Origin of the sequence: Nocardia sp. NPDC051030, assembly GCF_040683015.1 — a bacterium.
Classification (GTDB): Bacteria; Actinomycetota; Actinomycetes; order Mycobacteriales; family Mycobacteriaceae; genus Nocardia.
Genome location: NZ_JBFBCD010000004.1, coordinates 1 through 89,914, shown reverse-complemented (window position 1 = coordinate 89,914; position 89,914 = coordinate 1). Strand labels below are relative to the sequence as shown.

The window sequence follows — 89,914 nt, the reverse complement described above, 5'->3', positions numbered from 1 at the left end:
TTTTGTCTTTCTTTTTTGCTTTTTCACACACCCGGGGCGATATGTCACCCCGGGGGGTTAATACATATCCCCGGACCAGGTCGGGCCGGGTGGAATTCCACCCGGCCCGACCTTCGCTCAGGCCCGGCCTCCGCTCAGGCTTGCTCTATCCGTGCGGCGAGATCCCGGGTGGTATCCGCCACCCGCTCACCACCTTTGCGCGCCGCCTCGGCCAGCCGATCGCGCCGATCCTGCGCCCGATCGGCAGCCTTATCGGCCAACCGCGCGGCTCGTCTGCGCGCGCGGGCACCGCGCTTGCGAGCCAGGGTCCGGCGTTCGAGCGCGGCCTCGGCGGCGAGCTCACCGCGCTGACGCGCCGTCTCGACCAACTGCCCGCCCTTGTCCCGGGCGACCTCGGCCAGCTGCCCGCCGGTATCGAGCGCGGTTTCGACCAACTGCCCGCCCTTGTCACGCGCGGTCTCGGCCAGTTGCCCGCCTTTGCCTCGAGCCACTTCGGCGAATTGTTCGCCTCTGTCCCGCGCGACCTCGGCCAATTGCTCGCCCCTGTCGCGCGCCACCTCGGCCACCTGTTCGCCCTTGTCGCGAGCCACCTCGGCGAGATGCCCGCCGTGTTCGCGCGCACTGCCCGCGAGGTGTTCACCGCGATCCCGCACGGCTTCCCACACAGCGGGGGCTTGCGCGGCGACATTGTCGGCCAATTGGGCGACGGTGCCCTTGCCCTCGTCGTGGAGTTTGCGCGAGGCCCGGTCGGCGGCGCGACGGGCGCGCCAGCCGAGCGAGGGCTTGCCGCGTGTGTCGGAGGCGGCGATGAGCAGGCCGCCGAGCAGGCTCGCGTCCCACAGGAACGCGGTCCGCTGCGCGATCCGGCGTTCCTTGTCCGGCTCGTTCCAGAAATCGTGCTCGGTGAGCGCGACCGGAATCGTGGTGGTGGCCAGCACCATCGAGGCCAGCCGGGGCGCGCGCCCCAGCCCCAGCAGCACGCCGCCGCCGATCCGGACCGCCGCGGTGATGCGCACCACCCGCTCCGGATCGGTGGGCAACTTGGCGGTCACGGAATCGGGTAGCGCGCGCTCGCCCCGCTGCACCAACGTGGTGGCGGATTTCACGCGGGTCTCCGGATTGCGCAGGGTTTCTATCCCGTCCGCGATGAACGCGGATGCCAGCAGTGGATACGCCACACGTCGAAACATGCGAATTCCTTTCCAGGAGAACTGAGTTCAGTACATTCCCGCGGACAGATCAGTAATAGTGTGCTCGGCCGCCGATGGGCCGGCCGATCGCGCCGAGCAGCATCAGTGCGGCGCCGACGATCAGGAGGATGATGCCGATCGTGGTCAGGATCGAGATCCCGAAAATGATGCCGCAGATCAGCAGGATGAGGCCCAGGACGATCATGAGAATTCCTTGGTGCGGGCGGGTATGACATTCCGGCAGTTCCCGGCATACCGGCGCTGAAACCCCCGTCAACGGGCCGAAGTTTCCCCGTCATCACCTCGCAAAGGTGGTAGCCGCCGTACCGGTGTAGTGCCACACTGGGAACAGGTTGAGAACCCAGCCGTCGTTCCCTCTGCGGAGTGTTGTCATGCCAACCATTTCCATCGGGACCAGTCGGCTCGCCGATCAGGTCCCGGTCGCCGGTCACCATCCCGGGCGCGGCGCGGGACGTTCACACGGAGTCGGCTCACTGGACTGCCTGGTCGTCCAGGTGGACGGGGAGCTCGATATCACCGGGCTCGACGAATTCCGGCACGCCCTGTCCTATGCCATCGCGGGCAGCCCCTCGGCGCTGGTCGTCGACCTGCGCCGCACGCGATTCCTGAGCCTGCGCAATGCCGCCGCGCTGGCCGAGGCGATGGACGCGGCGCTCGCGCGGAACATCGAGACGCATCTGCTGACCGGCCGCCACCAGATCGAGCGGGCGCTCGAGGTCACCGGCGCGCGTGCCCGGGCCCGGCGAACGGCCTCTCACGCCCGGCACTGATTGCTGGAAATACGGGCAGCGCTCGCGTTCGACGCGGGCGCTGCCCGAGTGCGCCTGTTTCGATCCGAAACCGCTGGGTATGCGCCCAATGAAACCGAATAGCGACGTTGTTGCATCGATCGGTGGTGAACGATGACGAAACCGCAAGGTCGCAGATGCGGGACCAATGGGCTGGGCGGTCCGAGGGTGTTGCACGATAGGGAGGTGGACGCAGTCATCGGCGCCTCCGAATCGGCATGGCAATCACGCTCGGGTGAACTGGATGTGCGCATCCCGGCACGCTTGGATCAGCTGTCCATGCTGCGCGCTCTCACCGAAACCATCATGCTGACAGCGGATTTCACGATCGACCTGGTCGTCGACATGCGCGTCGCCCTCGACGAGGTGGTCACCGCTCTCATTCTGGCCGCGGTGCCGGGCGCGAATGTGGACTGCGCGTTCCGCTACGACGGGCGCCAGGTCGCGGTAACGGTGGGTTCGGTTCTCGAGTCCGATGGGGCTGTCGACGGTAACACTTTCGGGCGAAGTTTCCTGGAAGCATTGACAGATTCGATGGAAACTGCAGCCGGTGCGTTCGATTCGGCGCTGGGCGGGTACCCCGTAGTCGTGCACTTGATTCGGCTACGGAGTGAGGACGATGACACGTGACAGTTACGACGACATCGAGCCACTGCTCAAAGAACTCGCGATCGCAGTGGAGAGACGCGATCCAGCGCAGGCCGAGCTACGTGAGCTGGCGATAGGCCGCTGCCTGCCACTGGCCGAGCACATCGCGCGCAAGTTCTCCGGTCGCGGCGAGCCCTATGAGGACCTCCTGCAGGTCGCCCGGCTCGGATTGGTCGTCTCCATCGATCGATTCGACGTCAACCGTGGTTCGCGATTCCTCTCGTTCGCCGTGCCCACCATCATGGGCGAGGTGCGTCGCTATTTCCGCGACAGCACCTGGGCGGTGCGGGTACCGCGCCGGATAAAGGAGATCCAACTCCGCCTCGGCGGCACCATCGAACAACTGGCCCAGCGCCTGGGCCGGATGCCGAACGCGCGCGAGCTGGCCGAGGAACTCGGCGTCGACCGGGCCGAGGTCACCCAGGCCATGCTGGCCGCGAACGCCTATCAGAGTTCCTCGCTGGATGCGGCGGCGCCCGACGGCGGTGAGAACGCACCGCTGTCGCTGCTCGACGCTCTCGGCGAGGACGAACCGAATTACGAACTGGTCGAGCAGTACATGGCCGTGCGCCCGCATCTGGCCCAGCTGCCCGACCGCGAGCGCCAAGTGCTGGTGATGCGCTTCTTCGACGGCAAGACCCAGGCGCAGATCGCCGCGCAACTCGGGGTCTCCCAGATGCACATCTCCCGGATTCTGAGCAGAACGCTCACCGGATTGCGGACCGCGGCACTCGAGGATTGAAGCGGCGCCTCTCGGGTATGGCGGGGCGGAGACCACCGCATCTCCGCCCCACCGAGAGAGGAGCCCGCATGGATGGCGCATCGAACGACAAGCAGCGGCAACTGGATTCATCCCGAATCGACCGCCGCGAAGGCTACCTGACCACACAGCAGGGCGTCCGGGTGGACAGCACCGACGACGCGCTGAAAGTGGGCGAGCGCGGCCCGACGCTCATGCAGGACTTCCACGCCCGCGAGAAGATCACCCACTTCGATCACGAGCGGATTCCCGAACGCGTGGTGCATGCCCGCGGGGCGGGCGCGTACGGGGTGTTCCGGCCCTACGACGACTGGCTCGAGCGGTACACCACCGCGCGCTTCCTCGTAGACCCCGAGGCGGAAACCCCTGTGTTCGTGCGCTTCTCGACCGTCGCGGGTTCGCGCGGGTCGGCCGACACCGTGCGCGACGTGCGCGGCTTCGCGACCAAGTTCTATACCGCCGAAGGCAATTACGACCTGGTCGGCAATAACTTCCCGGTGTTCTTCATTCAGGACGGCATCAAGTTTCCCGACTTCGTGCATGCGGTGAAACCCGAGCCGCACAACGAGATTCCGCAGGCGGCCTCCGCGCACGACACCTTGTGGGACTTCGTCGGCGAGCAGCCCGAAACGCTGCACGCCATCATGTGGCTGATGTCGGATCGCGCGCTGCCGCGCAGCTACCGGATGATGCAGGGCTTCGGCGTGCATACCTTCCGGCTGCTCGACCGCGCGGGCGCGGCCACCTTCGTGAAATTCCATTGGACGCCGAAACTGGGTGTGCACTCGCTGCTCTGGGACGAATGCCAGCAGATCGCGGGACAGGATCCGGATTTCCATCGGCGCGACCTGTGGGACGCCATCGAGGCCGGGCAGTATCCGGAGTGGGAACTCGGCGTGCAGCTGATTCCCGAGGATCAGGAGTTCGCCTTCGATTTCGATCTGCTGGACGCGACGAAACTCGTTCCGGAGGAACAGGTTCCGGTGCGGCCGGTCGGGTCCATGGTGCTGAACCGCAATCCCGACAACTTCTTCGCCGAGACCGAGCAGGTGGCCTTCCATACCGCGAACCTGGTGCCCGGCATCGACTTCACCGACGATCCGCTACTTCAGCTGCGCAATTTCTCCTACCTCGATACGCAGCTGATCCGTTTGGGCGGACCGAATTTCGCGCAATTGCCGATCAACCGGCCGGTCGTGGACGTGCGCAACCATCAGCAGGACGGCTACGGCCAGCACGCCATTCCGCGCGGCGAGGCCGCCTATACGAAGAACACCATCGGAGGAGGCTGCCCGATGATCGCCCCCGACGCGAACCTGCGCACCACCCCGGAACCGCTGTACGGCACCCCGGTGCGGGAGCGCGCCGAATCCTTCCGCGAGTATTACAACCAGCCGCGCATGTTCTGGCGCAGCATGTCCGAGCCGGAGGCCAACCATATCGTCTCCGCCTTCGCCTTCGAACTGGGCAAGGTCGAGCGGCCCGCCATCCGGCTGCGCGTGCTCGAACGGCTCTCCGGAATCGATCCCGATCTCGCGGTACGAGTGGCCGCCGAACTCGGAATGCCCACTCTCACCGATGGTTCCGAGGTCGCCGACGGCGTGATCTCGCCCGCGCTGTCGCAGCTGACCAACGCGGTCGGGGCGGTCGAGACGCGGAAGGTCGCGATCCTGACCGCCGATGGTGTCGACGCCCTCGGGGTGCGCAGTGTCCGGACATGGCTCATGGACCGCGGCGTGGTGCCGGAAGTCATTGCCCCGCACGGCGGATCGCTGACCGAACGAGACGAACCCGAGGAGCGGCAGCCGGTCGACAAAGCGCTGGCGACCGTGTCCTCGACGCTCTACGACGGGGTGATCGTGGCCGGAGGACCCGATGCCGCCGACACCCTCGTCCGCAGCGGGGCGGCCATGCATTTCGTACTCGAGGCCTTCAAACACGCCAAACCGATCGGCGGTTTCGGGGCCGGGATCACGGTGCTGCGCACCGCGGGAGTCACCGGGCAGCTGCCCGGTGATCCGGACCTCTCCAGTGAGAACGGCGTGGTCGTCACCTCGGCCTCCGGCGCCCGCGTGCCGGAGAAATTCGTCGAGCTGTTCGCGGAAGTCCTGGCCCGGCATCGGGTGTGGCGTCGCCGCACCACGATCGTCCCGGCCTGAGCCCACGACTGCCGCGGCCCGGCCCTCCCCGCTAGCCTGCTCTGCCGGACCGTGGCCACGGGGCCGCGCGGGACCTACCACCCGCGCGGCCCACCACTTGGAGGTTGTCATGACCGGCGACCGGCATCCGGCGAAACAACCGGTCAGCGCGCTGCTGGCCGGGTACACGCGGATATCGAAAGGCGGTGCCGTCCTCGCTCGCGCGGTGCTCGTGGGCGCGGTGCTGGCGTTCCCGGCATGTGGGAAGGCGGGAGATGTGAACGGGCCCACGACGACAACTTCGATGCAGCGCAGCGCGATTCCCACCACGCCCGGGGAGTTGGTGCCGCCGGAGAGTTCGCGCTCGGTGTCCGCGCCCTCGGCCATCTCGCCGGCGCAGTTGCGGCGCAAGACCTGTGAGGATCTGCTGCCGCGGATGCAGCGCGTGCGCGACGACTCCGGACAGGCGGGAGTCGACCGGGCGGTCGACGACACCATCGCCAACTTCCCCACCACGGCCGACTGGCCCGTGCTGACTCCGGAACAACAGCAGGCCGCCATCGACGGCGCACACGACTCGGCCACCGGCAAATGCCAGTGACCGCCGCTGCCGGACCGATTCGGATGCTCGCGGGTTGCTCCGAAGGGGTGTGAGAGCGCGCCGGGCGGGACGCATAAGCTGGAGCCCATGGCACGCATCACCGGCTCCTGGTTGTCCGGACCGAATGGCGAACCCGGCGACACCGCACCCGGTGACTACCCCGGCAAGGAGCTGGGGCTGCCGAAATCCGGTGTCGGCGCGCTCGTGCCGATGACGCGGCGCGTCATCGCGCTGACGGTGGACTGGGTGATCTCCATCGGACTGGCCGCGATCATCGTGCGGCCCGATGCCGACAAGCTGATCGCCAAGATGGATATCCCCGCCGGTCAGCAGCCGCCCTCGCACTTCGCGGTGGTGATGGGCGATCTGTCCACGCCGACCCTGCTGGTGTGGTTCGTGCTCGGCATCGCCGCGGTGACGCTGTTCGGATTCACGCCCGGGCAGTACTTCCTCAAGCTGCGCGTCACCCGCGTGGACGCCGACGCACCGGTCGGATTCATCCGGGCGCTGGTTCGCCAGCTCATCCTGGTCTTCGTGATCCCCGCCCTGTTCTCCGACGCCGACGGTCGCGGCATGCACGACCGTGCCACCGGAACCGGGCTCGTCTACAGCCGCTAGGACTCGGCTGGGGCCCGATTCGGGCTCGCTGGAACCAGGCTTCCGAATCTCTGTTTCGTTCGCGCCCTTGGCGGCGATCCACAGGGGTGCGAGCTGAACAAAGGGGTGTGAACTCCACCCGGCGGGACTCCGGATGGGGTGTGAACTCCACCGGCGGGCTCCCGCCTTCATGTTTTCCTCATATGCGGCCTGTCAGGGTGGCGGCATGAGTGAATTCGCGGCCGTGCCCGCAATACCGGCCGCCCCTCTTTTCCGATCGGTGTGTCGCATTAGACGCGATCGGATTTCAATCGCCTCGACTTGTCACAATTCAGCGGTCGATCCAGGTATGCCCCCGGTACGTTTGGGAAGCATGGGACCAGACGTTGCCGAACGTTCACCGTATGTTGCTTTCGATCGGTATGGTGGCGGCCGTCTGCCATAGCGCAGCTAATGAGCTCGCAATGACAGATTGCTGTTGATGTGCTGATGGAGGATCCATGGGTGAGGGCTACCGGGCTGCGGCTCGGACATTCAGCCGACGTTCGTTGCTGGCATCCACGGGTCTGCTGGGTCTGGTCGCGGCCGGCGCCGCCGTGAGTGCCGGTGTGAACGCCGCCCCCGGCGGAGACGATGTACAGCGGACGCTGCACGGCGGGCAACTCCCGAACGGGGTCGCACCGGCCGCACTCGGCGTCGACCCGATCACCCGCAGCGAACGGGTGTACTCCGCGGCCCGCAAGCGTGAAGTCGAGATCATCACCATCGTGCCGCCCGGCGTGCCCACCCAGGGCCTGCCCATGTCGCTGCTGCTGCACGGCCTGCACGGCACCGCGCGCACCGCCGCGGTCGGCGGCCTCTCCGATATCCTCGCCGCCGCCGTCGCCACCAAACTGGTGCGGCCCTTCGGCTTCCTCGCCGTCGACGGCGGCGACAACTACTGGCACGAGCAGTCCTCCGGCGACGACCCGATGACCATGCTGCTCGAGGAGGCCCCGCAGTGGCTGGCCGCCCGCGGCCTCGGCGGCCCTGGCGGGGAGCCCTTCGCCTGCACCGGAACCTCCATGGGCGGCTTCGGCGCGTTGCTCTACTCGCGCCGCCGCAATGAACGCGGTCGCCCCGTGAACGCCACCGCCACCATCTCACCCGGCCTCATTACGAACTGGTCGGAAATGAGCAAGCGCAACGCCTTCAACAGCCAAGACCAGTGGGCCGCCCTCGACCCCCTGCGCAATATCGACAGAATGGGCCCGGCCCCCACCGCCCTCTGGGTCGGCGACCACGACAAGTTCATCGAAGGCTGCCGCCAGTTCATCACCAAGGCCCCCCTCGAAATCGGCCTGGTCACCCCCGGCGCCCACACCGACGCATACTGGCGCACCATCACCCCCGACGTAATCCGCTTCCTCGGCCGCCACGTCGGCTGAGCGTTGCCGCCACGTCGGCTGAGAGTCGCTGGGCATGTCGGCTGATCGCGCCTGACGTCGACTGATCACGTCGGTCGATCGGCTGATCGTGGTGGTCAAGTCGCTGGTCGTTCTCCACAACCTCTTCCCCCGGGTTTCGCGAGGGAGCTGTGGTGGCGGCGAAACGCGTGTTTTGACGCCACCACAGCTCCCTCGCCGATCTGCCGACTGTTGAGGCAATCCGGGCTGGTGCGTGTGGCTGCTGGTGTGTCGGAAAAGCCGGGTTCGCGGGGTGTGCGGGCGTACGCTGACTCCCAATTCGCAGGGCGATGTCGCCCGTGGCGTGAGGTCGGCCGTTCAGTTGGAGGGAGCGATCGCGTGAGTAACTTCTCGCCCGGATTCCAGGGACGTCCGCGGCCGAAGACCGATCGGCTGCCGCCGGGGCAATATCTCGTCGAGGACTTTCCGGTGCTCTCCGCCGGACCGACCCCGATCGTTGATCTGAACCGCTGGCAGTTCTCCATCACCAATGAGACCGGTCGCCAATACAGCTGGAGTTGGCCGCAATTCATGTCCTTGCCGCAGGCCCGCCCGCATGTGGACATCCACTGCGTGACCCGCTGGACCAAACTCGACACCGACTGGCAGGGCGTCTCCCTCGACACCCTTCTCGAAAACGTCGAAACCCAAGCCGAATACGCGCTGATCACCAGCTACGGCGGCTACACCACCAACCTGCCGCTGGCGGACCTCCTGGACGGCCAAGCCTGGATCGTGCACACCTTCGACGGCCAGGACCTGCACCCCGAACACGGCGGCCCCGCCCGCCTGCTGGTCCCGCACCTCTACTTCTGGAAATCCGCCAAGTGGGTCAAGAGCATTCGCCTCCTCGACCAGGACGACCCCGGATTCTGGGAAGCCGCCGGCTACCACAGCTACGGCGACCCCTGGCGCGAACAGCGCTACCAGGACGACTGATGCGCTGGCACCCAGCCGAACTCATCGCGGCCGACTTCGAAACCCCCTCCGCCCGCACCCTCACCCTCCGCGTCCCCGACTGGCCCGGCCACCTCCCAGGCCAGCACCTCGACGTCCGCCTCACCGCCCCCGACGGCTACCACGCCGAACGCAGCTACTCCCTCGCCGCCCCCGCCGACGGCGACCTCGTCCAAATCACCATCCAACGAGTCCCCGAAGGCGAAGTCTCCACCTACCTCGTAGACACCTTCCCGCTCGGCGCCAGCATAGAAATCCGAGGCCCCATAGGCGGCTGGTTCGTCTGGAACCCCGACACCTCGGGCCCAGCCGTCCTAATCGCGGGCGGCTCCGGCATAGTCCCCCTCGCCGCCATGCTCCGCGCCCGCCGAAAATCCCCCAACCCCACCCCCTTCCGCCTCCTCTACTCCCTCCGCGACCCAGCCGCCCTCTACTACCGAGACGAACTGATCCCCACCCGCGCCCTGACCGCCACACATCGCGGCGAGCAGGAAGGTGCCCCGCAGGCGGCCGAAAGTCGTGGCGACGAGCTGACCCCGCGCCCTCCAGCAGCCGGTGTGTCCGGTGGGCAGGGAGCCGAGGGCGGCGCAGCGCAGGTGGCCGGAAGTCGCGGCAACGTGTCCATGCGCAGCGAGTTGCGGACGGTGGCCGGAGTCGGCAGCGACGGGCAGCGCTGGGGCGGGGGTGTGGTTGGGGGCCATAGTGATTGGTTGCCCGGCCGGGACGACGGGGTGGAAGTGTTTCTCGCGTATACGCGGAGTGTGCCGCCGGGGGAGTTGAGGGATGCGGGGCGGCTGACTGCGGAGGAGATTGCGCGGTATGCGTTGCCGCCCTCGGGGGACGTCACTTGTTATGTGTGCGGGCCGACCGGGTTTGTCGAGTTCGCGGCCGCCGCATTGGTTTCCGCGGGCCATGATCCGGCGATGATCAGGACTGAGCGCTTCGGACCGACGGGGAAGTGATTATGGCGAACCATTACACCTATGTGAGCGGCACTTCCGAGGAACTGCATCTCGACGGGAATGCGCTCGGGGGAATGCTTTCGGAGATATTCGCGGCCGATCCCACCGGATGTGCATGCCGTTGCGGGGGTTGCGGTGTGGCCGAACCGCTGGCGCGGGCCCTGGTTTACGTGAGTTGCCCGGGGACGGTGGTGCGGTGCGCGCATTGTTCGGCCGTGGTGCTGCGGGTGACGACCACGCCCTCCGGCCGGTGGATGGATCTTGGTGAGGGAGCCTCGATCTGCCTGCCGATGCCGGAGGGATAAGCCGCGCCACGTCGGCTCGCTTCGTCAGACCAACTTGCGTACCAGGAACTCCCTTATCAGGGTGGTGATTTCAGCTCCGTGGGTTTCCAGGGCGAAGTTGGCGGCACGGTCGTTGGCGTGCGCGAACAGCACCTCCCAGAACGGGGTGAAGCCCTCCAGATAGGCGTTGCCGGACTGGGTGAAGTGGTGAAGCATTCCCGCGAGCGCGAACTTTCTTGCGAAATCCATGCAGGACCAAGCGAATCCGGTCCTGACCAGCAGTGACCAGGCACAAAAAAGAGGCCCGCGTCCGACAATCGGACGCGGGCCTCGGTGAGTTTCGATCAGCGGCGACGAATTGTGCGCTGCATGCCCTTCATCTTCGCGCCACCCGGCAGCGGACCCTTCGGCAGCGCCGGGCCGCCACGAGTCGCCAGCGCGGAGAGCCGACCCTCGATCAGGTCCATGCGCTTGGCGTCGATATTGCGCGGCAGCTTGGTCAGGTAGCGCTGCAATTCCTTGAGCGGCACCTGATCGCCTTCATTGCCGATGACGACGTCGTAGATCGGGGTATCGCCGACGAGTCGCGAAACCTTCTTCTTCTCCTGTGCCAGCAGCGACTTCACGCGCTGCGGGGAGCCCTCGGCGACCAGCACCACACCCGGCAGGCCGATCACGCGATGCACGGCGTCGAGCTGCGTGGTCGCGGCAATGCCCGGGGTGACCCGCCACTTGCCCTGAAGATTGTCGAGCACCCACGCCGCCGCGCCCGCCTGACCTTCGGCCTTGGCGTAGACGTTCTTCTGCACGCGCCGCCCGAAGAGGATGAACGCGGCCAGCGCGCCCAGCAGCAGACCGATCGGGAGCAGGAACCACTGCAATCCGAAGATCAGGCCGATCACCAGGAACAGCACGGTCACGCCGACGAAGGCGCCGATCATCAGCGGCAGCAGCAGTTTGTCTTCCTTGCGCTGCATCTGGAACGCCTGCCAGAGTTGCTGGCGACGCTCCTTCGACGCCTGCTTGCGCGCCGCCTTCGCCGCAGCCTTCGCTTCCTTCGACGGAGTACCGCCCTTACCTGCTGCCATGGCGTCCAGGATAGTGGCCGGGTGGCGCGTGGTCGCGACGGGATCATGCGTGGCGTGACCTGGGGGTCTGTTCGGTGCTCCTTCCTGACAGGTGGGACGCATTCAGGAAGTGATCACTCCCTTTGTAAAAGCGCGCTTGGATCTGTTCTCCTGAATAGGGCAACCTAAGCAACCGGGAGGGATCGCGCGAGAAATGCAGTCGACGGATCGAGGAGCCGCGTCGGCTGCTCTGTGGAAGCGCGTGCCGGGTGCGGCGGTACTTATGGCCGCGGCACTGGCCATCACCGGTTGCGCCGGAACCGCCACACCCGCCGATGCGGCCGAGGCATCGAGCGTCACCCTGACCTCGTACGACGCACCGTCGGCCGCGGATGCCCGCATCCTGCTCGACACACTCCCGGTGAAGGGTCGCGCCCCGAAGGCCGGCTACAAGCGAGACATGTTCGGCGACAGCTGGACCGACGATGTGAACGTCGCCGGCGGCCACAATGGCTGCGACACCCGCAATGACATCCTGGCCCGCGACCTGAACGTCCGCACCTTCAAGCCAGGCACCCGAGACTGTGTCGTCCTCACCGGCACCCTGAACGACCCCTACACCGGCACGACCATCGATTTCGTTCGCGGCCAAGGCAATTCGAATGCCGTCCAGATCGATCACGTCGTCGCCCTCTCCGACGCCTGGCAAAAGGGCGCGCAACAGCTCACCCCGCTGCAACGCATCAACTTCGCCAACGACCCCCGCAACCTGCTCGCGGTCGACGGCCCCGCCAACCAGCAGAAGAGCGACAGCGATGCCGCCTCCTGGCTCCCCGCCAAACCCTTCCGCTGCACCTACGTCGCCAAACAGATCGACGTGAAATCCGTCTACTCCCTGTGGGTGACGCAAGCCGAAAAGGACGCCATGACCCGCGTCCTCGACGCCTGCTGACAACGAAACAGAAAGAACGGGAACAAGAATGAAGAAGCTCGTCGCCTCGTCCGCCATTGCGGCGATCGCCCTGACCTCCGTCGTGCTCGGCGCCCAGACCGCCAGCGCCGACGACGTCTACTACAAGAACTGCTCCGCCGCCCGTGCCGCGGGTGCCGCCCCGATCTACAAGGGCGAGCCCGGCTACCGCGCCGCCCTCGACCGCGATGGCGACGGCGTCGCCTGCGAGTGACGGGAATGCGCTCAGCCGGAAGGGTTTCCGTTGCTATGACGGAGCGCAAGCGGCCGACACGCTATTGAGCTGGGATCAGCCGGAGCTCTTGGCCTTTTCGCGCACGCTGTCGGCGAGCTGTGGGGGCATGGCTTCGTGGCGGGCGTAGGTGCGGGTGAAGGTGGCTGCGCCGTGGGCCAGGGAGCGTAGGTCTACGGCGTAGCGGCTGAGTTCTAGTTCGGGGACTTCGGCTCGGATTTCGGTGCGGCCCAGGCTTACCGGTTCGGTGCCGAGGACTCGGCCTCGACGGCTGGAGAGGTCGCCGAGGACTGGGCCCACGTAGTCGTCGGCAACCACCACTCGTACCGCGTCTATGGGTTCGAGGACGCTGATGCGGGCGGCCGCGGCGGCTTCGCGGAGGGCGAGGCTGCCCGCCATCTGGAAGGCGGCGTCGGAGGAATCGACGGAGTGGGCCTTGCCTTCGAAGAGGGTTACTCGCACGTCGACCAGGGGGTATCCGGCCGTGACGCCGCGGGCGGCTTGGGCGCGGACGCCCTTCTCGACCGACGGAATGAATTGGCGCGGAACGACTCCGCCGACGACCTTGTCCACGAATTCGATGCCGGAGCCCTCCGGCAGCGGGGCCACCTCGATTTCGCAGATGGCGTATTGGCCGTGGCCGCCGGATTGTTTGACGTGGCGGCCCTTGCCGGAGGACGAGGTGGCGAAGGTTTCCCGCAGCGCCACTTGATGGTCGATCACATCGACCTGGACGCCGAAGCGGGAGCGTAAGCGCTCCAAAGCGACTTCGCGATGGGCCTCGCCCAGACACCACAGCACCAGTTGACGGGTGTGCGGGTTCTGTTCCAGGCGCACCGTCGGATCCTCGGCGACCAGGCGGGACAGGCCCTGCGAGAGCTTGTCCTCATCGGCCTTGCTGTGCGCCTTGATCGCGACCGGCAGCAGCGGATCGGGCATGGACCACGGCTCGATCAGCAGGGGAGAGTCCTTGGCGGACAGGGTGTCTCCGGTCTCGGCGTGCGAGAGCTTGGTGACGCACACGATGTCACCGGCAATGGCCTGGCCTAGCGGACGCTGCTGTTTGCCGAACGGCACGGAGACCGCGCCTATCCGCTCATCGGAATCGTGATTGGCGGTGTCGGCGGGGCCGTGACCGCACACATGCACGGTGTCGTCGGCGTGCAGGGTGCCGGAAAACACTCGGACCAAGGACATTCGGCCCACGTACGGGTCGGAGGCGGTGCGGATCACTTCGGCGGCCAATGGCGCGCTGGGATCGCAGGCGAGCGGCGCGGACTTACCCGCGACGCTGGTCGCCGACACCGGATGCTCTGCGGGCGTGGGGAATCCACGCGTGATCAAATCCAGAATCTCCACCGTGCCCAACCCCTGCCGCGCACCCTCCGGCGGCGGCGCGGCGATCAGCACCGGATGGAAACTGCCTCGTGCCACCGCCTTTTCGAGATCCTCCACCAGCGTCGCGAGGTCGATCTCCTCCCCGCCGATGTAGCGGTCCATGAGGGTCTCGTCCTCGCTCTCGGCGATGATGCCCTCGATGAGCCGATTGCGTGCCTCCTCCATCAACTCCCGCTGCTCCTCGGAGGCGGGTGTCTCCACGCGTTCCCCGGTCACATAGTCGTAGACATGTTGCGTCAGTAGATCGATCAGCCCGATCACCGGCCGATGCCCATCCGCCCCCTTGTCGCCGTACACCGGAAGATGCAGCGGCAGCATGGATTCCGATGCCCCGCCGCCGAGAATCTCCCGGCAGGTATCGGTCATCTCCTCGAAATCCGCTCGCGCCGTATCCAAATGGGTCAGCACGATCGCCCGGGGCATTCCGACCCCCGCGCACTCCTCCCATAATGCGAGCGTCGCCCCGCTGACCCCTTCGACACCCGCCGCGGCCGAGAGCACGAAAAGGGCCGCGTCCGCAGCGCGCAGACCGGCCCTGAGCTCCCCGACGAAATCCGCATAGCCGGGAGTGTCCAATAAATTGACCTTGACGTGATCCCACCCCATCGGCACCACCGACAATTGCACAGACCTGTGCTGTCGCTGCTCGATATCGTCATAGTCCGAAACGCAGGTCCCATCCTCCACCCGCCCCGCCCGAGGCACCGCCCCGGTGGCCACCGCCAGCGCCTCGACCAGCGTGGTCTTCCCCGACCCACTGTGGCCCACCAGCACTACATTCCGTATGTCATCCGGCCTCTCAGCCGTGATAACTCTGCCGTTGGCGCCTGCGGACGCCGTAGTTCGCTCGACCATATGGCTCGCTCCGGGGTCGATTGGTGCGGTACTTCGAGCTTCCCACCGGCGACCCGATCCCGTCCACGATTCGCGCGATAAGCCCTCTACCGCAACCAACGGCGAAGGCCGGGATCCACCGTTGTGGACCCCGGCCTTAGCCGGACTTTTTCGAGGCCGTGAGCCTATGAGCCGTAGCGAGCCAGGACGCTGGTCGCTTCCTGGCTGGCGGTGCCTTCTTCGGCGAGATGCGCCATCTCCGGGGAGATTTCGCGGCCGTGGTGGCGCATGGCCTGGGCGTAGAGGCGACCGGCGCGGTACGAGGAGCGGACCAGGGGACCGGCCATGACACCGGCGAAGCCCATTTCGGTTGCCGCGTTGGAGTGCTCCACGAACTCCTCCGGCTTCACCCAGCGATCGACGGGGTGATGCAGCGGGGAGGGGCGCAGGTATTGGGTGATGGTGAGAATGTCGGTCCCGGCCTCGTGCAGGTCGCGCATGGCCTGGGTGACTTCCTCGGGGGACTCGCCCATACCGAGGATGAGGTTGGATTTGGTGACCAGACCGGCCTCGCGGGCGGCGGTGATCACGGCGAGGGAGCGCTCGTAGCGGAAGGCCGGGCGGATGCGCTTGAACACGCTGGGCACGGTTTCCACATTGTGGGCGAGCACCTCGGGACGCGAGGAGAAGACCTCGGCCAGCTGCTCGGGGACCGCATTGAAGTCCGGGATGAGCAGTTCGACGCCGGTGCTCGGGTTGAGCCGCTTGATGGCGCGCACGGTCTCCGCGTACAGCCAGGCACCGCCATCCTCGAGATCATCGCGGGCGACACCGGTGATGGTCGAGTAGCGCAGACCCATGGCCTGCACGCTCTCGGCCACGCGCCGGGGCTCATCGCGATCGAGTGCGGCGGGTTTGCCGGTGGCGATCTGGCAGAAGTCACAGCGGCGGGTGCACTGTTCACCGCCGATGAGGAACGTGGCCTCGCGATCCTCCCAACACTCGAAGATGTTGGGGCAGCCTGCCTCTTCGCAAACCGTATGCAGGCCTTCGCGTTTCACCAGGCTCTTGAGCTCGGTGTACTCCGGGCCCATGGTGGCTTTGGTGCGAATCCACTTCGGCTTGCGCTCGATCGGGGTCTCGGCGTTGCGGGCCTCGATACGCAGCAGTTTGCGGCCATTGGGTTGGGCCGGATTGTTCGGTGTCGGGGTATCGACGGAGGTCACTTCACTCACCCTACGCTCGTGATCATTCGGCTTTTGCGGGCACCTTGTCGGCGACCGGGACCGGTCGCGGCAGGCTGTGCTGGGTCACCGGAAGATCACCATCGAGGGCGCGGGCAATCGCGTCGGCGACCAGCGGGCGAACTTCGTCCACGGTGACCTCGCGGCCTAGCTCCCGCGTCAGGGTGGTGACACCGGCATCGCGAATACCGCACGGAACGATCGCCTGGAAACCATCCAGCGACGAATTGCAGTTCAGTGAGATGCCATGCATGGCGACCCCGCGCTGCACGCGCACACCGATCGCGGCGACCTTGCGTTCCGGCAGGAATTCCGAGGCGGGTACCCACACGCCGGAACGGCCGTCCACGCGACCCGTCTCCAGTCCGAGGCTCGCGCACACGCTGATGAGCGCTTCCTCCAGGCGGCGCACGTACGCGACCACATCCACCGGCTCGGCCAGTCGAATAATCGGGTAACCCACCAATTGCCCCGGCCCATGCCAGGTGATCTTCCCGCCGCGATCCACCTCGATCACGGGGCTGCCATCCATAGGCATATCCGCCGCTTCGGTGCGGCGACCCGCAGTGAATACGAACGGATGCTCCAACAGCAGCAACCGATCCTGGCCGATGCCCTCCGCGCGCTCGCAGGCAATACTGCGCTGCTTCTCCCACGCGAGGTTGTAGTCGATGAGGCCCAGTTCCTCCACCTGCAACGGTGTGCGGTCGAGGCGGGCCGAAATGCCGCGGGCCGGGGTAGCGGCCGATGTACTCGAGGCGGCGGTGGTGCTCTCGCTCACGACTGCGACGTTACGCCATCGTCGAGCATGATCTGCATCAGCGTCAGATCCATCCACCGCCCGAACTTGAACCCCATCTCCGGCAACTGCGCCACCACGGCGAACCCGAACTTCTCATGCATGGCAATGGAGGTGGCGTTACTGGACTCGATCGCCGCGATCATGGTGTGAATTCCACCCCGCTGGGCGCGCACCAGCAACTCGGTCATCAACGCCTTGGCAACTCCGCGCCGCTGAAACCGATCAGCCACATACACCGAATTCTCCACGGAGAACCGATAACCCGACTTCGGCCGGAACTGTCCGTAACTGGCATACCCCGCCACAGCCCCGTCGATCTCGACGACCAGCACCGGATGTCCCGCCGCCGTCCGCGTCGCGAACCAAGCCTCCCGCTCACTCAAATCAGCAGGCTCGGTATCCCAGATAGCGGTGGTCTCCGCAATCGCATTGTTGTGAATCACCAGGATCTCCGGCAGATCACTCTCACGCGCATCCCGCACCAACAGCTCAGCCGATACGACCACAGACGATTCATTACTCACGCCCACACGGTATCCACGAACCCCCTGTGACCCGTATCGCCCCCGTCGCAACGGGTGACCCTCCCGGCGGTGCACCAACTCCAACCGGATCCAGCGGTTGGCTACAAGATCGCCATGCAGCGGCTGAGGCATCGGCCGACGAACCCCCTCCACAGCCGCATGCTGATCTTGCTGCCGACCAACGAGTGTTCAACCATGCAGGCCCTGCCCGGCGTGTCGCCTGCATGGTTGAACACTCGTTGTGGCGAATGGGCTGGGCTGGCCGGGAATTGAGGGCGGCCAGCCGTCAGGGCTGTTGGTGATGGCTGCCGACAGGGCCAGGGGTGGCGGGTTGACGGGGCGGTCAGCGGCCTTGGCCGACGGTGGCTGCCAGGGCTGCGCCGATGGTGGGGTGGTGGAAGGTGTAGCCGGCTGCTTCCAGGGCGGTGGGGATTGCTCTGGGGCCGTGCAGGATTGCCTCTTCCGCGAATTCGCCGATTGCCATGCGGAGGGCGAAGGCGGGGACCACCAGGGGGGTGGGGCGGTGTAGGGCGCGGCCGATCGCGCGGGTGAATTCCGCGTTGGTGACCGGGGCAGGGCCGACCATATTGACTGGGCCGGAGAGGGATTCGTTGGTGAGGGCGAAGATTATGCCGCTGACCTCGTCGTCTATGGAGATCCACGGGACGTATTGGCGGCCATTGCCCAATCGGCCGCCGAGGCCGAGGGAGTAGAGGGGGTAGAGCATTCCGAGCATGCCGCCGTGACGGGCCAGGACTACGGCTGAGCGCAGGAGCACGGTGCGGACGCCGGCGTCGATGGCTTCCTGTGCGGCTTCCTCCCAGTCGTTGCACAGTCCGGCGAGGAATCCGGTTCCGGCGGGGGAGGTTTCGGTGACGATGCGGTCGCCGCTGTCGCCGCCGTAGTAGTGCACGCCGCTGGCATTCACCAGCGTCGGCACTCCCAGGGCGGCGACCGCGGAGGCCAGCACGTCGGTCGGGACGATGCGGCTGTCGCGGAGCTCCTGCTTATAGCTGCCGTTCCAGCGCCGCCGCCCGATACCGGCGCCGCAAAGATTCACTACGGCGTCGGCACCGCGCAGCGCGCGTTCGTCCAGATCCGCACGAGCCGGGTCCCAGCTGAATTCATCCCTGGCTCGAACGGGGCGGCGCACCAAGCGGGTGACTTCATGCCCGTCGCGGCGCAATGCCGCGACGAGCGCCGTCCCGATCAGCCCGGAGGAGCCGGCGACCACGACCTTCATGCGAACGTCCTACAGGCCGAGGTCGCCTTCGAAGCCCGCCTCTTCCAGCCGATGCTTGATCGTGCTGACGAAGCGACCCGCGTCGGCGCCGTCGATGAGGCGGTGATCGTAGGTGAGCGGCAGGTAGGCCACCGAGCGAATGCCGATGAACTCGCTGCCGTCATCCGCGATCACCATGGGGCGCCGGACAATTGCGCCGGTGCCGAGCATCGCCGCCTGCGGCGGCAGCAGGATCGGCGTGTCGAAGAGCGCGCCCTGCGAACCGATATTGGTGATGGTGAAGGTGCCACCCGACAGCTCGTCCGGCTTCAGTCCGCCGTTGCGAGCACGATTCGCGATATCGGCGATCGCCCGCGCCAGGCCCGCCAGCGACAGGTCGTTGGCATTGTGGATGATCGGCGAAAGCAGACCCTGATCGGTGTCGACCGCGATGCCCAGGTTGACCGCCGAGTGGTAGGTGATCTCCTTGGTGTCCGCGTTGTAGGAGGCATTCACGTTCGGGTGCACGGCAAGTGCCTCGATCGCGGCCTTCGCGAAGAACGGCAGGAAGGTGATGTTGACACCTTCGCGCTGCTTGAAGGCGGCCTTGGCGCGGTTGCGCAGCGCGGACACCTTGGTCATATCGACCTCGTGGACCTGGGTGAGCTGTGCGGTGGTCTGCAACGACTCGAGGGTCTTGGTGGCCGTGATCTGCCGGATGCGGCTGGCCTTCTGGACCGTGCCGGGCAGGTGCGCCAGGCTCGGACGCGGGGCGGCCGAAGCGGCGGGCGCGGCCGGAGCAGCAGCGGCGGGAGCCGGAGCAGCGGCGGCCGGAGCCGGAGCCTTCTTGGCCTCCGCGGCAGCCAGCACATCCTGCTTGCGGATGCGGCCGCCGACACCGGAACCCGTGAGGGTGGCCAGGTCGACGTTGTTCTCCGAAGCCAGCTTTCGCACCAGCGGGGTCACGTACGGACCGCCGCCATTGGTGGACGGCTCGTCGGCCGGGGTGGCCGCGGCCGGGACCGGAGCGGGCTTCGGGGCAGGCGCGGGGGCCGGAGCGGGCGCAGGCGCGGGGGCCGGAGCGGCGGCGGGCGAGCCACTGCCGATCACACCGAGCTGGCCGCCGACGTTCACGACGTCGTCTTCCTGCGCGGTGATCTCCAGCAAGGTGCCGGCGACGGGCGACGGGATCTCGGTGTCGACCTTGTCGGTCGAAACCTCCAGCAGCGGCTCATCCACCGCGACCGAGTCACCGACCTGCTTCAACCAGCGGGTGACAGTGCCTTCGGTAACCGACTCGCCCAGTTCCGGCATCTTGACCGGAGTGCCGGACGCGGCCGGAGCGGCGGCGGCAGGTTCGGGCGCGGGGGCTGCGGCGGCAGGCTGCGGGGCCGGTGCGGCAACAGGTTCGGGCGCGGGGGCCGGGGCGGGTGCGGCAGCGGGAGCCGGGGCAGCGGCGGGGGCCGGAGCCTCACCCGCATCGCCGATCACACCGAGCTCGCCACCGACCTCGACGACGTCGTCTTCCTGCGCGACGATCTTGACCAGCACACCGGCGGTAGGCGACGGGATCTCGGTATCAACCTTGTCAGTCGATACCTCGAGCAGCGGCTCGTCGACCGCGACCGTGTCTCCTTCCTGCTTCAGCCACCTGGTCACAGTGCCCTCGGTGACGCTCTCACCAAGAGCTGGCATCTGGACGGAGAAGGCCATGTCCGTTGACTCCTCTGACTGCTCGACGTTGTTAAACAGCTTCTCTCCGGCGGTAGCCCCCGCTGGTCGCGGCGACAAACCCCTAGTCACGGATCAACCCCGTGCCTACCGAAGATCATGTGGTTTGTAGTTCCGGTTCCCCATCCTTGCACTTGTCGCGGTGCGGCGTGTCACAGGGCATCCACTGCGCGGCCTCACCGTGTCGCACCCAAGCCCGTGCGGCCCAGCCGAACCCCCACCCGTTCCGCCACCTCGATCCCCCGATCGGCCGTCCATCCGCACGCCGTAACGACCTGCGCCGTGGCTGGATTCGGGCGGGAAGATATATGTCAGAGGATGGTGATGCTGCTCGGGTCGAGTGAGGTCGCCGCCAGGATTTCTTCGATGACGCTCTCTGCCGCGATGTTCGTGTCCAGGGAGAGCACATCCGTCGCGGTACGCCCGGCTAATCCCGGCCAGACCAATGCCAGCTCGGCACCAGACCTCAGCCGGACCAGCAGCCACTCCCGATTCTCGCCCGGCGGCTTGGTGAATCCGCGCTGCACGAGGCCCTGAATCGTCGGCCACGCGATATTGATCTGGGCAACGGGTTCGAGCCCGGTGAACTCTGTCCATCTGGAGATGGAAAGTTCCTGGAGCGCAGGATCTGGCCACGGGCGCGCAGCATCGAGTTCTGCGACTATGCGTGTCAAGAACTCCCGGACCTCGGCCTCGGAATGCTTTGTGCGCACCAAGGTATCGAGCTCCTCGCCGGAATTCAGTGCGTCGACCAGCGCCCGATACTCATCCTCAGGCGTGAGATCCCAAAGTGGTTCGGTCAGCAAACCGGTCGAGATGCGACGCACCTCGTTGGGGTTGAGGCGATCGGTGAACTGAACGCTGTAGAGCACGGCATTCACCACGCCCCGCCACTCCAGGGTCATCTACTTGCTATCGCGCCGCTGGTCGAACTCGGTGCCGCTCGTGTCGTCCCAGAACTTGCGGGAGGCCGGTCGCCGCTTTTCAGGTGGCACGGCAGCTCTCCGCGCCTCGGCCTCGGCAATCATTCGCTCGGCCTCGGTGATCTCATCCTGGCTCAGGGGCTCGAGTCCGAGTTCTTCGTCGGTCGTAAAGATCTTCCCGGCTATTTCTTTGCTCATAGTGGCATCACCTTTGGATCAGTCGAATGAAAGTTGTTCCGGTGGTTGGATCGAAGTCGTTGCTCAAGACTCGGAAGGCGGTCCCGGGAGGGAAGAGGACTTCTTGTTCGGAGGGGATGTCGGAGTAGTTGGTAACTTCCTTGCCGCTCTTCGACACGATCGTGAATTGCGTATTGCCCGGGAAGGCTTCCTCGGCTGCGGCCGTGGTGCTGGTGAAGGATTTCTCGACCACTGTTTCGCCAGTCTTATACTCCGCGAGGACATTCGGTGGTAGATCCGTCCCACGAAATACGACGCCGTTGTGATCGGGAAGTTTAGTGAGCGCCTCTTCAATGGCTTTGATCTGCGTACTTTGTGTCGCGTCCACCGCGCCTGCTCTCAATGCGCTGTTGAGATCTTCGTACAGGCCAGTATATGGGCTTGTATAAGCCCGGATGGCGTCCTCGTCCGCCTGGGTGATCGTCGGCGGCAGGGCCTCGTCGGCCCGTCTGCCGAAGTTGACCAGCTTGGCCTGTGCTTCGTCCACCCACTTCCCGATCTTCGAGAGCAAGGGGCGGAGTCGTTCGGCTAGTGGCTTGAGGGTCTTGGTGACGATTGCGGCGGCGTGGGTGGCGAGGTCGGCGATGATGGTGGCTACGCGGCGGGCTTTGATGGCGAAACGGGTTCCTACGGCGAGGTTTCCGAGTTCGGAGAGGCCGAGGGTGAAGGGTGCGGCGACCGCGAAGAGGCCTTCGGCGAGGGCGGTTTCTATGCCGAATTCTTTGAGTTCTTCGAGGATTTGGTGGTGGGCGTCGTCGAGGTGCTGGGCGTATTCGCCGCAGGCCTTGGCGATGGATTCGCAGACGTCGGCGAGTGCGTTGAGGTCGGTCTGACGTTCTGCGCCGGTCGCGATTGCGCGGGGGATTTCCTCGGATTGTTGGTTGCCGAGGAGGGTCAAGGCTTGGGGGATGCGTTGGGCGAGGAGGCGGTAGTCGCAGGCTGTTGTGAACCAGGCGGTTTCGGCGGAGTGGAGCTTGTCCTGGTGACCGTTTGGCCAGACCGCGCCGACGAGGTCTTTGACATAGGACCAGCCGAAGGGTTCGGGGATTCCGGTTCCGGCGGCTGACGCGGCGGTGGTGACAACGCAGGGAATGGGCCAGGACGCCGGTGCGGGCGGGGTCGCGACGGTGTCGTAGTTCGCTTCGGCTTCGCCGGATTCGTGGTTGTGGGCTCCGCTGGAGACCAGGTTGGCGGTTGTCGAGAAGGCGGTGAGGAGGCGCTCGGAGGTGGAGAGGGCGAGGGCGGCTGCCTCGTCGTATGAGGTTGCCCAGGATTGGCCGATGCTGTCACTGCCCGCCATTCCGGCATTGGCGTTGAGCACTCCGAGGAGGGCGATGTGCGTGGTGGCAGCGTCGGTGGCGATGGAGCCGAAAACCTCTGCGGCGGAGTGGTATTCCTCGACTCTGCAGAGAATGAGCGGGACGGTCGGAGTCGGGCTCATGGCCACATCTCGGCATTGGTCTTGCCCACCTGGACGTAGGCGTCGTGGGCGGTTTTCAGCTTGGCTCGCAGGTCGCTGAGCGCGGTGCGCATTTCCGCGACTCCGGCGATGCGCTCGTCGTGAGCCGCGCGGTGTGCGACGGCCGAATCGCCGGACCAGTTCACGTGCAGGGCATCGACGCGCTGGTCGATGGCGGTGACCTGCTGCTCGATCTCGGTTTCCAGAGTCGCGGCCGCGTCGATGAGCTGGTCCAATCCGACGAGATCCACCCGGTAGTCACCCATGGCTCACGCCGTCCCTGGCAGGTCGAGGCTGGATCCTGCGGCATCGGTGGATTCTGCTCGCGACCGATCGGTTGTCTCGAACTCGGTGGCGGCCTGTCGCAGTAGCCCTGCATCGGCGCGGAACGAGGCAATGATGCGCCGCGCGCCTTCCTCCCAGTCGGCCCACGGTTCTTCATGCGACCCCGCCGCGGTCCCGGTCCAGTCGACGCCGACGAAGTCCCGGACCTTCCGCATATGCGTGTCCACGCGATCGGCCAAGTCCTGTGCCGATGTATCCAGAGAATCCGCCGCCGCCCGCAGTTCGGCCGGATCGATATCCACCCCAGTGCTCACGGCGATGAGGCTAACCGGTCGCGGCGACATATGAGCAAGCGATTTGAGATGGGATTAGCCACTCGGCGGCAGCGCTATGTCGCGATTGACTGATTTATGGGTGTTTGACCGGCCGGATTCGTCCTTAATAGGCGATATTTATGCTCTGAGCAGCGTCGATCACATCGAACTGAGAGCGCGAACTTCGCACCGCTGATCCGACCGTGTCGGGTTGATGAATGGCAATCGGAGACGATCCATGCGCCGGGACTGGCTGCCTTCGTCTGATGCCTCGGCTCTCCTGCCTATATCCAGCAACTGCATGGCGATCCCGCCATGGTTGCCGCGGTCGCCGATCGCCCGGTCAGCAAGTGGTTCTGATACGTCGTCTCACGGCGCGGATCCCGCACACACCGCAAACTGTGGGCGGCCAGCGCCCCCACGCGCCCAATGCGCCGCCGCCGACCCTTCCTGAGCAGCGCCTGGGATGTCTCGAAGAACTTCCCGCCGAGCGCATTCCAGCCCCTCAGCACTGGCACTATCGAAGTGTTGGCCGTGGGTAATCCGGCTCCGGAGAGGAGGCCGCCGGATGGCGATTCTGGATTTGTTCGGACGTGGTGGCGTGGCCCGAAAGGGTGGCGCTGATCCCGTCGATGCGGCGTATCTCGAAGAGTGGACGCGAACGCATCACGGGGTGGAGGCCTTCGTCGAACCACGAACGACCGTGACCGACGTGACCGTCCTGCTCGTCGCGCACGACGGCGAATGGACGCGGCGAGTGGTGGGGGAGCGTGGCGCGCAGCGACTTTCGGCGATGCTCGGTATCCCGGTGTATGACGCGCGCCGAGTCGGCTATCCGCAGCGCATGCGAGACCACGACGCCCGCCGCCGAATCGAAGAGCGACGGGCATCGGCCGACTGAGCTTCGCCCGGGTACCCGGGCGGAAAAGTTGTCGGCAGGGCCAGATCCGGCCCTGCCGACGCCATTCTTACTCTGCCGCGATGTCTTCCAGGGTCGCGATGAGCGTGCGAACCGGCACGCCCGTGCCACCCTTGCCGATGTACCCGAACGCCCCGCCCGTGTTGTAGGCCGGTCCCGCGACATCCAGGTGCGCCCACGCGACACCCTCCGGCACGAACTCCTTCAGGAACAGCCCGGCCGACAGCATCCCGCCCCACCGATGCGGCGCGACATTGGCCAGATCGGCGATCTTGGAAGCGATATCCGCGCGCAATTCCGCGGGAAGCGGCATGGCCCAAGCGTTTTCGCCCACGGACTGGGAGATGCGGGCAACCCGATCACGGAATTCATCGGTGCCCATGACACCCGGCGTCCGGGTGCCGAGCGCGACCATCTGCGCACCGGTGAGGGTGGCGACATCGATCAGGTAGTCGGGCTCGTCCTCGCCCGCCCGCACAATGGCGTCGGCGAGGATCAGGCGACCCTCCGCGTCGGTATTGATCACCTCGACGGTGGTCCCGCCGTACTGCGTGAGCACGTCACCCGGCCGCTGCGCGTCGGCGGACGGCATGTTCTCGGCCATCGGCACGGTCGCGGTAACGGTGATCGGCAGGCTCAACCGAGCCGCCAGCAGCGTGGTGGCAATGACCGCCGCCGCGCCACCCATATCGGAGGTCATGTTCTCCATGCCCGCGGCAGGCTTGATCGAAATGCCGCCGGTATCGAAGGTGATGCCCTTACCGATCAGCGCCACCTTGGGGTCGCCGCCCGCATAGGTGATGCGAATCAGCCGAGGCTTCCGCGAGGACCCCTTGCCGACACCGAGGATGCCGCCGAATCCCTTGGCCTCCAACTCCTTCTCGTCCAGGATCTCCACCTGCAACCCGGCGGCCTTGGCCAATTCCGCTGCGCGATTGGCGAATTCACCCGGGTAAAGGTGGCTCGGGGGAGTGTTCACGAAATCCCGTGCGGTAGCGACGGCTTCGGCGATCGCCTGAGCCCGGAACAGCGCCTCCTCGCCGAATCCCGCTTCAGGAACCAGGAATTCGATGCGCCCCACCGGCTGCTCACCGGCCTTGGGTGCGGATTTTCCCGACTTGAACGCCGTGAACTGGTACGCGCCCAGGTAGAAACCCTCGGCCGCCGCACCAATATCCAGCCCCGACAAAGTGGTGACCGCGGTCCCAACCCCGGTCAGCGCCCGCCCCGCCGCCCCCGCCGACTTACGAACCTGCTCGGCATCAACCTTGTCCGCAGCACCCAGCCCGACCGCCAGCACACTGTCCACCGACAGCCCGCTCGGCGCGGGCACCCGAGTCAACTCCTCCGACTTACCCTTCGCCCCGACCGCCCGCAACGCGGTCAACAACGCCGCACGAGTGTCGCCGTCGAGCACATCGCCGAACGCATCCGCCGGCGCGATCGCGGGCCCGTCATCACCGGAGGTGAGTCCAATAACGAGCACATCGGCCGCCCCGATGTTCTCCGTACGTGCCAATTCCGGTCCGAGCGAACGATCTGCAACAGCTGTCATGCGCCCCACGTTACTGGGCGAGTCGCGCCCCGGCGGGTTGGGCTCGACACGTCACTCGCTCGTCGAGCGCGGTCGTCGTCCGGCGCGCAGATCCACCGACAGCCGCGTGCGGTCGACCCTTGCAGGGGTTGTCGACAGTTGCAGGCGTTGCAAGGTCTGCATCTGCCAATAAGGCCTGCAACTGCGGGTATCCCCGCCACAGCGTGCCGAGCAGCGACTACCGGTGTGGTGTCCCAGCCGAGGATGGGGAACCGGCATTCGGGCGGCGAGCGTATCGACCGCGGCATGCTCAGCCGACGGCGGGGGTGGCGTTCGGCGAGCGCTGTGCCCGGGTTGGGCAGGACGCTTCGGGCGACTCATCGGGCGCGGTTGTCGCCGACTCGACTCGTGGTTGCACGCGCTGTCCTTACCGACGAATACGACGACAGCGGGCTCAGCCGAGGATCGGGAACCTGCGTTCGGCGGCGAGCTTGTCGACCGCGGCCTGCATGATCTTCATGACCTCGGCGTACATGACCGAATAGTCGGGTTCGTCGTCCGCGGGGAACTGGGCGCGCAAGTCGATCGGCGGCAGCGCTTCGATGGTGATCTTCGCCGGGAATGGGATGAGCTGGGGGAGTACCACCGGCAGGGCGCTGACTCGGAACGGCGGCCGGTCGATCCGCAGCATTCGCACCAGCGATTCGCCGCGCGAGAGCGAGATGGAGGTTTCGTGGCTGCCGACGTGCACGACCGGGATCAGCGGAACGTCTTCCTCATAAGCGATGCGCAGGAACCCCGTTCGCCCGCCGAAGTCGACCGTATTGGCCTGCCAGATCGGTCGGAACTGGTCGTATTCGCCGCCGGGAAACACCAGCAATACCGATCCGGCCCGCAGTGCGGCGCGCGCGTTGTCCCGATTGGCGGCGAGCACGCCGAGCTTGCGGGCGAGCCGTGCCCCGGGAATCGCCGCTTGGATCAGCCGCCACCCGTCGTGCGCCAGTACATGTATCGGCCGTTGTGACCCGAACCGCCGCAGGAGGCCGTCGAAGAGAACCGGAGCATCGGGCATGGCGATGACGCCCGAATGCATCGACGCCAGCAGCGCCGGTCCGCTGTCTGGAATGTGTTCGAGCCCGCGGACCTCGCCCCGGAAATACCAGGTCGCCAGCCGAGCCGGCGTTTGCGTCATGGCCACGATCCGTGGATCCCGTTCCCCCGGATCCTCCGTCGGCGCATTCCGAAGCAGCCGCCGCGCCAGGCCTTCCACGGCCGCGAACCCCGAAGTGATTGGGGCGCTGAGCCATTCGCCGGACGACACCTGAGTTGTGGTCACTATTCCCCCGATCGGTGGCGACGCCATTGCCGTCACTCCAACTCTAGCGACCTGTCTGAGACGACGTCGAGCTCAGAGGCTGCGGCGTGTGCGCTGCCGATCCCGGCGAACGGTCTCGGCCCGCGGCTGCTCCACGAGGCGGCCTTCCTCGATAGTCGAGCCACGGAACGCCCTGTCCGTCGGGTTGCGCGGAAATAGCTTCGGGCATGAGTACCCTGCCGGGTGAACGGGCTTTTCGGGTCAGCATCCTGCTTGAACGGAAGGGCATCGACAATGGCGTCACCCGGTAATGACTACGACGGCATGCCACCGCAGCCGAACAAGAAGGCGCGGAATGTGGCCATCGCCGCCGCAGTGGTCGCGGTAGCCGCGGTGGCCTTCGCGGCGGGCGTGCTGATCAACCGATCCGACAGCGGCTCGGACACCAAAACCACCACCTCGTCCACGGCCGCCCCCACCACGACGAGCACCACATCCAAGTCGGCCGCACCCACCGCCCCCAACCCCAACACCGGGCCGCAGCCGACCGCTGCCCCGAAACCCACTGCCACACCCCAGCCCGCCCACAAAACCGGCGACGACTGCTCACACGACAACATCGTCGCCCAATGGCAGCAGCGCAACGGCCAATGGGTATGCGTCCCCCAGGAACAAGGCCGCGACCCGCATCAAATAGGTGACGACTGCTCGCACGGCAATATCGTCGCGCAATGGGGTCTGACCTCCGACGGCCAGTGGGTGTGCATCCCGCAGGAGCAGGGCCGCGACCCGCACCAGGTCGGTGACGACTGCTCCCACGACGGCATCATCGCCCAATGGGGCCTGACTTCAACCGGCGAATGGGTATGCATCCCGCAAGGTCAAGGCGGCGACCCCGAACCGTATACCCCTGGTGAACCGGGTGCGGCGCACGCCTACGGGCGGCATGCCGGGGTCTGGTAGCTCGCGCTGAATTGCTCAGTGCCGGACGGGCGCTGCCGCGGGTATGCCGTCAACCCAGCTCGACGCTCGATTGGACCGGTTCCCGAGTTTTCCGCCGTCTCAGCCAAATACGCTGGTATTGACACCGCCGTCGGGCATACACGGCGGTGTCGACCATTCCCCGGTGCCCGCCCCGAATCGCACGGGCGCACAGGAGGTTTCCAGTGGCGAAGGCGAAGTTTCAACGCACCAAGCCGCATGTCAACGTGGGCACGATCGGCCACATCGACCACGGCAAAACCACCCTCACCGCGGCGATAACCAAAGTCCTGCACAACAAATACCCCGACCTCAACCCCTTCACCCCGTTCGACGCGATCGACAAGGCCCCGGAGGAACGCCAGCGCGGCATCACCATCTCCATCGCCCACGTCGAATATCAGACCGAGAACCGCCACTACGCCCACGTCGACTGCCCCGGGCATGCGGACTACATCAAGAACATGATCACCGGCGCGGCCCAGATGGACGGCGCGATCCTGGTGGTAGCCGCCACAGACGGCCCGATGCCGCAAACCAAGGAGCACGTGATCCTGGCGCGGCAGGTCGGCGTACCGAAAATGGTTGTGGCACTGAACAAGTGCGACATGGTGGATGACGACGAGATCCTCGAACTGGTCGAGCTGGAGGTCGCCGACCTACTCAACGAGTACAGCTTCGACGGAGACAACACACCCGTCATCCGAATCTCGGCCTACCAGGCGCTGGAGAACCCCACCGGCGAATGGGGAAGCGGCATAGTCGATCTCCTCCGCGCAGTCGACGAATGGATCGACACCCCCGCCCGCGAAGTGGACAAGCCCTTCCTAATGCCCATCGAGGACATCTTCACCATCACCGGCCGAGGAACCGTCATCACCGGCCGAATCGAGCGCGGCATCATCAAGGTGAACTCGGAGGTCGAAATCATCGGCATTCGCCCCAAAATGGTGAAATCCACTGTCACAGGCGTCGAAATGTTCCGAAAACTCCTCGACGAGGGCCAAGCAGGAGACAACGTAGGCCTCCTCCTACGAGGCACGCGTCGAGAAGACGTAGAACGAGGCATGTGCGTCATAAAGCCCGGCACCGTAACCCCCCACACAGAATTCGAAGGCCAGGCGTACATCCTCTCCAAGGAGGAAGGCGGCCGCCACACCCCGTTCTTCGACAACTACCGCCCCCAATTCTATTTCCGCACAACAGATGTGACGGGCGTAGTAACCCTCCCCAAACCCACCGAAATGGTCCTCCCCGGCGACAACGTGGCCATGACCGTCAAACTGATCCAACCCGTAGCTATGGAACTAGGCCTGAAGTTCGCCATCCGCGAGGGCGGCCGAACGGTAGGCGCAGGTCAGATCACAAAGATCCTCAAATAATCAGCCCATCGCGCCCAGCGGTTCATGACGACTTCAGTCTGGGTCAGCTCACGACAGTGAGTACGAAATTTGAGTTGGCGACACTCTCCTCGAGGCTGATGCGGTCGCGCAGCAGCGGATGCTGCCGCAACATTCTCGTGCCGTACCGACGCGCGGCTGGATCGGCGATCAAGCAAGCCTCTCTGCGGTCGCCGCCGGCCACCAGCCACCGGGATCGCGATGATCGGGCCACAGGAACTGATCTCTGGAGCGCAGCGTCAAATGCGGTAATGGCAGCTCGCTATCGTCGCTGAGCCTGAGATAGAGTGCGGGAAGTTTGCGGTCCAGGGGAGAATTATGTCTTTCGAAGTCAATCCGGAGGGTCTCCGTGCGGCAGCGGGGGCAATTGCACTGCTGACCGGTGATATAGACGGTGCACCGCACCTCGGCGCGGAGCCGGTTGCCAATAAGCTGCCAGGGTCGGCCATCGGAGCGGCTCTGGGTAAGACCGACCCGCTGAGTCGACAGGCGAAGGACGTGCTGAAGGCCCGATTCAACGAGTTTGCGGCCGTACTGGTGGTTGCGGCCGATACCTACCACGGCTCCGATCAGGACGCGGCCCAGCGGCTCGTCGCTCTTACGGATATCAACTCCGGCGACCCGCACTCGGGAGGCAACTGATGCCCACCCCGAAAGAAGTAGATGCGTGGGATATCCCCGGCCTTCAAACCGCAGCCACCAATGCTGCGGATATCGCCCACGCGATCGTCAAGTCGTCGGGCACCATGCACGACACCATTTACAGCCTGCTCTGGCAGGGCGTCGCGCGGAACTCCGCTGAAGGGCGCGCCGATCGCGAGCAGTCCCAGATGCGTGCCATCGCCATGGCCTATGACGACCTGTCATCCGCCTGCTCGGACGCGGCCCGCGACCTCGCCGACCCGGTCGCGACAATCCGCTCGATCCTGCGGCACTATGCCGTCGCACCCGTAACCGTCGCCGCGGACTGGACGATCAGCGGCGTCGAGGACTGGGGATCCGAAGCAGGACTCGAGCTCTCGAGGCTGCCCGAACTTGTTTCGACAGTCGACGCTCTGGATTCACAGTATGGTGCGCGGATTGCGGCCGCGAACGGTGAATTGGAGGCAATGGCGCCTGCCTCGGCGCTGGCTGCGGCCAATGCCGAGATCCAAGCTGACAAGTCCGGTGATACCAGAGCAGACCCGGATCGGATCCGGACTTCCGCGGCAGCTTTTCAGCAGGTGTTCCGACGGCCCCCGATGAGCCCGACGGATTGGGCTACCGCTGAGGTTCTCAACCCGAAGAGCTACGACCCGAAATATCAGGGCACGCAACCGGAAATCGTTGTCGGACGAATCAATCCGGTGCCCGGCCAAGGTGTCGTTCGCTCCGCGCTTTTTATCCCCGCGGCCCAGGTGGCGAACGTTCCACATTACGACCTCGGAGACAACCGCGCCGAGAACCCCAACTTCGATCCCGAGCATGCTCGCGTGACCACATACATCGACTACGAGAACGGGCTCATCGTTACTCGTCAGAACCCCTCTGTCACCGTCAATGGTGACGTCAAGGTGCGGGCACCGGAAGTCGAAGCCCAGCAGCTCCACGACGGATCGGTACTGGTCCGTTACGATGCCACCAATCCTTTCGCCCCGCTTGCCCCCGTCGGTCCTGCACTGTCCGGACATACCGTGAACGGCGAACTCGTCATCTCGCCGACGAGTGGTAATCCCGGAAGTCCGCGCGTAGTAGCTGGCGGATTGATCACCGACTATCCGTCCGTCGAGATCTACCAGGACAACCCCGCAGGAAAGGAACGGCCTGTGTTGATCGATGCAGCTGATTCAGGAAGTCAGTGGGGCCCGCTGTCCAACTTGCCTTTCCATCACGAGGTCGGCGGCGGCACCGCGATGTTCGACCCGTTCAAAGCAGATCTCGACAAACCTGACTGGATGAAGAACGCGCCGACACAGCTCGGCAGCGTGAACAACCCGCCTTCGATCGTGGTCGTGAACAAGTGACACAGAGCCGATCTGGTTTTCGCGGGCACATGTCCGACGCCGTTTTTTGGAAGTGGGCGACACTGATGTTGCCGGTGGCAATCGCCATCGAGGTGGCCTTGTTTGGGGCGGTTGCCTCCGCGATCACCAATTCCGACCCGACGGCAGATCCGTCGCGCCACTTGATCTTCGGGGTAGTGGTCATCGCGGCGGCTGCCGCGGCCGCCCTGTTGGCGCGCAGAAGGACATCGGCAGGCCGAGGCGCAGCCCTCGGCGTGGTGACGGCCTGTGGCTTCCTGTTGCTGACCTGGGTGGTGACCTTGTGACCGGACTTCTGGATCGCTACCTCCGGAACGATTGGTTCGGCCCGGAAGGGTTCGCTGCCTGTATCCTCGGAATCCTCTGCATAGCACTGCCATTCATCGGATGGGTTCCGAATGATGCCTGGTGGTTCGCCTTCGCGCCAGGGCTGGCAGGGCTCGCCCTCATTCCCTTCGAAGGAACCAGCCGGCGAATCGGAATCGGGCTGATAGCCGCCTTCTTAGCGTTCGTCCTCGCTCTCGTGGCTTTTCTCATCGGGCTGGGAATAGGCCACCTCTTCTGAGGATTGTGAATCGTGACCAGTGAACCGTACCGGCGCAGTAGGGAGAACGCCGCCGCGGCAGTGGCTGCTGTCCTTGCTGTACTCAATAGCGAAGAACAGGATCGTCGAGTGTTTCACTGGCATAGCTGGTTTGCCTCCATCGCGGATGTCATCGGTGATACCGGTCTGGATGATAAGGCGGCAGTTGAGCAGGCGAAGGAGATCAACGATCGTCTCTATTCCGCTTCAAGGAACGTCACCGACTTCTATTTCGTTCGCGCCGACATCGAAGAGCAGAGAATCGAACGAGCTCGCCTCCGCCTGTACGCGGACGAGCTGGCCATTTCTTCCGATGAAGGGGTCATTCGAGCCGAGCAGTGAGCGCCCGGAATGCGAGGGCAAGGTCCTCCGCGTCGAGTGTCACCAGCTCATCGGCCGTCGGTTCGCGCACCTCGAGCTGGCGGGCGAGTCGCAAATCTCTTAGGGCTGAAGCCTTTTCGCACAGAGTGCGGATGAATCGTCCGCTCCCGAGCTGATCGGCCCATCCCCGCTCACCGACCTCGTTGCAGCACGAATCCAGTTCGGCGTCGGCGGCCGGGGTCAGGCGTTGTTGACTCTCAGCGACCAATGCGCGGCCGATTTCGGCCAGTTCGGTTCCGGCGTAGCCGGGAAAGTCGATACGGGTGTTGAACCGCGAACTCAAGCCTGGATTGCTGCCGAGAAGCTGATCCATTTCATCCTCATACCCCGCCAGAATGATGACCAAGCGCTGCCGGTCGTCCTCGGCACGCGTCAACAACACCTGTAATGCTTCGTCGCCGTAGACATCTCGGTCTTCGCCACCCCGGGTATTGCACAGTGAATATGCCTCATCGATGAACAGCACGCCGTCCAGAGCCTTGTCGATAACCTTGTTCGTCCTGGGCGCGGTGTGACCGACGTACCCTCCGACCAAGTCGGCACGATGCGCCTCGACCAAGTGCCCCTTATCCAGTAGATGGAGTCCGGCGAAGACGTTGCCGACGATGCGGGCCACGGTGGTCTTGCCGGTTCCGGGCGGACCGGCGAACACCATGTGATGAGGAACCGCGCCGCCGGGCAGCCCATGTTGTTCACGCAAACGCGACATGCGCAGCTGAGCGATGAGGATTTCGACCTGCTGCTTGACCGGTTCCACGCCGATGAGCGCCGCGAGCTCAGCGACGGCCTGATGCAGTAGTTCGGCTCGTACATCGTCGGTCAGCTCGGCACCGTCGTAGTGACCGGATACTGTGGGCGCACCTGAAGCCTTACCAAGCAAAGATTCTGCGGTACCGTGCCACGAACGTATCGTCTTGGAGCGTTTGTACTTGCTCGGAGACACATCTACATCGATTACGCCCTCGGTGTCGGCAGCGATCATGAAGTCGGCGACCGCTGAGGCGCTCTTTCCTGGCGCGAGTACACCCTTGAAGTTTGCTCGTCGGCCCAGGTCGTCCGGTATGGCGATCCTCCCGTCCCGCCCCGTTCGGACCGTCAACTCGATGTCATCCAGGGAGACCCGCGTGTCCGATGCGTTCTTCACGACGACGGTGAGTTCGATGCCCTCCATCTGAGGCTCACGGAACGAATGCCGGACCTCGCGACACCGCACATCCGCGACCGTGAACTCCACTCCATTGCCGAACGTTGCGGCCTGGCCGAAAGCGAGCACAGTATCGTCGGTTGCCGCCCAGTCCACGACGCGTTCGACTTCGACAGACCAGACTCGACGGTCGTCCGCCTTCGATCGGGTATTGGAGCTATCCAGCACGGTCCACCGTCCGCCGCCCCCATCCACGACCGGTACCCAGCCCAAACCGAGTTGGCGAGAACTGTCCCGCGCCTCGTACCACGGTCCCTTCAGCGACGAGTCGCTGAGCGGAGTCGTGAACGTCAGTCGCCGATGTCCCGGATTCGTCAGTACTTCAGCTTCGACCGTGGCGTAGGTGTCGTCGATCAGGAACGTCATGGTCGAAGGCGATGTATTCACCCTGACGGTTCTACCGTCAGGGAACCGCGAGCGCCCCATCGCATGCGCCACACTTCGGTGTCTCGGCCTCTGACTGCGCCGGCTTTCCAAGCGCGCTGGCGATGCTGGGATGTCGCGCCTGTCCGGTCAGTCGCTCGACTCCGTACGCAACGATGCGGCAAGGACGTCGAAATAGCGTTGATCCCTCCATGATCGATGATTTCCGATGACGTAGAAACGCCGCTTCGCGCGTGAGACCGCCACATTGAGCAGATTCGGCTTCTCAGCAGCCCACCTGCGTGCACCTACCTGCCGTGGTGACGTGCCGAGTACGAGGATCACCACGTCGGCCTCCTGTCCTTGGACGGTGTGCACCGTGCCGACATTGCGCCGCGCGAAGTCCCTGTCGACGGTGTCGGCTGAGATCGTCTTCGCGCCCCGAACGACGTCTCGGAAGGGACTGATCACCCGAATAGTGTCCGGTGCGATGCCCATTCCGGAGGTCAGCATGTCCAGCAGGTCGCGCAACTGGTCGCCTTCGGCGGGTACCCACTTGCCGTCGGCGACTTCGGAACGGGTGTCGAACCACGTGTTCTCGCTGACGAATTCGGTTCGAGGGGGAGTGCCGTACACCATGAGATCGCCGCCATAGGCGATGCGATTGGAGATGGTGAACATCGGCCGATCGCAGCGTCGATGCACCCGTAGTGGCGACCCCACCCAGGTGAAGGCGTCGCCGTCAGGTTCGGGCAGATTGGTGCCGTATTGGGCAAGCCGATCGGCGACCCGCTGGGCAGAGGTGTAGTCGGGTGTCCACTGTTCGGGCAGGCTGTAGTGGCGAAGCAATGCCTGTTGGGCCGAGAACGGTAGCGTGACAATGGGTTCGAGTTGCTGTGGGTCGCCGACAATGACCGCCCGTTTGGCGCGCCACAGTCCACCGACCGCCTGCTGCGGAGTTGCCTGGCCAGCTTCGTCGATGAACAGCCAGCCGAAGGTCTCCCGCCCGAGTCCGGCGAACAGTCTGGGCAGGGATGCGAATGTGGTTGACACCATCGGTACGGCCAGGAACAGCGTCTGCCATGCCGCCGCCAGTGTCGCCGGTTTTGGCTTGGTGTCGAGCTGATTGCGGATCGCGGCCATCGCCACATTGAGGTTGCCGCGGATGGCATATCCGGCGCCCAGAACGAAGGCCTTGTGCAAGCGAAGTGACTCCAGGAAAAGGCGATGCCGTGCTGCGGTGAATTCCTCATCGGCCCAAGGCGCACACAGCTGGAATCTTCGCTCGTCCGTGAGGGTTTCACCGAAAGGCACGGTCGCCGACCATTGTTCACACGCATCGGTGACAACGGAGAGGGTGACGCGATGACCTGCCGTTGCTGTCGAGTGATCTTCGACGTGGCGGCGTCTGGCGGTTGCGGCGTTCTCCCATCCGATCTCGCACCTTCTGATTTCGGCGGTGCAATTGCGGACAATGCCTTCCTTCGTGTCGAGATCCGCATGGAGTCTGAGACTTTCGGCGTGCCAAACGCGGCCGGCGCGGAACCAGGTCGAGAGCGAAACCCAGAATCCGGGCCTGCGCAGATGGTGTCGATCGATCGAAGCGTTCGCCGCCGCCACGTCCGCTTCGGCCTGAATATGGGCCGAGACCGCCTCCTCATGGAAGCCTCTCCACAAGTCGTGATCACGCTCGGCATCGATAATGCCTTTTGCCGCGGCCTCGATGACGGCTTCCAGACGTGTCAGTTCGGCAATCGCCTGTGCCACGCGCTGACGTTCCTCCGCCAATCGTCGCACCTCGTCGTGTGCCTTGCGGAAAGCAGTGACGGCAGCCTCCCAATCAGGCACGATATCGGGCTCGTTCCCGGTCCGCAGCAATAGTTTCCGCATGCCGTCGGCGGTAGTGGAAGGCTCGCCGCTGTCGTCGCCGTCGCTGGGCCCCGGCTCAGTGAACTGGCTCCGAGGTCCGCCGTCGCCCCACCAGAACCGGCTTACGAATTCGGATCGATTGCTCATATTGCCGAGGACGGCGGCAACGAGTCCCCATGCTCGACGATCGAGTACCCGTGATGCGAGATCGGTGAAGTAGTCGATCGCGACGGCTTCATCCTGCACGCCCGCGACCGCGTCGATGGCGGGGATTTCGGCGGTGACATTGGCCGCGGCGTCATTGCTGGCTGTCGCGACGACGATTTCGAAGCCAGTCAGTTCGGGGCGGAGTCCCTGAACCGTCGATTCGAATTTGCCGATCCTGACGCTTTCCAGTTTGCCGGTAAACGCCGCACGTGGATGGTCCAGCTCGGCGAGCCGAGCTGCTCGCTCGGTCACAATTGCAGCGAGTACATCTCGCAGCATCGTGGTCTTGCCGGTTCCCGGTGGGCCGTTGACGGCGAAAACACCTGTGCTGTCAGCAAGTTGGGACATCAGCTGGTTGACCGCGAACTGCTGGCTGAGTACCAGTGGCTTGGTGACGGCACTCGGCCACCGGCCGCCCGGGAACCGCTGCGGCTCCACACCGGCGATCACCGCATCGGACCGGGTACGAACATCGACGCGAGATTCGGCGGCGCGGTTATCGGACAGGTAATCGTGCAGCGCGTTTCCCACGTCTCCCTGCCGGACCGCCTTCTCGATGGTCGCGAGGTCTTGTGCGATGAAGCTGTTGACGAAATCCTGCTCGGTCGGTTCCCCCGCGTAGCGTGTCGATACCTGGGTGCATCGCACACGCACCCCCGCTACACCCAGAACCTCGGTGATCCGCATTGCTTCGCTCAGCTTCTCAACCAGCGTATTCACGTCGGCAGCTGTAAGGCTGAGGGTTGGTGGGCCCGATTCCTCGTCACTATCGGTGGAGCGGGATTCGGCTTCTCGTCGGGCCAGCAGCTTTTCGGCGAAGGTACCGGCCACTGTCCCCGCAATGCCACCGATCACGGGACCGCCGAGCATCGTGCCCGCGGCGGTGGCCGCGGCTGTCGCAGCAGCGCCGGCACCCTTCACGATCGCTTCGCGCGCAGCGGACCGTCCGCGCTCGCCGAGCTCCGTCACGAGGCCGGAACGCCTCGCTGCCGCTTCAGCGATCTTGGACGGTGCGAGTTCGTTCAGGTTGGTGACGAATTCACGCTCGTCGTCATCGAATCCGTCCAGCCAGGTCGGATGATTGCGTCCTGGAGACTGAAGGCGACTGACGGCCCATGCGCATGCCGACAGAGCGGGTGAATTCTCCACCAGTGAGCCGTCCGCATCCAGCGTGAATGCGAACAGAGCCGTAGTACCTGCCCGGCGACCATCCGGCTGGCTGCGGTCCTCTCCGAAGACCCGGATCAGCTCATCGCGAACCTTATCGATCTGGAACAGCCCGCCGTACACGGTGAACTGCCACGCCTTCCCCGGCGGTAGAGGACGTTCGCGCCAGAGCGGATGATCCGATTGCCAAGGCGCAGGACCGTCGTCGTCCATGTCCAGCACGATCGGGGCAGACGCCTTGCGTGAGAGCTTGGGAAGCTCTTGAGGGCTGAACATCTCGATCGCGCGCCAGAATTGCAGCAGCTGAGCCGCCTGTTTGGTCCCACCCATTGCGAATCCCCTCCGCCGCCGAGTTCCAGCCCGGACTTGTTCTACGGTACGTCAGCAGATTTGTGCTCATGCGAAAAACATTGAGATGCGGTGCTACTCGCAGCTGAACTACTGGTCGGTTTGTATGGTTCGTGAGGTTTGGACAAGCCGTTGCTACACGTCCTGAACTGCCCGGAGGAACCGGCTGGCGCGCCCATGCCAAGTGATCAGAAGTTTTTCCCGAGCGCGGGTACAGGCGACGAATAGCAAGCAGCGTTCGCGTTGCAAGTCGCGCTCGTGGGCGTGTGGATCCTCCTCGATCGGAGTGAGCGCGGCAGTCGCAGGCACATGATCGTCGCCGGCCCCGGCGACGATCATGCACCGGAATTCGAGACCCTTCATGCGATGCATGGTGCCCACTGACACTTCCTGATCCGCACGGGTTCTCCGCGTGAGCAGACGTACAGGAATCCGCGCCGCGGCCAAGTGCCGGGAAATCCGTTCGGCGACCCAGTTGGCGCGGCTGGCGATCCCGATCTCTTCAGCCGCCACGCCCTTGTCCAGCCAGTTTTGTACGGTCGTCGCTATATGTTTCAGCTCGGCCTCTGAGGTCTCGAACCCAATCGTGTCTGGCGGTGTGCCGTGCATTTCCGAACGGCAACCGGCGATGGTCTCCAGTCCACCGTCCATATCGTCGATGGCCTCACCACGCAGAATTGCCAGACTCCAGCCGAGGATTTCGGCGGTGGTGCGGTAATTGATGGACAGGCGTCGTGACCGGCCACTGATATCGATTCCGGTGTCGCGCAGGCTCACCCGATTGTCGTAGATACGTTGATGGGTATCGCCCGCTATGAACAGGTCATCGTGGCCGACCGCAACGGCGGCGCGCAATAGCCGCCATTGGTCGGGACCCAAATCCTGGGCTTCGTCGACGATGATGTGCCTGAAAGGTTTGTCGTCGCCGCTCTGCAGGATACGAGTGGCTTCCCGGCGCAGGGTTTCCCATGTCCAGGCGCCTCGTTCGACCAGCAGTGCCTCGAAAGCCGAGGCAACCTCCCACACTCGAGTCTTCTGTAACCGTCCGAGCCCTCGCCCGCGTCCTTTGCGGTCGGCGGTGCGGTATTCCTCCACGCTGGTCAGCGCCTGAGCGAGGAGGACATGACGCCATTCCTCGGCGAGGAAGGTCTCGGTGAATTCGGTCGGATGTTGCGCGTGAGCAAGTCGCCACAGCTCGACCTCCGTATCCGCGTCCAGCAACCGCGGCTGCCCATGCTTCTCGCGGAACACGTTGTGCGCGAACCTATCCACGTTGCGCACGGTGATGATGTCGGACAGGTGCGGGTCGTCGATCAGCGTCGTGATGCCATCCTCCAGCGTGCCGGCGAGTGTCGACGTGAAGGTGGTGAGCAGGACCCGCCCCGCGCCGCGTTCGGCGAGCCGTCGCGCGCGATGCAACGCCACCACTGTCTTGCCGGTGCCCGGACCTCCGGTGACTCGGGCCGGGCCGCGATATTTGGCGTCGACGATCGTCTGCTGGGTGGGATGCAGGTAGATACGCCACAGCGCGAACGGGTCCGCGAACACTTTCAGCAGTTCCTCGGGGCCTTCGACGAGAAGTACGCGGCCTGGGCTGCGACGAACAGCGGTATCCAGGTCGGATGCGTCGATCGGACCGCTTACGAGGTCCGCGCCGATTTCGGACCATACCTGTTCGAGGGACAATCCAGCGGCCAGCCCGAACAGCACATCCCATTGGGTGGTGGGCAGATGGTTGCGGGCCGCGTCCAACTGCTCCGAATCGGTCATGACGCGAGCTGCGAGCAGCGTGCGTTCGTCGATACCGAGCCGAAGTAGATCGCTATCTTTGAAATTCGCGAACAGCCGGGCCGGTGTCTGCTCGGCGGCGGCGGTGAGTTCAGGCAGGGCAGCATCGAGATCTGCATCATTGCGAATCTCGATGCCGCCGTTGGCCATATTCACCGTTACATCACGGCGGCGCGCCCACGCATAAGCGTCATCGTGGGGGAGTACCTTCAGCAACAGATAAGTGTCGCCGCTCTCGGGTGCGAGGACGACCCCGCGCCAGAAGTTGTCGATCCGGATCGATCGGAACCGCGCGTTCCGGGCGGCTTGGATCCGTTCGAGGTGGATCCCCGCCACGGTCGAATTGGCAAACCTTTCGAATACGTCAGCTATGCGCTGCTGGAGCGGGTTATCGAGCCTGCCGAATTCGAGCAGGAAGTCCCGGTGGATGGCAAGTGTCGGCATGAGTAACTCCCCCTGGATGGTCCACAGAAGTCCGGACGGGTGCCGGACTGCTATGGATACCTGTTGGTGTGCACGCTATCGGAGCGTGCTGGCGCGGATCGTCTTATGGCAGAGCAACTTTCGTTGCGCCGGACGTTGGGGACGTCTGCCATCATCGACCGGACCGGTCTGCTTCGTTTGGCCAGCCTCAAATGGAGAGCCTGCCGATCGAGCTCAGCGGCTGTCTTTCCAGTTCCGAATGGCCTGGTCCAGCAACGAGCGCAACCGGTCGGCGGCGTGCGTGCCGGGCAACAGTTCGGGGTGTGCCTCGCTGTCCCGTTTCGCGATCAGAGCTCCAAGGTTGGTCGAACTCCGTGACGGGAAGACCAGCGAGCACTTCTTCGCCCCGAATTCGCTTGCGAGACCAAGAAATCCGCGTCCAACCCCGAGAGCGGGAGACGAATCGTAGTGCTTGGCTTCGATGGCGGCGATCAGCCCACGGCTGCGGGGATACACGCCGCCTCGTCGGCTTCGCTCAGCTTCCCGATGGTCGATGATCGCGACATCGCACTCATGCGCGACCTTGGATGATGCGGCCAGCACGTACACGCCGAGGTGGATTTCCAGCATCTTCGGTGTGTCCGGGAAGCTCACCAATCCATAGGTGAAGGAGCCCGACCAGAGATTGCCGGGGGACCTGCGGAACTTGAGAGACGTTGTCGGAGTGTGCCCGTCCTGTGTCAGCAATGTGGTGCCGTCGGCCGCTGCGGCTGCATCGACACACAGCGTGAGGATGGCCGCCTCATACAGATCGGACTCGTCAGCACGCGTGCGATAGACCGGTTCGAGAACGCCGATCGCCTGTTCGATGGCCTGCACGAGGTCAGTTTTGTTCATCAGAAGCCTCCACAGTGCCGGTGATCTTGTCGGTGAAGAGTGCGCGCACTACATCTCTGGCGGACTGCGCGCGCTCGGTCTCATCCACGAGATCGATGTAGGCAGGCCGCTCCAGCTCGGGATCGCCGAACTGGACCATCGGTTCCATGTCACGCTCAGTGGCGGTCTTCAGCACGGCCCGGCGTGACGCCAGCATGGTTTCGGCGAGGGTGAGGAGAGCGTCGCGTATGAGGTCGATGCGCTCGTCGTTCGAATACGGAACCATCGCGACGTCGGATGCCGCGAGCGGCGGCAGATCGCTCTCGGCCAGCCGCCGCACGCGCTCCTGATATCCGCTTTCCTGCCGAAGGTCTTGCTTGGATACTGCTCTGCCGAGCTGGAATTCCTGCACCAGCTCATCGGACAAGCCCGGAAGCCCGTCCGTGAGCCGGCCCATGATGCGCTCGAATTGCGAGTTGTCGATTGGCACCGCGGCCCTCCTGGATTGTGTCGCAGCACTGATCGGGGGACTGAAGCCGTCGAGGCCGATCAGTTGTGGTCGTTATGCGAGAGTGCTGAACGAGCGACGGTCGGTGCCGTCCAGAGGCGCGTCAACTCAGTGGTACCGCGTTCCCTGTTGATCTCGGGAGCTTTTCGAAATGTCGGCCAGGCACCGGCAGCCAGATTGAGTCGAGGCGGGCTGCCCTGCCCAGTTCACCTGGTGCCCGTGGACTACAGGCCGCTCGGCGCCTTCCGGTACCAGGCGCTGATTACGCCGACCAAATGGACGATGTTCTGGGTGCGCATGATCGGCGCCGCGGCATTGGGTTCGAAGTCGACGTGTGCTTCGCTGGTGCGCCAGATGCTGGTTTCGGCGACCGGCGCAGCCATATGTGGATCGAGGCGCTTGAAGAACTCGATGATGTCGTCGAGCTCGATGGGGTTGTCGCCGCTACGCAGTTCCCGGAAGACACCACCCAGAACCCGCAGCATGCCGACCGAGCCGAGCAGGGACGTGCGGCGCAACTTCTGAGACATGGTCTGCTCATCGGTCTTGCGCTCAGTGCTGATCTCCTCCTCGGTGATAGCCGCGAGCTCGGTGAAGGCGGTCGACATGACGTCGAGGAAGTCCTTGACCTGTTCGATGACCTCGCCGTCGGTGAGCGTCTGTTCGGCCTTCTTGCTGATCCGACCGCCGGCCCCAGCGATCACGGCACGGGTGATGTCGGCAACGTGCTTGGCGCCCAACAGATTCGGGTTCTTCAAGGTCATTCGATCCTGCTCAGCGTCGACGCGGCCTTTCAGGAGCGGGTGGTCGATGACGTCGGACAGCGTGCGGTTGGCGACCTTGTAGCTGTCGAACCGGGCGCGCACAGCACTGCTGATGCCTTTAGCATTGTCGGCGACGTCGACGAACATCTGCTGAGCCTTGATCGGATCCGGTTCGACGTAGATGTCGAGCCCGACATACTCCTGCTTGAGCCGATTCATCTGCCCCACAAGCTTGTCGCGATCGGTCTGCAACCGCGCCGCCTTGTCCACGCTGACCTTGCGCGCCAGCTCCCGGTCGATCCCGGAGATGGCGTCGGTGATGCGCTGCTTCTCGATGGAAATCCCCAGCACCCGATGCTGCCCATCGATAGTGCGCAGCGTGGCGATCCCACCGATCGCCCAGGGCACGGTGAGATACCCGACGCGCCCCTCGTCATCAGCCTTCTGGAAGACACAGCCCCCACCGTCGCGGGCGAGCAGAGCAGGCGCGACCCAGTCCTGTTTGAAGTCGAGATATTCACCGAACTGCTTGGCGTGCAAGCGATCCACCTTGCGGTTGTCCTTGTCGACATTGTTCGGATCGGGGACAGGCAGGATGGTGGGCAGGTCGAGCAGCGGTACGCGGGTGGAATAGACGGACCGCCCGCCCTGAGTGGTCTTGAGCGCCAGGTAGGTACTGGAATCCTGTGGTTTGGAAAGGACGCGGGGATCGATTGCGATGGTCATGAGGTCTCCTGGAGATTGATGGTGGAAGGTGCGAGCGCCTGCCGTTCAGATCGGTACAACGGCCTGAATCACGGCGACGGGTGTGCTGAGCGTGTCGCTGCTGACAGATCCGGTAACGACATCGGTCTTCGTTCCCTTGACCTTGATGGAATGAATGCGTTCCCAGGTCGTGCCCTGGTCCACGACGACGGTCACGCGGTACGTCTTCGCCGGATCGAAATTCATTGGCCCGGTGGCGGTTACCGCGAGCTCGTACTTGAAATTGCAGCCGGCTGAGCCGAAGCATTGCTTGTCGGTGACAGTCAGCTCGGCTGCGATGTTGTCGATCGCGGGCACGTCGTAGACAACCGTGGGCATCGGCGCGGGCTTAGCGCCGGTCGAGCGGCTGGCATCGATCGTCGCGCCCGCGGGTGCGCCCCCGGACGGGGTGTCGGCTTTCTTGTCGTCCTTGCCGGTCAACGCGCCGCCAATGCCGCAGATGACAACGATCGCGGCGACGATTATCAGGATGATCTTGAGTGCGTTGGACTTCTTGGGCGGTGCCGGCGGCACCTGGTACTGCTGCGGGACGGGTCCCTGTGGGTATTGCGGAGGCTGATAAGTCATGGCATTCCTAGTGATTCGAAGTTGTTGGACGGAACACTGTCTCGCTGATGTCCCGGTCGTCGGCCGTATCGGACTGGGCTCAGAGCTGGTTCCAGGGGCAATAGGCGTCGATCGCGGCACCGAGGAAGGTGTAGGGGTAGTCCAAGGTGTCGCGGGTCTGCTCCGCGAGGATGATGTGGTTGCGGGCCGAATTCCCATGGGCGTCGAGCCATTGGCATTCGGACTGCGCGAGCTGAATGGCAGAGTCCTGGACCTTGCAGCTCGCATCGTCGTGATACGACTCCCTGAGGAAGGACCGATCGGCGGTGCTGCGAGACCCACATCCGTTGCCGGAAGAGATTCCGGCTGAGCCGGTGTCGGCCGGGGCCGCGAAAGCGGTTGGTGCAGAGGCGATAAACGCACCGGCTGTGACGCCGATGGTGAGAATGGTCGATGCGGTCCGAGTGACGAAATGCATGGTGTTCCTTGAGATGCTGTCGGCTGATGCCGTTGTGGATCAGGCGACCCCGCGTAACGGGCCGCCGTGACTGTTCTGTGAGTGGTCGAGGCTTGAGGCGTCGAATGCGAGTTCGCGCCTTGTGGTGAGCGCGATATGACGGTCAGTGCTGAGGAAACCGCCGGAACAGGTTTCGAAGCGGTGTCGCCAGCCGGCGTTCGATGACCGCGGCGAAACTGTGGCGTTGCGCTTTCCTGGACTGGTTCCGATGCGGCACAGTCGGATACGCCTGCGTGGTGGGGTTCGCCTGATCCGTCGATGCCGACCCTCGCCGGGCGGCTGCCTCCAACCGAACCGCCACCTCGTACGGGGTGGGGATCGGTTCGGTCGCGGTCGCGGTAGTGGCTGTATTGGGCGTAATGGGTTCCATGGCCCGCGCAGTAACCGCCGCTTCCCCTCGGCGTGCTTCGAAGTCTTCAAGCGACCAGCTGGTCAGGTGCCACCCCTCGCAACGGCTGCACGAGTAGGCCCGCCGTTCACGCCGCCGGGAATCGGGGCGGTGGATCCCGGCCAGAACGGTCTCGGCCTCCAGTTGGTTGACATATCGCAGCTTGTAAGTGGGACACAGCTTGACCGGGATGAGCGCCGGCAGCTTCTTCAAGTCATCGCCGTGGCAAACGGTGAGGTTCCGACGGACGCCGTGCAGGCGACGGTTTCCACGATGTTGGCGCGGGCTGCGCATGTTCTGGACCTTGCTCATCACGACGTCCTTGCTAAGTGAACTTTCGGTTGACGACGCCTCGTTCGGCGACGCCATGAACGCTAAGCGAACGTGAAAACATTGTCAACACGTCGATCGGTAATTGACTTCGACTGCCGTTTGGTTAAGACTGCTGACATGGAGAGGAGGGGTATGTCAGACGGTCCACCGCTGATCACGGCAGCGGATATCTCTCGATATGCCGGCGTCACCCGGGCGACGGTCAGCAACTGGCGGCGACGCCACCCCGACTTCCCGGCCATCGCCGGAGGTACCGAAGCGCGTCCACTGTTCGACTTCGATCAGGTTCAGGCTTGGCTGACCGCACGCGGCATGGAGGCGGCGCGGTCGCCGCTCCCCGAATTGCGCACGCTGGTTCAGGCGCAGGTGCGTCCGGAGGACGTCATGCCCTTACTGGGAGCGGTTGGTGTCGAGCACGGCAAACTGGTCATCACCGGAACGCCTCGGCGGATTTCGGAAGAACTGTCGTCCGCGATGCGGAAGGTGGCAGATGCGGATGGTGCTCGTGCGGTGCTCGAGGTGCTCGCAGAGCGTGCACTGCAGGGTGGGCTGGAGGCCGGCCAGTACTGGACACCTCCATCGCTTGCCCGATTGATGGCAGACCTACTTGCGAGACCGGATGGTGGTTACCCGAGCAGTGTGTTCGACCCCGCCTGTGGGCGGGGCGGGCTGCTGATCGGGGCTGCTCGACACAGTGCCACCCAACTGTATGGACAAGACGTGGTGCCGGTTCAGATCGAGCTCGCTCGACTGTCCGTGGGTTTGGAAGTTGGCGTGGCGCCCCAGGTGCATGTTGGTGACAGCCTGCGAGCCGATGCGTTCGCTGGTTTGCAGGTGGATTCAGTGTTGTGCAATCCGCCTTTCGGGCAACGTGATTGGGGTGCCGACGATCTGAGGCTCGACTCGCGTTGGGTGTACGGAGAACCCCTGCGCAACGATTCTGAGCTGGCATGGGTGCAGCATGGACTCGCGCATCTACACCCCGGTGGCACCGCCGTATTCGTATTGCCGCCGGCGGTGGCCACCCGGATCTCGGGTCGGCGTATCCGTGCGGCCTTGCTGCGCGCCGGAGCATTACGGGCGGTCATCGCCCTGCCAAGTGGGACTGTTCCGTCAACCGGGCTCGCGTTGCAGCTGTGGATATTGCGACGCCCCGATACCGGAGAATCGACACCGGACCGAGTGCTCTTTGTGGATGCTGCATCAACACGGGAGTCTTTCGACGCGTATGCAGATCAGGCAGTGTCGATCTGGCGGGCCTTCGACACCGAGCCGGAGTCGTTCTCGGCGATCCCGGATATCGCGGCACCGGTCCACGTTGTAACCCTGCTAGATGACCTCGTGGATCTGACCCCGGCTCGATACACGCGCACGCCGTTGGATCCGCAGACCCTGTCGAAACGGATCGACACGGTATTGACCGAACTCTCAGTACAGGTCGAGGCGTTGCGCACCGAGCTCGGAGCGGTACAGAGATGGCCTGTGGCGCAGCAGAAATCGTGGCGCATGGCGACGGTGTCCGAGTTAGCGCAGGGCGGTGCGCTTCAAGTGCTGCGCACGGCCCCGAAACTGGGAGAGAACACTGCCGTAAGGGACGACGGTACCAGGGCGCGACCGATGATGACGGGTCGCGATCTCGTTACTGGCGTGCGTGCGTCGGAGACCGTGGGAGACCTGGCAACATCATCGAATCTCGTGGTGATCGAGGTCGGCGACGTCTTGCTTCCGGCGGTGCGTGGCACCCGCTCGGATGGCGTTCCCGTGCGAGTCGCCGACGCGACGGATGCCGGTGTCGTCGCGGGCTCGGGCGTGCTCGTACTGCGTGCGAAACCAGATCGTCTCGATCCGTGGTTCCTGGCCGGTTTCGCTGCGAGCACCGAAAATGTCACCTCGTCGGCGATCTCGTCCACGATCCGCACCGAAACGAGCCGTATTCGAATACCGTTGCTGCCGTTGTCCGAACAAGGGGGGTACGGTGCGGCCTTTCGGCGCATCCATGAACTTCGGAGTGTTGCGCATCAGGCCGCTGGATCCGCCGACACACTTGTGGGTCTCGTGTCCTCCGGTCTAGCGACGGGGGCTGTGAACCCACTCGATGACGAGGGGAGAAGCCGGTGGAGCGACTGAAGAGTACCGATCCCAAACGGATCGGTGGTGTCGCGATTCGGGGTCGGCTCGGTAACGGTGGTATGGGCCGGGTCTATTTCGGTGTCACTGGTGACGGAGATCCCGTGGCCGTCAAGGTGATTCGTGACGAGCTGCTAGGTCGGACGGAGGTGCGTGCCCGGTTCGCCCGTGAGTTGGATGCCTTGCGGTCTGTACAAAGCCCGCATGTCGCGCCACTTCTGGCCGCCTCCGATGAATCGGAGGAACGGCCCTGGCTCGCTATCGATTACATCCGCGGCCTCAGCCTCAAGGAACTGATCGAAGAGCGCGGTCCGCTCGGAGCAGAGCAGACCGCGACCCTCGGGCTGCTGCTGACGAAAGCGCTCGCCGACATCCACGCTGCCGAGTTGCTGCACCGGGACCTCAAACCCGGCAACATCCTGATGGGTCGAGAAGGTCCCAAGGTCATCGACCTCGGGTTGGCCGCGTTCTTGGAGGGACCGACCGATCTGACCACCAGCGAAGCCCGCCTCGGCACGCCGGTATGCATGTCGCCCGAGCAGATCAACACGCCCCGGGAGCTGACCGCTGCCACCGACGTCTATGCGCTCGGTTCGACCCTGCTCTACGTCCTGACCAAACATTTTCCCTTCCAGGACCAAGTCGCCCTGGTTCTGCTGCATAAGATCTCCAGTCCGAATACGCAGCCTGATCTAGGCGGAGTCCCGGAATCGTTCGAGCCTCTGCTGCGACGCATGCTCGCGTTCGACCCGGCGGCCCGGCCTGCCGTCTCCGAATTGCATAGCTGGTTCGAGCAGATGGTCGGCAACCAGTTGTCGACCGCGATCCGGAACCTCGCCGTCACCACCTACGTGGAACGCGACACCGATCCCGCGGAGCAGATCCCGCCCCGCAAGCCGCCGCGCAAGGACCTTTCCACGGTCGCCCCGCCGGGATCGGTGATCCACCGTCTTGCCGAGCGACTGCGCAACAATTACGCCTCTACCGCCCGTTTCTGACAGCTCGAGGAGCACAGTGACCGAAACCGCTTACCCACCCGGCGCCCGGATCGAGGTCCGTGACGCCGAGTGGATCGTCCGGACGTGCGCGAAGATCACGCACGACGACCGCGACAGCTACCGGATCACCGCGGTGGGTGCGTCGGAGTTCGTGCGCGACGAGGAAGCGGTCTTCTTCACTGAATTGGACGAGATCAGTCTGCTCCAGCCCGAGGACACCATTCTCGAGTTGGATGAGACGCCGCGTTTTGCGAAGAGCCGGCTCTTCCTCGAGGCCGTGCTGCGCCGCACCCCGCTGCCGCAGACTGAGACCGGTCTGGCGTTGGCCGATCGGTTCCTCCTGGATCCGCTTGTCTACCAACAGCGTCCGGCGGTGAAGGCGTTGCAGGCCCTGCGCCCGCGCATACTTCTTGCGGATGTGGTCGGCCTGGGGAAGACGCTCGAGATCGGCCTGATCTTGGCGGAGCTGATCCGGCGCGGCCGCGGTGAACGAATCCTGGTGGTCACTCCGCAGCAGGTACTCGAACAGTTCCAGCACGAGCTGTGGACACGGTTCGCAATCCCGTTGATTCGCTTGGACTCGGTGGGTATCGAGCGCATTCAGCGCGACATTCCCGCCGGCCGTAATCCGTTCACCTACTACAAGCGGATCATCGTCTCCATCGACACCCTCAAGAACGGGGGCAAGTACGGCCAGCACCTCGAGAAGATGCACTGGGACGCGGTTGTCATCGATGAGTCGCACAACCTGATCGGCGAGACTAGCCTGCGCAATAAGCTCGCTCGCTTGCTCGCCCGTCAAACGGATGCGCTTTTACTGGCCAGCGCCACCCCACACAATGGCAACAGCGAGTCGTTCGCCGAGCTGATTCGCATGCTCGATCCGGCCGCCATTGCCGACAGCTCGAAGTACCAGGCGAAAGATATTGCACACCTTTACATTCGGCGCACCAAGACCGACGCCGAAGTGCGCAACCAGATCGGTACCAAATGGCCGGATCGGGGCCCTTCGGTGCCGCTGCGCTGCGCCGCGACACCGGCAGAGGAGAAGATCTTCGCCGAGTTGACCGAGGTATGGTTGGCGGGTGACCGGCGAGTCGGCGGCCCGGTGGTCGGCACCGCGAACCGATTGTTCCCGTACAGGCTGCTGAAATCTTTCCTGTCGTCGCACAAGGCGCTGGCCAAAACAGTGGCCAACCGCTTGGAGGACCCCGAGGAACCGCGCGAGGTCGATGCTCTGAAAACCTTGCAGGCGCTGACTTCTCAGATGACCGACGACGACTCGGCCAAACTGGCCGCGCTCGTGGACAAGCTGAAAGAGATTGGTGTTGGCCCGAAGAGCCACACCCGCGTGGTGGTGTTCTCCGAGAGCATCGAAACAGTCAACTGGCTGCACAGCGTGCTCCCGCGCCAACTGGGCCTGCCGGCTGACGCGGTGGACAAGCTACTCGGCACCGGCATGTCCGACCAGACCCAGCAGGACATCATCGAAGGATTCGGCATGTCCGACAGCAAGGTTCGCGTGTTGGTTACCACCGACGTCACCTCCGAGGGCGTCAACCTGCACCGGCAGTGCAACCACTTGATCCACTACGACGTGCCGTGGAGTCTGATCCGGATCGAACAGCGCAACGGCCGCATCGACCGCTACGGGCAAAAGCATCAGCCTCAGTTCAGCGCACTCATCCTCACTTCGGAGATCGAGGGGGTCAAGGATGACCGGACGGTGGCGGAGAAGCTCCTGGCCAAGGAGGAGGCCGCTAACCGTAGCCTTGGCACCGCGGAGGCTGTCACCGGCGAGTACGGCGCCAAACGCGAGGAGCGCCGCCTGATCCAGGATCTGTTGGCGGGCAAGACCGTTGAGGAATCCCTGGATGTGCAGCCGTTCGACGACGTGCTCGCTGATCTGCTGGGCTCGGTCGGAGTCGAAGCCGTGGACGCCGACCCCACCAGCGCGGACGTCCCGCACCTGTTCGACAGCACGGAGGCCTTCGTGATGGAGTCCGTAACCTCTCTGCACCTACTGGACGACCTGGAAGACGACGGGGCGATGCTGGCGTTCACGCCGCCCAAGGACCTGGTCCATCGACTGTCCTCGCTGCCTGCCGACTACCTGCGCATGCACAAGGTGCGCGACCGCATGAAGGTGACCTTTGATCGGAAGCTGGCCCAGCGCAAGCTGTCCGAGGCCCGCGACACCAAAACAATGTGGCCGGAAATTGCCTACCTATCGGACCTGCATCCGATGGTGGATTGGGTCACCGACAAGGTCCTCGTGCGACTGGGGCGGCAGAAAGCCCCGGTGATCGTGGCCGCTGTCGACGAACCGGTGTTCCTCATCCAGGGCATCTACTCCAACGCCTTGGGTCAACCCACCGTGGTGGAGTGGATGGCCGTCACTCACGACGGCGTGACGCCGCGGCCGATGACGGAGGTCCTGGCCGACGCGAAGGTCGGGCCTGTTATGACCAACACCGGCCGAGCCATCGACCTCGCACCATTGCAGGCCCGCGTCGGTGATGCGGTGGCAGCAGCCCGCGCCCACCTGGAGGGCCGCCGCAGCGACTACGACACCAAAGTTGTTGCACCGCTCAATGATTACCGCGACAAGCTACAGGCGTGGCAGCAGCTCACCCTCGACGGCCTCGATATCTCCCCGCGGGGGCGCAAGGACAAGGCGAAGGACATAGACGACACCGTCGAGCGTCAGCAGCAGCTGCTGGCCGCCATGCAAACCACCGGCACGCCGCTGCTGCGGGTGCTCGCCGTTCTCGTACCGGAGCAGGAGGCAGTGCATTGAGGCTTGACTCCCTCGTCAATCGCGGCGACTATTTCTCGGCCCATTATCTGGCCGAGGTATTGCCGAAGGATCTGAAGAAGAAGGACGGCCTGCTGGCGCGCTGGACCGAACAGGAGAAGCAGCACCGCCAGGAGCAGCCGGACGAGTCGACACCGAAATGGGTGACCCCGCGGCAGGGCGTGCGCGCCCTCCGCAAACCGTTCTTCGCCGACCGTCCGTTCTTCGCCGATCTCGACGCTCGCCGGCGCGACGGTGACCAGCCGCTCACCGCGCACGAGTCGGCCGAATGGCGCAAGCAACTTCATGAGCTGCATGGTGATGTGCTGCGCGCGTTGGGTTTCGAAGCGCAGCCACGCGAGCTGACCGTCAAACGGGCAGGTCGTGAGCACACTGTCGCGGTCGCGTACGCCGACGACCACCTGATCGCCATGGAGTGCGGTTGGGCTGTCGACGTGGACGCCGCACTCGACGACGACCAGGCCGGAAAGCTGCTCGACCCAGTGCCGTTGGACAACCACGAGCTGATCACCTCGGGCACGAAATTGGCCAGATGGCTGTTCGCCGGCGACACCCCGCCTCGCTACGTGCTCATCCTCGCTGGCGGCGTGGTAATTCTGGCCGACCGCGCGACTTGGGGCGAAGGCCGCTTCCTCGGCGTCAGCCTCGATATCGCATTGGGCCGCAACGATGTCGACGAACTGGCCGTCATCGCCGCCCTCTTCGGCGCTGACTCGTTGCTGCCACCTGCCGAAGGCGGCTCCGAACCCCTGGCTGAGCTACTGAACAGCTCCCGCAACCACGCGGTCGGCGTCTCGAAGGAACTCCGCGACGGCCTCAAGGAATCGGTCGAGCTGATCGCAAACGAGGTTCTCGACCGCGTCCGTGCCCAGGGCGCGCGCCCCGAGGACATCATGGAGCCTGCCGCCCTCGCCAAAGAGCTGGGCCGCGAGTCGCTGCGCTACCTCTACCGAATCTTGTTCTTGCTCTATGCCGAAGCCCGCCCGGAGCTGGGTATCCTGCCTACCGACGATCCGGACTACGGCAAGGGCTACAGCCTCGCTCGCCTCGGCGATCTTGTAGTGCGCGACCTCAGCGGTGAGGAGGCACGCGACAGCTTCCACCTGTACGAGTCGCTGGATCTGCTGTTCCGCCTGGTCAACAAGGGACATCGGCCGCGCAAGGGTGAGGAGGTCTCCGAGGACGAAGGACTGCGGTTCGAACCCATGCGTTCGGACTTGTTCGAGCCCAAGGCGATCGGCCTCATCCGCAAGGACCTGTTGCTCGATGACGACGAAGGCCGCGTGATCGACACCCGATTGAGCAACGGCTGCCTCTATGAGGTACTGCGCAAGTTGATGCTCGCGAAGGGCCGACGCAAGGAGCGTGGCGGCTTCATCTCCTACGCTCAGCTCGGTATCAACCAACTGGGTGCAGTGTACGAGGGTCTGATGTCCTACACCGGGTTCATCGCTACCGAAGACCTGTTCGAGGTTGCAAAGAATGGCGAACCCAAGGACGGGTCATGGATGATCCCGGCCTCAAAGGAGAACGACTATCCCGCAGAGGTATTCGTCCGCCTCGAGGACGAGGGCGGGAAGGTCGAAGAGTATAAACGCTATCCGCGAGGCACCTTCGTCTACCGTCTCGCCGGCCGCGACCGCGAGACCAGCGCCTCCTATTACACGCCCGAATCACTCACCAGTGTCACCGTTCAGCTCGCCCTGAAATCCTCCCTCGATCAGGACGGCACGACCACTACGGCGCAAGAGATCCTCGACTGGAAGATTTGCGAGCCCGCGCTCGGCTCCGGCGCGTTCCTCAACGAGGCCATCAATCAGGTGGCGGCGGAGTACCTGAAGCGCCGTCAGCGCGAACGTGGGGTCGACATTGACTCGGAACGTTATGAAGAAGAATTGCAAAAGGCAAAAGCCTATATTGCCCTACACAACTCGTATGGTGTCGACCTCAACGAGACCGCCGTCGAGCTGGCCGAGGTCTCCCTCTGGCTCAATGTCATGCACCCGGGCCTCCAGGCTCCCTGGTTCGGCTTGCATCTTCGCCGCGGCAACTCGCTCATTGGAGCAAGTCGCAAGGTATACAGCGCTGTCCAATTGACCAAAGGTGAATGGCTCCGACAGGCGCCCGAGGATCTGCCATTCTCTGCGGGAGCATTGTCAGCGGGGAAGATTCACCACTTCCTAGTGCCCGCCGACGGGTGGGGCGCCGTGGCGGGTGCAAAAGAAGCCAGATCCATAGCGCCTGATCAGACCAAGCAGTTGGCCAGCTGGCGGAAGAGCATGAAGAGGAGAGTCTCCGATAAGAAGGCAATCGGTCGTCGGTCCTCCCAGGCTGAGCGACTCCAGGCCCTCGCGGGCCGCGTCGAATACCTGTGGGACCTGGTGATCCAACGCCTGACAATCTCCGAGCGAGAAATCAGCCGCAAAGTCGAAGTGTGGGGTATGGATTGGCTCACCCACCCGGAGGATGTCGTCCTCAAGGAAAAGGTGTATCTGGACCTCACCTCTCCCGGTACGCCGTACTGGCGAATGAAGCAGGTTATGGACGCCTGGTGTGCTCTTTGGTTCTGGCCATTGGATAAAGTCGGATTGTTAGACGGCACTGACGCTATATACACCCAGGATCATCCGACGGATTCCATACTGGATTCGCTGATTTCGACAACGACCGCCGCCGATCGGCCGATGGCTGACAAGCCCACCGGATTCGAGCAGGTTTACATCACCGAGTCGCTGTTCAGTCTTGGCGACGAACAACTCGACCTAGCAGAGTATGCCCAAGCGCAGGCGGCAGCCGTACGGAAACCCAAGCCTGCACATCGTCGCAGACTCGATCCGGTCCGGCAGACCATTCCACTCCGAAACCTAGATGATTGGTTGGATTTCGCCGAAGCCGTTCTTGGGCGGGTCGATGTACCTGAAGGCTCGCTCGTTACCAGCTTCGAGAGTCTTGCCGACCTTGAGGAGTACGAGGACCAGTTGCCCATGTGGATGGGTATGGATTCGGAATTCAAGCTCGGCGAGCGGTTTCCGTGGTTTTCTGCTGCTGAACGCGTCGCCCACTACCACGGTTTCTTTCACTGGGAGTTGCAATTCGCCCAGGTCTTCAATCGAGGCGGATTCGATCTTCAGGTCGGCAATCCCCCGTGGGTTCGTCCCCGGTGGGAGGAGGCCCCGATTCTCGCCGAGGTTGATCCCTGGTTCATGCTTGCCGAGAAGCCGAGCGCTACAGAGCTTCGATCCCGCAAGGATCTCGTGCTGCAAAATAAGACTTCGCGCGCGTACTTTGCAGGGGAGCTGTCATCTGTGACAGCGATGGTTGATTTCCTAGGCGGTGGCATTTCCTATCCGCTTCTCATGGGAACTCAGCCAGATCTCTACCGTGCATTTATGTGCCGCACATGGGACAGCCTGGGCTCAGGGGGCGCAGTTGGTCTTGTTCATCCGGACACCCATTTTGGCGGAGTAAAAGAGGGTCCACTCCGTGCTGAGGCCTATCGCCATCTCCGCCTCCATGGCAATTTTGTCAACGCGGGAAACTGGGCATTCGAGATCGGTCGCACAAGGGAATTTGGGGTGCACATCTACGGTACTAGGAAGGCTATCGGGTTCGATCACCTAAGCCAGTTGTATTGCGCGGAGGTCCTGGTCGACTCATTTGAGCATTCTGGAACTGGGGACACGCCTGGTCAGAAGTATCATGGAGATTGGGATCGTAGACCCCACGCGGAAAGAATCGTCCGGGTCAATAATGCACTGCTTGAGCAGTGGCGCAGAATTAGCGGTGAGACTGATGTCCCTGTTGAGCAGGCTACGCTGCTCTTTCCTGTATCCGTACGAGAGCAGGGAGCAATCGTGGTTCTAGGCGATTTCTTGCTGCGTCTCCGGTCGTATAATCCGCAAATCAGCCGTGGGTACGACGAGTCAATTGCTAAGAAGGATGAGCTTATCGAATATGGCGTAGGACGTCCGGAATCTATAGAGGAGGTTATACTCCAGGGAACTCATTTCGGTATCGCAACACCGTTTTCGAAGGAGCCTAACGAGCCTTTCAAGAACGGTAGGGACTGGGTATCCTTGGATCTGACTACGCTACCGGAGGACGTTATTCCTCGGACCACTTATATCCGCCAGTCGGATCGGAAGACATACGAGGGTGCGCAGGACGAGTGGGTCACGACGGAGGGCGGCTCTCGTTCTTACACGTCGTTCTTTAGAATGGCCTGGCGGCGGATGATCGATCCTAAAAGTACGGAACGTTCATTGTTTTCCGCACTGATTCCTCCTGGTCCGGCGCACGTGGACGCCGTGCACACCCTGGCATTGTCGGATAATCGAGGAACCGCTCTGACTGCCGGATTCTGGGCTACGCTTCCACTTGACTACTTGCTGCGCATTACAGGCCGGTCGGATCTACGAAATTCTGACGCAAACTCCATGCCGGCGGCTGACCCCGACCATCCCTTGGCTTCCGCGCTATTGCTGCGGACGTTGCGCCTAAATTGCTTGACCGAGCCATACTCCGAGTTGTGGGTGGAGCTCTATGATCCATCTTGGTTGAAGGAGACGTGGGCCGTAGGTTGGCCTAATCTACAGCCGCTCGGCGAAGTTAAGCCAACGTGGGATTATAAAACTCCGCTCCGCACCGAGCGCGAGCGGCGTGCCGCATTGGTTGAGCTTGACGTATTGGTGGCGGTTTGGTTGGGTATGACGGTTGATCAGCTGACTGCCATTTATCGAGGTCGATACCCGATTCTGGGAGACCGGGAGTCCGAGACATGGTTCGATGCAAACGGTCGTCGCGTTGCTGCTGACCCATATGCCTTTGGGTGTGGCCAGAAGAAAGAGCATTTCAGGCAGCTGATGGATTATCTTGACCCGGAGATCAACGGCATGGTTCCGGATGACTACGAGGCACCATTCTATAAAGCTGATCGTGAAGCTGAATATCGTGAAGCGCACGCCGTTTTCGCTGAGCGTCTGCGCCGGGCCGACTGGCCCCTGCCTGACAAGGTGAGCAATGTGGACGGTGCAGTGTGAAGCCAACGCTTGCGGCTGAGGAGCTGCGGAAGAGCCTGACGCAGTACCTCACAACAACCTTCGCCTTGGCCGAGCCGCCGGTGCGGGAAGCCCTGGAACGCTTTCTCGAACACCCGCAGCAAGGTATCTTCCGTGGCCCGTACCTACGGATTCGTACGAAGTTCCGCAAGGTTAACGAGAAGAGGTGGAGGAGCCCTCTGCAATGGGCGCCGGCCAGCTTCGTGCCACACTTGCATCAAGCGCAGGCGTGGCAGCGTCTCAGCACTCTCGGCAAGCGTGCGGAGCCGTCGCTGATCACGACCGGTACTGGTTCCGGGAAGACAGAGTCGTTCCTCATACCCGTGTTAGATCACTGCCAGCGCGAACGCGCGAGCGGCCACGACGGTGTGAAAGCCGTGTTCCTGTACCCGATGAACGCACTTGCCACGGATCAGGCCCAACGCATAAACGAGCTGCTCACCCAAACTGGTATGGAGCAGGTCACCGCTGCGCTCTACATCGGTGACACCCCTGAGGTCGGCTATCCGAAAGTGATGACCATCCGGTCGGAGATCCGCCGCAATCCGCCGGACATCCTCATCACCAACTACAAGATGCTCGATCTGCTGTTGCAGCGGGCCGATGATCTGTCGCTCTGGGAGGACGCTCGGATCGCCTATGTCGTGGTGGACGAGTTCCACACCTACGACGGCGCGCAGGCCACCGATGTGGCAATGCTGTTGCGCCGCTTGGCTGCCGCCACCGGGCATTCGCGGCCTGGCGCGCCTCTGGGCGATATCTGCCCGGTGGCGACCTCCGCCACTCTGGGCGAGGGCGGCGACAGCTCGGAGATTCGGCGGGTGGCCGAGAAGGTGTTTGGCGTGCCGTTCCCGGAGCGGTCCGTGATCGGCGAAGACCGGCTCACCGTGGACGAATTCATGGATGATCTCGATATCGGACTGCCGCTGCCGACTCCGGAGGATCTGCTCAATTGCCCCGACCCGTCACGGTATCCGGGAGCTATGGACGAAATTGCCGGAGCCGTCACCGGATTCACCACGCTCAACCCGGCAGAACTCGGTAAGTACCTGCGCAAGCACATCCTCACCCACGCGGTGCTGGAAATCCTCAACGGTGAGCAGCAGAAGGGACGTCCGCGCACTATGGCGGAGATCCTGGAGCTCCTGCCCAAGCGTGGTGCGTATACCTGGGGCGCGACTATCCGCGACAATCCCCGCAAAGCAGCGGCAGCGCTCGCTCGATTCATCGCGCTGCTGTCGGTAGCCCGGGACCCGGACAATCCGAAACAGCCGCTGCTGCTTATCGAAACCCATATTTGGGCGCGTGCCGTGTCGCGGTTGACGCGTGTGGTGGATACCGTGCCGGCGTTTGCCTGGGAAGGGGAGCCGCCGGTCCGTGATGCGGATTCGCTAATGGATCCGGGTGGTCAGACTCGACTGCCTGCGGTCTACTGCCGGCACTGTGGCCGTTCCGGATGGTCGGCCTACTCGCCGGAACGTGATCCGGCGGAACTGGTCGTCAACCCTGACAAGATCTATCGGGCCAATGTCGGTTCAGAGAAGAAGCGGGTCCGGCCGTTGATCAAGGCCACCGAGAAGGAAGTGGAGGCCGGGGTTCGGGGCTTGCTGGTACTGGACAACGATCGCGTTCGGCCGTTCGATCCGCAGGAAACGCTGCGTGCGGACACCGTGTATGTCCTGGGTGATGTCGGAACCAGCCCCGAGGCGAACAGTATTGCTGTGAAGGACCGCTGTCCGGCTTGCAATATGGACGAAGGCATCCGATTCCTAGGTGCGGGCTTGGCAAGTCTGGCGTCGGTGGCGATCACTCAGCTATTCGCCGGTGGTCAACTCGAGCCTGCTCAGCGGAAAACCCTGCTGTTCAACGACTCCGTGCAGGATGCCGCGCACCGGGCCGGTTTTGTGGCCAATCGCTCTTACGCCTTCTCGTTGCGCCGGCTGATCACCAGTCGCCTCGACTCGGAGGCACCGATCCTGTTGCACGACTTGATCGCTGATCTGGCGGGAGCAGCCACCGAAGCTGAGGCGCTGCCCGCGGTGGTGCCGCCCGATCTGCACGACCTGCCCGAGATCGACGCCATCTTGGCTGAGACAACCTCCGGCAGCCCACATGCCTGGGATCTCATCGGGGATCGGCTGGCATTTCAGGCGATTCTGGAGTTCGGATTGCGTTCCCGGCAGGGCCGCACGCTCGAGCTGACCGGCACCGCTGCCGCGGAGGTCGTGCTCGACGAGCCGGAGCTGGTGGCCGAGCTCGCGCGGGACGCGCACATGCAGGTCTCCGGGCAGATCGAAAAGCAGTCTCCCGAGCGGTATCTCGTGTTCGTCCGCGGCCTGTTGGAGCGAATGCGTTACCGCGGTGCGATCAAGCACCAGTGGCTGGACCGCTGGATCGACAATGCGGGCACCAAGCGGTTCGGGACAATTTGGGGTCGACGCCCGGATGGGATGCCCGCATTTCCGCGTGGTCTGTCCGCGCCCACCTTCGTTCGGGACCGCGCCAAGAAGGGCTCCGAATTCGACGGTATTGATTCAGATCAGGGATGGATGCAGGACTGGGCGATTCGGTGCCTGGGCTTGGCGCGCGGGCAAGCGGGCGAGTATCTGTCGAAATTCCTGCCATTGCTCGCCGCGCAGAGTGTGATCGCCAAGCGGGTCACCGCCGACGGTGCCACACAGGTATACGGCTTGCAGCCCGGCCACATTCGCGTCCGGTTCCTGGAGAACAACCAGGTCGCCGGCGCGGGCGTCGGCTGTGATCGTTGCTCCTGGCAGCAGACCGTCCATCCGGAGCAGTTTGGCGACTGGTTCGGTCAGCCCTGCCCTCGATACCGTTGCGGGGGAACGCTGTCGGTGCGCGACCTGCTAGACAAGAACGACTACTACCGCCATCTTTACCTCGGTACGCCGTTCCGGGTGGTGACCGCCGAGCACACCGGCTCGCTGACCCGCAGTCAGCGTGAGCAGATCGAGCAGCAGTTCAAGGATGGCACCCGCTATAACGACCCGAATGTGCTGTCCTGCACGCCCACATTGGAACTCGGCATCGACATCGGCGATCTGTCGGCGGTGGTGCTCGCTTCTCTGCCACCCGGACCGGCCAATTACGTGCAGCGCGTCGGCCGTGCCGGCCGTAAGACCGGCAATGCCTTCTTGGTTACTCTCGTCGGCCGGACGCCGCGAGACCTGTACTTCCTTGATCAGCCCTTGGCAATGATCGACGGCGAGATCATTCCGCCCGGAAGTTACCTGTCGGCCGTGGAGATCCTGCGTCGGCAGTACCTGGCACATCTGGTCGACATCGCCGCCCGGGATCGACTGCCCGACGTGCTGCCATTGCCGCGTCGTGCGTCGGCGCTGTTCGGCGAAACCGGTTGGCTGACAGGCTTCGTACCCGCCGCGCTGGCCTCCGGAGCTGTCGAACCGTTCCTCGATCTGTTCGGCGATACGGTCACCACCGACGCGACGAACGACCTGCGCGCCTTCGCCGTCTCCGGCCTCGTCGACGTCGTGCGGCAAGCCGAGCTAACTTGGGACGAACGATTGGCGGACCTGCGGGAACGCCTTCAGCTCATCGACACCGCGATGGAGACCTCGCAGGACGATAAAGACAACCAGATCGTGAAACGGTCGATGCGCGCCGAACGTCGCGCAATCTCCAAGCGCATCAACGAGATCGGTAGCCAGAACGCCCAGGGCGCGCTCGTCGAGTTGGGGCTGCTGCCCAACTATTCGCTCATCGACTCGGCAACCGCCCTCGAAGCCACTATTACCTGGGACGAGGATACTTCAGCCGGGGATCGCGAATACCACAGCGAGGTCCGCGAATACCGCCGTCCTGCCCGAATTGCCCTCACCGAACTCGCCCCGGGCAACACCTTCTATATGCGCGGCTACCAGCACGAGATCAGCGGGCTGGACGTCGGTTCCCCGACTCGGCCGGCGTGGCAGCAATGGCGGGTGTGCCCCGACTGCGGTTATGTGCGCACCTCGCGGGCCGCGGAGGACACCTCGCCATGCCCGCGGTGTCGAGCCACCGACATCGGGGAAGTCGGTGCGCTGCACAAGGTTTTGCGTCCGACGCGCGTGACCGCCCATGATCGTCGCGACGATGCCCGCATTCGCGATGACCAGGACGACCGCAAGCGTAGGTACTACGAGACGGTCGCCGCTGTCGATATCGATACCGCCGATATCGCCGAGGGCTCATGGCGACACACCAAAGCCGTATTCGGAGTGGACTTCACCCGGCGCGCGGTAGTCCGCGGATTCAACCTCGGCACAACGCGCTACGACCGCCCGGCCGGTGACAGGTTCGCCGGTGAGGACGTGCGACTCAACCCGTTCTTCACTTGTCCCGCTTGCGGCGGCACCACCGTTGACGGGCCGCCGGTCGCGTCGTCGAACAGTCTTGTCGCACCGTCGATCTGGGACAAGTCGCGACAGCACCACCGGCCTTGGTGTCCGTATCGGCGGTCGGCGAAGGACGCGGAGTACCTGAAGTTGATCCTGGCTCATGAACTCGAGACCGAGGCGCTGCGCATCCTGTTGCCCATCGCCACACTGCGGGCCGAGGAACGTTCGGCCACGTTCCAGGCCGCATTGATGGCCGGCGTGGCCCGCAAGTACGGCGGCGACCCGGATCACCTGAAAATCGCCACCGCCACGATGCCCGACCAGGACACCGGCCGTCGGCGTCGGTTCCTGGTGCTGCATGACACCTTGCCCGGCGGCACCGGCTACCTGCATCGGTTGGCAAGCTCCGACGGGTTCCGTGATGTACTCGTCGCGGCCCGCGAAGTCGTGGTCACCTGCCCTTGCCAGGACGAGACACCGCCGAAGGCCGCGTGCCATCGGTGCCTGCTCTCGCACGTGCCGAACGCCATGTACGACAAGGTGAGTCGCCTCGACGCGCTCGAGATGCTGGACGATCTGCTCACCGACTGGGAGGTGGCCGAAGTCGCCGACACCGATCAGATCTCGCTGTGGGATCAGGTGGAAAGCGAACTGGAAGCCCGATTCCTCGACGGACTCACGAAGTGGGCGGGGCGGACTGACACAACGGCCGCTCTGGCCCGAGGTGAGCTCGTGGGCGGGAAGCGGACCGCCGACCTGCGAATCGAAGGACCCGACGGGCAGGTGCGGCACTGGAAGATGCTGCTGCAGAACACTATCCGCGGAACTCGCCCCGATGTGGTGTTCCGCCTGGTCGACGGCGATCCACAAGAGGTCTCGGTCTACCTGGACGGCTACGAGTTCCATGCCTCTCCAACTCACAACCGGCTCGCCGATGACGCGCGTAAACGCGCTCGCCTGCGTGCTCACCGTGGCCTGGTCTTCCAGCTCACCTGGAACGACATCGATAAGTGGGAGTTGCGGGGCTTCGGCCCGAATACCTCGAAGGAGCCGCTGGTCGCGCCCTACCAGGGCAATGCGCAGAACGCCGCGCGGACCGTCTATCAGCAGCAAACCCATCGCAATACCGACGAGTTGGTAACCACCATGTGGGCCAATCCGATCGACACTCTTCTGGCCTATCTGACTGATCCGGAGCAGAAAGTGTGGCGGGCACGGGCCGAAGCGGTGGTGGCCGGAGCGACGAAGACTGCGAAATCCGCGCCGAGCATGTCCGATGCCGCCGGTGTCGCGGATCGGGTGCTGGCCGCACTGCGGGGGACCTCACTGCCCGCCTCGGAGGCCGGCAAGATCGCCATAATCGCCGCTGATTCGTTGGCAATCATCCTCGATCGTCGTGCTGACCCAGTGTGGAGTGCGTTCACGGTGATCGATGACGGCAACGACGCCATCGAGGCCGATTCGGACGCTCACAAACAGCGTTGGGCCATGTGGCTGTATTGGGGAAATCTCTTGCAGTTCCTCGACTTCGGCGCGGGCGATAGTGCGCAACTTGCCCTGTCCATCTTGGACGAGTTCGACGCCGACCAACTCGCGGCAGCGGGCGGCAGCGGCTTCCTCACCATGCTCAGCCTCCTGCCGCTGGACGACGACCTGACCGACGAAACCTTGCCTCCGCCACCGCGGCGAGAGCCCAAACCCGAACCTCGGCCCGCGCCGGACGATTACGCCGTATCGGCGGAATGGCTCAAGGCACGCGACCTACTCGACCCGGACGAACCCGGGCTTGCCGAACTGGCGCATGAACTCAATGCGCTCGGCGTCCCCGCCCCCCAGGTTGGGTATGAGCTGGGCGAGCACGCCTGGCAAGCGGAATTGGCTTGGCCCACAGCTAAAGTCGCGGTGGTGTTGACTGGAGACGATGACGAGGCGCGCAAACGTGACGCCGCATTCGCCGATGCGGGCTGGCAGGCACGCCCCGCTCCGGCGTGGACGGCGACCGAACTCGCCGAACGAATCGGAGGAACACGATGAGTGGCGCCACCTTGCGAATGCTCGACAAGGCCTACAACGAAGTGCTGAAGCTTCCGCGGGCCGTCAAGGGCGCGATCTACGACTTCCAGCACAAGTTCCGGGAAAACCCGGAGTCACCGGGTTTGCAACTCAAGCAGCTCAAGGGTAATTCCCGACTGTTCTCGGCACGTGTGAACCTGGACTACCGGGCGTTGCTGCTGCACGCCGGTGGGCAGGACTACGTGATCGTCGCGATCAAGCCACGGCAGGAGGTTTACGACAACCTCGACCGATACGCCTACCAGATCAACCCGGTCAGCGGTGGTATCGAATTCGTCGACCTGGTGACCGCCGAAGCCGCGGTACCGGAGGAACCGGCCGGGCCGACACCGCTTTTCGTGCAGTACGCTGCCGAGACGTTGCTGGGCCTCGGTGTCGCGGAGCCGCTGCTCGGGCTCATCTCCAAGATCACCACAGAGGACGAACTGCAAGGCCTCATCTCCTACGCCCCGCAGCTCACCGCCGAAGTACTGCTCGAGCTGTATGCCGGGAAGACGCCCGAGCAGGTGCTGGAGCAGATCACCACCCCCGTCGCGGCCACGGAGGAGATCGACGCCGAGGATTACCAGGCGGCACTGGCGCGCCCTGCCACCGTGACGACCGAAGACGGTGCGCTGCAAGCGATCCTGGAGGAGGGCGACTTCGGTCGCTGGAAGGTGTTTCTGCACCCCACCCAGCGCAAGATTGTCGCCCGCAAATACAGCGGCCCCGCCCGGGTCAGTGGGGGCCCCGGAACCGGTAAGACAATCGTCGCGCTGCACCGGGTAAAGCATCTGGTGGACCGCCTCGGCCCAGGAACGGGCAAGGATGTTCTCCTCACAACCTTCAATACCAACCTTGCCGCCGACCTGCGGCAGCGCCTACTTGACCTAGCCGGCCCCGAAATCCTCGACCGCGTCGACATCTTCAATATCGACAAGCTCGCCGTCAAGGTGACCACAGAGGCTACCGGCAGCGCCGGAAGGCAATGGATCAATGACGCCAAGGCCGTCGAAGAGTGGGAGCGACTCCTCTCCGAGCAAGGTGAGCAACGGTGGGATCCGCAGTTCTTGCACGATGAGTGGACCCAGGTCATTCTCGGACAGGGCTTGACTACCCGCGCGGAGTACTTCAAGGCCCGCCGTGCCGGGCGCGGACAGCGCATCGGCAGGGAAGCGCGCGCTGCGATCTGGCGTCTGGTCGAGCGCTACGTGAAGCGGCTGGACGAACAGAACGTCTGGACGCTGCGGCAGGTCGCAGAACGGGCCGCTCTCCTGGAAACTGAACGCACCAAGGCCATCGACAGCGCGAACAACACTGCGCCACAACAAGGTAGCGAGCTGCGGCATCGATACCGGCACATCGTCGTGGACGAGGCTCAGGACCTCAGCCCCACCCACTGGCGGATGCTCCGTGCCATGGTCCCAGATGGGCCGAACGACTTGTTCATCGCCGGTGATACGCACCAGCGGATTTACGGTCAGTACGCATCGCTTGGACAGCTGGGTATCAACATCCGTGGTCGGTCAGCCAAACTGACTCTGAGCTACCGCACGACCCACGAAATCCTGGGCATGGCCGCCGCATTGCTCGGTGACGAGGAATGGGACGATCTCGACGACGGCAACGACGACCTCTCCGGCTATCGGTCGGTCTTGCGGGGGCCGGACCCCGCATTCCGGTCCTATGCGACGTGGGAAGCCGAACTCGATGGGTTGGCCGAACAGATCACCACATGGAACAGTGAATCCATCGCCGTCGCGGTACCCGAGCGGTGGATGGCGGACGCGGTCGCGAAACGCCTGAGCAAGGCAGACATTCACGCCAGCGTGATCGGACCCGATGGCCCCCGGGAGATCGACGCACCCGTGCACATCGGCACCATGCACCGCTTCAAGGGTTTGGAGTACCAGCGGATGATCCTCGCGGGCGTGGCAGAGGGTTGGGTGCCCGCCAGCCGCATCCTCGACCTGAAGCAGAGCGATCCAGCGCGCTTCCGCATGGAGATGAAACGCGCCCGCTCCCTGCTTTTCGTTGCAGCCACCCGGGCCCGCGACAGCATCGTCATCACTTGGAGCGGCAAGAAGAGCAGGTTCCTGCCGTGAAGACACTGGCCGACCGGTACCGCATCACGTCCGCTATCGGGAGCGGTGGCATGGGAGAGGTGTGGAGTGGAATCGACCTGCGCCTCAATCGCAAAGTTGCCATCAAACTCGTCGCCGATGAGTTTGCGACTGACACTGAGGCGCGGCGCCGGTTCAACCGGGAAGCCAGAATCACCGCTCGACTGCACCACCCTGGTGTGCCCGCGATATACGACTTTGGCAGTGACGGTGAGCTTTTCCTGGTGATGGAGTTGGTCCCCGGAGATACCGTCAACATGTTGATCGGTGAGCGCGGTGGACTGCCAGTGAGCTGGGCCGCATGCATCGCAGCCCAGGTATGCGCGGTGCTGGCGGCTGCTCACCAAGTCGAGTTGATACATCGGGACGTCAAGCCGGGGAATCTTGTCCTTTCTCCTAATGGTCTGGTCAAGGTAATCGATTTTGGCGCAGCCACGTCATTGAAGTCTGGGGAATACTCCACCATCACCGAGTGGGGCGAAGCTCCGGGATCGCTCTACTACATGGCTCCCGAGCTGTTGGAGGGTATGCCGGCCAGCCGAGCCAGTGATTTGTACTCGGTCGGCTGTCTACTCTACGAACTACTTACCGGTTCAAGACCTTTCGGATCGCGTGAACAGCTGATGGAACATGCCTGGAATCGAACTGAAGCGCCGATATCGATGAGTGGCGTACCACCGCAGCTGGAGGAGCTCACCCATCAGATGCTTACCGGCGAGCCGGCTCAGCGGCCCGCAGATGCTCGGGCGGTCTACCGAATATTGGCGCCTTGGGCTCGAGGCCTGACGCCTATTCCCGGGTGGATCGATCGAGATCTGCCCGATGACCCTGTACACATGTACCTTCATTCCCTCACGGATTCACAGTGATACACGGACGACGGAGCCGATCGGAATCGCGAGAGACTTGGCTGGCAGATTGGTTCCTCTGAAGAGGTTATCCCCATGGCTTGTCGCGGACCGGTCCGGCCGCGATCCGGAAACGCGTGTTGGAATCGTGCATAGCAAGATCGAAATCCGCCCATAGCTGTGACGATAATGCGTACTCTGATCACGGGTATTACAGCGAGGTCGCGTAGGCCTGCTAGGGGAGGGAGATCGGTCGTGCCTGACGTCGCACAGTATTCACATGATCCGCGGGCGTGGCTCATCCGGGGAGGCAGCAACGGCGAGCGTGAAACTCAAGCTCTCGCGGACGGTCTCGCGATCGTTGGTTGGGACGAAATGAGCGACTTGAAGGCCTACTCGACATGGCCGGAGTTGATTGCCGCGCTGCAGCGAGCCTATCCCGACGTCGGTCGCGCCGTGATCGGTAACTGGGCAGGCCAGCTCTGGAAGTTCGACACCGACATCAAGGATGGCGACTACATCGTCATGCCGCTGAAGACCCTGCCGGGGAGGGTCGCGATCGGTCGGGTAAGCGGGCCGTACCAGTATCGTGCGCAGGAGCCCCCAGAGCTGCGCCACGTTCGCAGCGTCGATTGGCTGCGGTCCAATATCGCCTGGGAATCCATCCGACCCGACCTTCGAGCCAGCCTCGGTTCGCTGCTCACAGTGTGCGGGCTGGCGCGGCACGATGCGGCACGGCGCATTGCGAGTCTGGCCGATACCGGCGCTGATCCGGGGTTCGCGGGCGATGCGGAGGTCACCAGCGCGAGCGAGTTGCTGGATGACGCCGCCGCTCGCGATCTCGCCACTCCGCGTACGTTGACCATCCGCAACTTCCTCGAGCACTGGGGTGCCGAGCGCCGCACGGCCGCAGTGATTTCCATGATCAAGTCCGATCTCGCGGGCAAAGGCATGACCACCCGGCCGCCCTTCACCGAGGGTGATCTCAGCGCGGTCATCACACTGGTGCCGCTCGGCACGGAGCCCGACGCGGACTCGACAGTCGGCTACGGTGCGGCGGAAGTCGAAGACGTCAGTCAAGCGGAGCCGATGACGCGGAGGCTCGGCAGCCTGCCTGCGCGATTGATGTCGGTATCCTCGGAAGTCGCTCTGACGTATGCCAAAACGATGATGGTGCAGCGAAAGTTCTCGCAACTTGCTGTAATCGATTGCGATGGTGCGTATCACGGTGCCGTGACGTGGGAATCGATCGGTCGCGCCCACATGGCGTTCGACGACCCTTCGCTGAAGGATGCGATCGTGCGCGCCCCGGTCGTCGATCACGATGCCCTGCTACTCGATCAGATCCCGGTGATCTACGAGAACGGTTTCGTCTTCGTCCGTGATGCGGATCGAACCCGAGTCACCGGAATCCTCACCGCCTCCGACCTCACGGCTCAGTTCGGCACTCTGGCACGGCCTTTCATCCTGATCGAGGAGGCGGAGAACCGATTGCGCTGTGCAGTAGACATTTTCGACATCGAGGAACTCAAGACTTTTCTTCCTCAGGGGCAACGCAGTCGTGTCAAGGCCTCGTCGGATCTCACCTTCGGCAACTACGGTCACATTCTCGCGGACTCGAGCCGATGGGCGAAGATCGGCTGGAGACTCGATCAAGGTCAGTTCCTCGAACTGCTCGAGGCGGTTCGCAAGATCCGAAACGAGCTGATGCATTTCGCCCCTGACCCGCTGTCGGATGAGAAGTTCGCTTCCGTCAACGGTCTGCTGGAACTGCTTCGAACCGCGGAGCCGAACCTCTGATTAGGTGGGACGCTAAGTCAACGATTGCTTAACCTCGGCCTCCCACGCATATGAGCAATGCCAAAAATATCGGTTCTCAGCATGTTTCGTCACGGGCGAGGCATGTGACCGGACCCCGGGAGTTGGTCCGACCAGACCGAACCAGCAGGGTCAGGTCAGAAGCCAATCAACCGCTGCTGGTGGCGGTTACGGCTCAAATTCGAATCGGGTCCGAAAATCTTGACAAGCAGTTCGGGCGAATGCGATCGGCGACAGTGGGGGCACTGTCAGCATCGGCAGGCAGCCGGAGATGCACCCCGCTCACTTGGCGTCGGGTTCGAGCTTTTCGCTCGGCAGTACTCCGACGATCAGGTCGCCACCGGTGTCCCGGTAGCGGACTATTGCGAACCACCGTCTGTCCGGAGTCTCGCGCCAGCGCACGACGCTCCCGTACCGCACCCCCTCGTGTGTATTGACCCTGCAGTCCCGAAGCATCGATTCGTCAGTCCGGTCTCGGTCACAGACAGGGCAGGCGAGTGGTGCTGCGCGGGAACGGACGTTTTCGTACCGGCGCTGCTCGATCCTAGGAGGTCCGCCGCAGCGACGGGCCAGCGCGCAGTCGACCTCTAGTACATCGCAGTCCGGGGTGGAATGGTGGATCGCGACGGCGGGGTAGCCCGGGTCGGCGAGAACCCAGACCACTTCTTTGGGCGTTACCGGATTCGAGTCGGCAGGGCGGTAGTTGGCGGGATTACGGCGTGCGTATCCCCAGAGGCCCGAGGTGTATGGGCCCCAGTCCTGGGGAGAATTCCAGTCTGCGCCCGATACATCTGCCCATTGATCCACTTACAACGTTTAGCACGGAACGTCTTGGTACACAGGCGATTTAACGGACAAATTGGGCGAAACTATCATTGATGATTGATGTGCGGAGGCCGCCGCATCGGGCGTATGCGAGCGTGCAAGATCCGATCCGTCATGGACAAGTCATGAAGACCGGACCCACGTAGTGACGCTCCAGCCACGGTATGTATGCGGACTCGATCCCGCCCGTCGACGCTGGTGGCGGTGGCCCTTGGACGTCAGGCAAAGCGCTTTCCTTTTGTCATGAGCGCGGCTCGACCGCGGGCACTGATCCGCCAGCGCCTACGGGAGTGGCTGGGCATGATCAGACCGCGGGCTTCGAGTTGGGCGAGTGCGTTGCGGGTTCGCCAGCTTGTCAGGGTTGACGCCTGTTGGAGCTGCGCGGTGGTCAGTTCGTTGTCCGGGTGCAGTGCGGCCAGGACGGCTACTTCGGCGGCGTTCACGGTTCGGTCACCTCCAACGTTGAGTGGAGCGGTGTCGTCCAGTGGTGTGTCCGCTTGGGCGGGGGACATCGAGGTGTCCGCCTCCGGTGAGTAGAAGTCGAAGGGAACTGGTGCTCTCCGTGCGGCTTTCGGTGTAGAAGCCCCAGCAGGACCAGAGGATGACGGCGCTGCACAGGGCGATGATCGACAGCAGAGCCCATATGTCCCAAGGCATTACGGCCTCCATTTGGCTTGTACCGAGCAGGTGAGTTTGGTGGTCGGCTGATGCCCGCTCAGTAGAAGACCCGGCGACGTAGACGTGTGGGAGATTCGGGTGACCCAAAGGAATCCGCCCATTCCCCCTGCACGCCGTCCAAGACACGCTGACAATGAAATCCACGGTTTGCCAAGTAGTCACCCATGTTTCGGCACGTGCGTCACCCAAAATTCGGGAGCCACGCTAATGAGCAAGAATCCGACCACGATTCCTCGGCGGCAGTTGGGCAGGCAACTGCGGGAGATGCGGCTAGCGGCAGGGCTATCGCTCGTAGATGCGGCCAGGCTGATCGAGCGGGGATCCGGGACGCTTCAGCGGTTGGAGAAGGGGGAGAACCCGCGAATCCGGCAGCTCGATGTCGAGGCGTTGTGCAAGCTGTATGGAGTGTCGACTGAGCGTATGGATCAGATGAAGGCATTGGCGTTGCAAGCTGACAAGCGGACTCGGTCGGACGACGAATCGCATTGGTGGAGAAGGTATGAGGACCTGATTCCGGCTGACTTCGAGACGTATATGTCGCTGGAACTGGCCGCCGAGCGCGTCACGATGTACCAGACCGACACGGTGCCCGGCATCGTCCAGACTGCCGACTACGCGCGAGCGCTGGACCGGGTCTACTTCAGCGCAGATACGTCCGTGGAGCTGGAACAGCGGGTACAGGTTCGAATGCAGCGGCAAATCGCTATTACCCGGCGATTGTCCCCGGTTGAGGTCGACCTTCTCATCGATGAGGCTGTGCTGCGGCGGGTAGCCGGATCGCGAAAGATCATGGCCGCGCAGCTCCGTCGCCTGGCTGACACACCGCCGAATGTTCGAGTCCGGGTCATTCCGTTCAGCGCGGGATTTCCTCTAGGCGGCCACGTCGGACCGTTCGTGATCTTGGAGTTTCCCAGCGATTCCGCCACCGGCGCACCCGTTGAGCCCACGACCATCTACGTGGAGTCGTACGGCACTCGTCTGTACTACGACAGCGAAACCGATGTCTCCCGCTACAGCGATGCATACGTGAAGTTTGGCCGGGTAGCGTTGAATGAAGCTGAGAGCAAACACCTTTTGAGGTGTGTGGCGAAGGAGTACGAAGCGTGAGCGATCTTGCCGGAGCCGACTGGTTCAAGAGCAGTAGGAGCCAGGGCGGAGAAGCGTGCGTGGAGGCCGCGCACCTATACGGAGGCAACGTCGGTGTACGGGATTCGAAGGATCCGACCGGCCCAGCGCTGGTGTTCCCTCCTGCTCGATGGGACACCTTCCTGGCCGCTGTCCAATCCGGTGAGTTCGATCAGGCATGATAGCGGATTCCAGTGACAGCTTCAACGCTTGAACATCGGTGTCTACTGTAGGGCGAGTTCGCCTCTACCCGAACGGTTTTGCCTTATCCGCGACGGACTACCTATCGCCGAACCGACCGGACCACCTCGGAGCATTGCGGAGTGCATCGATGTTCTGCTGCGGCTTACCGTCGAACACGAAACCGATCAGATCGTCCCAAGTCGCTCTTAGCCCGCGAGCCATCACCCACACGGTGTCCTGGCTGGTGTACAGGTAGTACCGTCGCGGCACAACGGTCGCGGCATCCCATGCCACCCGCACTGAGCAGCCGTCGCCGGGATTGCTGCTGATGGTGCCTGTGAGGTGGAAATCCATCGCCGACACCAGGTTTCCGCGGCGGTCGAACGGAATATCGTCGCTGGCGACGTTTCGCCGGTTCTGCACTGCGATGCGCTCACCGGGAAGCATGGCGGCCACTTTGGACTCGAAGCGCGGGTCGGGGTCCATCCGCCACTCGCCACGGGCGAGGAAGTCGCGAGTTTGGTTGCGGCCGGACTTCTGCGGTCCGGCTGTGACGATCCAGAAGCAGATGACATCGCCCGCTTCTTCGTCGTTGTGCGCGGCTACTTCCCCCTCGGGTGTGTTCGCTGGTGCGTCATCGGCCTCCGCGTAGAAGGGCGCGGGTACCACCTCGGTTACGGCGTGACCGACCTCGATTCCGGACTGCTCGTGCATGGCCCTTGGATATCCGGGATACACCGACTGCACGACTTGAGGGCAGTGGTAGCGGGTGTATTTGCAGAAGTGTTTCTGCATGACATCGAAAACCAGACGGGCCGCCGCGGCGGTTACTTGCGGATCGTCGAGAAGTCGCTGCAGACCGTCCAGTGTCGGGGAGGAGAGCAGCACCAGGTCGGTGCCGGCGTCGTCATATACCGCGTGATGGAGCGTTGTATCAGGGTGGCGGCGGCGGAGTTCGCGTTCGCTTCGGCGATCCGGTGCGACCAGGCTCCGACGGACATTCAGGAAGCCGGAAAGGTTCTCGTTCACGACGAGGACCTCCATTTTGCCGACGCTCACACATAGTCGGCGACGCCCGTTGTAGGTGCCGGTGCTGACCGACCAGTACTGGAATTCGGTTGCGCGTGGCGCTGGTACGCAGGCTTCCAAGAACGTTCGCAACACTGCGGTGACCGCGGCTTCCTCGGGCTTGTCGTGATATCGCCGCGCCGACGTCGAATACCGGATCTCCTGCGCCGCCATCGATTTCATCGGTGTCTGATCGGCGGCGTTGTACCCGCGCGGATCGCGTAGCCACCGGTTCTGCTCGGCCGCGGGTAGTAGCTCGTCGAGCGCATCGCGGCCAGCTTCGATACTGGCGTTGAGCACATTACGCAGCGGCACCCCCAGTGTCTCCAGCTCGCGAGTGAGGATCTTTTCGCGCCGCTTCAATTCCTGCTTGGAGGCCGCCTCCACCCGGAACCGCACGGTCGCGATCTCCTCGCCCCACTTCCTGTCTTGCCCGCCCATCCGTGCTCGTAGGTCGACTGACTCGCCAACGTAGAAGGTGTCGTCGAGGAATCGCAGCAGATACCAGCCGCTCTGCACAGCCTGCTTCAGCGTCAGCGCGCTTGTGCGGGCATCGGCGAAAGCTGTTGCAGCACTGAATATGTGAGAGTCGGCCCAGGATCCTGCGAGGACGACATGCGATTCCGGCATGGCGTGAGCATACGAAACGTCTCGTCGAAATGAAATGGCCTGTGCAACAACGATTCCTACATATGCGAGGGTCGGGTTGATCTGGCAGACTCGGTCAAATGGGACAAAGCGTCTGACGCTGTGTTCGGATATCAGCGCCAAACCGGTTGTGACGGAGCCCTTGTGAGAATCGCCCTGCTGCCTGCCCGCCTCAGCAATCGTCCTGTCCGGCAGCACTTCGACACGACGATTCGGTCGAAGGTTCGATTCGACGACCACATTGATCTACTGGACAGCGAAGTTCGCGCCGACCTGCGGCGGGTGTTCCCGGACGGCTCGGCTCGCATGTGGGCGGTGACGCCGGGCGTGAACACCGGCAAGTGGAAGAAACTGAATGCCGGTGACCCCGTGGCTTTCTGCGGTGACAACAGAGTCCACGCCACCAGCCACATCGGTCTACGGTTCCGGAATGAAGCCCTTGCTGAACGACTATGGGGTCGCGATGTGGACGGTCGGGCATGGGAGAACATGTTTGCGCTGGTGGAGCTGCGCACCATCGATGTGCCGGTTCAAGAGGTTCGGCGAGCAATCGGATGGAACGGAAACGGCGCACTATCGGGCTTTACCGTCGTCGAGGGTTCTCGCGCCGAGAATCTAGCAGACCTCATCAATCTTGACGTCGACCTCAGCTACTCGGATCAGCTGGGGCGTAACACTTCCCGGCAGGCCTCGGCAGCGCCGGATGGGCCGACGGACGGGACTCGCGAGGTGAGCTTCCGTCGCGAGCAACATGCCCTCAAACGGCGACTCCTGGAACATGGGCGAGGTCAGTGCGCTCTATGTGGGCGGACTTTTCCCACTCAGCTCCTGATCGCAGCGCATATCAAGCGGCGCGGGCAATGCACCGAGGAAGAGCGCAAGGACCTCAAGAACATCGGCATGCTCGCCTGCACGGTCGGCTGTGACAGCTTGTTCGAACACGGCTACATCGGCGTGGACCAGGGAGGCAAGCTCCTGATCAGCAACGCCGTCAAGAAGTCCGACGATGTGTCGCGCCACGTCGATGACTACTTGCGGGGACATTCGAGCCCATGGTGGACCAGCACCCGTGAGCCCTATTTCGCGTGGCACCGCACCCGTATCTTCCAGGAGCTGGTGGACGAATAGCCGGCCAGTCTGGATTCCGCCCGCGTATTGCGCGATGCTTGAAGATCACGCTGCGATCCTTGGGCAACTGATGACCGTGGTAGCTCAGCCGGGGTCGAGGTAGCTACGCCACCAGTTCCACGACAAAGGGAGCGCGGTGAATCAGGATCAGATCTTGTCGGGCAGGTCCGAGCCGCGGAATGATCGCCGCGCGGCCCGGGAAGCGATCGACGACCTGCGCCTATTCTTCCGGCGGGCGGCAAGCTTGTTCGATGCCCCGGACGTACTCCGTGCAACCGTCCGGCACCAGGTCGACGTGATCGTGGCCGACAGTGTCGCTCAGCAGCTGCGTGAACGAAATCTGGACGTGTTGCGACCGCTGATCGGCGGCTCCGTTCGTCTGGGTGTCCTCGCCACGGCCGGCTATCGGACAGTCGCCGATATCCTCCAGACCGATCCGCGGCACCTGGTTTCGGTGCCGGGAGTAGGCCCGCACACCGTCAACGAGGTGCTCGACGCAGCCTTGGCGTACGAGGCGACATTGCGTTCGACGACCTTCCTTCGAATCGACTCCGAGCGGCGACCGCCGGCTCATATCCAGCTGCTCGCACAACTGGCTGCAATCAGACACACCGATGCGGTCGTAGCCGCTCTTCGTGACCCGATTGCATCGCTGAGTGGCGTCGTCGAGCCGTACATCACTCGAGCCGGGCCTGCGGCTCAAGGGAAGTTGCGTCAGCTGTTCACCGGGCGGGAGACGAAGGGCGTCGCGGCGGCCGCAGTGGTCAAACTACGTACCGTGCTCGCCGATCCTCAAACGGAATTGCTTCGTCGGATGCTCGACAGCGCCGAGCACGGTGCCGATCCGTCGGCATATGACTCCGATCAACTGTGGCAGGACTACCTCATCGATGCGGCAGCAGTGAATTCGCTGTTGTCGACCCTCGGGGGTGCGGGCGAGACAGAAGACGTCGAGGCGTCACATGGATATCTCGAACCGTCGCTACGCGAGCAGATTTCCGCGTTCCCACTCGATACGAGTCTGCTGAAATCGACACTCCGGAGGTACCAACTCTTCGGTGCGCAATACGCCATCCACCAGGAACGGACGATCCTCGGCGACGAAATGGGATTGGGCAAGACAATCCAGGCGCTGGCGGTGTGCGCTCATCTGGCGTCAAACGGGCGAACGCAATTCCTGGTGGTTTGCCCTGCGAGTGTTCAGATCAACTGGCTCAAAGAGATCGAGAAGCACACGCAGCTCACCGCGTTCAGTCTTCACGGCGTCGATCGAGAGACACACGGTGCGCGGTGGGTCGAGCACGGCGGGATCGCGGTGACAACCTTCACCACAGTCGGGCGTCTGAGGGTTCTGGCCGAAGCTGGCGCCGGGATCGCGATGCTCATCGTCGATGAAGCGCATTACATCAAGAACCCGGATGCTCAGCGCTCCCGACATGTTCAGCGCCTCACCGATCAGACTCAGCACCTTCTGCTCATGACCGGAACACCGATGGAGAACCGCGTCGAGGAATTCCGCAATCTGGTTCGATATCTCGACGGTTGGCTGGCCACGCGCATCAACCCCAGCGATGCGCTCGGCGGTGCAAGGCAATTCCGGCGGGCTGTGGCTCCCGTCTACCTCCGCCGGAACCAGGAGGATGTTCTCACCGAGCTACCCGAGAAGATCGAGATCGACGAGTGGGTACAGCTCACTTCCGACGACAAGCGCATGTACCGCAACGCGGCGACCGACCGGAACATGATGCGCATGCGGCGCGCCGCATACGAATCCGGAAACTCGGCGAAACTGGAGCGCCTCGCCGAAATCGTCGACGAAGCATTCGAGGACGGCCGCAAGGTTATCGTGTTCTCCTTCTTCCTCGATGTCCTTGCTGCAATCCGAAACCGACTGGGAGCCAACGCGGTCGGTCCACTGACAGGCAGTGTCGGTCCGTCAGAGCGTCAACTCATGGTCGACGATTTCACCAATCACGGCGAACCGGTTGCGCTGCTCAGCCAAATCGAAGCAGGCGGTGTGGGTCTGAACATCCAGGCCGCGTCGGTGGTTATCATTACCGAGCCTCAGTGGAAGCCAAGTTCAGAGGACCAAGCGATTGCCCGGGCACATCGCATGGGCCAGACCCGGACCGTGCAGGTCCATCGGCTTCTCGCGAAAGACAGTGTGGATGAACGGATTGTGGAAATTCTTGAACGAAAACAAGCGTTGTTCGATGAGTTCGCGCGCAAGAGCGACACGAAGAGCACGAATCCACTTGCGGTCGACGGCGCTTTCGATGACTCGGCGAATCCACATGAGACGTCCGCGTCTCGCGATGCCCGCATCATCGATGCAGAATGTGAACGCCTCGGACTCCCCTGACTGGTGTGCTCATGAATTTCACGTTTGGTTGAGGGATGAGTCCTGGTCGGTACCGTGATAGGTGCCGATGGCCTCTCTGACCGCGGTGTCCACGGGCATGGGCGGGCGATTGCTCGAACCCGAACGTTGGTACATATCCGCAGTTCAGCGGGCGTGGAGAGGTCGAGTGGCCGCGGGTCGCGCGTGACGCGATCTCGTCAGCTGTCGCCGGCCGAGAAGCTCGAATCGGGGTTCGCGGTCGAGGTTCAGGGGGACGCGATGGCCAGAGCCAGCGGGTGCTCGGCATGACTTGGCTTCTCATAGTTCTACTGCGCGCCATCATGTTTACTGGCCGCTGCTATCCATTTCGGTCCGGTGACCAGCGCTCGAGCAGCCCGCCGTCCTCGGTTTGCTCGGCCAGTGTGCTGAAGTGTCGAAGTGTCGCCCAGTTCTCGAAATCTCCGATGACAACGAGGCGTCGCCGAGCGCGGGTGACCGCGACATTGAGCAGATTGGACTTGGCCGTTTCCCATCCACGGGCCTTCTGCTCGTCAGCGGCAGCGTCTAGGACCAGGATGACGATGTCGGCCTCTTTGCCTTGAGTACCAGGGGTAAGACCCTGGGTTGCACGGTGGCAGAAAAGTGCCCGCTGAGCTGCGATTCGACCGTCGTCAAGGGGTGGTGTCTTAATCGGTACCCCGAGAAACACCCCGAAAACGACACCGATAATCACCCCGAAAAGATCCGGTCCTTAGCGGGGCCGATTCCTCGGTCCGTTGACATTCGCGCTTATGCCGATGTTCCGATTCCTCCCCCGACCGCACGAAGCGCGGGAGACGCGGGCCTCAGATCGTTCGGGCTTTCTCGTCCTCCGGGGACTCGGACAATGACGACGAGACAAGGTTCAGCCTCATCCGGCCGCTGGACTTCTTCGATCCAGATGCTGTCGAACAAGTTGACCGCTCCTTCGGCGCCGATGGTCTTGTCCAGTGCGAGGAGGATGGCGAAGGAGGGGCCGGTGTTCTGGTACTCGGCTGTTTGAGCTACGTATTGGTGGAGGCCTTGCCGACTCGCGTCCTTCTCCTCGATCTTGCATTCGACGTTGAAGGACGCCGACGGGAAGCTGATCAGGATGTCGGCGCGCCCGCCGGCCAGGTCGATCACTTCGGACTTCACCACTCGGAACAACGCTGTTCCGCAGAGGAACTCGCGGTAGTACTGGTGAAAGAGCGCTTCGTCGACCTTCTGCTTCTTGCCGTCTTTGTCGCGGGCTCTGAGGAATTCGGTGTAGCTGCCGCCCATTTTGCGGCCGACGTCGTAGCAGTGGCAGGCGAACCGCACGGTTGCGTCGACGAGCACCTGGAACGGTTCGGCGATCCCGGGGAGCCAATCGCGAGACTGGCTGAGCCGGTCGATGAGGGTGGTCAGCAGCCTGCTGTACTTGGGATCGCTGGCGGCATGAAGGAAATCGTCTCGGTCGCGTAGGGCCAGCTCAAGCCGATCCATGATCCGGTCATCGTTCTGGGCCGTCAGCGTTGCGAAGTCATCGGGTTCGAGCTGACGGGCGATCGCCGGCCAGCGCCTGAATTTTCCCGGAGGGGCGTCTCCTTCACCCTCGGCCAAGGTCGGTGCCCGCAGGCGTGCGGTCAAGGATCGATAGAGTCGCTGAGCGACAGGGTTTTCCCGGATCTCGTCGTCGTGCTCCAGGGCGTGAGCGAGAAACTCGATTCGGCTTTCGCGCTCAAGAAACGCGTCTTCGACCACGGGCGCGATGATGGTCTCGACTACTCCGGCTGTGGGAGTGTCGGCCAACACCACGACCGTGTGGTGAGCGGAATAGGCGCGCGACAGTGCGGTCAAGATTCCGCGGCCGTGCTCGTACCAGGGATCGTCGCGCCCAAGATGTTTGGCTGCGGCATCCAGTAGCGTAGTCAGCTCGGCCCAAGCAGTGATGTCACTTTGACGACCACACGCCCACGCGGGGGTCCGGGTACGCATCCGCCAGGCGCGGTATCGGTGCAGATTCTCGTGCAGCGTGCTGGCGGCCGCGGCTACTCGACTCGGGGCGTCTGGTGCGGATAGTCCCAGCAGACCTTCGATCCCAGCCAGGTAGATTCTGGCGTCCAGGCGGTCGGCGTCGACGGTTGTCAGTTCTCGCAGCCGCTGGCGAACAGCGGTCAACCTCTCAACCATGGCAGGGTAGCCTTCCAGTCTCAGCGCACTGCGGACATCGGAGAGCGCGAGTTCGAAGGCAGCGTCACGAAAGGTGTGATCACGGGTGAGGCAGCGCTCCAAAGCTTGCCGTAACCCAGCGTCGGGATGATGGGCGTCGAGGACGCCGAGCAGTCTGGGGAGCCTGACGGCGAACTCCTCAGAGAGTTCATCGAGGTCTTCGGTGACCGCGTCCAGGGCGCCCAGCAACTGAGCTGGGGTGGCGATTCCGGCGAAGGCAAGCTGCACAAGGCATTCGGCGGCTTCTGCGCCGATCGACGCGACCGTGGGATTGTCTATGGCGTCTTGGGCTTCGTGGACTCGCCGCAGCAGTGCTCGGGTGATCTTTGGGCTCAGGGCTCGGGCCAATTGTGGGGAGCAGGCTAGAGCGTCGGCTGCTTCCGCAAAGGAGAGGTGATGGGTAGAACCGGCCATGCACGTGACGATCAAGTCCCCGAGCGCGGCCGATACCCGCTCGGGGCGCTGACCTGCAGCGCTGACAAGAAGGCCGAGGAACGGGCTCGTGGTGAAATACTCTGCCTGGCAGACGATTTCGTCGATTCCTCCCAAGTCCTCAAGCGCTGGTCCGGATCGCAGCCGATCGGGAGCCGCAGTCCGCGACCATTCGGCGATTCGCTCGTCCATGCTGTGCACGATCGCTCCTTGTCGACGGCTCTTGTTGCGCGGCAGCCCTTCAGAACATCTCTCGCTGGGCCTTTCCAGTGATGATGCGATCCTCCGGGAAGATATCCCAGAGAACCTCCTCTATCGAGGTGATCACCATCTGAAGTCCAGGAACGCTGTTTCCAGTGCGGTACAAGGTGTCGAGGACCTGAAATCGTACCTGCGGTGTCAGCTCATCCGCGGTGGGCGCGTCTATCAGCAGCAGGCCGGGATGAGACATGATGCCCCGCCTACGGCTCACCACGATCATTCCGACGACGACCGCAATCCGCATCCGCAGACGGTCGACGGGGCTGAATGCCGAGAAACGGTGCCTGGCACCGGATTTCATCGCATTGAGTTGACCACCCAAAGTCAGATTTACGCTGGTCAGATTCGTGACGCCCAGTTCGCGCGCGATCCGGACGATTTCGTCGTTCAGCTCCGTGAACAGGGCTCGGCTGTGCCGATCCACTATATCCTTGAGGACCTCGGCTGCTGCTGTCAGCACGGTCTGGTCGTCCGGCTTTGTGGGAGCGACCCTCTTCGTTTCCGGCGGCGCCCCGTCCAACGCCGCCAAGAGGGCACGCGGGGTGGTCGAATTCGGCTCCCCGGCCGCGATTGTGAGTGCGCCTTGTAGTTGCTGCACGGTGCGTTGTGCATCCTCCATATGTGCGTACCAGTCGCTGGAACGGACTTCGGACACCTGGGCCCTGGCCTCCTCGTAGGCGGTGTGAGCGGCCTTAAGGTCGTCTGCGGCGGCGTCCTTGACGGTCAGGCAGCTCTTCTCCGCGGAGACGGATGCGGCGAGGCGAAGTTCGATGCGGGCCAATGCTTCCGCCTCGGCCTCGGGATCAGACTCCGTGGTCGGTAGCGGATTGGCGCAGATCGAGCAGACATGCCACGATTCCTCGGCCGCTCGCCGTTCGTCGTCGATTTCATGGTCGCAGCGTGGGCAAGTATCGGGTTCGAGCGCACCCAACAGCAAACGCGCTGCTTCGCTCTGCTTGGCTCGGCGCTGGGCACGCTCATCCGCTTGTCTGTCCTTGCGTGCGGCTGTGTGGTTCTCGACCGCTTCGTCGTATGCGTCGTGGCATTGCGCCAGGATCTTCGCTGCGCGCCCGGAATCGGTGGTCAACGACCGCACATCAGGGTGGTCGTTCTCTATGTCGCGAAGCTGTTGCTGTGCAGCCGTGAGTGCCTGGCGCAGCGGCGCGACATGATTCTTCCGGGCGATGGCGTCCTCATGTGACCGGCGTGCGATCCGTTGTGTTTCCTGCGTTTCGGCGCGGCGCATGGTGGACACACGCGACAACTCGGACGCATAGGGCACATCGAGGAACAGCTGCATCAGCTTCACCGGCAGCTGGCCCACGATCGTAGGTCCCAGCAGCAGGGTGTCACTCGCCGAGTTCAACGCGATCGCGTAGAAGAAGCTCGACCAACCGTGAATCTGCTCGACGCTGTCTCGATCACCATCGGGATTCTTCGGCGCGCCCTTCTCCGCTGCCCACACTGACACCGGCCGCAGTCCGAGACGCTCCATCATGAAGCTCCCGATCAGGGTTTTGACCCCAGCGGGATCAGCTGTCGCGGAAAGGTACACGCCCGCGTGCTCTTCCTCGCGGCCGTTGAGAGCTAGCAGAGCTTCGATCGAGTCGGCGGTCAGCAATCGCGCGCTGGGCCGTCCGGATCGCTCGAAAGACAGTCGAACCGATGCGTTCACCCCACCGACAGCGATGTCTGCGCGTACGTAGCGGAACCATCCCTCCGTCTCCGGCCTGCAGAACGCGTCGAAGCCCTCACCTCGCAAGGCGAAACTCAGTGCCCACAGTAGGCTAGATTTGCCGGCAGAGTTGATGGTGCTGGCGATCGCCCACGGTCCGCGCCCGAGTCTCATGTCGACGGTGAATGGCCCGTCGTTGCCTTCGGTTCCGGACTTGACTCCGTCGCAATACAGGCGATGCACCACCAATTCCCGTTTGGTGGGTAGCGGCCCGGTCAGCTCCATGCCGTGCTTCGACAACACCGCCGCCACTTCTTCGGGAGCTACCCCGGTCAGTGCTCCGATGCGCCGGTGCAACTCTCCCGCGCCGGGCACCTGCAGGTCCATGTTCACGCGGCATCCCCCTCCAATAGCGACTTCCGTAGCTCCTCCAACCGTTTGCGCGCCTTGTCCGCGATCGAGGGAATGATCTCTCCCAGCGGCGTTTGCGCGTAATCCCGTTGCAGGTATTGACGTTTGCGCAGCGCGAGCGCGGAATGTCCTGTCGCCTCGGCGAGGGCCTTCACGAGACGTGCTCGTGTGGTGTACCACGCCAGCTCGGGGAACCCAGCGGTGGCCTGATCCGAGATTTCCCGCCCCTTCTGGGTCAGGTAGTAGCTGTCCCGGATCACGGTGCCGACCGCTCCGCGCTGCGGCTTCACGACCAGCAAACCGGGTGTGACCAGCAGGCTCAACGCCCGGTCCAGGTTCTCGAATGCGCCGAACAGGTAGCGGGTCATGGGAATAGCGCAGATCTCGGGCTCCTCGGAGTCGAGAATTTCTCCCACGATGTCCAGAACCCGGGGATCTGGATCGCGCTCGTAATCGTTGAGCAATTCATCCGCCAGATAGTCGGGATTCCGCAGCCAGAAGTCCAGCTTCTGCAACCGGCTCTCCGAGTGGAGCACCGCCACCGCATTCGCCGGCGCGAACTGCCTCGAAGCATCATTGAGAGGATCGGCGGTCGCCGCGATTAGAAGCAGGAGTCGGATCGCGCTCGCGAATCGATCACCCGAGATGTCCCCACGCACCGACTTACATTAGCGAGACGACCTCCCGTGATCAATCCCGCAGACTGGCTTTACTTTGGCGACCGGTTCGGCTGTGCAGCAACCGAATTCGCGGTCAGATCGATCAGCCCGTCCAGTGGGGCCTGCAATCACCAGGATTGGTAGGTCGCCTCGGGAAAACTGCTCGGGCTCAGCCACGAACGCGGCCTGCTCGTCCCCACCCTAGGCCGCGCGGTCCAGCATTCGATGGTCAGCGCGACGCTGGACCGCAGTGACAGGGGGCAGTTGAGGGCAGGAGGCCTCGATCGCGGTCCCGTAGGTGGAAACAGGGACCTTCGCCCGGGTGCATGACGGGACTGCCCCGGCTTTGGTTGACCCCCATGGTGCCCCGAGCTTTCGAGTGCTCGTCCTGTGGCAGCTGAGATACGGTCGGTTCTTCAGATGCGGACGCGTGATGGCCAAGAACGGGAGTTATGGCTCAGCAACGGAGGTGTGGTGGCTGACCGATCCGTACGGCAGCTGTCGCCGGCGCTGGGTCCGCTGTGGGTCGCGCTGCATCGCAGACTGTCGACTGGGCACAGTGTGATGCGAGTCAAGGTGGGGCCGCTCGATGACGAGCAGCGGGCGGCTATCGCCGATTTCTTTGGAATGGCGAGGCTGCCAGGCGAATTCGTCATGATCGCGATGCGCGATGTCGAGCAGGTGTTGCTCGACGCTACTGGTGTGACTGTGCGGGAAGCTGTCGCGGAGCTGATCGGGCCGGTCGGTGATCGAGCCACCGAGAAGCGGAACGCGGATGAGGCGCGGCAGGAGTTGTGGCACTGGCTTACGGATCATGAAGTGGTGCGGGCGCAGCCTGTACTGAAGACGTGGGCGGAGGCTACGCGACGGAACGGCCTCATCGGTAGGTCGGTGGACCGCAGCCTGGAGGAGCTGGAACGCGCGCTACGGGTGGTGGGCCAATTGCCCGGTGCGGGAACGCCGCTGGCGGTTTTCGCGGATTCGGTGCTCGGTGACCCGCATGGGCTCGACGAGGGACCTCCGGTGCACGGTCTGGTTGTGAGGGCGCTCGCCACCATCTATGGGATTGATCCGCCGACCGACGCTTCGGGGCTGCGCGGTCTGTGGGATAGGGCCGGTATCGCCTGTGATGAATTGTCTTCGACAACCCTGGCGGCCGGACTACGCGTGCGCGGTAATACGGTGGTGGCCCGAATCCTCGGCCTATGTGCGGATGCAGGTGAGGCCGCGGCGCTGACTCTGCGGCAATTACGTGCTGTCGATCGTTTCGACGAGGTGCCGGAACGGGTTTGGGTGGTGGAGAACCCGAGTGTGCTGGCGTTGACGCTGACTCGTTTCGAGGACAACTGTCCACCGATGGTTTGCACCTCCGGTTGGCCCAGCGGGGCAGCTGTGCTGCTGCTCGAAAGGTTGGCCGGCGCGGGAGCGCAGCTGCACTACCACGGCGACTTCGACGGGGAAGGCCTGCGGATTGCCGCCAATATCGTTGCGCGCGTGGGAGCTAACCCTTGGCGCATGACTACCGCAGACTATCTCGCCGCTGTCGGAAGTGATGCTCCGCCGGTGGGGCGGGTCACTCCTGTGCCCTGGGATGCCGAACTGTCGGAGCATATGCGAGCGATTGGTGCGTCGGTCCCCGAGGAGCGGGTTGCCCACGGCCTGCTCGATGAACTCGCGGAGTATGTCGGACGCCGCCGCTATGGTGGGCGGCTGTAGTACCGATTCAGGGAGCACCCATGGACCCCATCCGTGTCCCACCCGAAATGTTCCGCTTCACGACCGGCGATCGAGCTGGACTGTACGTGTCGATCCTGCACGCGTTCGGAGAGGCCAATGAGCGCCTCGAGACTGCGCTCGGCATCGATGATGTCCGGGCGCGGCTGCGTCAGGTGGGGTGGCTGGACGCGCTCGAGGATGATGATCTCGCAGCGGCGTTGGATCAGTTGCGGGCCTGGAATCTGGTCGACGTCATTCAGAATCATTCCGAGAACTACCGGACTGCGAGCGAATACGAGCGCAGGAACTTGCAGTATTCGCTCACTCGGCAGGGTGAGGCCGCGTTCGCCGGGGTAATGCACGCGATGACGATGCTCGCTTCCACAGGTGCACTGCAGACGGCCGTGCTCGATGCCATCTCCGACCGGTTAGGGGATCTGCTCCACGAGCTGGAGTCGGGTACGGATCGACGAGTGTTCAGCGTGCTCTTCGAATTGGAATCGCATCTGGAAGCGTTGCGCGGCAACACAAAACAGTTCAACGGCGAGTTGCAGCGCCTGCTTCGTGCCGAGGGTGTCGATCTGGCGGTGTTCCATGAAGTCAAGGCCGCGACCGTGGCATACCTGCAGGAGTTCCTGACCAATATCGAACATCGCCGGTATGCCATCGAAACCCGGGTTCGCGGGATCGAGGACTACGGGGTGGCCCGGATGCATCGGCGGGCACTGGACGGGGCCGAGCTGCCGCAACTCGCGGGTCCCGATCCAGCCGTTCCATGGTTGGAGCATCGCCGTGCCCGATGGGAGGGCTTGCGCGCGTGGTTCCTGCCCGTAGACGGTTCGATACCGCGTATCGAGCAGCTGAATCAGGTCGGACGGCGCGCGATCGTCGCCCTGCTTCAGGTCCTGGACCGCATCACCGAATCCAAACGGCGGTCCAGCAGCGCGGTCGCAGACTTCCGTGAGCTGGCTCGCTGGTTCACCGTCGTACCGAATCAGGATGACCTGCATCGCTTGTGGTCGACCGCGTTCGGCATGAGTTCGGCCCGCCACGCTCACCTCGCCTACTCGGACCCGGAGCTGGTGGCATCGAGCTGCCCATGGCCGGAGGCGCCGCCGGTCGAGGTGTCACCGCTACTGCGGTCATCCGGGCGTACCGAACGATTCAGTCGCACAGGCGCAGTGCGCGATGTCGCGGCGTTGAAGGCCGAACGAGCGAAGCGGGCCGCGGCAGAGCGGGCAGAGCTGCAAGCGGCCTGGGACTTACTGGATACTGGTGGAGCGGTTCGGCTTTCCTCCTTCGGCCGCCTCGATCACGCGGTATTCGAGCGATTGCTCGACCTGCTGGGCCGGGCACTCGGCGCGGCGCCGAGGTCGGATGGGATCCGGCGTGGCGGTACTACCGATGGGCGGATCGAGATCGTTTTGCGGCCGCCGCCGGACGGCCGCCAGGCCGAGCTGAAGACTCCGCAAGGAGTGTTCCACGGCCCGGACTACATCCTCGAAATCATCGCCCTCACCGTGCGAGTGGACAGCCGAAAGGCATTGGGCGATGAGTGAACTCGCGAATCAGCTGGTCATTGCCGAACGTGAGGAAGTCTCGCGAGGCATCCGCACGCTACTGGCCGACCCGCTCGTCACCGAACGAACCGCACCCGACGCATTTGATGTGATTCGCCGCCGTCGCGAACCGATTACGCAGTGGTTCGACTACTACTGCGGATGGACAGTCACGGTGGAACCCCGTCTCGGCTATGCACGGCTGGTGAAGGTCCGGCCCGCTGCCGACCCCACCCGCCCGGCTCGCAGGCTCCGATCCAGCCGCGCGCCGTTCGACCGTCGCCGCTACGTCCTGTTCTGTGTCGTGGCTGCCGAGCTGTTCGCCGGGCCGGTAACTACGATCGGCCTGATCGCGGACCGGGTGAAGGCCGCCACGTCCGTGGATTTGGTGGTGCCGACGTTCGATACCGCGAGTCGCGCTGAACGGATGGCCTTCGTCGACACTCTGCGCATGCTCGAATACTTCGGCGTATTGGACCCGATCGACGGCAGCGCCGACACGTTCGTGGAGTCGAGTGCGGCGAAAGTGCTCTACCGGGTGGACACCACACTGCTGCTGCGCCTGCTGGCCGCGCCTGTCGGACCATCGCAGCTGGGGATTCCGGCAGAACAAGTTCCGCTGCAGGTCGACCAGCTGCTGGCCGAGATCTCACGCGAACGTCGCTACGGTTTCGCCTCCGGCCCGCATGCGGAGACCGCGGCAGTTTCGGAGGTACAGCGCAACCTCTGGCTGCGCCACTCGGTATTCAGGCGGTTGATCGACGATCCGGTGGTGTACCTCGACGAGCTGACCGCCGAGGAGCGCGCCTATCTCGCTTCTCCTACCGGCCGCCAATTGCTGCGGCGCGCCGCCGAACAAGGCGGATTCGTATTGGAGGAACGGGCGGAGGGGCTGCTACTGGTCGACCCGGACGGCATTGCCACCGATATCCGCTTCCCCGACGATTCGGCCACCGCGAAGGTGGCGGCACTACTGCTGCTCGACGAAATAACCGGCCCCACGACCCGGGAGCAGCTGTGTCACAACGCTTCCGACATCCTGGAGAGGTTTCCGCGCTGGGCTCGCAGCTATCGCGAGGCCGATGGCGTACGCCAGCTCGTGGACGATGCGATCGCCGTACTGGTGTCGTTCGGACTCGTCCGTGCCACCGGCTCTGGGCTCGTGATCCCATTACCGGCGGCCGCTCGCTACCGCGTCACCGCGATTCGAAGCACCGAGGGCGCATCGTGAACCACATCTCCGGCCGCAATCCGATGAATTCCTTTGCAAGGAACAATGTCTCATGACCGTGACCACACTGCGCTTCCCCACTGCCGACCTCGGCGCGGATCGTGCCGTCCGGTGGACCCCCACTCGCGCGGGCGTTCTGAACGTCTGGCGCTATTACGACGAGATATTCGAGTTCCACGACGGCAGCCTGTTGCTGCGAGGCCCCAACGGCAGCGGCAAATCCAAAGCACTGGAACTGCTACTTCCCTTCCTGTTCGATGCGAACCTGCGCGCCAACCGGCTGTCCACCTTCGGAACCGGCGAACGGACCATGCACTGGAACCTGATGGGGGAGGGGGCCACCGGCACCACCCGGGTCGGTTACGTCTGGCTGGAATTCCGGCTGCCGGGCGAACCCGACCGATGGTTCACCTGTGGCGCGCGATTGCAGGCCAGCAGCCACACCACCACGGTCCATCCCGACTACTTCACCACCGAACTGCGTATCGACACCGAAAGCGGCCGGCTGGGACCGGAATTCATCACTCTGTCCGCAGACAACCGACCGTTGACCAAAACCGCGTTGGAGGAGCGGATCGGCGAGCGCGGCACCGTTCATCCGAATGCCGGCGACTATCGGAACACGATCCGATCGGCCTTGTTCCCGGGGCTGAACGAACAACGCTACGACGCCCTGATCACCGCGATACTCCAGTTGCGCACTCCGAAGCTGTCTCAACGGCTCGACCCTGCGTTGTTGTCGAGCCTGCTGTCGAAGGCGCTTCCGCCTCTGGGGCAGGAGGAGATCGCCGATCTCGCAGAGGGTTTCGAGCGACTCGATGCGCAGCGAGAGAGACTGGCCCGGCTCGAGGAGGAAGTAACCGCCACCCGCACGCTTGCCCGGCATCAGCGGACCTATGCGCAGAGGGTACTGCGGTCGGGTGCGGCCGCACTGCTCACCACCACCTCTGAGGTGGACAAGCTATCTGCCAAGGCAAAGGAATCCGCTGAGCAGTACGACGCCGTCTCCGAACGCATTGTCGAGTCCGGAGCGCGCATCCACCGCCTCGAACAGGAACGCGCGGCCGCTGACGCCCGCAAAGAGGGACTGCTGGAATCCGAGGCCTACAAGCAGGGCTTGGAGCTCGAGCAGCTGCGTCGCGAGACAGTCAAGGAGGAAGGCCGGGCGGCCGCGCTCCGCGGCAATGCCGATTCGTTCCGAGCTGTCGCCGAGGATGATGCCGGAAAACGTGAGCAGGCCGAGGAGCTCGAGCGACGACATGAACGGATAGTCGCTGGCCATGCCCTCGAAACCGGCCAGGCGGCAGCGAGAGTCGGTATGCCGAGTGTGTTCGACGAACTTTCGGCTGCGTTGGGCTCCGACCATGTCCGATCCCTCTTGCGCGGCGCGGTCAGCGGCAAGCAACAACAGATCCGTGCGATCAACAAGGCTTTGGACGGGCACGAGCGCGCGGTCGACTTGCGGAAACAGGCCGAGGAGGACCTGGATTCGGCGCGGGAACAGATCACGTCGGCCGAGGATCGGCGCTCGGCGGCCGTCGAATCGCGGGAACGGGCACTCGAGGACCTGCGGGACTTGTTGCGAATCTGGGGATCGGCGTGCCGCGAGCTCACCTTCGACGACGCCGAGGCATTGGCCGAACACGCCGACATCGAGTCGGACGTGCTGGCCTTGGTGAACGCTGCGGTGACCGAGGCGAAGGAAGAGATCAAAAAGCGAGAAACCCTGTGCCAGACCGTCATTGACAGCACCTCCGGTGAATGCGGCGCTCTGGTCTCCGAACGCGATCGGCTCGTCGCCGAACACGACATTCCACCGGCGATGCCACCCTGGCGGACAACCGACCGCACTCGAATGCCGGGTGCCCCCCTGTGGCGGCTCGTCGACTTCGATCCAGCGGTCACTGATTCTGCGCGAGCCGGAATCGAGGCGGCGCTCGAGGCATCCGGATTGCTCGACGCCTGGGTTGGACCTACAGGCGAGATCGCCGGCCACGACCTGTTCGCAGACCCGGACGCGCTGCCTCCAGTCACCGGAAGATCACTCGCCGACATCGTGATTCCACTGCCGGACACGGTGATCGACGCCGCCATTGTCCAGCGACTCCTGGCCGGTATCGCCTTCGATGATCACCTGCCCGCGACGGGGATAGCCGCGATCGGCGCTGATGGAACCTGGCGTCTGGGCAATCTCACCGGCAGCTGGTCGAAGGAGCACGCTTCCTATGTTGGGGCGTTGACTCGGCAGCGTGCCCGCGAACGTCGGATCGGGGAACTGGACCTGAAGATCGCCGGCTTGACGGGGACGCTCACCCGATTGGATCGAGAGTTGCAGGAGCTCGTCGCGCGCCGCCAGATTGTTGATGCCGAGCGGGCGTCCCTTCCCTCGCGCGAGGAGGTTGATTCCTTCCAGCTGAAACTCAGTACGGCTGAATCCGATCTGCGTGCGGCGGAAAGCGTTGTTCGCCAGCGGGTGGATGCCCTCACGGATCGCGAGCGGGCCGTGCGGGCCGCGTTGCTCGAGCTGACCGGTCTCGCGGCCGAGAACGGCCTGCCGGCGGAACGGGAAGCACTCGACGAGCTCGCCACAGGAATCGATACGTTCGCAGGCCAGGCCGAAGTCTGGCTCGATGCCTGTGGGTTGCTGCGATCGGCACGGGAGTCGACCGCTCACTTGGCCGATCAGGCAGCCCGCTCGCAGGGTCTCGCAACCGACCGTGAGGCCGAAGCCGGAGCCGCCGAGGCCGAGCATGCGCGGTTGGCCGCGAAACTCGCGGAGATCGAGTCCGCGATCGGCCTCGACTACCGCGAGGTGCTCGACCGGATCTCGAAGCTGCGCAAGTCGATCAAGGACCTCGAGAGCCAGATGACAGGCGAACGCGCCACGCTCACCAAGCTTGTCGGCCGTCGCGGCAGCCTGGAAACCGAGAAGCTCACCGATGCCGCAGCCCACGATCTCGCAGTGACCGAACGCGACCGTCGCGCGGAACGCTTCCGGAGGCTCGGTGCGGGAATCTTCCCGGCTGATAGCCAGATCCCCGATCTGAATAGTTTCCGGAACACCCTCGCTGGGTCGGAAGGAGTCCGCGCCGCGCGAGACGCGGCCCGAATGGTCGCCGCCGCCTGGCCCGACCTCCCCCACAGCACCGCCAATATCGGCGACGCTCTGCACCGGTTGTCGAATGCCGTCCACGAATGCCGGACCGCCCTGAGTGCCCGCGCTGATCTCGACCTTGAAACGGACGAGGACGTTCAGGTTTTCAGTGCCGTAGTCGACGGACTCCATATCGGCGCCGCTGAGCTTCAGCGTCTCCTGCGCACTGAGGCCGACCAAGCACATCAGGAGATCACCGAACAGGAACGTCGCTTGTTCGACCGAACCCTGACCGGCGACACCCGTCGCCACCTCGCCGCACGCATTCGCCAGGCCAACGATCTCGTCGATGGGATGAACGCCCGCCTGGAGCGAGTCCGTACGGCGTCGAATGTGTCGGTACGCATCGTCTGGCAGATCGCTCCCGATCTGCCCGCCGGCACCAAGGCGGCCCGTGACCTCCTACTGATGGATCCGGTTCGGCTCACCGAAGCCGACCACGAATCCCTGCACCGCTTCCTCCGTGACCGCATAGAGGAAGCCAAGGCCGACAACACGGCCACCAGTTGGGAACAGCAACTCGCCCAGGTCTTCGACTACACGGCGTGGCACCGGTTCGTTGTCAAGATCGACCGCGGGCACGGTGAACAGCCGCTCACCAAGAAGCTGCATGACGCTCTGTCCGGTGGTGAAAAGGCGATTGCCCTGCACCTTCCCCTATTCGCTGCTGTCGCCGCGCACTATCAGGCAGCGCCGCGGGCGCCACGGCTGATCCTGCTGGACGAGGTGTTCGTGGGCGTCGACACCGTTAACCGTGGGCAGGTCTTCGCGTTGTTGTCCGCGCTCGACCTCGACTTGGTGCTGACGTCGGACCATGAGTGGTGCACGTACTCGGAGCTACGCGGAATCGCGATCCATCAGATCCTCACGGGGGACGGTGACGACGCGGTGACGACCGCACGGTTCACCTGGGATGGGCACGAGCTGCGGGCTACACAGGACAGCGAAGACGACCAGACCGCTGCCGAATAGCGCCCGATAGCCGTGGGTGCGGGAAACACGCAGGTAGGGAGGCGATTTGACTTTGGTTCTGGGGACCACGTAACTTATTCCAGGTCAGAGCGACACGGACACCGACCCGGGGCCGAGACGCGGAGCTGAGAAGCACTGCGCGGCCAGGGAAAACGAGGTTGTACGAGGAGCGCCTGATGATCAGATTGGATCGGGAGTCACCAGCGGATTTGGTTCTGCGGAGACTGTTGGTCTAAGCTTCACCAGAACAAACAAGCAGCCTCACTGACCAGCCGGTTGACGCCGGGGGTGTTGGTGTGTGCGTGTGTTCTTTGAGAACTCAATAGTGTGTCGATGAATGTCAGTGCCAATTATTTAAATTGGTTCCGGTCTTCTGCACCCCCGTGTGGGAGGTCGGACATTTAGTCAGCAAATACTTTTGCTGGCGTTTGATTTTGCCAAGGTTTTCGGACTCTGGTTAATTCTTCCGATTGACGCCTTCGGGTGTTGTTCGAGAGTCTTCAACGGAGAGTTTGATCCTGGCTCAGGACGAACGCTAGCGGCGTGCTTAACACATGCAAGTCGAGCGGTAAGGCCTTCGGGTA

At 63.8% G+C, this 89,914-nt stretch carries 67 protein-coding genes, 1 rRNA gene and 1 pseudogene; 36 read left to right on the top strand and 33 right to left on the bottom strand.

The window, feature by feature from the left end:
* Positions 1-134 precede the first annotated feature (134 nt).
* Positions 135-1,190, bottom strand: a complete 1,056-nt coding sequence (locus tag AB0N05_RS14010; protein ID WP_364692584.1) for a DoxX family membrane protein — start codon at positions 1,188-1,190, stop codon at positions 135-137.
* Between the two features lie 49 nt (positions 1,191-1,239).
* Positions 1,240-1,395 (bottom strand): DUF6131 family protein, encoded by a 156-nt coding sequence (locus AB0N05_RS14005; protein ID WP_364692581.1) that lies wholly within the window; start codon positions 1,393-1,395, stop codon positions 1,240-1,242.
* Positions 1,396-1,582: 187 nt separating this feature from the next.
* On the opposite strand from AB0N05_RS14005, the gene AB0N05_RS14000 reads away from it, so the two are divergent.
* From AB0N05_RS14000 to AB0N05_RS13955, 10 genes are all read left to right on the top strand, one after another.
* The gene (locus AB0N05_RS14000; RefSeq protein WP_364692579.1) at positions 1,583-1,981 is read left to right on the top strand and encodes an STAS domain-containing protein; all 399 of its coding nucleotides are present in this window, start codon (positions 1,583-1,585) and stop codon (positions 1,979-1,981) included.
* Positions 1,982-2,185: 204 nt separating this feature from the next.
* Entirely contained in the window at positions 2,186-2,629 is a 444-nt protein-coding gene (locus tag AB0N05_RS13995) for an anti-sigma factor (protein ID WP_364692576.1), read from the top strand.
* On the top strand, positions 2,619-3,389 hold the full coding sequence (locus AB0N05_RS13990; protein WP_364692573.1) for an RNA polymerase sigma factor SigF: 771 nt from the start codon (positions 2,619-2,621) through the stop codon (positions 3,387-3,389). The genes AB0N05_RS13995 and AB0N05_RS13990 overlap by 11 nt, the downstream gene beginning before the upstream one ends.
* 68 nt (positions 3,390-3,457) lie before the next feature.
* Positions 3,458-5,566 (top strand): catalase, encoded by a 2,109-nt coding sequence (locus tag AB0N05_RS13985; RefSeq protein ID WP_364692570.1) that lies wholly within the window; start codon positions 3,458-3,460, stop codon positions 5,564-5,566.
* A 109-nt stretch (positions 5,567-5,675) separates the two neighbouring features.
* Positions 5,676-6,146, top strand: coding sequence for a hypothetical protein (locus AB0N05_RS13980; protein ID WP_364692567.1), 471 nt, complete (start codon positions 5,676-5,678; stop codon positions 6,144-6,146).
* 87 nt (positions 6,147-6,233) lie between these two features.
* Entirely contained in the window at positions 6,234-6,764 is a 531-nt protein-coding gene (locus AB0N05_RS13975) for an RDD family protein (RefSeq protein ID WP_364692564.1), read from the top strand.
* A gap of 479 nt (positions 6,765-7,243) precedes the next feature.
* Positions 7,244-8,170, top strand: coding sequence for an alpha/beta hydrolase-fold protein (locus AB0N05_RS13970; RefSeq protein ID WP_364692561.1), 927 nt, complete (start codon positions 7,244-7,246; stop codon positions 8,168-8,170).
* A 357-nt stretch (positions 8,171-8,527) separates the two neighbouring features.
* Positions 8,528-9,127: a sulfite oxidase-like oxidoreductase gene (locus AB0N05_RS13965; protein WP_364692558.1), complete on the top strand. Its 600-nt coding sequence runs from the start codon at positions 8,528-8,530 to the stop codon at positions 9,125-9,127.
* On the top strand, positions 9,127-10,107 hold the full coding sequence (locus AB0N05_RS13960) for an FAD-binding oxidoreductase (RefSeq protein ID WP_364692555.1): 981 nt from the start codon (positions 9,127-9,129) through the stop codon (positions 10,105-10,107). The genes AB0N05_RS13965 and AB0N05_RS13960 overlap by 1 nt, the downstream gene beginning before the upstream one ends.
* A gap of 2 nt (positions 10,108-10,109) precedes the next feature.
* Positions 10,110-10,412: a DUF6510 family protein gene (locus AB0N05_RS13955; RefSeq protein WP_364692553.1), complete on the top strand. Its 303-nt coding sequence runs from the start codon at positions 10,110-10,112 to the stop codon at positions 10,410-10,412.
* A 24-nt stretch (positions 10,413-10,436) separates the two neighbouring features.
* On the opposite strand, the gene AB0N05_RS13950 is transcribed toward AB0N05_RS13955, so the two are convergent.
* Positions 10,437-10,640, bottom strand: coding sequence for a hypothetical protein (locus AB0N05_RS13950; RefSeq protein WP_364692550.1), 204 nt, complete (start codon positions 10,638-10,640; stop codon positions 10,437-10,439).
* Between the two features lie 95 nt (positions 10,641-10,735).
* Positions 10,736-11,479, bottom strand: coding sequence for a DUF4191 domain-containing protein (locus AB0N05_RS13945; protein ID WP_364692547.1), 744 nt, complete (start codon positions 11,477-11,479; stop codon positions 10,736-10,738).
* Between the two features lie 385 nt (positions 11,480-11,864).
* Here AB0N05_RS13945 and AB0N05_RS13940 point away from each other — a divergent pair.
* A pseudogene (locus tag AB0N05_RS13940) lies at positions 11,865-12,642 on the top strand (DUF1524 domain-containing protein); the annotation flags it as partial.
* A gap of 75 nt (positions 12,643-12,717) precedes the next feature.
* On the opposite strand, the gene AB0N05_RS13935 reads toward AB0N05_RS13940, so the two are convergent.
* The 11 genes from AB0N05_RS13935 to AB0N05_RS13885 form a co-directional block, all read right to left on the bottom strand.
* Positions 12,718-14,913 (bottom strand): elongation factor G-like protein EF-G2, encoded by a 2,196-nt coding sequence (locus AB0N05_RS13935; RefSeq protein ID WP_364692544.1) that lies wholly within the window; start codon positions 14,911-14,913, stop codon positions 12,718-12,720.
* A 164-nt stretch (positions 14,914-15,077) separates the two neighbouring features.
* Positions 15,078-16,118, bottom strand: a complete 1,041-nt coding sequence (lipA, locus tag AB0N05_RS13930; protein ID WP_364692541.1) for a lipoyl synthase — start codon at positions 16,116-16,118, stop codon at positions 15,078-15,080.
* Positions 16,119-16,140: 22 nt separating this feature from the next.
* Positions 16,141-16,860, bottom strand: a complete 720-nt coding sequence (lipB, locus tag AB0N05_RS13925; RefSeq protein WP_364694529.1) for a lipoyl(octanoyl) transferase LipB — start codon at positions 16,858-16,860, stop codon at positions 16,141-16,143.
* Positions 16,861-16,913: 53 nt separating this feature from the next.
* The gene (locus tag AB0N05_RS13920) at positions 16,914-17,426 is read right to left on the bottom strand and encodes an N-acetyltransferase family protein (RefSeq protein ID WP_364694526.1); all 513 of its coding nucleotides are present in this window, start codon (positions 17,424-17,426) and stop codon (positions 16,914-16,916) included.
* Between the two features lie 379 nt (positions 17,427-17,805).
* Positions 17,806-18,705, bottom strand: coding sequence for a TIGR01777 family oxidoreductase (locus AB0N05_RS13915; RefSeq protein WP_364692539.1), 900 nt, complete (start codon positions 18,703-18,705; stop codon positions 17,806-17,808).
* A gap of 9 nt (positions 18,706-18,714) precedes the next feature.
* Entirely contained in the window at positions 18,715-20,397 is a 1,683-nt protein-coding gene (gene sucB / locus AB0N05_RS13910; RefSeq protein WP_364692536.1) for a 2-oxoglutarate dehydrogenase, E2 component, dihydrolipoamide succinyltransferase, read from the bottom strand.
* Between the two features lie 329 nt (positions 20,398-20,726).
* Entirely contained in the window at positions 20,727-21,296 is a 570-nt protein-coding gene (locus AB0N05_RS13905; protein WP_364692533.1) for a hypothetical protein, read from the bottom strand.
* Positions 21,297-21,320: 24 nt separating this feature from the next.
* The gene (locus AB0N05_RS13900) at positions 21,321-21,536 is read right to left on the bottom strand and encodes a hypothetical protein (RefSeq protein WP_364692530.1); all 216 of its coding nucleotides are present in this window, start codon (positions 21,534-21,536) and stop codon (positions 21,321-21,323) included.
* 7 nt (positions 21,537-21,543) lie between these two features.
* The gene (locus tag AB0N05_RS13895; RefSeq protein WP_364692528.1) at positions 21,544-23,016 is read right to left on the bottom strand and encodes an ADP-ribosyltransferase domain-containing protein; all 1,473 of its coding nucleotides are present in this window, start codon (positions 23,014-23,016) and stop codon (positions 21,544-21,546) included.
* Positions 23,013-23,300: a WXG100 family type VII secretion target gene (locus tag AB0N05_RS13890; protein WP_364692525.1), complete on the bottom strand. Its 288-nt coding sequence runs from the start codon at positions 23,298-23,300 to the stop codon at positions 23,013-23,015. Before AB0N05_RS13890 ends, AB0N05_RS13895 begins: the two co-directional genes overlap by 4 nt.
* 3 nt (positions 23,301-23,303) lie before the next feature.
* On the bottom strand, positions 23,304-23,633 hold the full coding sequence (locus AB0N05_RS13885) for a WXG100 family type VII secretion target (protein ID WP_364692522.1): 330 nt from the start codon (positions 23,631-23,633) through the stop codon (positions 23,304-23,306).
* 568 nt (positions 23,634-24,201) lie between these two features.
* Between AB0N05_RS13885 and AB0N05_RS13880 the strand changes: the two genes are divergently transcribed.
* Positions 24,202-24,534: an oxidoreductase gene (locus AB0N05_RS13880; protein ID WP_364692519.1), complete on the top strand. Its 333-nt coding sequence runs from the start codon at positions 24,202-24,204 to the stop codon at positions 24,532-24,534.
* Positions 24,535-24,601: 67 nt separating this feature from the next.
* Here AB0N05_RS13880 and AB0N05_RS13875 read toward each other — a convergent pair whose 3' ends face one another.
* Positions 24,602-26,107, bottom strand: coding sequence for a leucyl aminopeptidase (locus tag AB0N05_RS13875; RefSeq protein ID WP_364692516.1), 1,506 nt, complete (start codon positions 26,105-26,107; stop codon positions 24,602-24,604).
* Positions 26,108-26,540: 433 nt separating this feature from the next.
* A complete protein-coding gene (locus AB0N05_RS13870) occupies positions 26,541-27,278 on the bottom strand; it encodes a 1-acyl-sn-glycerol-3-phosphate acyltransferase (RefSeq protein ID WP_364692513.1) in 738 nt (245 codons plus the stop codon).
* A gap of 417 nt (positions 27,279-27,695) precedes the next feature.
* On the opposite strand from AB0N05_RS13870, the gene AB0N05_RS13865 reads away from it, so the two are divergent.
* From AB0N05_RS13865 to AB0N05_RS13835, 7 genes are all read left to right on the top strand, one after another.
* Positions 27,696-28,364, top strand: a complete 669-nt coding sequence (locus AB0N05_RS13865) for a hypothetical protein (RefSeq protein ID WP_364692510.1) — start codon at positions 27,696-27,698, stop codon at positions 28,362-28,364.
* Between the two features lie 203 nt (positions 28,365-28,567).
* Positions 28,568-29,764 carry an elongation factor Tu gene (tuf, locus tag AB0N05_RS13860; RefSeq protein WP_364692507.1) on the top strand — a complete coding sequence of 399 codons (1,197 nt, stop codon included), beginning with the start codon at positions 28,568-28,570 and terminating at the stop codon, positions 29,762-29,764.
* A gap of 336 nt (positions 29,765-30,100) precedes the next feature.
* Positions 30,101-30,424 carry a hypothetical protein gene (locus AB0N05_RS13855; RefSeq protein ID WP_364692504.1) on the top strand — a complete coding sequence of 108 codons (324 nt, stop codon included), beginning with the start codon at positions 30,101-30,103 and terminating at the stop codon, positions 30,422-30,424.
* Entirely contained in the window at positions 30,424-31,785 is a 1,362-nt protein-coding gene (locus AB0N05_RS13850) for a hypothetical protein (RefSeq protein WP_364692501.1), read from the top strand. The genes AB0N05_RS13855 and AB0N05_RS13850 overlap by 1 nt, the downstream gene beginning before the upstream one ends.
* Before the next feature lie 29 nt (positions 31,786-31,814).
* Entirely contained in the window at positions 31,815-32,090 is a 276-nt protein-coding gene (locus AB0N05_RS13845) for a hypothetical protein (protein WP_364692498.1), read from the top strand.
* The gene (locus AB0N05_RS13840; RefSeq protein ID WP_364692495.1) at positions 32,087-32,368 is read left to right on the top strand and encodes a hypothetical protein; all 282 of its coding nucleotides are present in this window, start codon (positions 32,087-32,089) and stop codon (positions 32,366-32,368) included. The genes AB0N05_RS13845 and AB0N05_RS13840 overlap by 4 nt, the downstream gene beginning before the upstream one ends.
* Before the next feature lie 12 nt (positions 32,369-32,380).
* Positions 32,381-32,728 (top strand): hypothetical protein, encoded by a 348-nt coding sequence (locus AB0N05_RS13835; RefSeq protein WP_364692492.1) that lies wholly within the window; start codon positions 32,381-32,383, stop codon positions 32,726-32,728.
* Here the strand turns inward: AB0N05_RS13835 and AB0N05_RS13830 are convergent.
* From AB0N05_RS13830 to AB0N05_RS13790, 9 genes are all read right to left on the bottom strand, one after another.
* Positions 32,709-34,337 carry an AAA family ATPase gene (locus AB0N05_RS13830; protein ID WP_364692490.1) on the bottom strand — a complete coding sequence of 543 codons (1,629 nt, stop codon included), beginning with the start codon at positions 34,335-34,337 and terminating at the stop codon, positions 32,709-32,711. The genes AB0N05_RS13835 and AB0N05_RS13830 overlap by 20 nt on opposite strands.
* A gap of 147 nt (positions 34,338-34,484) precedes the next feature.
* Positions 34,485-37,907 (bottom strand): ATP-binding protein, encoded by a 3,423-nt coding sequence (locus AB0N05_RS13825; protein ID WP_364692488.1) that lies wholly within the window; start codon positions 37,905-37,907, stop codon positions 34,485-34,487.
* 153 nt (positions 37,908-38,060) lie between these two features.
* Positions 38,061-39,863, bottom strand: coding sequence for a 3'-5' exonuclease (locus tag AB0N05_RS13820; protein WP_364692485.1), 1,803 nt, complete (start codon positions 39,861-39,863; stop codon positions 38,061-38,063).
* 507 nt (positions 39,864-40,370) lie between these two features.
* Complete coding sequence (locus AB0N05_RS13815) at positions 40,371-41,015, bottom strand: hypothetical protein (protein WP_364692482.1); 645 nt, start codon at positions 41,013-41,015, stop codon at positions 40,371-40,373.
* Positions 41,016-41,019: 4 nt separating this feature from the next.
* The gene (locus AB0N05_RS13810; protein WP_364692479.1) at positions 41,020-41,502 is read right to left on the bottom strand and encodes a hypothetical protein; all 483 of its coding nucleotides are present in this window, start codon (positions 41,500-41,502) and stop codon (positions 41,020-41,022) included.
* A 242-nt stretch (positions 41,503-41,744) separates the two neighbouring features.
* Positions 41,745-43,010, bottom strand: coding sequence for a DNA sulfur modification protein DndB (locus AB0N05_RS13805; RefSeq protein WP_364692476.1), 1,266 nt, complete (start codon positions 43,008-43,010; stop codon positions 41,745-41,747).
* Between the two features lie 45 nt (positions 43,011-43,055).
* Positions 43,056-43,616: a hypothetical protein gene (locus tag AB0N05_RS13800; RefSeq protein ID WP_364692473.1), complete on the bottom strand. Its 561-nt coding sequence runs from the start codon at positions 43,614-43,616 to the stop codon at positions 43,056-43,058.
* Positions 43,617-43,695: 79 nt separating this feature from the next.
* Positions 43,696-44,073, bottom strand: a complete 378-nt coding sequence (locus AB0N05_RS13795; RefSeq protein WP_364692470.1) for a DUF732 domain-containing protein — start codon at positions 44,071-44,073, stop codon at positions 43,696-43,698.
* Positions 44,074-44,215: 142 nt separating this feature from the next.
* On the bottom strand, positions 44,216-44,812 hold the full coding sequence (locus AB0N05_RS13790) for a hypothetical protein (RefSeq protein WP_364692467.1): 597 nt from the start codon (positions 44,810-44,812) through the stop codon (positions 44,216-44,218).
* Positions 44,813-44,965: 153 nt separating this feature from the next.
* Between AB0N05_RS13790 and AB0N05_RS13785 the strand changes: the two genes are divergently transcribed.
* From AB0N05_RS13785 to AB0N05_RS13750, 8 genes are all read left to right on the top strand, one after another.
* Positions 44,966-46,960 carry an N-6 DNA methylase gene (locus AB0N05_RS13785; RefSeq protein WP_364692464.1) on the top strand — a complete coding sequence of 665 codons (1,995 nt, stop codon included), beginning with the start codon at positions 44,966-44,968 and terminating at the stop codon, positions 46,958-46,960.
* Positions 46,948-47,958: a serine/threonine-protein kinase gene (locus tag AB0N05_RS13780; protein ID WP_364692462.1), complete on the top strand. Its 1,011-nt coding sequence runs from the start codon at positions 46,948-46,950 to the stop codon at positions 47,956-47,958. The genes AB0N05_RS13785 and AB0N05_RS13780 overlap by 13 nt, the downstream gene beginning before the upstream one ends.
* Positions 47,912-50,758 carry a helicase-related protein gene (locus AB0N05_RS13775; RefSeq protein WP_364692459.1) on the top strand — a complete coding sequence of 949 codons (2,847 nt, stop codon included), beginning with the start codon at positions 47,912-47,914 and terminating at the stop codon, positions 50,756-50,758. The genes AB0N05_RS13780 and AB0N05_RS13775 overlap by 47 nt, the downstream gene beginning before the upstream one ends.
* A complete protein-coding gene (locus tag AB0N05_RS13770; protein WP_364692456.1) occupies positions 50,755-55,815 on the top strand; it encodes a hypothetical protein in 5,061 nt (1,686 codons plus the stop codon). Before AB0N05_RS13775 ends, AB0N05_RS13770 begins: the two co-directional genes overlap by 4 nt.
* Positions 55,812-62,225 (top strand): DEAD/DEAH box helicase, encoded by a 6,414-nt coding sequence (locus tag AB0N05_RS13765; RefSeq protein WP_364692453.1) that lies wholly within the window; start codon positions 55,812-55,814, stop codon positions 62,223-62,225. Before AB0N05_RS13770 ends, AB0N05_RS13765 begins: the two co-directional genes overlap by 4 nt.
* The gene (locus AB0N05_RS13760; protein WP_364692450.1) at positions 62,222-64,348 is read left to right on the top strand and encodes a UvrD-helicase domain-containing protein; all 2,127 of its coding nucleotides are present in this window, start codon (positions 62,222-62,224) and stop codon (positions 64,346-64,348) included. Before AB0N05_RS13765 ends, AB0N05_RS13760 begins: the two co-directional genes overlap by 4 nt.
* Complete coding sequence (locus AB0N05_RS13755) at positions 64,345-65,235, top strand: serine/threonine-protein kinase (RefSeq protein WP_364692447.1); 891 nt, start codon at positions 64,345-64,347, stop codon at positions 65,233-65,235. Before AB0N05_RS13760 ends, AB0N05_RS13755 begins: the two co-directional genes overlap by 4 nt.
* Positions 65,236-65,403: 168 nt before the next feature.
* Complete coding sequence (locus tag AB0N05_RS13750) at positions 65,404-67,014, top strand: hypothetical protein (protein WP_364692443.1); 1,611 nt, start codon at positions 65,404-65,406, stop codon at positions 67,012-67,014.
* Between the two features lie 300 nt (positions 67,015-67,314).
* On the opposite strand, the gene AB0N05_RS13745 is transcribed toward AB0N05_RS13750, so the two are convergent.
* Both AB0N05_RS13745 and AB0N05_RS13740 read right to left on the bottom strand, forming a co-directional pair.
* Positions 67,315-67,452: a hypothetical protein gene (locus AB0N05_RS13745; RefSeq protein ID WP_364692440.1), complete on the bottom strand. Its 138-nt coding sequence runs from the start codon at positions 67,450-67,452 to the stop codon at positions 67,315-67,317.
* 623 nt (positions 67,453-68,075) lie between these two features.
* Entirely contained in the window at positions 68,076-68,300 is a 225-nt protein-coding gene (locus AB0N05_RS13740; RefSeq protein WP_364692437.1) for a hypothetical protein, read from the bottom strand.
* Between the two features lie 442 nt (positions 68,301-68,742).
* On the opposite strand from AB0N05_RS13740, the gene AB0N05_RS13735 reads away from it, so the two are divergent.
* Positions 68,743-69,642 (top strand): helix-turn-helix transcriptional regulator, encoded by a 900-nt coding sequence (locus AB0N05_RS13735; RefSeq protein WP_364692435.1) that lies wholly within the window; start codon positions 68,743-68,745, stop codon positions 69,640-69,642.
* On the top strand, positions 69,639-69,842 hold the full coding sequence (locus tag AB0N05_RS13730; RefSeq protein ID WP_364692433.1) for a DUF397 domain-containing protein: 204 nt from the start codon (positions 69,639-69,641) through the stop codon (positions 69,840-69,842). The genes AB0N05_RS13735 and AB0N05_RS13730 overlap by 4 nt, the downstream gene beginning before the upstream one ends.
* A gap of 97 nt (positions 69,843-69,939) precedes the next feature.
* Here the strand turns inward: AB0N05_RS13730 and AB0N05_RS13725 are convergent, their stop codons facing one another.
* Entirely contained in the window at positions 69,940-71,799 is a 1,860-nt protein-coding gene (locus AB0N05_RS13725) for a GIY-YIG nuclease family protein (RefSeq protein ID WP_364692430.1), read from the bottom strand.
* A gap of 87 nt (positions 71,800-71,886) precedes the next feature.
* Here AB0N05_RS13725 and AB0N05_RS13720 point away from each other — a divergent pair, with 87 nt between their 5' ends.
* Positions 71,887-72,687, top strand: a complete 801-nt coding sequence (locus tag AB0N05_RS13720; RefSeq protein ID WP_364692427.1) for a hypothetical protein — start codon at positions 71,887-71,889, stop codon at positions 72,685-72,687.
* 136 nt (positions 72,688-72,823) lie between these two features.
* Entirely contained in the window at positions 72,824-75,049 is a 2,226-nt protein-coding gene (locus tag AB0N05_RS13715; protein ID WP_364692424.1) for a DEAD/DEAH box helicase, read from the top strand.
* 337 nt (positions 75,050-75,386) lie between these two features.
* Here AB0N05_RS13715 and AB0N05_RS13710 read toward each other — a convergent pair whose 3' ends face one another.
* Genes AB0N05_RS13710 through AB0N05_RS13695 form a run of 4 tightly spaced genes read right to left on the bottom strand, consistent with a single transcriptional unit; the run spans position 75,387 to position 80,581 of the window.
* Positions 75,387-75,761, bottom strand: coding sequence for an AAA domain-containing protein (locus AB0N05_RS13710; RefSeq protein ID WP_364692422.1), 375 nt, complete (start codon positions 75,759-75,761; stop codon positions 75,387-75,389).
* A gap of 56 nt (positions 75,762-75,817) precedes the next feature.
* Entirely contained in the window at positions 75,818-77,893 is a 2,076-nt protein-coding gene (locus AB0N05_RS13705) for a hypothetical protein (RefSeq protein ID WP_364692419.1), read from the bottom strand.
* Between the two features lie 40 nt (positions 77,894-77,933).
* On the bottom strand, positions 77,934-80,021 hold the full coding sequence (locus tag AB0N05_RS13700; protein ID WP_364692416.1) for a hypothetical protein: 2,088 nt from the start codon (positions 80,019-80,021) through the stop codon (positions 77,934-77,936).
* On the bottom strand, positions 80,018-80,581 hold the full coding sequence (locus tag AB0N05_RS13695; protein ID WP_364692414.1) for a hypothetical protein: 564 nt from the start codon (positions 80,579-80,581) through the stop codon (positions 80,018-80,020). Before AB0N05_RS13695 ends, AB0N05_RS13700 begins: the two co-directional genes overlap by 4 nt.
* A gap of 591 nt (positions 80,582-81,172) precedes the next feature.
* Here AB0N05_RS13695 and AB0N05_RS13690 point away from each other — a divergent pair.
* From AB0N05_RS13690 to AB0N05_RS13670, 5 genes are all read left to right on the top strand, one after another.
* The gene (locus AB0N05_RS13690; protein ID WP_364692411.1) at positions 81,173-82,414 is read left to right on the top strand and encodes a TIGR02679 family protein; all 1,242 of its coding nucleotides are present in this window, start codon (positions 81,173-81,175) and stop codon (positions 82,412-82,414) included.
* Between the two features lie 20 nt (positions 82,415-82,434).
* Complete coding sequence (locus AB0N05_RS13685; protein ID WP_364692409.1) at positions 82,435-83,973, top strand: TIGR02677 family protein; 1,539 nt, start codon at positions 82,435-82,437, stop codon at positions 83,971-83,973.
* Positions 83,966-85,204, top strand: coding sequence for a TIGR02678 family protein (locus AB0N05_RS13680; protein ID WP_364692406.1), 1,239 nt, complete (start codon positions 83,966-83,968; stop codon positions 85,202-85,204). The genes AB0N05_RS13685 and AB0N05_RS13680 overlap by 8 nt, the downstream gene beginning before the upstream one ends.
* A 52-nt stretch (positions 85,205-85,256) precedes the next feature.
* A complete protein-coding gene (locus tag AB0N05_RS13675; RefSeq protein WP_364692403.1) occupies positions 85,257-89,330 on the top strand; it encodes a TIGR02680 family protein in 4,074 nt (1,357 codons plus the stop codon).
* A 500-nt stretch (positions 89,331-89,830) separates the two neighbouring features.
* A 16S ribosomal RNA gene (locus tag AB0N05_RS13670) occupies positions 89,831-89,914 on the top strand; the annotation flags it as partial.

Excerpts from the sequence above, each read along its gene's own strand:
- AB0N05_RS14010 (WP_364692584.1), bottom strand. The coding sequence starts at position 1,190 with ATGTTTCGACGTGTGGCGTATCCACTGCTGGCATCCGCGTTCATCGCG.
- AB0N05_RS14005 (WP_364692581.1), bottom strand. The coding sequence starts at position 1,395 with ATGATCGTCCTGGGCCTCATCCTGCTGATCTGCGGCATCATTTTCGGG.
- AB0N05_RS14000 (WP_364692579.1), top strand. The coding sequence starts at position 1,583 with ATGCCAACCATTTCCATCGGGACCAGTCGGCTCGCCGATCAGGTCCCG.
- AB0N05_RS13990 (WP_364692573.1), top strand. The coding sequence starts at position 2,619 with ATGACACGTGACAGTTACGACGACATCGAGCCACTGCTCAAAGAACTC.
- AB0N05_RS13985 (WP_364692570.1), top strand. The coding sequence starts at position 3,458 with ATGGATGGCGCATCGAACGACAAGCAGCGGCAACTGGATTCATCCCGA.
- AB0N05_RS13980 (WP_364692567.1), top strand. The coding sequence starts at position 5,676 with ATGACCGGCGACCGGCATCCGGCGAAACAACCGGTCAGCGCGCTGCTG.
- AB0N05_RS13975 (WP_364692564.1), top strand. The coding sequence starts at position 6,234 with ATGGCACGCATCACCGGCTCCTGGTTGTCCGGACCGAATGGCGAACCC.
- AB0N05_RS13970 (WP_364692561.1), top strand. The coding sequence starts at position 7,244 with ATGGGTGAGGGCTACCGGGCTGCGGCTCGGACATTCAGCCGACGTTCG.
- AB0N05_RS13960 (WP_364692555.1), top strand. The coding sequence starts at position 9,127 with ATGCGCTGGCACCCAGCCGAACTCATCGCGGCCGACTTCGAAACCCCC.
- AB0N05_RS13955 (WP_364692553.1), top strand. The coding sequence starts at position 10,110 with ATGGCGAACCATTACACCTATGTGAGCGGCACTTCCGAGGAACTGCAT.
- AB0N05_RS13950 (WP_364692550.1), bottom strand. The coding sequence starts at position 10,640 with ATGGATTTCGCAAGAAAGTTCGCGCTCGCGGGAATGCTTCACCACTTC.
- AB0N05_RS13945 (WP_364692547.1), bottom strand. The coding sequence starts at position 11,479 with ATGGCAGCAGGTAAGGGCGGTACTCCGTCGAAGGAAGCGAAGGCTGCG.
- AB0N05_RS13935 (WP_364692544.1), bottom strand. The coding sequence starts at position 14,913 with ATGGTCGAGCGAACTACGGCGTCCGCAGGCGCCAACGGCAGAGTTATC.
- AB0N05_RS13915 (WP_364692539.1), bottom strand. The coding sequence starts at position 18,705 with ATGAAGGTCGTGGTCGCCGGCTCCTCCGGGCTGATCGGGACGGCGCTC.
- sucB (WP_364692536.1), bottom strand. The coding sequence starts at position 20,397 with ATGGCCTTCTCCGTCCAGATGCCAGCTCTTGGTGAGAGCGTCACCGAG.
- AB0N05_RS13900 (WP_364692530.1), bottom strand. The coding sequence starts at position 21,536 with ATGAGCAAAGAAATAGCCGGGAAGATCTTTACGACCGACGAAGAACTC.
- AB0N05_RS13895 (WP_364692528.1), bottom strand. The coding sequence starts at position 23,016 with ATGAGCCCGACTCCGACCGTCCCGCTCATTCTCTGCAGAGTCGAGGAA.
- AB0N05_RS13890 (WP_364692525.1), bottom strand. The coding sequence starts at position 23,300 with ATGGGTGACTACCGGGTGGATCTCGTCGGATTGGACCAGCTCATCGAC.
- AB0N05_RS13880 (WP_364692519.1), top strand. The coding sequence starts at position 24,202 with ATGGCGATTCTGGATTTGTTCGGACGTGGTGGCGTGGCCCGAAAGGGT.
- AB0N05_RS13875 (WP_364692516.1), bottom strand. The coding sequence starts at position 26,107 with ATGACAGCTGTTGCAGATCGTTCGCTCGGACCGGAATTGGCACGTACG.
- AB0N05_RS13870 (WP_364692513.1), bottom strand. The coding sequence starts at position 27,278 with ATGACGCAAACGCCGGCTCGGCTGGCGACCTGGTATTTCCGGGGCGAG.
- AB0N05_RS13865 (WP_364692510.1), top strand. The coding sequence starts at position 27,696 with ATGGCGTCACCCGGTAATGACTACGACGGCATGCCACCGCAGCCGAAC.
- AB0N05_RS13855 (WP_364692504.1), top strand. The coding sequence starts at position 30,101 with ATGTCTTTCGAAGTCAATCCGGAGGGTCTCCGTGCGGCAGCGGGGGCA.
- AB0N05_RS13850 (WP_364692501.1), top strand. The coding sequence starts at position 30,424 with ATGCCCACCCCGAAAGAAGTAGATGCGTGGGATATCCCCGGCCTTCAA.
- AB0N05_RS13845 (WP_364692498.1), top strand. The coding sequence starts at position 31,815 with ATGTCCGACGCCGTTTTTTGGAAGTGGGCGACACTGATGTTGCCGGTG.
- AB0N05_RS13830 (WP_364692490.1), bottom strand. The coding sequence starts at position 34,337 with ATGACGTTCCTGATCGACGACACCTACGCCACGGTCGAAGCTGAAGTA.
- AB0N05_RS13825 (WP_364692488.1), bottom strand. The coding sequence starts at position 37,907 with ATGGGTGGGACCAAACAGGCGGCTCAGCTGCTGCAATTCTGGCGCGCG.
- AB0N05_RS13820 (WP_364692485.1), bottom strand. The coding sequence starts at position 39,863 with ATGGCCAACGGCGGCATCGAGATTCGCAATGATGCAGATCTCGATGCT.
- AB0N05_RS13805 (WP_364692476.1), bottom strand. The coding sequence starts at position 43,010 with ATGACCATCGCAATCGATCCCCGCGTCCTTTCCAAACCACAGGATTCC.
- AB0N05_RS13800 (WP_364692473.1), bottom strand. The coding sequence starts at position 43,616 with ATGACTTATCAGCCTCCGCAATACCCACAGGGACCCGTCCCGCAGCAG.
- AB0N05_RS13795 (WP_364692470.1), bottom strand. The coding sequence starts at position 44,073 with ATGCATTTCGTCACTCGGACCGCATCGACCATTCTCACCATCGGCGTC.
- AB0N05_RS13790 (WP_364692467.1), bottom strand. The coding sequence starts at position 44,812 with ATGAGCAAGGTCCAGAACATGCGCAGCCCGCGCCAACATCGTGGAAAC.
- AB0N05_RS13785 (WP_364692464.1), top strand. The coding sequence starts at position 44,966 with ATGTCAGACGGTCCACCGCTGATCACGGCAGCGGATATCTCTCGATAT.
- AB0N05_RS13760 (WP_364692450.1), top strand. The coding sequence starts at position 62,222 with ATGAGTGGCGCCACCTTGCGAATGCTCGACAAGGCCTACAACGAAGTG.
- AB0N05_RS13750 (WP_364692443.1), top strand. The coding sequence starts at position 65,404 with ATGCGTACTCTGATCACGGGTATTACAGCGAGGTCGCGTAGGCCTGCT.
- AB0N05_RS13735 (WP_364692435.1), top strand. The coding sequence starts at position 68,743 with ATGAGCAAGAATCCGACCACGATTCCTCGGCGGCAGTTGGGCAGGCAA.
- AB0N05_RS13685 (WP_364692409.1), top strand. The coding sequence starts at position 82,435 with ATGGACCCCATCCGTGTCCCACCCGAAATGTTCCGCTTCACGACCGGC.
- AB0N05_RS13680 (WP_364692406.1), top strand. The coding sequence starts at position 83,966 with ATGAGTGAACTCGCGAATCAGCTGGTCATTGCCGAACGTGAGGAAGTC.
- AB0N05_RS13675 (WP_364692403.1), top strand. The coding sequence starts at position 85,257 with ATGACCGTGACCACACTGCGCTTCCCCACTGCCGACCTCGGCGCGGAT.